A 115,343-nucleotide genomic window follows, 5' to 3' on the forward strand; every position below is an offset into this window, starting at 1 on the left:
TCCTGGTTTTCTTTTGTGGTGGTTGGCGCCACAAAAAAGCCCCACGGGGGCGTCAGCCCCTCCGAGCCGCAACGGCCTGCGCCAGACGGTCCAACTGCGCTGCGGTGGTGGACCAGTCGATGCACGCGTCGGTGATCGACTGGCCGTAGGTGAGCTCGTTCGCCTTGCCCAAGGTCAGGTCCTGACGGCCGGCCTCGATGAAACTCTCCAACATGACGCCGGCGATTCCCTGCTCGCCCTCGGTCAGACGTCGGGCAATGTCGTCGAGCACGATGACCTGACGCTCATGGTCCTTGCTGCTGTTACCGTGGCTCGCGTCGATGACCACGCGCTCGGGCAGGTTCGACTTACGCAGGCGGGCAAGGGTGTCCGCGACTGTCTCGGCATCGTAGTTCGGTCCGTCGCTACCGCCACGAAGAATGACATGGCAGTCGGGGTTGCCCGCGGTACGGATCAAGGCAGCCTGGCCGTCGAGGTCCGTTCCGGGGAACACGTGGCTCGCTGCCGCGGCGCGGGTGCCGTCGACGGCTACCTGCACGTCACCTTCGGTGGAGTTCTTGATACCGACGGGCATGGACAGCGCGCTGCACAGCTGACGGTGAACCTGACTGGCGGCGGTCCGGGCGCCGATCGCACCGTAGCTGACCAGGTCGGCAATGTACTGAGGCATGATCGGATCAAGGAACTCGCAGCCGACTGGCAGGCCCAGGCTCGACACGTCGAGAAGCAACTTGCGGCCGATACCGAGCCCGGTGTTGATGTCGAACGTGCCGTCGAGGTGGGGGTCGTTGAGCAGGCCCTTCCACCCGAGTGTGGTGCGCGGCTTTTCGAAGTAGACGCGCATGACGATGTGCAGATCGTCCCGCAGTTCGTCGGCCTTGGCGGCCAACCGGCGGGCGTAGTCCATCGCCGCTTCCGGATCGTGCACAGAGCACGGACCGACTACGACGATCAAACGATCGTCGTCACCGTTGAGGATGTTGATGGTGTCGGCCCGACCGGTGCGCACAGTGGCGGCGGCGACCTCGTCCGGAGCGTGCTGAGCACGAACAGTCGCCGGTGACACGAGCGGACTGATACTCACAGTGCGCTGATCGTCGAGGCTGTCCGAAGCTGTGGTGGTGTCGATGGTGACAGTCATGGGGTTTTCGGTTTCCTGTTCTCAGGCCGACCCCAGAGATGAAGAGAAACTCCAGCGAGCCGGTCTGTAGTCCGGCTCTTGGGTGGAGGTTGTCAGCGCGTGGTTACGCCGGCAGGCCCACCCGGGGCCGGCCTGCTAAACCAGAAATAGACGCGCTGCATGTCGGCCACGATACCTCGAGTTCGGATCAGATGGGCGCGCCCCTCCACGACGAGCCGAATCCGAGGGGAGCGTCCCGTGGCACGAGTCCGTGACGAATGGCCAAATCCGCTGAGCGATTGGCGCTTTCGAGCAAGGCTCCGGCTACGGAATTCGAATACGTTGGTCAGGCACCTGCCAATGCCCGGAACATCAGATGGAGCTGCGCCTTCTCATGCCTGTGATCGAATCGACCGAAACCTTCCACCCGACGGTGTCCCCTTTTGCGACCGATACCCCCTTGCAGTCGACAAGAGATGTGGACGGCGAGTTCACCCGTCTGATCGATTCCTTGACACGACGCGGATTCCTGGCCGGTGCGGCGGCGCTCGGTGCACTAGGCGCGCTCTCTGCATGTTCGAGCGAATCCAGCGGCACCGAAGCCTCGGACGAGTGGGTCGACATCGTCGTCGCGGACCAGGCCTACCGCCTGCCGCGGGACCCCAAGCGTGTCGTGGTGCTCGAAGCTCGAGGCGCCCTCGATTTTGCACTACTTGCCGAGTACCCGATCGTCGCGACCAATTGGGATCCGAAGTCTCAACTCATGCGCCAGGTACCCGCCGGCGCGGCTCGCCTCGGTGGGACGAACAACGAACCGAATGCCGAATCGATACTGAGCCACGACCCCGATCTTTTGGTCGTCGGGAAAGGCTGGTGGAATTACTACCAGGACAAGGGCCTGCTCGGCACTGACATCGCACCGGTGCTCGTCGTCGACGAGGGCACGACGGGCTCGTCGTGGAAGCAGGCCATGACCGCGCAGCTCACGGCTCTCGATCGCCGCGAAGTCGCCGAACGCGTCATCGCCCGATACAACGCCGAACTTGCACAAGCGCGGGCCAAGATCGGTGGTCTCCTCGAAGGCAAGTCGATTGCGATCGCCGGCGCAGACAGCGGTCAGATCTGGCTGCAGAACAACACGTTCGCCGTCTCGGTTGCGCAGGACCTCGGCTTGAACGTCTTGACCGACGCTGCCCATGCCGCACCGGATCGGAGGGATTCGACTTTCTACAGCCTCGAGGAGCTTGCGATCTTCGACCAGGCCGACTTCGTCTTGCTACAGAACCCCGACGCTGTGGAAGCCGAGTCGCCCACGTGGAAACGAGTCCGCGCTGTCCAGGACGGCCATGTCGGGCATCTGCGATATGACCTCAACAACGGCCTCGCTCTGACTGCGATGGCCCTGGCCGCTGACATCGCCGAGCAGGTACAGGTCATGCGCTGACGTCTTCGGGATCGCCTTCCGAATCAGAAATCAACCGGATTCTCTGTCATACGAACAGTCGATACTGACTCACTCGGAAACGGATTATGTTGTCACCTGCCCGTGCTCTTCGCACGTCAGAGGGTGTTTCTCCGAACGCCCTGTTTCTCCGAACGCTAGGTGACCAATGACGCAGAACCCGTACTACGGCCAGCAACAACCGGTCGGCCCTCCGCCGGACAACAATCTGGTCTGGGCGATTCTCGTGACAGTGTTCTGCTGCCTCCCGCTCGGCATCGTCTCGATCGTCAAATCAAGCCAGGTCAACACTTTGTGGGCGCAAGGTCAGTTCGACGCTGCGCGAAAATCAGCTGACGATGCCAAGAAGTTCGCCTTGTGGTCAGTCGGCGCAGGTGTTGCCGTCGCTGTTCTGTACTTCCTTTTTGTCGTCGTCCTTGCCGGATCGAGTTCCCTGTGACCGCCGACGCCGACCGGCGACACTGATTAGCGGCCAAACACCGAACTGCAATGACACCGAATTGTGGTGACACCGAGAACGATGACATATCACGACTCGCCGCACTGAAGGCGCCAGCGGCAGTTGCGTTCACGGCAATTGCGCTGTGTGCCTTCATCTCCTGGAGTGACCCCACCACACCTGGTGGGGTCATTCCCGTTTGTCCGACCAAAGCGCTGTTCAACGTCAATTGTCCCGGTTGCGGTAGCACTCGGATGGTGTACAGCCTCATCCACGGCGATTTCGGTGCAGCGATGCGTTTCAATGCCTTTGGCCTCGTGATGCTGCTTGCACTGGCGTTCACGTACGTCTCGTGGACGACCGCCCGCACCCGTGGAAGACCCGTCGTGCTCTGGCATCAGTTGCGCTGGTCACCGGCTGTGATCTTGACACTCGTGTTGATCTGGACGACGGTCCGCATAGCCCCGATCCCGATATTTGCCGGTCTCCGCGTCTAGGCCGGATCTCCTCACACGTCCAAACGGAATACACCTCGCACCTGGCGTACGCCGTTGATCTGCACCTCGACGGCATGTTCCCCGGCGTAGTACTTCCGGGTGCTGATCGGTTTGAAGGAATGCCTCTTCGCGATACGGGCCGGCACCCCGGGTTCCAGCGTTCGTGTTGTCAGTTTGAAGACCTTGGGCGTCGTGGTCCCGTTGGCCTTCACGTGGTGGACGATGTAATCGATCACGACCGTGACGGACTCGCTGCCGTTGTTCGTGACGGCGAAGTCGAAGGTGAGTTCTCCACCCGCATCAACTGTTTCGCGGTCGATGACGAACCCCTCGACCACGACGTCGGTGGGCGGCGAGAACCCCAAGAGGGACAGAGCATCTGGATCGCCGGCCTTGATCAACGTCCGCAATGCATGTTTGACGATTTTCAGTGTGTTGGCATCCGGTGTCTGCAGCCAACGCTTCGCAGTCGATACTGCGAGCGCAGCGTCAGCACGACTGAGATCGTTGAGATGGTTTGCGACCGAACGTCGTACATATTCCGAATCATCCCGATACAGCTCGTCGAGAATGACGATTGTCGACTCGGGACGCGCCGTCAATTCTTTCACTCGCCTTCCCCAGGGCAAACGAGTACGAGTGCCTTCGGTCGCCAAGCGCCGGACGTGTTCGTCTTCATGGCCGGTCCAGGTGAGTGCGATCGCCAGCGAACGGTCAAGGTTCGTTTCGAGAAATGTGCGAATTGCGAATTCGGCCGTCAGACGCGACGTCAACTCGGCAAGCAGAGCCATTCCCTCGTCGAAATCCGACTCGGAGCCACTTCGTGTCGCCGTGACGGCGACGGCTTCGGTCACCGGCCAGATCATCCAACCGGTGAAGGTCTCTTCTGAAAGCGCACGGCGGATGATCTCGGCGAAGGCCGGAAGATCCTGAGGCAGTTCGGCAGTCATCGCATCCCGCACAACGCGCGTACGTTCGCCGAGACTCATACCGTCGAATTCGGATGTACTACCCCGAACGAGGGCGAGGCGTGTGTGACCGGAGGCTCGCTCTAGACAGCCTGCCAGATCGGCGACGACGGATTTCCCGAGCAGTTCGTCAGCGGTGGGCATCAGGGGCACACCGTGAGAGCGGAAATCCGATCACCGTCGAGAGTGAAATGGTGATGTAACTGGACGGGGCTTCCGGGAAAATCACCCTCGACCTTCACCGACACGACAACGGCCGAGCCTGGGGTGTTGACCGACTCGATCTTCTGGGTGAAGGTGAACGCCGTCGACACGGCGGACTTCCACGCCACGATTTCTTCGATCCCGACATACGTCCGGCCGTCGTCACGAACCACTGCGTCTTCGGTGAAAACGCCGCGGACGTCGCCGCCGTCGAAATACGCGCGCGCTGCGCCTGGCACCTTCGCTGAGTCGATCATTCGCGAAGAGTACTGCTGGGGTCCGACAGGTTCGGCGAACTCACTGCCCGAGCAGACGCCGCCAACTGAATCTCCATCAACAGCCTGGCCGACGGCTCGGAGAGGTCGGTATCCGTGATCTCCTCGACCCTCTTGATCCGATACCTGAGGGTGTTCGGGTGAATCCGAAGCTGCTTGGATGCACGTCGGACATCGCCCGAATGTGCGAGGTAAACGGAGATGCTTTCGCGCATGTTCGACCCGTTGCGTCTGTCGTAGACGTCCAGGGCGTCGACTCTCGGATCGTGCAGTTGCTCGTCGGCCGCAATGGTGTCCATGATTTCGCCCAGCAGCACCGGTGTGCGCGAGTCCGCGAGGGTGGTCACACGAACATCCCCCGACGTTCCGTCCAAGACCCGATCCACTTCGGCCCGAGCCTGGGCCACCTCCGCAAGCGTCGAAACCGGCGACGAGACCGCGGCCCGTAGCCCCGAAGGCGACACCTTGTCCAAACGCGCGACAACTTCGCGGGTCCACGAGACTGTGGATTTCACGGATTGGGTTCGCGGAAACAGCACATAGATCCGGGTGCCGACGGCACTCACCAGCGATTCACGCTGAAAGGCGCTGGCGTGCAGTCGCAAAGACGACACGAGTTCGCCCGAAGACGGCAGCCCACCGTTTCCGATACTCGCCACTCCGACCACCATCGCCGGTCCGGACATCGGGATGGTCAACGAGGCCGCGAGCGAAGGAACGTCGACACCGCCGCCGCGAACCCCGAGCAACCGCTGAATCTGTATCGCCTCGTTACTCGGCGCGTCTCGGATGCGCGAAATCAGCCGAGCAGCAACGGCCGCGGCACCGCGGAGCACGCTGTCGGCATCGCCGGCAATGGGAACCGGGCCTTCCTGCACCCAGATCGTGCCGAGAAGATCAGAGCTGAAACCGCTCTCCCCCTTGACATTGTCGGATATTCTCCGAATCGGAACCACCAACCGTCGCCTGATCGCAAGGTCGTCGTGAGCGGGCACCTCCACTACGTCGTCGCTTCGCCGCAGGCTCTCGAAGACGCCCCACTCCTGTAGCTTTCTGAGGTATTCGCGAGGTCCTTCGCGGCCGAGGATTGATTGCCGACGTAGCTCGTCCGCAGCATCTCCCGATGCCGAATAGGCCAAGACGTGGGAATGCTCGTCCTCGATGCTGACCATCCCCCGCGTGATTGCGGCGACGTTCTGCGCCAGCTCGAACAAGTCTGTGTCACTACCGAATACGATGTCGTCCGAATCCTGTCGGGACACCGAATGATCGAGCACGCCCCGGATGGTCGTGAACAATCGATCCCAACGAGCATCCGGATGGACCGCTATCAAGGCGATCCCGGCGCGCTGTGCCGCCGCACGCACCGACGTGTCCGAGGCCTCCTTCGACATGACGGCCCGAGGCGCTGATCCCTTCTGATCGAGGCGGTTCAGCCAGGCCGCCAATTCGGCTGCGCCGATACCGACAGCGAGCCAGAGCTCAGAGGATTCGACGGCCGCGGTTCTGGGGCGCGTGAGGTCCCCGACCTCTGCGAACACCACGGAGTCGACAAAGACGTCATCACCTGACGGCGCGAGGACGAGCTCGACAAAAGCTCCGCCCAGCGCCCGAAGGACCGCGTCGAGCCTGACCCCACGGATAGACACGTACCACCCACTCTCCGGACCGTCGCAACGCCTCAACTTCGAGAATAGTGCATTTTCCTGCGAAAACGGTTCAGCCGATCGGACAAACACGGACACCGATGTTTGGCCGCTCAGCGGATTACTCGCCGACGTCTTTCGACTTGACTGGTTCACGACACGACAACTGCCCACTCCTGAGTCTGCCGAAGGATCGTCATGGACGCCGTTACCAATGTCCCCCACCCAGCCAACGAACCGGTGAACAATTACGCGCCGGGAAGCCCGGAACGATCGCGCCTCCGTACGAAACTGACCGAACTGGCCGAATCGCCGACCGACATCAGGCAGGTCATCGGCGGCATCCACCGAACTGCGGAAGGTAAGCGACAGAACGTAGTTCAACCACACCGTCACAGCTCGGTCATCGGATCGTTTGCGGGCGCAACGCACTCGGATGTTCGTGATGCCATCGACGCCGCTACACTCGCCGCCCCGACCTGGCGCGACCTCTCGTTCGACGACCGCGCTGCGGTCTTCCTCCGCGCCGCCGATCTACTTTCCGGCCCGTGGCGCGAAACCATCGCCGCCGCAACAATGCTCGGCCAGTCGAAGACCGCATACCAGGCCGAGATCGACGCGCCCTGCGAACTGATCGACTTCTGGCGTTTCAACGTCGCGTTCGCACGTCAGATACTCGCCGACCAACCCGTTTCCGCTCCGGGAGTGTGGAATCGCGTCGAATATCGTCCACTCGAAGGTTTCGTCTACGCGATCACTCCCTTCAATTTCACCGCCATCGCCGGAAATCTCCCCACAGCACCGGCCCTGATGGGCAACACCGTGATCTGGAAGCCGTCACCCACGCAGGCCGTCGCGGCGTACCTGACAATGCAACTACTCGAAGCTGCCGGCCTCCCGCCCGGGGTGATCAATCTTGTTCTCGGCGACGGCCCCTTGGTGTCCGAGGTCGCGCTTGCCGACCCCCGACTGGCGGGTATCCACTTCACCGGATCCACCGCAACGTTCCAGCGTTTGTGGCGTGAGGTCGGAGCCAACATCTCGAACTACCGGACGTATCCGCGTCTCGTCGGCGAAACCGGCGGCAAGGATTTTGTACTCGCACACAGTTCCGCTGACCCGGACGTACTCACGACGGCATTGATTCGCGGGGCCTTCGACTACCAGGGCCAGAAATGTTCGGCCGCATCACGGGCGTTCATCCCGAAGTCGGTGTGGGCCAAGATGGGCGACACGTTCATCGACACTGTGTCGACGCTGAAGTACGGAGACGTCACCGACCTGACGAACTTCGGCGGCGCCGTCATCGACCAACGTTCGTTCGACCGAAACGCCGCCGCGATCGTCCGCGCCAAGTCGACCAGCAGCCTCACCATCGCAGCAGGCGGCGACTACGACGACCGTGAAGGATTCTTCATCTCACCGACGGTCCTACTCGGTGACGACCCGAGCGACGAAGCCTTCAGCACCGAGTACTTCGGTCCCATCCTTTCGCTTCACGTCTACGACGACTCCGCACCCAATGCCTACGCCGACATCCTCGCGCGCGTCGACAGCGGATCCGCTTACGCCCTGACCGGCGCCGTGATCGCCACCGACCGTGCGGCCGTCGATCAAGCTCATCATGGCCTGCGGTTCGCCGCCGGAAACTTCTACGTCAACGACAAGCCGACGGGAGCGGTTGTCGGACAACAACCCTTCGGAGGTGCGCGGGCTTCGGGTACCAACGACAAGGCCGGTTCGCCGCAGAATCTGCTCCGTTGGGCGTCGACACGCACCGTCAAGGAAACCTTCGTTCCTCCCACCGATCATCGTTACCCCCACCAGGACGTCGATCCAGCCGAGAGCGAGAACCGTTGATGAGTGCCGTCTCGCTGAGCAACCCACTGCGCCCGGTGCTCCTCGCGGCGGCACGCTCGTCGCGACTGGAGAAGACAGTCTCCGGGATGACCTTGACCCGCAAGCTTGTAGACAGGTTCGTCGCCGGGGACGCGGAACCCGCAGCGATGTCAGCGGTGCGCGACATCCTCACCAGTGGCCGGTTCGTGACGGTCGACTACCTCGGCGAGGACACCACCGATCCGGCTCAGGCAACAGCTACCGTCGATGCCTATCTCTCCCTTCTCCGCTCGTACGCAACGCTTTCCGAGATTGCCGGGACGCAACACTCCCTGGAGGTTTCGCTCAAGCTCTCCGCGTTGGGGCAGTCACTTCCCGGTGACGGCGAGAAGATCGCCCTGGCCAACGCTCACCGAATCGTCACAGCGGCAGACGAAGTGGGCGCGTGGGTCACCGTCGATGCGGAGGATCACACCACCACCGACTCGACACTGTCCATCGTCGAAGAGTTGCGCCGCGACTTCCCGACGCTCGGCACGGTCCTGCAGGCGTATCTACACCGCACCGAGGCCGACTGCCGGCACTTCTCCGGATCAGGTTCACGAATTCGGCTGTGCAAGGGTGCATACAAGGAACCGGCCGGCGTCGCGTTCCAAAAGGCCGCCGAAGTCGACGCGTCGTACGTGCGTTGCCTGAAGGTCTTGATGGAAGGTGACGGATACCCGATGGTGGCCTCCCACGATCCCACCATGATCGACGCCGCCCTCGGACTCGCCACACTGACCGAGCGGACAGCCGCGGATTTCGAGTTCCAGATGCTCTTCGGCATCCGCGACGGCGAACAACGCAGATTGGTAGCCGAAGGCAATCACCTGCGGGTCTACGTTCCCTACGGCAGCCAGTGGTACGGCTACTTCATGCGTCGCCTCGCGGAAAGACCGGCCAACCTCATGTTCTTCATGCGCTCACTCGCTTCCAACAACTAGACACCGGAAACCGTTGGCAGCGGTGGCAACTCGAGGTTTTCGCGAAAGGTACCGCCGACGTAGTCGGATCCCACGATTCCGCGCTTGCGCAGCTCCGGCAGCAGCCCGTTCGTGACGAAATCGCGTGTACGCGGATCGGCAAGGTCACCGAGCGTGATGACGTCGAGTACGCCCGCGTCGTATCGTTCCTCGATCGCGTCCGCGAGCTGTTCCGGGGTGCCCGCCGCTGCCCAGTGGCCGGTGTCCTTGGACGCGATGATCAACTCACGCAGAGTCTTTCCTTGTGATGCGAGCTTGCCGAAGATCTCGACCCGGCCCCGTCGTCGATTCACCGACGACGGGTCCGGCAACAACGACTCCGGGATCGGCCGATCCAGCGGCAATTCCGAGAAATCCACGTCACCGCCGAACATGTCGGCAAGCCTGGTGCGTCCGGCGTCGAAGTCCGTCGATTCCTCGGCTTCTCTGACCAATCGTTCGACTTCGGCTTCGGTAGCGCCGTACGTTGCGTGGAACGAGCTGAAAATCAGTGGCAGTTCGTCCCCACGCCCCAACTCTGCCGCCCTGGCGCGGATCGTCTTCGTGTAGGTGACCGCGTCCTCGAAGGTTGCGAGAGAAGTGAATACGACCTCGGCGAAGCGAGCACCCAGTTCGATACCTCCGGCAGATTGGCCTGCCTGGAATTGGACCGGACGACGCTGCGGCAGGGATGGAATGTTCAACGGCCCCTGCACGGTGAAGTACTTGCCTCGGTGCTCGATGGGGACCACCCTCGACGGATCTAGCACCGCAGAGCCCTCTCCCCGGATCAAGGCGCCGGGCTTCCAGCTGTCGAAGAGCGCGTTGACCACCTCGAGCGATTCGGCCGCTCGGGCGTACCGCTCCTCCGGACTCGGCAGGTCCAGGTCGCTGTAGTTCTCTTCTCCGAGTGAGGAAGTGACGGCATTCCATGCGGCTCGACCATTGCTGACGTGGTCCAGGGTGCCGAACAACCGTGCCAGGTTGAATGGGTGATGAAACGTCGTCGTGACGGTGGCGATGAGCCCCACATGGGTGGTGACCGCACTCAGCGCGGCAAGGAAGATCAACGGCTCCTGCGCACCGATCGCGCCCTGCGCACCGAAACTCAGCAGGTCGGCGGCAAACAGTCCGTCGATCTTGTTCGCCTCGGCCGTCTTTGCGACGTCGATCGCGGACGCGACCGTCGACGTCGTCGGATCGATCGCGGCGTCGTAGATACTCACCGCCCCGCTGACACCGGTCACCGTCTTGAGTGGACGCCTACGATCGGCCACCGACCATCCTCCTGGCTTCGCGAAATCTGTTCCGAATTCACAACGCTAGACCGATCCTGGCTCCCGACAAGGTATTCACTCAGCCTGGTTCTATCCCTCCGAACGCCGCTTGGTCACGCCCCGGATTTACGGGCACGATAGGCGGCGACGTGCGCCCTGTTCCCACAGTTCCCGGTGTCGCAGTATCGCTTCGAACGATTGCGCGACAAATCCACGAAGACCGCTTCGCAGTCCGGGGCCTCGCACCATCGCAACCTCGAGAATTCGTCGGTTCGGATCAGATCGAGCACACCCATCGCCGCTTCTGCGGCCATCCGGTCCACCAGTGGCGAATCGTCAGCGGTGACGTGCAGGTGCCAGCCGAGATCATCGTGCCTGGTGAGCCGCGGCCTCGCGCCCGATTCGAGTAGCAGTGTGTTCACCACCTCGACGGCGTCGTCCACTCCCGCGGCTTCCCAGAACTTTCGCAGTCGTGGACGCAGCGCACGAACCGCCGTCAATTCCTCCGGTGTGCCGTCCCGCCTGCCGGTCCAGCGATCCGCGTCGAGAAACCGTGTCAGCTCCTCTGGATCCGGAAGCAGTTCGGCCCCGCCGCGGGCCGTGTTGACCAACGACGCGGCGAAGACGAGCGCCGATTCCGTGTCACCAGCAAAATGCACTTTGACTCCTGAGCCGTATCAACCTAATGTCAGCATCGTAATCGCTTTTACTCCTGACGGGTGACGACGTGAACTCTCGCAACGGCTTGATCTTCGCTCTGCTGTCCGCGGCAACGTTCGGCGTATCGGGCCCGTTCGCGAAATCTCTCATCGAATCAGGGTGGTCCCCCGGCGGCGCAGTGTTCGCGCGCGTTGCCGGCGGCGCACTGGTGATGATGGTGATCGCCTTAGCCACCCAATGGCCTCGCCTACGACAGGTGAGCACCCACACGCGAACGGTACTGCTGTACGGGGTCTTCGCGATCTCGGGCGTTCAACTGTGCTTCTTCAATGCCGTGCAACATCTTTCGGTCGGCGTCGCATTGCTTCTCGAGTACCTTGCACCGATCATCGTCATCGGGTGGGTGTGGATAACCAAGGGCGCGCGTCCGAGCGTGCAGACGCTTCTCGGTGCGGCGGTGGCCTTGATCGGCGCCGCCGTGGTGATCGACGTCTTCGGATCGGCAGAGATCAGTGCCGTCGGAGTCGCCTGGGGACTGGCCGCCGCGGCATGCCTTGCAGTCTATTTCGTCATTTCCGAACGTGCGGACGGTGATCTCCATCCTGTTGTGCTCGCGGCATCGGGGCTCACGGTCAGTGCAGTGGTCATCGGCGCGCTCGGACTCGTAGGCGTCCTCCCCCTCCATTTCTCGGCCTCGAACGCCGTCGTGGCAGACCATTCGGTGAACGTGTGGCTGCCGGTGGTGGTCCTGGTCCTGGTCAGCACTGTCATTGCCTATCTCACCGGCATCGCCGCGATCACGCTGCTGGGGCCGACAATCGGGTCTCTGGTAGCGCTGACCGAAGTGCTGTGCGCGGTCGTCGCCGCGTGGATCCTGGTCGGGGAATCCGTCACCGCACTCCAAGCTGTAGGTGGCGCAGCAATCATCGCGGGGTTGGTCCTCGCGCGCCTCGGCCAGGTTGCACCGAAACAGATACCGGCCGACCCGATGACAAATGTCATGGCAGAAGAATGACGGACGGACGAGGGATCACGACCTCGAAGCGAGCAGATTCTATGTATGACCTCAACACAGGCACGGCATTCACCACAGGCACTGCACACACTCACTGAAGGATCGGCACACGACGCCGTCCGGTTGACCGGACTTCGCAAGAGTTTCGGAACCGTCGACGCCGTCAAAGGTATCGACCTGAGCATCCGCCCCGGCGAGATCGTCGCGTTCCTCGGCCCGAACGGCGCAGGCAAGACGACAACCATCGACATGATCCTCGGCCTGTCCCGGCCGACGTCAGGCGAGGTGAGCGTCTTCGGAATGTCACCTCGATCGGCGATTGCCCGCGGACTCGTCTCGGCAGTCATGCAGACCGGCGGACTACTGAAAGAGCTGACGGTTGCCGAGACGGTGCAGCTGACCGCCAGCCTGTACTCCCAATCCCGTCCGGTCGACGAAGTGCTGGGGAGAGCCGGAATCCTCGACATCTCCGATCGCCTGGTCAGCAAATGCTCAGGCGGACAACAACAGCGGTTGCGATTTGCGATGGCGTTGCTGTCGAACCCGCAATTGCTCATTCTCGACGAGCCCACCACCGGTATGGACGTCGAAGGGCGTCGGGACTTTTGGTCCGCCATCCGCGCCGACGCAGATCACGGTCGCACTGTGCTTTTTGCGACGCACTACCTCGAAGAGGCCGATGTCTACGCCGACCGCATCATCCTGGTCAGGCAAGGCACCGTGGTCGCAGACGGGACCACCGCCGAGGTCAAGGCGATGGCGTCCGGGCGCACCCTGCGCGCGACTGTTCCAGGCATCACCGACGAACTCCTGCGAGCCATACCGAACTCCGACGCCGTCGAGGTGCGCGGTGAGTCGCTGCTCGTGCACTCGGGCGACACCGATGCCGTTGCACGGTTCCTGTTGACCAATACGCAGGCTCGCGATCTCGAAATCGTCTCGCGTGGCCTCGAAGACGCATTCATCGCACTCACGTCGAACAACTCCGAAGGACAGAAGTGATGACCACTGCAACCGAAGCGAATACCTACGGAGCCGAGCGAACCGTCGTACCTCTCGGCGGATTCAACACGACGCTACTGCGACTGGAATTTCGTCGCCTGACTCGCAACCGGCGCACGATGATCTTCACGCTCGTCATGCCGGTTGTCTTCTTCCTCGTCTTCGGTCTCGGTCAAGGCGACGACGACCACGGGATCGGGCACGGCAATGTCGCCGCGTACATCATGATCAGCATGGCCCTGTACGGCGCGATGCTGGCCACCACCAGCGGCGGCGCGATGGTCTCGATCGAACGAGCGTCCGGGTGGAGCCGACAACTTCGGCTGACTCCCCTGACCCCGGTCGCCTACATCGCCGTCAAACTGATCATGGCGATGCTGCTCGGTCTCGTCTCGATTCTCGTGGTCTACGTCGTCGGCGCGTTCACCTCGGCGCAGATGGACGGATCACTCTGGTTCACAACGGCATTGATCGCCTGGCTGGGATCGTCGATCTTCGCGGCCTTCGGCCTGTTCATGGGGTACCTACTCCCCAGTGAGAACGTCATGCAGTTGCTCGGACCGGGACTGGCTCTGCTCGCATTCGGCGGCGGACTCTTCGTACCACTCACCGACGGTTCCGTATGGGCGACCATCGCACAGTTCACCCCGATGTTCGGCATCAACGCCCTCGCCCACGCACCGTTGACGGGCAATAGCATTCACTGGACCTGGATCGTCAATATCCTGGTGTGGTTCGCCATCTTCGCCGGCGGAGCGATCTGGCGGTTCCAACGAGATACGGAGCGTGTGTAGTTGTCGCAAACGACTGACCGAGAAGATTCCGTCGCGCTCCCGCGGCGGAATCGTTTCGGCGTTCTCTTCGCGGCGGTCTGGATGGTATTTCTCGGCGGGCCGCTGATCGAGGGATGGAATCTGCGCGACGAACTGCGCGGCTGGACAGGGATTCTCGCGACGGTCGCCTTCAGTGCGCTCTATCTCTACACGTTCGCCACAACGCAGCAGCGGCGTCGAATGACAATGACTCGGCCGACGATTCGCGAAGCTGCACTGGCTTTGGCCGCCTTGACCGCGTTGGCCGCCGTGATGATCGTGAGCGTCGGGCCGACAGGTTTGGCAGCAGCACCGTACCTCGCGGTGACAGCGGTGACACTGTTGCCGACCGTCGCCGGCGGCATTCTCGCCTTGGTGTTCGCGGCCTCCGTGGAGATAGTCAGCCTCTCGTCCGGATGGGGGAACTACTCCGGACTCTCACTCGGAGTCTGCGCGGCCGCGTTCGCGACCTGGGGAATCATGTCCCTGATCAGCCGCAACTTCGCCATACTCCATGAACGCGAAGAGCAGGAGCAGCGGGCAATCATGGAGGAGCGAACGAGGATGGCGCGCGATCTGCACGACATCCTCGGGCACTCGCTGACCGTCATCACGATCAAAGCCGAACTGGCCAATCGCCTACTCGATGTCGATATCGAACGTGCACGCAGCGAACTCGACGACCTCGAAAGACTTTCTCGTGACGCGTTGGCAGACGTGCGCTCGGCCGTCGAAGGATTTCGTGGGATTTCGCTACCCGTCGAGATAGCCCGAGCGCGAGAGGCTTTGCGTGCGGCAGGTATCGAAGACGACGTGCCGAGCAGCACCGACATGGTTCCCACGCGTCTTCGGGAACTCTTTGCATGGACGATCCGTGAGGGCGTCACCAACGTCGTTCGACACAGCGGTGCGACCCACTGCCGGATCACGGTCGACGAGAATAGTGCGTCGGTCGTCGACGACGGACGAGGGGCCGAGTCGACGTCTTCCGGAAACGGTCTGATCGGATTGCGCGAGCGCGCCGGAGCGTCGGGCGCACGAGTGGTCATCACTCATCCCCAGCCGCAGGGGTTTGCACTTCAGGTAGTCGAACAGGAGACAGAGTGAACAGCCAGGGCGATCGAGCAACCATACGGCTGCTCTTGGCGGACGATCAGGCGCTCGTGCGAGGAGCTTTGGCCGCGCTGCTCGATCTGGAATCCGACCTGTCCGTGGTGGCCGAGGTCGGTCGCGGCGACGAGGTGGTGTCCGCCGTTCTCGAACACCGCCCGGACGTCGCGCTTCTGGACGTCGAGATGCCCGGCATGGACGGAATCGCCGCGACGGCGGCCCTTCGCGAGGCAGCGCCCGACACCCGGGTTCTGATCGTCACCACGTTCGGCCGTCCCGGATTTCTTCGTAAAGCCCTGCACGCCGGGGCCGGCGGGTTCGTCGTCAAGGACACCCCCGCCAGGCAGCTTGCCGACGCGGTCAGGCGTGTCCACGCCGGACTGCGCGTCGTCGATCCCACCCTTGCGGCCGACAGCCTCGTCAGCGGCGAGTCGCCCCTGACGGAGCGTGAGACCCAAGTACTGCGCGCCGCTCACGACGGCGCACCCGTGGCAGCCATCGCAGGGGCGCTCTTCCTGTCTGCCGGGACAGTTCGAAATCATCTGTCATCCGCGATGGGTAAGACGGGTGCGTCGACGCGCGCGGAAGCCGTCAGAATCGCCGAGTCGAACGGCTGGCTCTGATCCGCGCGTCTGGAATAGCCTTCCCCGGCAAATAGTTCGCCGTTCGATTCGTGATGGCGATTTGTCCAGATCACTCAAAGTAGGGACCTTCTACCCTAGGGATTTTCCCTGCAAACGACCGCTTCGCGAGAATCCGAAACAGCTAATCGTTCGATACCTGGCTATGATGCAGTTAATTGAATCGACGGAGCCTGTGCGTAGCGGGGGAAGGGACGTCTCATGTCGAACCAGTTCAACGATCGCTTGAACTCGCTGTTCGAGACTGCCGACTTTCACGTCACCAACGCGATGGTCGTTCGCGGCATGACCGAGTTCGGCTGCCGTATCTCCACGCCGTACCTGTCGCAACTGCGCACCGGCGTCCGAACCAATCCGTCACCCGAAGTGGTTGCCGCCCTCGCCCACTTCTTCAACGTCCATCCGGACTACTTCTACGCCCCGTCCGATCACACTCCGCCCGCGATCTCAGGTGGCGAGGCAGACCTCTCCCTCCTCGAACAGCTGCACAACGTGCGCCTGCGGAACCTCACCTCCCGTGTCGTCGACCTCTCACCGTCTTCACAGGATCTGCTTGTCGAAATGGCGGAGAATCTACGTTCCTCCGAAAATCTTCCGCGCGTACCACCGGACTCGAATTCCTACATGTCACGCGCATAGCGCCCTTCGCCGACTCTCCTTGACTGCTCAGGGAGGGTTGGCCTTATGCTGGTCGATGCAGCTGGTTCGCCCGGCACGGTCATGAGGAGCCCCGAAGACCGGTCCCGGCGTCGAAGCTCCGTCAGCGCAAGCTGTCGGGGTGAGAGGGAACCCGGTGAAAATCCGGGACTGTCCCGCAGCGGTAAGCAGGAACGACCGCCGTTCATGTGCACTGGGCATCCGCCTGGGAAGCGACGGCCAGTAGGTTCGATCCAACTCGATCGAGTGCCCGCGAGTCCGAAGACCTGCCGACTGTGTCGGGCACGCCGTGCCCGACGGTCCACCGCCTCGTGGAATGGGCGTGTAGATCTCCATCGGACCTCGTGTGCGGTGCGGGCAGTGCTGCCCGCTGAAACTCGGGGTCTCGTGAGGTGTACCCGTCTGCCGGCAGTGGCCATCAGTGCATTGGCAATCTGGAGAAACTCCGTGACAACAACATTCACTTCGACCGTGCTGGGCTCACCGCGCATCGGTCCTCATCGAGAACTCAAGCGGGCAACCGAAAGCTACTGGGCAGGGCGCATCGACGCCGACGCCCTGCAGGCTGTCGCCCGTGACCTCCGTCGGCAGGGCTTGGCCGACCTCCGTGACCTGGGCCTCGACTCCGTCCCGGTCAATACCTTCTCCTTCTACGACCAGATGCTCGACACCGCAGTTCTTCTCGGCGCGCTGCCCGACCGCGTCGCGTCGGTCGCCGATCCGTTGGACCGCTACTTTGCCGCTGCCCGTGGGACGGACACCATCGCGCCGCTCGAAATGACGAAGTGGTTCGACACCAACTACCACTACCTGGTGCCGGAGATCTCGCCGTCCACCACGTTCGCACTCGACCCGTCCAAGGTCTTGTCCGAACTGGCAGAAGCACTTTCCGACGGCATTGCAGCCCGCCCGGTCGTCATCGGACCGGTCACCTTCCTGCTGCTCTCGAAGGCTGTCGGCACTGACGAGCCGCTGCTCTCGCGACTCGAAGAACTACTCCCCCTCTACGCGGATCTACTCGGTCAGCTCGCGAAGGCCGGTGCGAGCTGGGTTCAGCTCGACGAACCGGCCCTCGTGGGCGATCGCACCGACGAGGAAATCGAAGCGGCACGCGCTGCGTACGAACAGCTTTCAGCGCTGTCCGAGCGGCCGTCGATCCTGTTGGCGTCGTACTTCGGTTCGCTGCGTGAGGCGCTGCCCGCGCTTGCGTCCACCGGCGTCGAAGGATTTGCCGTCGACCTGGTGGCCGGTCAGGATTCGATCGGCTCCGTCCCCGAACTCGCCCGCAAACTGGTCGTCGCCGGTGTGGTCGACGGACGAAACATCTGGCGGTCGGATCTGGATTCGGCACTGAGCACGTTGGGTGCTCTGTTGGGCAGCGTGGATACTCTTGCCGTCTCCACATCGTGCTCCCTGCTGCACGTTCCGTACACTCTCGACGCAGAAGCCGATGTCGACAAGGCCCTGCGCTCGTGGCTCGCGTTCGGCACCGAGAAGGTCAAGGAAGTAGTAACTCTCGCAACCGCTCTCACACAGGGCCGAGAGTCGGTGGAGGACGAGTTCGCTCTGGCACGAGCGGCCGCGTCGACCCGCAAGGACGATCGCAGACTCAATGATGCGAGTGTTCGGGGACGCCTGGCCGCCGTGCTGAACTCGGCGACCGGTCGCGCGCCCGCCGCCGAACGTCGCGCTGCCCAGGACGAACTGCTTTCTCTGCCGCCGCTGCCCACGACGACCATCGGTTCGTACCCGCAAACCTCGAAGATCCGCATCGCTCGCGCAGCACTGCGCAAGGGCGAGATCGACGAAGCCGAGTACGTCAACCGTATGCGCGCCGAAATTGCCGAAGTTGTTGCGCTCCAGGAAAAGCTGGACCTGGACGTTCTTGTTCACGGTGAGCCGGAACGCAACGACATGGTCCAGTACTTCGCGGAGCAGTTGGACGGATTCTTCGCCACCGCCAACGGTTGGGTCCAGTCGTACGGCACCCGCTGCGTGCGTCCGCCGATTCTGTACGGCGACGTCTCCCGCCCGAAGCAGATGACCGTCGACTGGATCACGTACGCGCAGTCCCTGACCGACAAGCCGGTCAAGGGCATGCTCACCGGACCCGTCACCATTCTGGCCTGGTCGTTCGTCCGCGACGACCAACCCCTCGCCGACTCGGCAAATCAAGTCGCACTGGCCATTCGAGACGAGACCGTCGACCTGCAGGCCGCCGGAATCGGAATCATCCAGGTTGACGAACCCGCTCTACGAGAACTACTCCCACTGCGTGCCGAGGATCAGCGCGCCTACCTGGACTGGTCGGTCGGCGCCTTCCGGTTGGCTACCTCGGGCGTCGCGGATTCCACCGCGATCCACACGCACCTGTGCTACTCCGAGTTCGGAGCGGTGATCGGCGCCATCGCCGGCCTCGACGCGGACGTCACGTCCATCGAGGCGGCGCGCTCACACATGGAGGTCCTCGACGATCTCAGTTCGGTCGGGTTCGACCTCGGCGTCGGGCCGGGTGTCTACGACATCCACTCGCCGCGGGTGCCGAGCGTCGACGAGATTGCCGAATCCCTGCGTGAGGCACTCAAAGCTGTTCCTGTCGAGCGGTTGTGGGTCAACCCGGACTGCGGTTTGAAGACCCGCGGTTCCGTCGAGGTCGAGGCGTCACTGCGTAACCTCGTCGAAGCCGCGAAGTTGGTACGAGCGGAGCTATAGGGACAAAGCCCCTGTGCGCCTTTTTGGTAGTGGGCACTACCAAAAAGGCGCACGGGGGTCAGCTCAACCACGTGTTGCCGAAGAGCAGAATCCCGTCCGCACTCGGCATCACTCCGTGCACGTTCTCGCGCCACGGGATGAAAACCTTGCCGGAGTTGACCACGGCCATCGGCGCCGTCTCGTTGACCACGGTTTGAATATCGTCGATGACGGCTCGCCGCTCATCCTCGCCAGACGCTGTTTGCAGCTTGCCGAGCAACTCGTCCATCCGAGCGTTCTTGTAACCGAGGATGTTCGACGGCGATTCGCTGAACAGGTTGCCGTACATACGCACGAACGGTGACTCTTCCAGCACGTTGAACGCGAAGTAGGACACGTCGTAGTCATGCTTTGCGTACAGCATGGAAATCAGATCGTTGATGCTGGTTGCGTAGGTGATGTCGACCGTGAAACCCACTGCCTGCAAGAGCGACTGAAACGTCAGTGCGCTGCGCTGCGTCGCCGGATCGTTCATCCCGACGTACGTCAGTTTTCCGTCGTAACCGTCCGCCTTCGCCTCGGCGAGATACTTCTTGGCCGCCTCGGGGTCGAAGCCGTTCCCGGCCACCGATCCGTGCCACTGCGACCACGACGCGAACATGTCGGTGCCGGGTTCGCCGAAGCCGCCCTGAACTCGCTCGTTGAACGTATTCGGGTCCACCGCAGCGACAATCGCCTTACGCACGCGCTCGTCCTTCGCTGCCCGATCGTCGCGCTGATTGATTGCCAGAACTCCGGCCATGCTGGCCGAGTACACAAATCCGGGATCACCGGCTTCGAAAGCCTCGTGAATGAAGTCGGGAGACTTCAGATAGGCAACCTGGATTCCGTCGGTGTGCAATCCTTCCAGTTTGCTCTTCTCGTTGACGATTGCGGGAAAGCGCAACTTCTCGAGGTACGGCGCCCCGTCCCAGTACGTCGGACGAGCAGCGAGCACCAATTCATCCTGGGAGGCGAACTTCTCGACGGTGAACGGGCCTGCCCCGATCGGGGTGAACGTGCCGGTAGCCATCGACGAGGGCGCGACGATCATGCCGGGACCGGTGGTGAACATGATCGGGAACTCGTCCCACGGCTGCGCCAATGCAAAGACGACCGTACTCGGATCCGGTGAATTCGTCTCGCGCACAGCGGTCTTCCATACCAGCGCGTGAGTTCCCTTCTTCTGCAGATAGTGATCGATGCTCCACAGGACTGCCGCACTGTCCATCGGAGTGCCGTCGCTGAAGGTGACGCCGTCGCGCAATTTCAGTGTCCACACCGTGTTGTCGCCGTTGGCCGACAAGGACTGCGCCAAGTGGGGGACGTATTCGCCCGCCGCCGTATCGAAGCGCATGAGAAGGTCGTAGATGGCTGCCATTTCGCTACCACCGGTAGCGCCGCCGTCCTGACGGTCAGCCGGATCGAGACTGCTGATCCCGTTGTAGGTGGCAAACGACACGGTGCCACCCGATCGCGGCTCTCCCCCGTTGTTCTGGTCACCGACAACTCCGACCGTCACGTCCGATGCATCCGTGGTCGTACCCTGGCTGCTACCGGCGCACCCCGTCACCACCAGCGTCGCCGACGCCAGGACAACCATCCAGATTCGAGCGCGGACTCGGTACGAGCGCTTCATTGCGACTCACTTTCACAGTTCACGGATACGTCGATCCCTGGATCGGACACCCGACATATTTGTAAGTGAATTCTAGGTAAGGTCTCGTCCTGCGTCTTCGTTTTCACGAAGCCGAAGCGATAATTCGCGTTCATGACAGCAGAAACAAGAACTGAATTCTAGGTTGCAACCGTTCAGCGAATTATCAGTCCGATGACGTCTTCGACGTTCCGCTGGGCCTCTGCGAATCCGATCCGGCCACTGGTCCACAGCGCAAGGGCCGTCAACATCGTGCCGCCTATTGCCACGGCCGCAACCCTCGCCGTCTCGGCCGGGACGCCGTCCATCAACTCGAACAGCATTCTCCGATGTGCCGCTGCGCGCAGATCCAACGACTCGATCACGAACTGATCCGAGGACGAATGGAGTTCGATCTCCAACCGAGCGAAGTAGGGCCTACGCTCGAATGCCTTCATCTCGCGGCGATGAAGTGCCAGAACCCGCTCGTACGCGTTGTTCTCGCCACCGTCTGCCCGCAACTTCTCAGGACGACGGACCGATTCGAGACCGCTCCACGCCGTCATCGCCGCAGCCAGAAGTTGCTGTTTGGTCGGAAAGTAGCGATACAGCGTTCCGAGTGCGACGCCTGAACGCTCCGAGACGTCTTTCATCTGGATTCGATCCGACGGCATCTCGGCCAGCATCTCGACCACCGCCGCGGTCAGTCGTCCTCTCCGCTCGAGTTGCCCCACCGACATGAGGTCGACGTCCAAGGGAAACTCGTCGCTGCGCGCAGTCACGCGCGTCACGATAGTTCAGAATCCTGACCGCAGTGCCGGGTTGCGAAGTTTCATCGTAACCCCGATATCTAATACACGGATTAATCAACTGCAGATCGCGCTAGGGTTAGTCCATGACTGACCGGACAACCGATGACCAGCCAACCGTCGGCGTGCTGAACTTCTGGTCGTTCATCGAACTGGCCAACAAGCGACTGGCCACCGAACACGGCTTTCGCGACCAGCTGGCCACCGAGGTACTACTGACACTCAATCGGGCTTCCAACGTGGTCACCTACGATCTCGAGTCGTCGATCCACCGCCCTCGCGGCTGGTCATGGTCCTCCTTCAGGCTGTTGTTCGTCACCTGGCTGGCCGGTCCGATCGAGCCGAAGGCTGCCGCCGAGCTCACCGGCATGAGTAGGGCAGCGGTCTCCAATCTGTCCAAGTCGCTGCTGGCAGACGGATTGATCGATCGTCGGCCCACCGAGAACGACGGCCGTTCCGTCCAGCTGTACCTGACCGACAAGGGCCGAGAAGCCATGGTCGAAGCCTTTCGCGAGCAGAACGAACGCGAACACGCCTGGGTAAGCGTCCTGAGCGAGGCCGAACAGCGAATTCTTGTCATGCTCCTGGACAAACTGATCACCAACCGCAGCCAGTTCGACGTACGCGGACGTAACTGACATAGACCCCAACCCCCTTGGAGGGTTGCGCTCATCACATCATTTTAGTTAATGTGTTTACTATCTGGTGGAGGTGAGCCAGGCAGAACAGCACAGAAGGAGTCCCGTCATGGCGTTCTATCGACAACTCGGCAACATCCCACCGAAGCGTCACACCAAACACCGTGACGAGTCCGGCAACCTCTACTACGAAGAACTGATGGGAGAGGAAGGTTTCTCCTCGGATTCTTCGTTGCTGTACCACCGCGAGATCCCGTCGGCCATCGTCGACGCAACGGTCTGGGAACTGCGCGATCAGAGCACAACCCCCAACCATCCCCTCAAACCTCGCCATCTGAAACTCCACACGCTGTTTCCCGAAAGCACCTGGAACGAGACCGACGTGGTAACCGGCCGTCGTCTCATCCTCGGAAATGCCGACGTGCGATTGTCCTACGTCGTTGCGGCAGCGCCATCTCCCCTGTATCGCAACGCAATCGGCGACGAGATGGTCTACATCGAATCTGGCGAGGCGACCGTCGAGACCGTCTTCGGTGCACTCGAGGCCAGTGAGGGTGACTACGTCCTGATCCCGATGTCCACAACGCATCGATGGATCCCCAAGGGTGACAAGCCACTTCGTGCCTACGCCATCGAGGCGAACAGTCACATCGTCCCGCCCAAGCGCTATCTTTCCCGCTTCGGCCAGCTGCTCGAGAACGCACCGTTCTGTGAACGAGACCTGCACGGACCGATCGCGCCCATGATCGCCGAAGGAACCGACGTCGAGGTACTGGTCAAGCACCGAACGTCGGCGGGCATCGTCGGCACCCGAATGGTTTATCCCACGCACCCTTTCGATGTCGTCGGCTGGGACGGCTGCCTGTACCCGTACACCTTCAACATCTCCGACTACGAGCCGATCACGGGCCGTGTTCACCAACCGCCGCCGGCGCACCAGGCGTTCGAGGGGAACAACTTCGTGATCTGCAACTTCGTTCCGCGCAAGGTCGACTACCACCCCCTGTCGATCCCGGTGCCGTACTACCACTCGAACGTCGACTCGGACGAGATCATGTTCTACTGCGGCGGTGACTACGAGGCGCGCAAGGGTTCCGGCATCGGACAGGGTTCGATATCGATTCATCCCGGCGGCCACGCCCACGGACCACAACCCGGCGCCTACGAGCGGAGCATCGGCGCCGAGTTCTTCGACGAGCTCGCCGTGATGGTCGATACGTTCCGGCCCCTCGAATTGGGTGAGGGAGCCCTGGCCTGCGAGGACGAAGCGTACGCCTGGAGTTGGGCAGGGCGGGGGCCTCGGCAATGACGATCATCTCCCCACTCCTGCGTGGCCTGTGCGACGACGCAGCACTCTTCCCACCCGGCAATGCTCCTCTCGCCGAGGCAATTCCGGCCCACGTCGCCTACCTGCAGGCGGATTACGACGCACTGGTCGGGCCTTTCGTTTTTCCCGCGCCGCGACTGGGCGAACTGGCTGCGTACGTTTCAGCGGACAGCCCGGTGACGCTGAGCCTGACCGTGCCGGCCGGCCCATCCGATACGGCGGCCGCACTCTCGAACGCGCTCGTCATCCCTGGTGTTCACGTCGCCGCCGTCGAGGTGGGAATTCCTGACGGGTTGCACGCCGATGCGGCCTTCGAGGAACTCTCTCGTGTCCATGCCGCTCATCCCGACGTCGACATTTTTGTCGAGGTGCCTCGAGGTGATCGGCGCGCGGGCTATCTCACAGCTCTCGAAACTGCCGGGCATTCCGCAAAGTTTCGCACCGGCGGGATTGTCGCCGAGGCGTACCCGAACGAGGAAGAGCTCGCCGATGCGGTGATATCCGTTGTCCGAGCGAATATCCCGTTCAAGGCGACTGCGGGACTGCACCACGGTGTGCGCAACACCGATCCGGAAACAGGCTTCGAGCAACACGGCTTCCTCAACATCATGGTGGCCGTCGACGCGGCGAGGCGGGGCGCCGATCGTTCGGAAATTGTTGCTGCACTGTCTCAGCGCGATGGAAAATCGATCGCGCAAGCCCTGGCCGACCTCACCGAGGACGAGGCCGGCGAGGTGCGTCGCCGATTCCTCTCGTTCGGTACCTGCAGCATCTCGGACCCTCTGACCGAGCTGGAAGGCCTCGGGTTGATCGTCCGCTCCGACAAAACCGAAGGAACTCTCGTATGACTGTCACGACCATCGACATTCCCGCCGACTCACTGTTCGGTCTCGACAATCTGCCGTACGGGGTCTTCTCCCCCGCGGGAGGGTTACCGCGTGTCGGTGTGCGCGTCGCCGAATCGGTGGTCGATCTCGCAGCGACACTAGGTGATTCCGTCTTCTCCGAACCGACTCTGAACGCGTTCATGGCTCAGGGACGAGATCAGTGGGTATCGGTGCGAAACCGGATCACGGAGCTCGTGACTAGCGAAATAGACTCGAATGCAGTGTTTTCCGTTGATTCGGTGACAATGCATTTGCCGATCGCAGTGGCCGATTACGTCGACTTCTACGCCTCGGAGAATCACGCAACCAACCTCGGGCGGTTGTTCCGCCCGGACGCAGCCCCCTTGATGCCGAACTGGAAGCATCTTCCCGTCGGATACCACGGGCGCTCGAGCACCGTCGTCGTCTCCGGCACCGACATCGTTCGTCCCTGCGGACAGCGGAAGGCACCCGATCAGGAAAGCCCGGACTTCGGACCGTCCCGGCGCCTCGACATCGAAGCCGAGATGGGGTTCATCGTCGGAACTCCCTCGAAGATGGGCGATTCCATCACCCCGGACGAATTTGCCGAGTACGTCTTCGGCGCCGTCGTCGTGAACGACTGGTCTGCCCGAGACATCCAGGCGTGGGAGTACGTGCCCCTCGGTCCGAACCTGGGGAAGAGTTTCGCGACCTCCATCTCACCGTGGGTCGTACCCTTGCTCGCTCTCGAAGCAGCCCGAATCGACACTCCGGTGCAGGATCCCGAACCGCTTTCCTATCTGCGTGGTGAAGAGAAGTGGGGGCTGGACATCGACCTGGCCGTCGAATGGAACGGTCACGTCGTCTCCCGGCCGCCCTACGCCCAGATGTACTGGTCGCCTGCGCAGATGCTCGCGCACACCACCATCAACGGCGCAGCAGCGAGTACCGGCGATCTCTTCGCGTCCGGAACCATTTCCGGACCGGACAAAGATCAGCGCGGCGCCTTCATCGAGCTGACGTGGGGCGGCAAGGAACCCGTAGCTGTGGGCTCCGAGACCCGTACCTTTCTCGAAGACGGCGACACCATCGCCATCTCAGCCACCGCTCCCGGCGCCGGCGGATCACGAATCGGCTTCGGGGATGTTCACGCTCGGATCCTGCCTGCAACGCAAACCGAAAGATAGTGATTGACAACTGTTTGATTCACGCTGATCTGATGTCCGGAATTCCTTGCCTCACGATTCTCCGAAGATAAGCTGGACTAACCATCCAGAGCGATCGAGAGTCCTGGCTCCGTGACGTCGCAGCAACCCCCTCTGCTGAGGTGCGGGTGCTTTCTGCCAGGTCCGATGGAGGACTCGTGCCAGGCGATCGACCCCGTACCTCAGTGGGGACAGCAGCTGTCATCGTGATCGTGGGTGGTGGACCCCGCGGGACCGGCGTACTCGAGCGGATCCTCGCTCACGAATCGGTGAACGCCGATCCCACACCGATCGACATTCACGTTGTCGACCCGTATCCGGCAGGCGCCGGCCGTATTTGGCGAGGCAGCCAGGCGCCGCTTCTGTGGATGAATTCGACAACAGCGGACGTCACGATGTTCACCGACGAGACCACCGCCGTGATCGGCCCGGTGCTGCCGGGTCCGACCCTCGCGGAATGGGTCGCCGAGCGCTCGGCTGAGCTTGCCGAATTCCCAGAAATCGCAGCAGAAGTTCCGACGATCACCCCGTCGTCGTTTGCATCGAGGTCACTGCAGAGCCGATACCTGAACTGGGTGTTCGAGACTGCAGTCGACTCCGCGCCAGCGCACGTCGACGTTCGAGTTCATCGACGATCCGTGGTCGACATCGTGAACGTCGGCGAGACACAGACGGTTCATCTGGACGACGGAGCTGTCATCGACGCGACGACCGTCCTTCTCGCACAAGGGCACCCCGATGCGTTGCCTGCCCCACGTGAAACCGCGCTGACCAGCTTCGCGTCCGATCACGGGTTGACGTATGTGGGTCCGGGCTACACTGCCGACCTCGACGCCGATGTCATTCCCGAAGGCGAACCGGTTCTGATCGCCGGACTCGGGCTGGCTTTCGTCGACTGGATGGTTCTCCTCGCCGAGAGCCGTGGCGGCATCTTCGAACGCGGTGAAGACGGCATCCTCACTTACGCTCCCTCGGGTCGGGAACCCCTGTTGTATGCCGGATCTCGTCGCGGAGTGCCGTATCACTCCAAGATTTCGTACTCGATCGCTGACGCACGGCCACCGCTACCGCGGTTCTTCACCGCTGATCTCGTTCCCGGCGACGGACCGTTGGATTTCCGAAACGACATCTGGCCCTTGGCGTCGAAAGAACTGGCAGGCGCCCACTATCACGAGCTGTTCGCATCTCACCCGGATCGGACAGTGGGCACCTGGGAGGAGTTCGACGCCGAATTCGCCTCGCTGGCCTGGGGATCGCCTCGATTGCATGAACTGGTCGAGAACGCAGTCCCGAAGCCGGAAGACCGTATCGATCTCGAGCGGCTGAACCGCCCACTCGGCGGTGAGCGCTACGACGGGCTTGCCGAGGTCCAATCCCGGATCACCGAATACATCTCGGCAGATGTCGCGCGGAGGTCGGACCCGTATTTCAGCGCCGACGCGGCTGTCTTCTCAGCGCTGCTGTCGACGTACATGACCGTCGGAGAATTGTTGCGGCGCGGCAGAATCCCGGCCGAATCCGTCGCCAAGGACGTCGAGGGTTGGCTTCATTCGTTCTTCAGCTTCATCGCCAGTGGTCCGCCACCCGAGCGACTGGAACAGTTGATCGCCCTCAACGAGGCGGGCATCGTCCAGTTCCTCGGGCCGGATTCGGTGTTCTCCACCGAGATCGACCCGGCAACGGGGGCTGGGATCTTTGTCGCGCGCAGTGCGTCGCACACCGACATCGTGGCCGCGAACACCCTCGTCGAAGCACGCTTGCCGGTTGCGTCCATCAGCGCGAGCGGTGACTTGCTCCTGCGGACGCTTCACCGTCGGGGCGAGGCAGTCGAACTACGTGCCACCGCCGACAGTTCGGCGAAGCTCGCGGTCGACGGCACGTCACGAATTCTTCTTCAGGACAACACTGCTCATCCTCGCCGCTTCGCCGCAGGGCCGTGGGTTGCAGGCCACAACTGGTCGGCGGCTTTCCCTCGTCCCCGTACCAATGCAGGGTTCTTCCGGCATAACGATGCCCTGGCGGCGGAGATTTTGGGCGCTACGCGCCTGTGAGCGGTTAGGGAGTCCTGGGACTCCCTAACCGCTCACAGGGGGCTGTCCCCTAGCTGAACACCAACTCACCCTCGTCAACCGCGACGGTGATACTGCCGCCCTCTTCGAGGAGATCGTCGAGCAGCATGTCGGCGATCTTGTCGTCGACCACACGCTGAATCGAACGACGCAACGGGCGAGCCCCGAACTCGGGTTGATGCCCGTGCTCGGCGATCCAGTCCACCGCGTCGGCAGTGAACTCGATCTCGATGCCCTTGGACTGCAGCCGCTTCCGGCTGTCGTCGAGCAGCAGATCAGTAATCCGGTGCAGTTGCTCGGTGTCGAGCTTGCGGAAGATCACGATCTCGTCGATACGGTTGAGGAACTCCGGCCGCATCGATTCGCGCAACCTGGCCATCACGCGGTCGCGCAGTGGCTTCTCCGCCGACTCTGCGTCACCCGTGGTGAAGCCGAGTCCACCGGACTTGCTCGAGATGATGTCCGAGCCGAGGTTGCTGGTCATGATCACGACGGTGTTCTTGAAGTCCACCGTCCGACCCTGACCGTCGGTCAGACGGCCGTCGTCGAGCACCTGGAGCAAGGTGTTGAACACGTCCGGGTGTGCCTTCTCGATCTCGTCGAGCAGGATCACCGAGTACGGGTTACGACGCACCTGTTCCGTGAGCTGTCCGGCCTCGCCGTAGCCGACGTATCCGGGAGGAGCACCGACCAATCGGCTGACCGTGTGCCTCTCACCGAACTCACTCATGTCGAAGCGCAGCATCTTGTTCTCGTCTCCGAAGAGTGTGGCAGCCAGAGCTTTTGCGAGCTCCGTCTTGCCGACGCCAGTGGGTCCGAGGAACAGGAAGCTACCGACGGGACGATCCGGATCGCTCATACCGGTACGGCTACGACGCACGGCACGCGCGATTGCGCGAACGGCGTCATCTTGCCCGATGACACGACCGTGCAGTTCCTCTTCCAGACGGCGCAGGCGATCTTTCTCTGCCTGAGTCATCTGGCTTGCCGGAATACCCGTTGCGCGAGCGACAACTTCGGCGATTTGTTCAGCGGTCACGTCCGGCGTTTCCTCGGAAGGAACCGAGGATCCTGCCTTCTCGAGACGCTTTGCGACGCCGTTGATCTCGTCACGCAGGGTCGACGCCTTCTCATACAACTCGTCGGCGACGGCTTTTTCCTTGTCGCTCTCGAGCTGCTCGAGACGCTGCTGCAGCGCAGCGGTGTCTACCGTGGCCGTCTTCAAGCGAAGCCTGGCGCCGGCCTGATCGATCAGGTCGATTGCCTTGTCCGGCAAGAACCTGTCGCCGATGTAACGTGCCGACAGCTCCACCGCAGCGGTGATCGCCTCGTCGGTGTAGTGCACCTTGTGGTGATCCTCGTACCGACTGCGCAGTCCGCTCAAGATCGCGATTGCGTCCTCGATCGACGGCTCTCCGACCTGTACGGGCTGGAAGCGCCGCTCGAGCGCGGGATCCTTCTCGATGTTCTTGCGGTATTCGTCGAGCGTGGTGGCGCCGACGATGTGCAGTTCACCGCGAGCGAGCTTGGGCTTGAGGATGTTTCCGGCGTCCATCGCACCGTCTGCGCCGCCTCCGGCACCGGCGATGGTGTGCATCTCGTCGATGAAGACGATCAGCTCGTCCTTGTGTGCGGTGATCTCGTCGATCACCTTGGTCAGCCGTTCCTCGAAGTCACCGCGGTAACGGGTACCCGAGACCATGCTCGAGAGTTCGAGCTGGACGATCTTCTTGCCCACCAACGATTCCGGGACATCCCCGTCGACGATGCGCTGGGCGAGACCTTCGACGATGGCAGTCTTGCCGACGCCGGCCTCACCCACCAGGACCGGGTTGTTCTTGGTGCGGCGGGAGAGGATCTCGATGGTCTGTTCGATCTCGTCGGCGCGGCCGATCACCGGATCGACGCCGCCGTTGCGGGCGCGATCGGTGAGATCGATGCCGTACTTGTCGAGCGTCGGTGTGGTGGACTCGTCTTCGACTGGACCGGCTGCGGGATTCTGAACCGCTGCCTGCAGCTTCTCCGGCGTGATGCCGGCCGAAGCGAGCAGACGACCCGGAACATGATCGGGGTCACCGGCCAGGGCGATGAAGAGATGTTCGGGGTCGATGTACGTCGATCCCAGGGCTCGGGCCAGTTGATGAGCCTCGAGTAGAGCGGTTTTCACGGCACTGCTGAGCGCAGGAGCAGAGTAGGCCCCCTGCTCACGGCCTTGTGGCAGCCGCAGGTCGACGGCGTCGACCACGGATTTCGGGTCGGCTCCGGCGCGCTGCATGAGCGTGCGGACCGGATCCTGCTCCGCCATGACGCGGAGAACGTGCAGTGCATCGAGATCCGAATCACCGCGAGCAGCCGCTACACGTGCAGCGTCAGCCATGAGTTGCTGGGTGGCCCTGCTCATGAGCCGGGAAATATCGATGCGACCGGGACCCTCGGGCCCGAAGAATGCTGGCATTCCGAAGCCTCCTTGCAGAAAGTTGAGCGTTACTGACTCAATTAACGTGCATGGGGCTCGATCAATTCCCGCGGCCTCAGATTTGTTTCAACACCTTCGGGCCACAGATCGTTCTCAACTACCGAAGGATCCGGTAGATCGACCGACCGGGTACGCCTCGACGTGCATGATCACCGATCCCTCGCAGGGACCACTCGCGATGTCGGTACGCCACGAACCTTTCAGACTGCCATCGGGCTGAGGTGTGTAATACGCCTCGGAGTGCGCCGGTGCCCACACCTTGGGCACGCCTTCCCCCTGGTAGCAATCCCACTCCCAGTCATAGGGGTGCACCCAACTGGTTCCGTCCCAGGTGTATCGCGCAGGCTGCGGCAACGTCGGATTGGCGGGAGCCGGACCGCCGACCACTGTGGCGATACAGACTCCGCTCGAGCAATCCGTCTCGAACGTGTATGTATCGGAGAAATCCGGCTCCCACTGGCTGGCGGCCAGACTTGTGCCCGTCTTGGTCGCGGCAAAACGCTTGAGCGAGTAATCACCGGACCAATTCGCATCCGCAGCCCCCGCGGGCATCGCTCCGGCGACAAACCACGTAGCAACGAGAGCAACCACCAACAATGACTTCCGCATGCGTGAAGTGAATCACAAGCTATGTCCGAATTGTCGGATACTGACCACAAGAACACCGACGACGATCAGCACCAGCGAAACCAACGGCAACGCTCCCGCACCCCTGTCCGCCAAGATCAGCCCGCCTACGACGCCGCCCGCTGCGATCGCCGAATTGAAGATCGTCACGAAAACCGATTGCGCAGTGTCCACAGCGTCGCCCGTCGTATCCGCGAGCGCCGTCTGAAGGAGAGTGGGAGCGCCTCCGAATGCCACACCCCACGCCGCAACGCTGAGTGCGATCACAGCGAAGCTGTCACCGCCGACGCCCAACGCCGTCAAAGCTGCGGCAAAGACCACCAAGCTCAGCACGGTGAGACTTCGAAGGGCCCGGTCGACAAACACCCCGACCACACCGATGCCCACGAAGGCGAAAAGTCCGAACACGAACAAGACGATTCCCAACCGATCGCCGAAACCGATGCGATCCAGAACGCCGCCAGATACGTGTACACGATGTTGTGCGCGAGGATCCACAAGAACGCGACAAACAGAATCGGTCGTACGCCAGGCAGGACCAGGACTTTCCGCACCGGCAGCTGCCGATCCGCTTGTTGCCCGGGAAAGTCCGGCATCACCGTGAGTATCCACGCGACCAGAAGTAGCGCAGCAACCGACATCACGGCGAAGACGACGCGCCAATCGGCCAGGGTCCCGAGCCACGCCCCCATCGGAACGCCGATTGCCAACGCGATCGGCTGTCCGACGGAGGCAACCGCAACGGCCCGCCCCTGCAGGTGAGGGGGCGACATCCTGCGTGCGTACCCGGCAAGCAACCCCCACACCACACCTGCCGCCATACCGGCCAGAAACCGAACACCCAAGGTGAGAACAAGATTCGACGAAAGCGCTGTCACCAGATTGAAGACACCGAACCCCAGAATCGCCGACACCAGGACAGCACGCCGTCGCAATCCTCGGGTCAATGCGATCAGTGGTACCGCCCCGACGACGGAACCCAATGCGTATGCGGTGACCAATTGCCCTGCGCCGGAGACTGATACGGACAACCCTGACCCGATCTGCACCAGTAGTCCGGCCGGCATGGTTTCGGTTGTGATCGCTATGAAGCCTGCCATTGCGAGTGCCGACAACCCGGCCAGCGGTAGTGTCCGGACGGAATCGGTCTCCGCCAGTGCCGAAGTCGCCGTCCCGTCCGAGTTCGAGCTCACCTCGTCGGTGTTTCGGGACTGCCTTCACCCGACTGGCCGGAACGGACCAGTTCTGCAATAGACGCCCAGTCCATCTCGCCCTGACCGTTCGCCAGAGCCTGAGCGAGCACGCCTCGAAGTACGCCACCGAACGGCAAATCCAGATCGACGCTGTCGGCGGCGTCGAGCGCAAGCCTCAAATCCTTGAGGCCCAGAGCTGTGGTGAATCCTGCAGGCTCGTACTGACGCGTCGCGACGAGGTTTCCGTAGCTGGAGTAGACCGGCCCCGGGAAGATCGTCGAGGTCAGCAGTTCTACGAGTTGGCTTCCGTCTACACCTGACCTCTCCCCCAATGTGATTGCCTCGCCCAAGGATTGAATCGCGGCGAGGATGAGGTAATTGCCGATGATCTTGACGATGTTGGCCTGCTCCGGACGCTCACCTTGTGGCCACGTGCGAGCACCGATGACGTCGAGGAAGGGTTGCACTCGCTCGAGGAGGGAACTGTCGCCGGCGGCGATGATGTTCAACTGGCCAGCCTGAGCAACAGAAACGCGTCCGAACACCGGCGCCGCGATGTACCCGATGCCGTACTCGGCGTGCAGTGCGGCGGCGCGCTTGGCAAGGTCGACGCTGACGGTGGCCATGTTGACGTGCACGGTTCCACTCGGAACGGATGCGAGGACGGCGGGATCCAGAATGGCCGAAGACACGGCCGAATCATCTGCCAACATCGACAGCACAACACCGGACTGGAATGCCTCGGCAACGGTTTTCGCGCCGATCGCCCCTTCCTCGACCAGTTCGGCTACCGCTTCAGGGCTGCGATTCCACACCGTCACGTCGAAGCCTGCGCCCAGTAGATTTCGAGCGATGGGACGACCCATCGCGCCCAAGCCGACCACGGAAACAGAAGTCATGGATTTCCCTCTCGAAAGTGCTGAACCATCTAAGACGGTTCAAGACTCTCACACGGGTACAGTTGCTGTCGAACCGGTTGAGATGGTTCGCCACGAAGGAGGATGAAAGTGAACGAAGCAGGAGCTGATCAATCCGCTCGGGACGTGTTTCGACTCGACAACGACACGCTCGCCTTCCGCTTCACCGCCACCCTCACCAATCGGAACGGCTCGAGGTTCGAACGACTCACGAGCCCGCAGCGACTCGAATTATGGTTACGCGCCAACGATCTGATGGACGCCCCCGCAACCGCGACAGAAGACGACCTCCTCGGCGCGCAGAATTTACGTGAGGCCATTCATCGCATCGGAACCGCCGTATGCGAGGACCGCCGCGTCTCACGCGCCGATGTCGGGATCGTCAACACCGCATCCGAACTCGGTGATGCCCACCTCGTCCTCGAGAGTGGCCGGGCCCTCTGGAAATCAGCCGGAGACAATCCGATCCGCGACGCTTTGTCGATAGTGGCTGCCGACGCGATCGCGGTGCTCGGTGGAGCCGACCGGGACCGCGTCAAAGCCTGCCAGGGCGACGGGTGCACCGGCCTCTACGTCGACACCAGTCGCGGCAACAACCGACGCTGGTGCTCGATGAACATCTGCGGAAACAAAGCCAAGAAATCCGCGATGACCGCTCGCACCGACTAGCTCATCTCACCTTCACCGCGACTCCATTTCGCCGCCACTCGGTTCCACAGCTTCTCGATCGGCGTCGACAGCAGGAGAAGAAACAGCGGGAAGTACGACGTCACCGGAACGAGCACACTGACGAGCAGCGCCACCACCATGATCAGGAAAGTGACGATTTCAGCGGTGAAATGCGGCTTCGCATTCTCTTCACTCAACGACGGGTTGCGAACCAGACCCCACGCGACCACCGCCAGGCACGCAGCACTGGCTGCCATTGTCCCGATGTAGAGAGCCCTGGTTCCGAGATCCTGCGACGGCGCCGCAACGAGCGCTGTCGGGAAGGGCAGGAACACGATGGTCATCACCCACAACCCCAGTCCGCGAACGACCACCTTGTCCGCGTCGACCACAAAACGAAGCAGCCGATGCTGCGACCACCAGAGCCGGAAGATCACCAGAAAGCTCAGGGCGAACGAGTAGAACTGCGCAGCGTGATCGCGCAGCAGTTCCGACGTGGTGCCGTGGTGGTCACTGGTGAGTTCGACCAGCGGCAGTACGAGCAGCGTGATCGCAATGGCGACAATCGCGTCGATGAAAGTGACGTAGCGCTCGAAGTAGCGGGTGCGTTCCGCAATCTCAGCCATTGCGGAAGCATAAGCCTCACAACAGAAACAGACCGGCGACGCCACTTTACGGAAGCACGTATCCGGAAACATACAATTAACGAATCAAATTCGTTAGATCTCTTGACCGTGGCGGAGCCCATCCCCATACTTAACGAATCACATTCATTAAGTGACTCGCATCACGCCACCAGGGGTCGGTTCAGCCACCCCCTTCAGGACATGGGGTTGCCCTAGTGCCGATCAACGCTTCGACGAATACGCAGTCCGACCGGGTTCCACTCACCGCCAACCGCGGTATTGCCGTCTTCAGTATCGGCGTCATGGGGTTCATCACCGCGAACCTCATCCCCCTGATGATCGTGGCAATGGTCGAGGACCTCGGTGTCACCGAATCCGCTGCCGGTGCCGTTCTGACCGCATCGCTGCTGGTCTGCGCCGTCACCTGCCTCGCCACCACCCGAATCGCCTCGGCCCGGCATCGCCATCTCCTCGGCCGCGTCAGCCTGATCGCGATGGCAGCCGCATTCGGCGTTGCGGCCATCGCACCGTCCACGACGATCGCATGCGCCGCGATCATCGTCGGCGGTATCGGCGCTGGTGGATCCGCATCCGTTGGCGGAGCGGCACTGGCCGCGCTCACGAACCCGGACCGGGCGTCAAGCATCAGCGGCCTCGTGAACCGTGTCGTCGTCACAGCCGTCCTCGCTCTCATACCCATCCTCGGCACACACATGACCAACGCATTCGGCATCGTCGCAGTCCTGGCACTGGCTACCGCAGCAACGGTCACCTGGTTGCCGTCGTCCCCGGTGAAAGAGTCGCCGGAGACGGCGAAGTCCGCCAATACGACCACAGCTCTCCCCGCCGGGGTCAGCGCGAAACGACTCACTTTTGCCGGAACCGCATTTCTCGCGATGCTTGCAGTCTGGGCGATCAGCGAGGACTCGTTGTGGGCAGTACTCGGCATCATGGGTTCCGAGCACGCCGGGCTCTCGGATCAACAAATGAGTCTCGCACTGAGCGCATCAACGGCGGGTGGTGTGCTCGCGGCTGTTACCTTGACCGCGTTGGGTTCTCGGGTCAGTCGGACAGTATCGATCTCCGTGCTACTGATACTCGGGGCAATTCTGAAGCTGTCTGCCGGCCTCACCACCGATCCCACGATCTACCTGGTAGTGGTCATCGCTTGGAACACGATCTACGCGGCCACGTTCATCGTCCTGGTTGCCATCTCGGCCGCGCTCGACGCGGCCGGCCGATGGTCGGCGCCACTACTGGGCACCTACCTCATCGGCTCCGCGTTCGCACCGCTGTTCGGAACTTCGGTGACGGCCGGCCTCGGGTATCCGACCTTCGGAGTCATCATCTCGGGGATCAGCTTCGTTCTACTGGTCCCGTTCGCCTTGGTTTCCCGACTCTCCGCACGTACCGAAGGTGCGTATCGTCACCACAGCGCCGCCATCACTACTACCGTCATCGCGTAAGGATCACGTAGAAGTCATGAATGACAGCATCACTCACTACCGCAACGGAAAGATCTTCACGGCTGCCGACGACGGATGGGCCGAGTCGATAGTCGTCGAGGACCACAAGCTCAGATTCGTGGGCGAAACCGTCTATGCCGATATCCTGGCTCCAGACGCCGAGGTGATCGATCTCGAAGGTGCCGTCGTGCTACCCGGTTTCGTCGACGCCCATACGCATTTGGTGATGATGGGATTCGCGCTGCAGAAGTTGGATCTGCGTGATGCCGCCGATCTCGCCGACATTCAGTCCAGCATCAAGCAATTCGCGGAATCGAACCCGGACGCACCACGACTGCTGGGTCGCAGTTGGTTGTTCTCCGCGCTGGATGGAGGGCACCCGACGCGAGAGATGATCGACGCCGTCGTACCCGATCGCCCGGTGTACCTCGACGCCAACGACGTACATTCGGTCTGGGTGAACACTGCAGCACTGCGAGAACTCGGCATCGACGCGGACACTCCCGATCCGATCGGCGGTCGTATCGGCCGGGATCCGGACACCGGAGAAGCCACCGGAATGCTGTACGAGACCGCCATGATGCTCTACGTCTGGCCGAAACTGGCGGAGCTCGCATCCGACGAAGACCGGGACGCCGCCCTCGCTCTCGCCTTCCGCCACTATCTCGAGGACGGCGTGACCGGTGCGGTCGACATGGCACTCGGCGCGGACGAATTAGCCTCGCTGGAAAGAGCATTGGACGCAGGAGACGGAACACTGCCGCTGCGTGTCGCGGCTCACTGGCTGATGACCCGCGAGGACAACGAGGCCGACAACGTCGGACAAGTTCACGACGTGATCGAACTCCACGAGCGCGTCCAAGGTCCGTGGCTCCGTATCGCCGGAATCAAGATCATCATCGACGGTGTGATCGACAGCTGCACTGCCGCAATGAAAGAGCCGTACTCGGACGGCACCAACGCCGAGCCCATCTGGGATCTCGAGTCCTTGATACCCGTCGTGACAGCCGCTGACGCCGCAGGCCTGCAGATCGCGATGCACGCGATCGGCGACGAGGCGTCGGAGATCGGATTGACGGCACTCGAGTACGCGATCGCCGCCAACGGAGACATTCCCCGCAGGCACCGAATGGAACACTTGGAGTCCATCACCCGGGACAACGTCGAAAGGCTTGCCCGCCTGGGAATCATCGCCTCGATGCAACCGGTTCACGCTGACCCTGCAATCCAGGAGAACTGGCAGGCGATGCTCGGCGACTACCGGGTCAATCGCGCGTACCCCTGGCCCGAATTCACCGAGGCCGGAGCGGTTCTGGCGTTGGGTTCGGACGCTCCGACCGCTCCCCACCCGCCGCTGCCGAACATGTTCATCGCCACCACCCGTCGATCCGCAATCGATCCGTCACTGGCACCCAACCTGCCGAAGTACGCACTCCCCCTCGCGGACGCGCTGGCTCACGCAACTCGCGACGCTGCCTACTCGTGCCGGTGGGAAGATGTGACCGGCCAGCTGGTTCGGGGTAAAGCAGCCGATTTTGTCGTACTGAAACAAGATCCGTTCACCGAAGGGGTCGATTCTCTCCTGACCACAGAGATTGCGATGACCGTCGTTGCTGGATCCGTGCGATACGACGCGGCCGGGGCCAAGAGCACCGAAGCACGGAACGCCGAGTCCGATAGCTGATCGTTACCGGTTGTTCGATAACGCACGCATGCGGCCCGGCGACAGAACGAAGGAGGGACTTGAACACGTGAACCCATACACTCTGGAGGACGCATGCGCAGGAAAGCTCCGATTTCGGCCGCCGTCGCAGCCGCTGCACTGGTGACGGCCACTGCCCTGACGGTCGCCGGTTGTGGGTCGACCGAAGGAACACCTGAAGCGGCGGCGAGTTCCACGGCAGCCAGTTCAACGGCGTCGGCGACATCGACGGCAAACGAAACCGAGACGACGGTAGCGAGCTCTCCCCCGCCACAATCGAACACCCGCACAAATGCATCCACGACGGCGACTACGACAGCAATCCCCGCTTCGGGTCCCTGTCTCGACGTCGGCTCCTCGCTCGTCACCGACGCCATCGGCACGCTGGGCACCGACATCAACGGGGGCAATTGGATACCGAGATCCGCGAGCGAAGAACAGATCGGGAATTGTCCTGACCTGCTCTGGGTTTCGGTGGACGGCGACGGCGTCGGCGATGCGACTTACCAGTCACACGTCCTGTTCTTCCACGACGGAACATACCTGGGCACGGCTACCAGTGAGCCGTACTCGTACACACACGTCATCGACAGCAACAAGGATTCGGTATCCGTCCAATACCGTTGGCTGCTGGACGACGATGCATTCTGCTGTCCCCAAGGCGGACCGAACATAGTGAACTTCACGTGGAACGGCAGCGCCGTGGTTGCCGACGGCCAGTTCCCGCCCTCCTGAACCTGCCTGGGTCCGAGAAGGCCCTGAATGCAACTGTGCCCCAGCGACGACGGTCACTGGGGCACAGTCTTGTTCGATCTACTCGCCGGCGCTCCTACTCACCGACACCGAGTTCGCGCAGGCGAGTCTTGTACAGCTCGATGTTGCCGAGCTTGATGTCTTCGTAACCGCGAACCACGTCCGGCAGTGCCGCGATCTCGACGGCGCGATCGTATCCGTCGGTTGCGAGCGTACGAGAGAGGTCAGCGATCATGGCCTCGTACTCGGCGAGCAGTTCACGCTCGACCTTGCGGACGTGCATGTAGCCGAAGGGGTCGAGCTTGGTACCGCGAAGCTTCTTACCCTTGGCCAGAACCTTCAGTGCAACATGCGACTTGGGTCCGAGACCGATCTTCTTCTTGCGGCCCATCACTCGAAGGATCGGCGGGTGGAGCTTGTAGGTCAGGTTCTCCCCGGCCGGCACCTGAGACTTGACGTCCTCGATGAATGCGGGGTCGACCAGCATACGAGCAACTTCGTACTCGTCCTTGTACGCGGTGAACTTGAACAGGCCGCGGGCAACAGCCTCGCTGAAATCGGTCCGCTCGGTTGCGGCACGTTCGGCGGTCCAGACTGCCTGAACCTGATCGATGTAACGCTGGGCGATCTTGACGGACTGGAACTCGATGAGCTGCGCTGCACGCAGTTCCACCAGTCGCAGGGTTTCACCGGTGAAGGTGGTTCCGGCGAACATGTGAGCCGGTGCGACAACGGGTTCGCGGACGGACTTGGCCGGCGTGGTGACGGCCGAGAACGCTGCGGTGTCGGCAATTGCTGCACGACCCCAACGGAATGCCGCGATGTTCGCGTCCACGGCAACGCCGTTGATGCCGATCGCTTCTTCGATGGCCTCGGCCGGCAGACGAAGTCCACCGCTCTGGTAGGCAGCACCGATCAGCAGGAAGTTGGCCGCTGCGGTGTTACCGAACAACTCCTGCGCCGCGGCGAGTGCGTCGAACGAACGCAGGGTGCGCGACACCTTGTCGAGACGGGCGAGGAGTGACGTCTCCTCGGGGTAGCGAACAGCCTTGTCGTAGACCATGTCTCCGGTCGGCGTCTGCGACGTCGAGGCGATGGAGACCGTCTTCTCGGCGTTGCCGTAGTCGAGGTTCTTGTTGTCCGTCGCGGTCAGCAGGTCGAAGGCGACGATGCAATCCGCGCTGCCCGGAGTGAGGCGGTTGGACGGCTCGAGCGCGCTGGAGCTGAAACGCAGGTGCGAGACAACCGGTCCGGCCTTCTGGCTCAGTCCGATCTGGTCAAGGCTCTCCACCTCGAGGCCGGCGCGCAGTGCAGCCGTTGCGAGCACCTGGTTGACGGTCACGATGCCGGTGCCGCCGATGCCCGCGAGGAAAACATTCTGCGTGCTGGTGAGCGGTCCGAAATCGGGGTCTGCGACGACGGGCGGGACGGGACGTGCGGCCTTGGGAGCCTTCTTGCCCGGTACCAATTCGACGGTCACGAACGACGGGCAATCGCCGTCCATGCAGGTGTAATCGGTGTTGCAGGACGTCTGGTCGATCTTCGTCTTGCGGCCGTACTCGGTGTCCACGGGCTGGACCGAGAGGCAGTTCGACTTCACACCGCAGTCACCGCAGCCTTCGCACACTGCCTCGTTGATGACGACGCGAGTGTTGCGAGTGGGCAGCGTGCCACGCTTGCGCTGGCGACGAGCGTCGGCCGCACAGTGCTGGTCGTAGATCAACACTGTGACGCCCTTGATCTCGCGAAGCTCCTTCTGGGCCTCGTCGAGGCGATCGCGGTGCCAGAGCTTGGTGCCCTTGGCCAGAGCGCGCTTGTTGTGACGCGAAGGCTCGTCGGCGCAGATGATGATCTGCTTGACGCCCTCGGTGGTCAGCTTGTGGCTGAGCTGAGCAACGGAGAGGGCACCTTCCGCGTCCTGTGCACCGGTCATCGCCACTACTTCGTTGTAGAGCAACTTGTAGGTGATGTTCACGCCTGCGGCGATGCATGCCTGGACAGCCAACTGACCGGAGTGGAAGAAGGTGCCGTCGCCGATGTTCTGGAACAGGTGAGGCACGTCGGTGAACGGTGCCTGCCCGATCCACTGGCTGCCCTCGCCGCCCATTTGCGTCAGGCCGGTGACAGCGCTGTCCTCACGGCCGGACATGGTAACGAGTGTGTGGCAACCGATTCCGCCGCCGCCGATGGAACCCTCGGGAATAGCGGTGGAACGGTTGTGGGGGCACCCGCTGCAGAAGTACGCGGTTCGCTTGGCGGAGAGCACGTTGAGCGACAGCGGGGCCGGGAGGGTGCGCTTGAGTTCGACGTGCGGCTTCAGTACGCGGCGCAACGGGGCGAGCAGCCGGCCTGCGGTCAGTTCACCACTGGCAGGCATGAGCAGACGGCCCTGGCCGTCACGCTTGCCGATGATGCGAGGGGCATCGTCGGTGCCGTACAGGACTTCCCGGATCTGAGCTTCGATGAACGCGGTCTTGTCCTCGACCACGACGATCTGCTCGAGACCTTCGGCGAACTCCTTTATCTTCTCGCCCACGACGGGGTAGCACATTCCGATGCGAAGGAGACGGATCCCGGCGCGGTGCAGCGCGGCATCATCGACGCCGAGGTCTGCCAGAGCTTGTCGGACGGAGTCGAAAGTTGTACCGGTGGCGGCGATACCGATCTTCGCACCGGAGGGGTTGACCTCGATCACATCGAGGTTGTTGGCAGTTCCGTACGCGTGCACAAGATCCCATCGCGGGCCGTACAGATCGGCCTCGGCTATGACACTGTCCGGCGGCGCGGCCATCTGACGCTGCTTGTAGACGAAGGGCTTGCCCTCGAACTGCACTTCCGGAACCACGATGTCGAAGTCCGCGATGCTGCCGTCGATCGTCCAGGCACCGTCTGCGACGTCGGCGACGATCTTCAGCGCTACGACGCAACCGGATACACGCGAGAGTGCAACGGCGTGCATACCCATCGTGATGATCTCTTCGGCATTGCGTGGGAAGAGAACCGGCACGCCCATCGCGGCAAGCGAGCGCTCGCTGACGGCCGGAACCGTGGAGGACTTCGACGCGGGGTCGTCGCCCACCAGGAGGACGACGCCGCCCTTGGGGTTCACGCCGTACATGTTGGCGTGGCGAATGGTGTCGGTAGCGCGGTCGACGCCGGGGCCCTTGCCGTACCAGACGCCGGTCACGCCGTCGTGGGTCGCGGTTCCGGCGGGGAGATCCGTCTGGCTTCCCCATACCGCCGTGGCGGCGAGCTCCTCGTTGAAGCCAGGGATGAAGGTGATGTCGTGCTCGGCGAGAACCTTGGGCATGCCGTGAAGCATCTTGTCGACGCCGCCGAGGGGGCTGCCCTGGTAACCGGAGACGAAGGTGGCAATACGCTTACCTGCCCGAATGTCGCGAACGTGCTGCTCGACGAAGCCTCGTGCAATTGCCTGAACACCGGTCAGCAACACCGGTCCCGATCCCGACCGGTACCGATCATCGAGGTCATAGGGCTTGGCCTGGGCTACGCCCGACACCAGTTCAGTCATCGTGGACCACCGTTCCGTCTGCAGTGCATTTCAACTACCGTGCATTTTCAACAACCGCGTAACTCGATCTGTTCAGATGATCGTGGTCGAGGTATGTGAAAGCGTCAACAGAGGCTTGTTCAACTATTCAAATTGACAATTTGTGAGCCAAATCACGTGACCTAGGTCATCGAATCAATCAGTTGGAGACCCGTTCGTGGCGATACGGCGAAACGGACATAAAACGTTCCCGACAATGCACACCGAGAACTTTCTTGACATTGACGCAACGTCAACTTGCATGCTGAATGAGCACAACCGATCCGAGAGTAGGAACTCCACGTGAGCGAATGGTCCATCCAAGAACTCGCCAAATCCGCAGGTACCACCAGCAGAACGCTGCGTCACTACGGCGATTTGGGACTCCTGGAACCGAGTCGCATCGGCGCCAACGGCTACCGCTTCTACGACGAAGACGCCCTGGTGCGACTGCAACGCATCCTTCTACTTCGGGAACTCGGACTCGGATTGCCGGCCATCGCCGAAGTCCTCACCGGCGAACGCGATACGGCCGCCGCACTGCGTACGCACCTCGAACTCCTCGAGCAAGAGCGCACGCGGATCTCGAGACAGATCGAATCGGTCAACAGGACCTTGAACAAGACGAAGAATGGTGAATCACTCATGCCGGAAGATGTTTTCGACGGGTTCGACCACACCCGATACAAGGACGAGGTCATCGAGCGTTGGGGCAAGGACGCCTACACCAGCGGCGACAACTGGTGGCGGTCGATGTCGGAGCAGGACCGTAAAGCTCATCTGCAATCTCAAGCCGACATCGCAGCGGCATTCGGAAAAGCACTGACAGCGGGGCTGTCCGCGGAAAGCGACGACGTCCAGACGATTACCCGAAGACAGTTCGAGTGGATAAAGATCGGTTGGCAGGGAAGGACTCCCAGCGCCGACGCCTTCACCGGACTCGGCCAGATGTACGTCGACGATCCCCGCTTCACTGCAAACTACGACAAGTACGGAGAAGGCACCGCTTCGCTGGTCCGTGACGCGATGAAGGTCTACGCCGAGCGCAATCTGCACTGACGCCGATCAGTCCTGCCCACTGCCGAGGAGGTTGTGTCGGTGCGCTGCCGCGACAGCCTCTTCCCGGGAATGCGCACCGAGTTTGCGATACAAGGCTCGGAGGTGACTCTTCAGCGTGTTGTTGGATACGAACAACCGCCGCGCGATCTCACCGATCGGAATGCCGAGACCCAGTTCCACGAGAACGTCCATCTCCCGTTTCGTCAATTGGACCCGAACGATGGCCGCCGGATATATCTGCGCCGCTTCGGATTCGAGAAAGGTCGCGACGGCACTGCTCGAGCCCTCGGCCCCATCTTCGAGTTGCCTGATCAGATCACGCGGTATCGTCGCCAGGGCCGACAGGACACCGGAGGTTTCGAGCAGTCCGCGAGCTTCCTCCCATGTACTCGCGGCAGCGGGGATCCTGCCCAGTTCACACAGAGCAGCGCATTCGATCAGCAGGGATTCGAGCCGAAACCTCGTGAGATACTGCCCGCTCCAATCGATTTCGCGGCACAATTCCAATGCCTGGGACGGCGACCCGGTCAGGAGATGCGTCCGCGCCACGGAGACCGTGACAACTGCAAACGTATGTGGCGCAGCGACTGATTCTTCCAGCGCCTTGGTACCCTCCCCGGACGCCAACAGAAGATCGATACGTGCCGCGGTGAGAAGCGCGTCACCGAGCGATCGTTCACACGGATTCACGTGCCCGTGCGTTGCCACTGCGCGCTGGAGGGAAATCAGCCCCGAGAACGGGTCCGATTGCAGCAGTGCAAATCTGGTGTAAGTGTAGGCCGCGAACGCCCACAGGTCGCCCGGCGGTGTGACCTCGGCGAGTGCGTCCATCGCGGCAGCGCCGGCGTGCAGGTCCACGCTGTCGCACGCCACCAGTGCCCGCGCGATCGCTCCCCCCATGTGCGAGGGCGGTCCCAACCATCCCGAAACGTCCGGGTGTGTGCATTCCAGGTGCAGCCAGTCCGTCGCGTGCGCGACGTCCCCGATCAGCGCGGAGTTGAGCGCGGCATTGCCTGCGGCGTGACGCAGGACGAACTCCGGACCATGTTGCACCGCACCTTGATAGGCGAGTCGCAATTCCACCGCGGCATCACCGAGGTCACCGGTCAATTGATGCGAGACCCCCCAGATCAACCGCAGGGCGGGCAGTTGAGACCCCAACGCACCCAACGACTCGTCGCCGAGTCCGTATACGACGTGCGCCAATTTGCGCGTGATCTCGGTAGAGCGTTGGTACTTACCGGACGTTCTCAGCACCACCGATTGGACAGTTCCGACGTTCAACAAGCTGTGCGCATGCGGACTACCACCTATCGCACGCAATTCCGCCGGTTCCGTCGGTAATGAATCGCCGTTGATCAACTGCGGCCGCAGACGTGATTCGAGCAGGTCACGACCCACCAGAATCGAAGGGTTCGAACTGAGTACGTCACCGGGTATGGATTGCAACGCAGTCCGGACCAATCCGGTGTGATCGACCAGAAGATCAGCCCAGTGGCGCTCGAGTATGTCGAGCACCCTGGTCCACTTGCGTCCGTCCAAGGCGTAGTGAACGGCACCGGCTATATCCGAAGTCCCGAGAGCGTGATCGACGAGTACCTGGAAGGGATCTTCGAATCCATCCCCTTGTTCGGCCCGTATCTGTATGAATGCCAGTCGAACTGACGGCGCGAAGTACCAGGACGGTTCTCCCTCGAAACCATTCCGGAAGATCAGACCGAAAGACTCGAGCAAGTCCAGTTTGCCCTCCACGTCAAGATCGTCGGACAAGACACGAGCGATCTCTGGTGTCACCGTGCGGGCAGCGGCGATCGTAGTCGCGAAGTCGAACAACTCGAGCGACTTGCCCGACCGAGGAGCGGTCCGACTGACGTACGCGTGGATCGCCTGGTCCACTCGCTGCTGAACGCGTTCGCGTCCACGGCTCGGTTCACTCAGCCCCGCAACCGCACTCAGAGCAACCTTCATCAGCACGGGAACGCCGGCGACGCGTTCACAGATCGAATGGACGATGCCCGAGGGAAGGTGAATCCCTGCCTCCGCGAACAGAACGGTGGACTCGTCGAGCGTGTATCTGAGGTCGTTCGCGCACAGGTACTCGTCCACGCGGACGTCTTCGAGCAAGTCCGTCGCAGACCGATCCTGCAGCGTGACGATTACTTTCAATCCGGGAAGCCGCACGATCAGATCCACGATTCGGCGTCCCACCTCGTCACCCTCAACCAGGTCGATGCGGTTGAACACCAACACGAATGGTGCGGGCGACGAGTCGAGGAGTGATTCGATCGCGCCCACTGGATCCTCGCGCATTCGTGGCGGGGCCTCGAGTGATTCCAGCGAATCCTGAATTACTGCGAGCGCGGTGTTCCAGTACTCGAGGGGGGTCATCCGATGCGATGGCGCCGGCACCCAGACTACCGGTCTGCTCGGCACCTGCCCGAGAGTCGTGAGCCACAACGCGGCGAGTTCCGTCTTGCCGAACCCAAGTGGCGAATCGATGACAGTCAATCCCGCCGAGCGTTCCATCAATCCGAGGAGGCGGGGACGAATCGCCGTGGCTCCACGCCCGGCAAGCCGCCTTTGCAGCGTGCCCCTTCCTCGAGGATTTCGCTTTGCTCGAGATAGCTGCGATCGATTCGAAGTGGACGTCATGATGGCCGACAAACGAGCAGTCGATCCCCGCCGAACTCGAGATTTCGTTCGAGCATCGAACTCCCAACCTGTCCACCCATAACGAACAACATAGACAGCTTCGCCGCGACACGCGAGCACTGGCCGTCTCACAAATACGCCCGATTTGTCTCATTATGTGGGCTCGGTCACTATTGGCGTCTATTTGCGGGAGAGTGACTGCGACCTGCGGGATCTGACATATCATGCCCGCGTGTCGATGAATTCCGCCCGCATCCGCGTGTCGACCCGATCGGTCGATCCTGCGGACGCCGACGACTTCTGGCGCAGTGTCACACGTCCGTTCTTCGTCACCGACCGAATTGACCCTGACACATCTCTCGAAGGCTCGATCACAGCGCTTTCCATCGGAACCTCGTTGATCGGTCAAACTACCTTCAACGCACAGAAGTACACCCGAAACAATCGGCTGATCGCCGAGAGCGGACTCGACGATGAATACATGGTCCAGGTCGTCCTCGACGGGCAGTTGAGCGGCAACGCCGACGGAGTCGATTTCGTCGCACGTCCAGGCGATGTCACATTCTTCGACCTCGGGCGTACATGGACCGCCGACGCGGAGGCGGAATCGACAGGGCGCACCATCACGCTCCTCGCACCGCGTTCCCTCGTCGAGGCCGAGTCGAAGGGTCGTTCTCTACACGGGACGGTACTGCGCGGAGTTCCTGCCGTCGTGCTCGCTCAGTGCATGCAATCGGTCGTACTCGCGCTACCGCATCTCGACCCCGATGCTGCGGCCGGCTACGAGGACGTCGTCGCTTCCCTCCTTCGTGTCAGTTTGGGTATCGCCGAACCTGATCTGTCGCCGCGGCCCGATCACTCTCTCCGCGATCGTGCGCACGCCTACATCGCCGAGCATCTCTCGGAGACCTGGCTCGGCCCGACGAGCATGTGCGCAGCATTGTCCGTCTCCCGGGCACAGCTCTATCGCGCATTCGCATCCGACGGCGGAATAGCTCTTGTCATTCGGCGGAAGCGTCTCGAACTCGTCTACCGCGAATTGACCAGAACCGAGATGCCGAACGAAACGATCGAAGCGTTGGCCCTGCGATGCGGCTTCACCTCGAAATCCCAGTTGGCGCGAGCGTTCAAGGACTTCTACGGGATGACCCCGAGCCAAGCCCGAACCGACGGCAGACGCACGATCGGGGACCCGTCGATCGCACGCCTGCACCGCCGACTCGAGTTCTTCAGCCCCTGAATCCGAGATACTCCACAGCCTCGCGAGCGTGCCTGTGTTCTAGTTGATCCATGAGCTGGGTCGACAAGGAACTGAGTCTGGCTGCACTCACAGGTGCGGTCACAGGTGTCGCCGTGATGATCCCGATAGTCGGCGATGGAGCCTGGTCCTGGGTAGGACTGTTCATACCCGCCTTCATCGGAGCGCTGGCAGGGCTGATTGTCGGCTCGAGCGCTGTTGCAGGTGGGCGCTGCGCCCTGAGAACAAGCCACACATGGCCGGCGCGCACAGTCTGCTGCTGGAAGCATCGGTTCGCTGCGTGCTCTGCCTTGGCGGTGACATTGCTGGTAATCGGAGTGTTCATGTCGGCTGTCGTCGCTACTGGTGACCCGGTGCGAGATGCCGGAGGATTCCCGACCTCCTTGATCGTACTGGCGGTCATCGCCGCAGTTACGTACGTGTTCTCCTACCTGCTCGCCCCCGCCCAGGCCTCCGAAACCCGTAAGAACCTCTGCTTCATCACGATTCGTCCTCCGAACCGCGGTGGAGATCAATAATTCCATGACAGGCAGCGAGCTCAGATCACTTCAGCTGGAAATGAACCGGAGAACAAACTGCTCGATGCCTTCCGATATGACCTTGGTCAGCGCGGTGAAGTCGTTCGACCAGCGTTGAATATCCAAGCTGCTCATCACTTTCCTCCGTTCTTCGTCCCGCTGCCCGTGACCGCACAACGTATGCGGGACGTTGGGGCGCGCTGGAACTATCTGCGAGAACGCGGTTTCCGTTACCAATTGACCGATCGAACAGCACAGCTTTTCGCTACCGCATCAGACGGTCACTTCTTCGACCGGTTTCTCCTCGTGGCTCGCCGCGCCGAAGACGGCCACGGCGACGGCGCCCGCGATTGCCCCGACGAAGCCGACCACGGCAAGCCATTCCAGGCCCGGTCTCGACGCGTCGCCGAGCACCACGACGCCAACGATTCCCGGAACCACCGTCTCGCCGACAACCAGAGCCGCTGTCGCTCCGTTGACGGATCCCAGTTGCAGCGCCACCGTGTGCAGATAGAAACCGCCCAGGCCCGAAACGAGGATCGCCCAGCCGGCCGGATCGCGGAGCATCGTACCGATTTCGAACGGATCGATTCCGTAGACCACGCGTACGGCAATGGCCAGACAGCCGAACAGCACACCCGAGATCAACCCGGCGACAACTGCTGCGCGTGAGCCCAACCATCGGATCAAACCGATGCCGATCAGCAAGATCAACGCCGAGCCCACGAGGACACCCCAATGGACGACGTCGTTGGAACTCCCACCGCCCGCGTGACCTGACGACAATCCGAGCAGCAGGAGCGATCCGATCACCGCAGCGATCGCGAACCAGTCGCGACGATGCAACTGGATGCCGAGGACCACGGTCCCCAGCACTGCCGTGATGACGAGATTGGCACTGACCACTGTCTGCGACAAGAACAGTGGAATGAGCCGCGCGGAGATGGCACTTCCGGCGAATCCGACCGCATCGAGCACGGTGCCCAGGATGAACGACGCCGTCAGCGCGGCCGCGAACGTCGAACGCAAGGTCGGGCCACCCGACGCCGTCACGTGTCCGGCCTCGCCACGCTGCTCGGCGGCAGCTGCCGACTTGCGCGCGCCGTAGGCTTGCAGCACGGATGCAACGCCGTACCCGACGCAAGCCACGATCGCGGCAATCAGTCCGATCAGCATCGAAATTCCACACGAAGTTCCTGGGCAATGGTCATGGAGATAGACCCTGCCCTATTTCCCCAGGCCTGACATCACCCTCAGGTATTCGAACAAGTGCTACCCGAGAAGTACACCGACCGCCCCTGACCGGTACCTGGGGACACCCCGACCCCTAGTGGAATTGCTTGAGAGCCCTGATCTTGTTCATGACGTCGAGCGCCGCCACCTTGTACGCCTCGGACAGTGTCGGATAGTTGAAGACGGCGTCGACAAGGTATTCGACGGTCCCGCCGCACCCCATCACCGCTTGGCCGATATGCACGAGATCCGTTGCACCCGAGCCGAAGATATGAACACCGAGCAGTTTCAGGTCATCCGTCGACACCAAGATCTTGAGCATCCCGTAGGTGTCGCCTGCGATCTGCCCGCGCGCGAGTTCGCGGTATCGGGAAACGCCAACCTCGTACGGCACCGATTCCTTGGTCAAATCGACCTCGGTGGCGCCCACGTACGACACCTCGGGAATCGAGTAGATGCCGATCGGCTGCAGATCCATCAGCTTCGCGCCTGGTTCGTCGAAGGCATGATAGGCCGCGAGTCGACCTTGATCCATCGACGTCGCCGCCAACGCCGGGAATCCGATGACGTCACCGACGGCGTAGATGTGTTCGACCTTGGTGCGGAAATTGTCGTCGACGTAGATACGGCCACGTTCGTCGGCTTCGAGCCCGGCGTTCTCCAGCGCGAGTGGCGCCGTGAGGCCTTGCCGTCCAGCCGAGTACATCACGGTCTCGGCGGGAATCTGCTTGCCGCTGCGCAGCGTCGTAAGCGTTCCGTTCGCTCCGACGTCGACGGCCGTCACTTCTTCACCGAATCGGAAAGTGACCGCCAGATCGCGTAGATGGAATCGAAGCGATTCGATGACCTCGGGGTCGCAGAAGTCCAGCATCGACGTCCTCTTCTCGACGACGGTGACCTTGGTGCCGAGTGCCGCGAACATCGATGCGTACTCGATACCGATCACTCCCGCGCCCACGACGACCATGGTGGTCGGGATGGAGGTCAGATCGAGGATTCCGTCGGAGTCGAGCACCCGGTGACTGTCGAAGGACACCCCCGCCGGGCGAGCAGGCAACGTTCCGGTCGCGATCACGACGAACTTCGCCGTGATCGTCATCTTGTCTCCGCGCGAGGCGTCCTCGACGAGGATGGTGTGCTCGTCGACGAACGAGCCGACCCCTACCAACAATTCGACGCGGTTGCGCAGGAGCTGAGATCGAACGACTTCGATTTCTTTGGTGATGACATGCTGGGTTCGCGCCAGCAGGTCGGCCGGAGTGATGTTCTCCTTGACGCGGTAACTCGCGCCGTACAGTTCGCGTTGGTTCATCCCGGTGAGGTAGAGAACCGCCTCACGCAACGTCTTCGACGGAATGGTGCCGGTGTTGACGCACACTCCCCCGAGCATGTTGCCTTTCTCGACCATCGCTACCCGTTTACCCAGCTTGGCCGCCGCGATGGCAGCCTTCTGCCCACCCGGGCCGGAGCCGATCACAACCAGGTCGTATTCCATCGGATCAGTCATCGCTTAGAAATACCGTCTGCATACGACCGGCAGATGCCGAGCATGTCAATACTCGGTGAACAATCCGCGCGCCGAAACGACACGACGGCAGTACACGAACCCTGTTGCAATTAAAAGAGATACAGCCGAATCCATACGAAACTTGCTACACATAAACATATTCCGATGTTCGCATGCGCACATGCTTCGTCGCCGACGGAATTCACAACGGTCTGTTGAAATTTGTTTCACCACAGAGTGATTGATCGATCAACTGACAGGTGACCAGGGCCGTAAACCGGATGTCCAGTATTCGAATTGTCCGAAATAACGAGCGGAATGTTCCTCGTCACATCCCGCACCGAAGCAGTTGCGCGGAGCCTCGGGCCGCGTTCTACTTGCCTTGACTAATCATCTGTCACTCTCGGTTACAAACATCCGCCCCGTTCACGATCCCCACCTTTCGCCATCTCGAGAGATCAGGTTTGCCAATGGAATTCACGGAACTTGCCGACTATCCCCTACCTCCAGGGACCGTCACCGAGTGGACTCCCGCCGCGGTGAATCCGCCCGAGCTGTGGCCTGTCGACCAGCGTCCCGCCAGCTACATACACGAGGCACACTTGAAACATGCCCAGCAGGCGAAACGGCAGGTGCACCATCAGACCGACGTGTGCACTCCGTCGTGGCTGGGTACCTCGTTTCGCATCCACGACCGACTCGACCGAAGGATCTGGGCGGCCGCTCTCGATCACTGGATCGATCGCCACGAAGTGCTCCGAACACACGTCGCCGTGGAGGGCGAAACGATAGTCCGACGCACCGCGGCGTCTGGAGACGTCCGGATTCTGGGCACCGAGGTCGGACACCTTGCGTCCTCGATGTCTGTCTTCACGCATCTGCAGCAACTGCTCGACCGATCGACCGATCCACTTGTCTGGCCTGCGTATCAGTTCGCGACGATCGAAGGCCCCAACCACTTCACCGTGGTTTTTGCCGCTGATCATGCTCTGCTGGACGGATATTCGGTGGCGTTGACCGCGCACGAACTGCAGACGATCTACCGATCGTTGAGCGAGGGAAGCCCTCCCTCGCCGCCGGAGACCGGAAGCTACATCGACTTCGGCACCAAGGAACGAGATCTCGTGGGACACGCGGACCGCTCTCACCCGGCAGTGCAGACGTGGCGCGAGTTCTACGCGCAGGGCGAGGCTCCGTACTTTCCAGCGCTACCCGAACCGGTCACCGGACGCCGAGTCCCTCAGCAGAGCCTGTCTGCCTGGCTTCTGAGCGCCCGGGGAGCCGAACGCCTGGCAGAAGCGAGCAAGCGCAGCAACCAAGGATTCCTGGCCGCGATACTCGCGTGCGCGGCCAAGGTGACCGGCGATCTCACCGGTGCAGACGAATTCCGCGTCGTCGTGCCGCAACACACCCGTTCGGAGCTTCGATGGGCCGCGTCGCTGGGATGGTTCATCGGTGTTGTGCCGGTGAGGATTCCGATTGCCCCCGCCGCAACCGTGAGCGATCTGGCCAAGGTTGCCGGCACGGAGATACGGCGCGTCCGCCCCGCCGCGGCACTGCCGTATTCGAAAGTGTGCGAGCTGATCGACTCCCCGCAGCACCTGCCGTTCGTGCTCTCGTACATGGACGTTCGTCACGTTCCTGGTGCCGAGCAATGGACGAGCTGGCAGACCAGGGGCCTTCGTAGTCGAGACCATTCGGGAACCGACGTCTACATCTGGCTCACGCGGACTCCCGAAGGGCTGAATCTGGCCATACGCCACCCGGGCAACGCGCGCACGAGCCGCCACATCCATCAGTTCGCGGGACTCCTACGCCGCGAAATGGAGGACTTTGCCTTCTCGACCGACACTTTCGCACCTCCGACCAAAACCGCTGCACCGATCGAGGAGAACTCTCATGGAAATGACACCCATCGATCTCTGGGCACCGAAAGCCGGGACGCTCACCGAGTTCAGGCCTACTGAACAATCCCTGGCGGCGGCATCCGGGGCACCGCGGAGCGACCAACCGCTCTCGTTCCTACAGGAAGGACACATTCGTACCGCCGATCACAAGCGCGCACAAGGCGTCGACTGGTCACCGTGGATCGGATTCACGTTCACTCTGCCCGGTGATCTCGATCGGGAGGCACTGCGTCGGGCGGTCCAGGCGTTTGTCCTGCGGCACAACACACTGCACAGTTGGTTCGAGGTGAGATCATCCGAAGATCCCGACGGTAGCGGGGTCATCGACCGTCACGTGGTGGATGCGTCGACGATCGAACTCACGCCGCACAGCATCGGTTCTCTGAACACGACAGATGCGGTTCGCGAGCATGTGAGCCGAAGTTTCGCCGGCGATACCAGCCCATTGCAATGGCCCTCGTTCATCAGTGGCGTCGTCGAGCACGGCGCCGGCTTCACCGTCTACTACGGCGTCGATCACTCGCACACCGACGGCCTGTCGTTGATGCTGGGCGTCGAAGAACTTCGTGCGCTGTACATCGCCGAAAGCGCCGGCATCGAGGCTCAACTTCCCTCTCCCGGCAGCTACGTCGAGTACAGCGGCGAGGAACGGACATCCGCGGGGAACCTCGACCTGGCCGCAGCGCCTGTGCAGCAGTGGATTTCGATTCTCGCCGCCAACGCCGGCCAACTCCCGACGTTCCCCCTCGACCTCGGTGTCGCGCGGGGCGAACAGGCCCGGTCGACCCGCACACACATCGACGTTCTCGACAGCGACGAGTCAGCCGCGTTCGCAGCGCTGTGCAAGTCCAATGGCGTCGGCTTCTCCACGGGGATCTTCGCAGCCCTCGCCCTCACCGAGATCGAAGTTGCGGATCGAGCGAACTACTTCGCGCTCAACGCAGTCGGCACTCGCTCCGATCCGAGATACCTCTATTCCCAAGGCTGGTTCATCAATCTCGTCCCGGTCTCGTTCACGCTGAGCGGTGTCACGAACTTTACCGATGCACTCCCCCTTGCCCACGCTGCTCGCGCTGCGGTGAAGGGACTCGCGGACGTGTCCATTCACTCGGTGATCGCCCAGGTGTCGAAGTTGACCGGATCCGACATCGGTGGAACCTCGGTCCCGCCGATGGTGTCGTACATCGACATGCGCCTGATTCCAGGTGCCGAGCACCATGACGAACTCGAGGCGCGGGCACTGGGTGGGCCAGGAACGACGGGTGATCTGTCGATGTGGATCAACCGGAAGGAAGACCGTACGTACGTGATGGTCAGTTTTCCGGACACCGAGCAGGCACACACATCGGTGAATCGGTACCTACGACACCTTCGCAACGTCCTGAGAACGGTCGCTGATACCGGCGACTACCGTGTCGTGCGTCAGGCGGATGCACGTCAGGAAGTGGAGACCGCCTGATGCACATCACGTTTCTCGACAGGTTCGAGGCACGGCCGGGCCGCATTCTGCAGTGGACGCCGAGCGAAATCTCCACCGGAACGACGTATCCGGTTCCCCCGACCTCCAATCAGCAGCTGCATCTTGCCGGCAGCCGCGGCGATACGACTTGGCTCGCTGCCACTTTCGACGTTCCCGGCCCCATCGACACGGACGCACTCAAGGCCAGCTTCGAGGAATGGACGTCCCGTCACGACGCCCTGTCGTGCTCGTTCTCCCAGGCCGAAGAATCGGGTGAATCCTCGGCACTGTTCGTCGACGTCGCCGACGTCGGCGATCTGCGCCTGCGTGAGGAAACAGTGGCTGACGCGCGAACACCGGAGCAGGTGCGAGAACTCTTGGGCGAGCGCTTGGATCGATGGTGCAATCCTTTCGCGTTTCCCGCGTACTTTCTCGGTGCCATCACCCGCGAGGACCAGTCGACAGTGGTCTGCGGGTTCGACCATGCCATCTGCGACGGCTGGTCCATGAGCATCGCAATTACCGAGATCAGCACTCTGTATCGCGAATACACGCGAGCGGACCGTGATCCGATCGCGTCTGATCTCCTTCCGGAGCCCGGGAGTTTCCTCAACTACTGCTTCCGGGAATCGGCAACCGCGGATCCAGAGCCCGGCGACCACCGGATTGCGGGTTGGCGGTCCTTCCTCCGAGCATGCGGGGGTGACACTCCCCATTTTCCCGTAGATCTGGGACTGCCCGCCGGGGCGATGTCGCCCCAGGGCACAGACACCCGAATGCTCCTCGACGCCGACGAAGCAGAGTTGTTCGACCAGAACTGCGCCGATCATCGACACTCGTCGTTCGGTGCAATTCTTGCGTCGATCGGTTTGGCCACAACACAATTGACCGGCAAGAGGGACACGCACCTACTGTTCCCTGTTCACACGCGTCGGGAACCGCGACACAACCACACCTTCGGATGGCTGGTAGCCAATGCGCCCATCACCGTGACGAGCATGGACAATCTTCACAGCACTGCCCGGGCAGTCAATCTCGCTTTCCACGAGTCACTTTCACTGTCGTCCGTGTCGTCGAGGCAGGTTTTGCGGAGGTTGGGGCCCGAGGTTTCGCCCACTCGCAGAGACATCTTCTCGGTGTCCTACGCCGACTACCGAACCATGCCCGGTGGATCTCGCCCCCGTAAATCAAAGTCCAGCGAATCACAGCCTGCGCCGATCAATCCGCAGCAACTCAGTCGCGTCTCGAACGCCGACGACGTTCAGTTCTGGTTCTCACGAACTCACGACGGATTGGCAGTGCGGACCAGGTTTCCTGCGCCCGCTGCCCGGACAGTGCACACCTTCCTCTCGCATGTCTCCGAGATCCTGTCGACGCCGTAGACGAACGGCCGCCTATCCGTAGATCTATTTGACACTTCTTTGTTGTGCACAACTTAACTGTGCGCTACAGTTGTTCTCGTGACCAACCCACTCGCCCTCGAACGCCAGGTCTGCTTCGCCCTCTATTCGGCGTCGCGGGCCACGACGGCCGCGTACCGGGCGATGCTCGACGACCTGGGAATCACGTATCCCCAGTACCTCGTCTTGTTGACACTCTGGGAACGAGACGGCCGCGGGGTGCGTGAGATCTGTGAGGCACTCGATCTCGATACCGGAACTCTCTCGCCGCTGCTCAAGAGGCTCGAGGGTCTGGGATTCATCGAGCGCCGACGCCTCACCACCGACGAGCGTCGCGTCGAGATTCACCTGACCGAGGCGGGTTCCACCCTGCGCAGCAAGGCCGAGGACATCCCAGCCAAACTCGCAGGTGCCACTGGTCTGAGCACCGACGAACTCACCGAACTTCGAGACGTTCTCACTCGTCTCGGCGAGTCGCTCCAAGCATCCAATGCCCACTCCGACGGAAAGAAGAAGTCATGAACATCGTCTACACCGCAGAAGCACTTGCCACCGGCGAAGGCCGCAACGGTCACGCTCGCACCTCGGACGGACGCCTCGATCTCGGCCTCGCCATTCCCAAGGAAATGGGTGGCAGCGGCGAAGGCACCAACCCCGAGCAGCTCTTTGCCGCCGGATACGCAGCATGCTTCCACTCCGCTCTGCAGATGGTCGCCCGTGCCGAGAAGGCCAACGTGGCTGATTCCGCAGTCGGCGCGCGGGTCGGCATCGGCCCCAACGGTGCAGGAGGCTTCGGACTCGCTGTGACGCTGGAGGTTTCACTCCCCCATCTACCCCATGATCAGGCCGTCGAGCTGACGGAGAAGGCACACCAGGTGTGCCCGTACTCCAATGCAACTCGCGGCAACATCGAGGTCACCCTCGAAGTAAGTAAGGACGACGAATGAGCACTACCACTGTCAGCCGGGAAATCCGTCTCGCTTCACGCCCGAACGGTTGGCCCACGTCGGAGAACTTCGCCACCGCCGAAGTAGAACTCCCCGAACTCGAAGACGGCCAGATCCTGGTCCGCAACATCGCCATCTCCGTCGACCCGTACATGCGCGGCCGAATGAACGACGTGAAGTCCTACCTTCCGCCGTTCCAGGTCGGTGCGCCGCTCGACGGTGGTGCCGTCGGCGAGGTCGTCGAATCCAAGTCGGCTGATCGCGCCGTGGGCGACGTTGTCGTCCACGGCCTCGGATGGCGTGAATACGCCATCCTCGACGGATCCGCAGTGACTCCGGCCGACACGTCCATCGCGCCGGCGACGGCCTACCTGGGTGCCCTTGGCATGACTGGCCTCACCGCGTATGCCGGCCTCACCGCGGTTGCGGAGTTCAAGGAAGGCGATACCGTATTCGTCTCCGGCGCAGCAGGTGCCGTCGGATCGCTCGTCGGTCAGATCGCCAAGTTGCTCGGAGCGAAGCGAGTAATCGGTAGCGCCGGTTCACCGGCGAAGGTTGCCCGACTTCTCGAACTCGGATTCGATGCGGCATTCGACTATCACGACGGCCCGATCACCGAACTACTCGCCGCTGCCGCCCCTGACGGCATCGACGTGTACTTCGACAACGTCGGTGGCGAGCATCTCGAAGCCGCCATCGATGCCATGAACCAGGGTGGCCGGATTGCCCTGTGCGGAGCCATCGCTCAGTACAACACCACCGAGAAGCCCACAGCTCCCCACAACCTGGCACTGGTGATCGGCAAGCAGCTCACACTGCGCGGATTCCTCGTGGGCGGCTACCGTCACCTCGGTGGCGAGTTCCGCACCCACATGGCAGGGTGGCTCGCCGACAACAAGATTCAGTGGGACGAGACCATCGTCGAAGGCCTGGAGAATGCACCGCAAGCGTTCATCGACCTGATGCGCGGCGCGAACACCGGCAAGATGGTTGTCACGCTGTAACCCGAACAACATCTTGCTCGAACGGATATGAAAGTGGCCGCGAACTTCTCGAAGTTCGCGGCCACCTTCATATCTGAATCAAATCCCGAACGAGACTCCGGTCAACGTCTCCGACAGTGTCCACAAACCCGAGGCTGTCTTCGTATCGTGTGACTTCTTGTTCGACCCCACGACCTTCGGATACCCTCGCTGCTCGAACGGACCGTCCGGTCCGATGTAACTGCCGCCGAAGGCATCCGGCGCGGTTGCCGCCCACAGTTCGGGAAGGGCGCCCATCTCCGCGGACTGCGCGAAGATCGAATTGCCGATTCCCATCAGCTTGTCCTGGATCGACTCGGTGTGCCCCTGCAGGTTCGTCGACGCGTATCCCGGATGCGAAGCGAGCGCTTTGAGCGAAGATCCCGACGCCGCGAACCTGCGTTGAAGTTCGTACGTGAACAACAGATTGGCAAGCTTGGACTGCCCGTAGGCCAACCATCGGTTGTACTTCCGACGCTCGAAATTGAGATCGTCCAGATCGACAGTTCCGAGCTGATGCAGGGCACTGGACATCGTCACGACACGATCGGTGAGCTTGTCCTTCAGCAATCCGGTCAATGCGAAGTGTCCGAGATGGTTTGTGCCGATCTGCATTTCGAATCCGTCGACCGTCCGGCGGAACGGAACCGCCATCACGCCGGCGTTGTTCACCAGGACGTCGACCTTCTCCGTTGCGTCGGCGAAGGCTCGTACCGACGACAGATCCGAGAGGTCCAATTTGCGGACAACCGCGTTGGGCCCGATCTCGGCGGCTACGGCGTCGGCCTTCGTGGTGTCACGACAGGCGAGGACGACGTCGGCCCCGGCTTTGCCCAGCGCTCGTGCGACTACCTCACCCAGTCCGCTGTTCGCCCCCGTGACGACAAATGTGCGGCCGGTCTGATCGACTACGTCTTCTGCGGTCCATTTGGTCATGCTTTCCAGCGTACGTGCCTTACTCGCCGGTAGGGAGGGGTCGCTTTCCGTCATCGCCTGCGCTTGGCGCGGATGGGCTTGGCGCCCGGCAGCGGCGGTGCAGCCACTCTGGGCGACGGGGGCGCGGTCATTCCGGGAGTCGGCGACGATTCGGCTTCCTTCTGCTCCGCAGCGATGCGTCCGTACACAAAATGCTGTTGTCCCAGCGTCCAGCAGTTGTTACTCACGAAATACAGCAGGATCGCCACAGGCGCGAACGCACCGAAAGCGATCACCCCCACCGGAAACACCCACAATGCGAGCTTGTTCATGATCGCTGTTTGAGGGTTGACGGTTCCGGTGTCCACTTGGCGCGCGATGGATGCCCGCGATGTGAAATGTGTAGCGACGGCGGCAAATATCATCAGCGGTACAGCTACCAGAATGATGGAGATACGGCTGACGTCGCCGAATGCTTCCAGTTGTGCTGCCGGGCTCGAAATCATGGCGGACAACGGTGCGCCGAACAGTTTGGCGTCGAGAAAAGACTGCACATCCGAGGCACTGAAGAAGTAGTTGGCCGTGTTCGCGTTGTCCGCCACCGACATCGGTTCGGTCGGGCTCAGAAACGGGACGTGCGATGCCGCTCCGGTCCGATTGAACGATCGCAGGACGTGATAGAGACCAATGAACACCGGTGCCTGAACCAGCATCGGCAGACAGCCGAGCAACGGACTGTAATTATGTTCTTTCTGCAGCTTGGCCATCTCTACAGTGAGTTTCTGCCGGTCACCCGAATACTTCTTCTGCAACGCCTTGATCTGAGGTTGCAGCTTCTGCATCACCAGTTGAGTGCGGACCTGCTTGACGAAGGGTTTGAACAGCAGGGCTTTGAGCGTGAAGACGAGAAATACGACCGACAACGCCCACACGACGCCGTTGTCGGGTGATCCGGAGACCAGTGAGAAGACCTTGTGCCAGAACCAGAGGATTCCGGACACGGGGTAGTAGACAAAATCGAGCATGACGAATGAACCTCACCGAAAGGCACGCTCAGAGAGATGAGAGCGCGGGAATGGTCGTGGACGCAAGACGTCTGACCGACCTACGACGAGTTCACACCCGTCGACTGCCGATCTACAGACCGATTCCCGGAGCTCGAGGTTGCGGACGACCGGGCGCGTCCGGGCTGCTCTGCCTGCGGAAAGCACCACGCAGGCAGCGTTCGTCATCAGACGGGCCAGTGGCCGAAACCGCGCATAGTTGCAGAAGTTCGTACTTCGAGGAAGTTGCGAGCGCAGCGACCACGAAGACGGCAATCGCAGTTCCCAGCACCGCGGCGCTACCCGAGGAACCAAGCGGAGGCACTGCGAGAAGAGCGATGAACGGCAGCAGAAGCAGCAACAGTGACCGTGTCACCGTTCCTGTGCTCCGCTGTTGCATGACTGCGAGAGTACAGAACGTCTGCCGAATCCAGCCAGACGCTTGCCTCACGTACTTGTTCGCGCAGCCATTTGTGCGCAGGATCGTGGTCCATCCGACCGTGCCACTGTTGAGCGTTCGGCGCTCCCGCTGCGAATCGCCTGACCGGAGCCGGGGGACGCCGGCCGCCGTGCCCTCCTTGATTCGGATCACGAAAGTCCGTCGAAGTTCTCGCGATCGATCAACAGGCCTTGCACCCACAATGCCGCTCGAAACAGGTATGCACCCCGTCCAACTGACCGGTGCGAACACGTCGAGGCGCAACCAGGCTGAGTGTCGCAAGCCGAAGCCCGATCACACCCATCTGGACACCTGCTTCGGGACGCATCGACGCAAAGGCAACACGCGAAATGTCGCACCACCGATTCACCGACCCCCGCACGAAGAAGCATGCACTCGGAAGGGCGCTTGTCGTCGGCGTACTTTCCCTGACAACCCTTGCCGTGAGTATCGACACCGCGAACGCTCAGGCCCCCGTGCTTCGGGACTGGAACATCGCCGCAGTTTCCGTCGACACGAATCCGGCGAAGGTGTCAGCTTTCGCTTCCTCGGATACAGGCCGCGTATTGGCAGCCGCAGAGTCCAAGATCGGCGCTCCGTACGTCTGGGGCGCGACCGGGCCGGACTCGTTCGACTGCTCCGGTCTCGTTCAATGGGCCTATGCACAAGCGGGCGTTTCGATTCCGCGAACCAGCTACGACCAGGCGGTTGGCGGCACTCCAGTTTCCCGGGACGATCTACAGCCGGGTGACGTGGTCCTGTACTACGGCGGGGAGCATGTGGGGATCTACGCCGGAGGCGGTGAGGTCGTTCACGCCCCGACGTCCGGGGAGTCGGTCGAACGCGCACCCGTGGACTCGATGCCGTACTACCTCGCCCGACGTTACTGACATGAATCCCGCAAGCTCGATGAAACAGCTTGTATCGCGGCGATATTCGAATCGCTCGTCGCGAGCCGAACGATTGACACTCCCCCATTGCGCGGAATGTGATGTCATCCTCTCGCCCGCGAGCGCGGTCTGCGCCAGGTGTCGTGGGGCGCGGTTGGACGTGACGCGGTGTTGCGGAGACGGCACTGTCGTGTCCTGGCGAACGGTTCACGGCGACCCCTCGACCGTTCTCGCCATCGTGGAATTGGACGAGGGGCCCTGGCTGTACACTTTCCTCACCGAATCCCCTCGCGTGGATGCGCCTGCACCGCTACGAGTGTCGTTTCAGGGGCGTGAAGAAGGTAAGCGCTACCCGGTGTTCTGCTTGTGCGGCGACGACCGTGGTGAACTGCTATCGGACGTCAACTCCGGCCTGCTGAACCATTGACCTCACGCGAGTCACGCTCCTGCGCGGTCGAGACGTACCACGCTGCGATCTGCGCTCTGGAACTGAATCCCAGTTTTGTCAGTACGTGTTCCACGTGTCCCTGAGCGGTGCGCAGCGAGATTACCAAGTGCTCCGCAATCGCGCGATTGGTCAACCCTTGGGCAACCAGTTCCGCAACTTGCTGCTCACGCGGAGTGAGGTGAGGCCCTTCAGCCGACGACGCAGTCGTGACACTGGAGCGCTTGTCGAGCGCATATGCGACAGCTTCACCCTCGGACATCGCAAACCCGCTGCGAAACGACTTGTCGAAAGTATCGTCACCCATGGCTTTGCGAGCAGTCTCTGCAGCAGTGTCGTGATGAGCTGACAAACCCGGCAGGCCCGCCAGCCGTCCCCCGACCTTCTGCCAATACATGGCTGCCGCGCCGAGCAGAACCGCTGCATGCTTCCAATCACGTTGCGCTGCAGCAATCCACGCCAACGGCTCGATACACCACGCCGAGTTCATCGGGGCATCGAGAATTCTCAGACTTCGAGTCAAATAGTCACTTGCGGCATCCAATTCACCTCGGAGCCAGCTCACGAGCCCGAGAGTTCCCAGCGCAAATGCCTGGAACATCATCTCGTCGGCGGGCACGGTGATCGCGAGAATCTCTTCGTTGCACTCCACAGAGCGATCAAGGGCGCCGGACAGGAAGTACGCGACTCCCAAGGTGTCCAGCCCGATCACAACATGCAGCAGATTCTTGTCGAGTCGAAACAGCGTCAACGCGGATTCCAGCTTGGCTGTAGCGGTATCGAAGTTACCTCTGAAGGTATCGACGTATCCGTCTCCCCACGTCGCCAAGCCGCGCGAGCGCACATCCGCCAAGTCGTTTGCCAGGCGCCAACTCTCGTCGACCAACTCTTCTGCCCGTTCGAGTTCCCCCTGCATCGCGTGATTCACGGCGTCGATGGCCAAGACATCCACTCGGAACGGATCCAGCTCTCGATCCTGTGCATTCAAGGCTCGATCCGTCCAATAACGCGCCTGCACAAGTAATCCACCTGCAAGCCAGAATCTGTACAACGCACCGACCATTCGCGTTGCAGATCGCGCCTCTCCGGCAGTGGAAATCGAGTACTCCAACGCATCGTTGACGTTGCGCTGTTCACGACCGAGCCTTGCGATCCAGGCAGCTTGCCGGCCACTGATCCACTCGGCTTCCGCATGAACGACCAGTGCCTCGAACCAATCACGATGGCTTCGACGCAGAGCGGAATACTCACCGGCGGACTCCAACTTTTCATGTCCGTACTCCCGGAGTAGGTCGAGGAGGTGGTACCGAACATCCCCGTCGGTTTCCTCACGAATCAGGATGGACTTCTCGACCAACGCGGTGACGAGATCGAGCACTTCGGTCGAATTCATGTCCTGCCCACACACGCCCTCAGCGGCGTCGAGGTCGAACCCACCCGAGAACACCGACAACCTCCCCCACAACTGCTGTTCGGTTGGCGAGCAGAGGTCGTAACTCCAATCGATCGACAATCGCAGCGTCTGTTGACGACTCGGAACGTCGCGTCCACCCGTTGTAAGAAGTCGGTATCGATCCGAGAGCCTGTTCATGATCTGCTCAGCAGACATACCACGCAGGCGAGCTGCCGCCAGTTCGATCGGAAGTGGGAGTCCATCCAAGTCATGACAGATATGCGCAACGGCGCGCTTGTTCTCCTCGGTGAGGGTGAAACCAGGTACGACGGAAGCCGCACGCTCGGTGAACAACGACACCGATTCGTACTGGGCAATTCCCTCGAATTCGGGCGGCTGTTGCTGCGGTGTGGTGAGTGAGGGAACGCGCATCGTCACCTCACCGCCCAGGCCCAGCGATTCGCGGCTCGTCGCCAGGATCTTGACGCCGGCACATCGCCGTAGGATCGCGCCTACGAACACAGCGACGGCATCGACCAGATGTTCACAGTTGTCGAGCACCAACAGCAGACTCCGATCGGCGCAGTAGTCGATCAATGCCTGCAGCGGGTCCGCCGACGAGACCGACCGGACACCAAGGGTCACGGCGACATGATCTTCGAGGAGATCCGAATCTGTCTGCTCCCCCAGTTCCACCAACCAGGCACCATCTCGAAACACCCGTTGCAACGCGCCCGCAAGTCGGATCGCGAGCCGTGTCTTGCCCACGCCACCGATCCCGGTGAGTGTCAACAAACGGGACGTCTCGAACAATCTCCTGGCGTCGGCCAACTCACGCCGACGACCGACGAAACTCGTCAGCTCCAAGGGCAGGTTGCCGACAACTCGCTGGTCGGCTTCTGAGCGCACAGCGGATGCCATCGACCGACTCGCTTTCTGCCATACCACTACACAACAACGCTACCCCCACGATCGGCCTCCCGAGCAGCACTCACGCGAGCATGTGATCGGAGCCCACTTGTTCTCCCCCGAGTGCGAGATGCACGACGGCCACACCGGTGTCACGCAGACGAAACAACGTATTCCTACTCTGGCAGACAGACGAAGGGAGAGCGACATGCCGCCGCGCCGTAGATCGGTACTGCTGACGCAACTGGTAATCGATGCTCCCGGAAGTCCACAACAAACGATCCTCGACGAACTGCGGCGAGTGATTCTGTCGGGTTCGGCGCCTCCGGGTACCCCGATTCCTCTCGGCGACGTGGCTGATGTGTTCGGTGTCAGTCGAATACCCGTGCGGGAATCACTGAAAACACTGGTCGGAGAGTCCTTGGTCGACCATCGACATCAATTCGGCTACACCGTTGCTCAGCTGACGCCGGCAGAACTGCGAGAGATGTACATCGTCCGCGAAACTCTCGAATCAGCTGCATTGGCCGTCGCTGTCGAGCAGGCAACCGAAGAGGATCACGAACACGCCGTCGAGGTGAACTCCCGTTTGGAGATCGCATTGCGCTACGACGACTCTCAGTCCTATCACTGCGAGAGCCGAAACTTTCATCTCGCACTGACCCGACCGTCTCAGATGCTTCGACTTCTGCACATGTTCGAAGCTGCCTGGAACATCACCGAACCAGTACAGCCGATGGTCCATGTTGCCGGCGTCGATCGCCGGGTTCTGCACTCGGATCACACCGCGATGCTGGACGCATTCCTGCGTCGGGACGCATCCGCACTTCTGAGCGCTTCCGAAATCCATCATCGCCGACTCGATACCGTGATCGCGACTCTACCGACAGACACCGGTCTATTGGCCGAAAAAGATATACCGATCACGCAATAGTCGTGCAACACAGCATCGATACCTTTCTCTCAACACAGTTTTCATCACTGACGCTGAGAGCTCGTGGCACCGTCCGCTGATTTCCTGCACTGATGCACAGGAGCTGTCATGACCGACATTCTTCCGTCCCGAACGACCACTACCCCCACTCCCCCAAAGGAAAGCGGATCGGGTGACCTTGTCGAAGCCGCGGGTCACCCTGTCGGAAGCGGCCTGATCAAGCCGGGCTACGACCCTCGTTTGACCAACGAGGACTTGGCGCCGCTTCGCAAGCAGACCTGGTCGTCGTACAACATCTTCGCCTTCTGGATGTCCGACGTACACAGCGTCGGCGGATATGTCACTGCCGGTAGTCTTTTCGCACTGGGATTGGCCAGCTGGCAAGTACTCGTCGCCCTGCTGGTCGGTATCACGATCGTCTACTTCTTCTGCAATCTCGTCGCCAAGCCCAGCCAAGTTACCGGCGTGCCGTATCCGGTGATCTGCCGCAGCGTGTTCGGCGTCCTCGGCGCGAACATCCCGGCAATCATTCGTGGCCTGATTGCCGTGGCTTGGTATGGAATTCAAACCTTCCTCGCTTCAGCAGCCCTCGATGTCGTACTGATCAAACTCTTTCCGTCACTCGCGCCCTATGCCGTCGTCGAAGACTACGGATTCGCCGGACTCTCCGCACTGGGCTGGGGAAGTTTCATGCTCCTGTGGGTACTTCAGGCCTGTGTCTTCTGGCGAGGCATGGAATCGATCCGCCGCTTCATCGACTTCTGCGGGCCGGCTGTGTATGTCGTGATGTTCATGCTGTGCGGCTACCTGATCTACAAGGCAGGCTGGAGCGCCATCGATCTCACGCTCGGCGACGTCAAGTACTCGGGGTTCGACGCCGTGCCGGTCATGCTCGGTGCGATCGCTCTGGTTGTCTCGTACTTCTCCGGACCGATGCTCAACTTCGGCGACTTCTCCCGCTACGGAAAGTCGTTCGCTGCCGTCAAGAAGGGCAACTTCCTCGGTTTGCCGTTGAACTTCCTCGTATTCTCGGTGTTGGTCGTCGTCACTGCATCGTTGACGCTGCCGGTGTACGGCGAACTGATCACCGATCCCGTTGCGACCGTTGCACGAATCGACAGCACCTTCGCCATCGTTCTCGGCGCACTCACCTTCACCATCGCCACGATCGGCATCAACATCGTGGCCAACTTCATTTCCCCGGCCTTCGACTTCTCCAACGTGAGTCCGCAGAAGATCAGCTGGCGCGCCGGCGGAATGATCGCAGCGATCGGCTCGATCCTCATCACGCCGTGGAACTTGTACAACAATCCGGACGTCATTCACTACACACTCGAAACCCTCGGAGCCTTCATCGGTCCGCTGTTCGGAATTCTGATTGCCGACTACTACCTCGTGCGCAAGCAGAAGGTCATCGTCGACGAACTGTTCAGCATGTCGCCGACCGGAACCTACTGGTACAGCAAGGGATACAACCCTGCTGCAGTGATCGCCACCGTGGTGGGAGCCGTCGTCGCGATGGTCCCGGTCCTGGGCAAGGACCTCACCGGGATGTACACCGCAGCGCAGTACAGCTGGTTCATCGGTTGTGGGCTCGGATTCACCGTCTATTACCTACTCGCCGCGCGCTCTTCCTCAGCTGTCCGGAATGCTTCCTCTCCCGACACTGTGACGGTCGACTGATCGTCATGAGAATCAAGGTGATCAACCCTAACACCACGTGGGCGATGACCGCCAAGATCGAGGAATGTGCCCGGACCGTCGCAGGCTCGGGCACATTCGTCGAGGCTGTCAGCCCTGCCATGGGTCCCGCGTCGATCGAAAGCCACTACGACGAAGCTCTCAGCGTCCCCGGAATCCTGACCGAGATCGCCGCCGGAGAAAAGAACGAAGTCGACGGCTACGTCATCGCTTGCTTCGGTGACCCAGGTCTTGATGCAGCCCGAGAGTTGGCCAAGGGCCCCGTCGTAGCTGTTGCCGAAGCGGCCATGAACTACGCAAGTTTCCTGGGTCGCGGATTCAGCATCGTGACCACTCTCGGTCGAACCCGCGGCCGCGCAGCCGATCTGGTGGACCGGTACGGCATGCAGGCTCGGTGCCGGGGTATCCACTCCTGCGAGATTCCGGTTCTGGAACTCGATCGTGATCCCGACGCGCGAAAGGTGATCTTGGAAGCCTGTTTCGACGCATTGGAGCAAGACGACTCGGACGTCCTCGTGCTGGGTTGCGCCGGCATGGCGGACCTGTGCCAGGACTTGTCCGACGAACTGGGTGTCCCGGTAGTCGACGGCGTTGCCGCTGGGGTCACGATGGTTCAGTCGTTGGTCACCCTCGGACTGTCGACCAGTTCACGCGGCGAGTTCGCACGGCCACTTCCCAAGAACTACACCGGTACACTGACACCGTTCTCGCTGTGAGCGTGCCTGAGCGAGAGTCGAACACCTGTCACCAGCAGCGCCAGGATCGCGAACAATACTCCAGCCCAGACTAATTGGCGGGTTTCGAAATGCGCGAGAAACAGTCCACCGACCGCAGTGCCGAGCGTAATCCCCAGGTTGGAGAACGAGATGAAAAGGCTGTTGCCGAATTCAGGCGCGTCGACTGCGTCTCGCCCCATCCAGCTCTGCGAAACCACCAGTCCACCGGAATGCACTACACCCCAAACCAACACGGCTACAACCATCGCGCCGAAGTACGGGCCCGCCAGATAGAGCATCACGTAGACGACGATGTACAGCAAGGGAAATGCCACAACCGTGCGCACCACCCCCTTGGCGAGCAGAGCCCCGAAGACGAAGTTGCCGAAGATCATCACGACACCGAAAGCCAAGAGCATCGCGCTGATCCACGATCCGCTCATGCCGGTCACTTCGCCGAGGTATTCGGCAAAGTATCCGTACACCGAGAACATGGCTGCGAAGACGAAGGTGACGGAAAGAATGGTCAACCACACGCGCGGCCGGCGAAGTATCCCGACCTGTGCACCGTACGACAGGCGTTGTGTCACAGGAGCCGAGGGCAGAAGTACGACAATCCCGAAAAACGCGAGAACGTTGACCACGGCGCCGAACACGAATGCTGTCGACACCGAAAAGTTCTCGGCCAAATAGGACGTCAAGGGCACGCCGAACGCGAATCCGACTGTGACGCCTGCAAATACCTTGGTCACCGCGGCGGTCGCCTGTTCCGGCGATACCAGACGAACCGCACTTGCAAGCGCGACAGCGAAGAAGACCGGATGAACCACGGCGGGGATGATCCGAAATGCAAACATCACCTCGAAACTCGATGTGGTCGCATACACCACATTGGAGACCGCAAAGACTGCAATCGCCACCAACAGAACGGTTCTCCTGTTGATTCCCGAGGTGATCAGCGTTGTGAACGGACCGGTCACCGCCACGACGAGTGCAAACACACCGACCAACCATCCGGCAGTCGACGCGGTGATACCGAACTTTTCGCTGATCTGAGGCAGAACCCCGATAATGCCCATCTCCGTAGTGATGATTCCGAATACACCCAACGCCAGAACCGGTATCAACAATTTCGACTTCACGACACACTCCTCACTACTACGTCACACAAGACAGTTACATATCTAGATATGTAGATATATTTGGTTGAACAACCCAGCCGACGAGGGCAATTCGGCCGCTACAGCTTTTCGCGAACGAATTCCCTGAACTCGCCGATCACGGATTCGTTTCGTCGGTAATACGTCCACTTCCCGATGCGCTCGGACTCGAGCAGACCCACGTCTTTCATGCCCTGCAGGTACCCCGAGATCACCGACTGGGCAAGTCCCGATCGCCCCTGGATGTCACCGACACAAACTCCGATGTGAAACCCGAGATCCTGCTGCGTATACGAGTCCTCGTCGAAATACTTCGCCGGGTGCGCGAGCCACTCCATGATCTGCAGGCGAGTCGGGTTGGACAGCGCCTTGAAGATCGCCAAAGCATCCATGGACCACACCCCTCTGCACGACAACCGGAACGCATCTACTTTTGTGGATATGTTTGGCGAAGTCAAGCCCGATCCGGACCGAAAGCCGTCTGCATCACATCGACGCATTCGAAGTGAGCTGCGACACTTACGTTTCGACGACCTGCGGAAATCTCAGCGCCGACTTTCTATCTGTGACGACTTGTTTATAGTTATCGCCAACAACGAATTGCCGGAAGTTTCCGGTTCACCTCAGAACGTCCGTGGGTGAACACAATTCGCTCAACACCAGCCGTACCCGGCTTGTCATTCGGGAGTCGAACCATGAACACACCGCATCAGTTCAGGGTCGTCACCTCATGGTGATGTCGAAGCTCGCCAAATGGCAGCTGGTCGCCCTCGTCGTGGTTGCACTCCTGGGCTTGATCTATGTCGGAGCGAAATACGTACGGCTGGACAATCTTCTGGGATTCGGCCAATACACGGTCAAAACCGAACTGGCGACGTCCGGTGGCATCTTCACCAACGCCGAAGTGACCTATCGCGGTGTACCCGTCGGACGCGTCGGTGACATGTCGCTCACGTCCGACGGAATCGAAGTCGACCTGTTGATCGACAGCAGTGCTCCGCAGATTCCCGCATCTGCGCGGGCCGTGGTGGCCAATCGCTCAGCCATCGGCGAGCAGTACGTCGACCTTCAGCCCGATACCGACCAGGGCCCGTTCCTCGAAGACGGCTCGGTGATCGCCGTGGGCGACACAACCACGCCGATCCCGATCGAGAATGTCTTGACCAGCGCCAACGGTCTGGTGCACTCCGTTCCGGTCGACGCACTCCACACCGTCGCGAAAGAACTCGGCGCGGCATTCAACGGCAAGGGCGAAGATCTGCAGGTACTTGCCGACTCGCTGTCGGGGATCTCCCAGTCGGGCCTCGACACCCTTCCCCAGACCCTCGGACTGATCCGCGACAGCCAGACGGTGCTCACGACCCAGTCCGATCAATCGTCGGCGATCAAGCAGTTCAGCACCGACCTCGACGCACTGACGGCGCAATTGCGCACCAGCGACCCCGACATCCGACGCGTGATCGACAACGGCATACCGGCCAGCGAACAAGTCGGCTCTCTCGTCACCGAAGCCGGCCCCGCGCTCACGACCAACCTCTCCAACCTCTCCGCCGTTGCAGCGGCAGCCGCACCGACACTGCCCTCGCTGCAGCCATTCCTGCTCTTCCTGCCTGCGCTCGCCGGGGCGGCGCCCACCGTTGCACCGGGAGACGGCACAGTACATCTGGGCTTGGTACTCGAGACCAACAACCCGCTCTCGTGCACCGTCGGTTACGAAGGGACCATGGCAATCCTCGACGAGATGAAGCGCAAGGACCCGAACTTCGACGACACGACGCAGAACTTCCCGTTGAACACTGCCGCCAACTGCCAGGCACCTCAGGGCAGCGAAACGGGAGTTCGTAGCGCCAACCGCATCGCGTTCGCCGACCCGAACACCTCGCAACCGTGGGACAGCAAGCCCAAGGTGGACCCGGACAAGCTCAACCTGAACCCGATTGCCACTCAACTCGCACCGATGCTCGGCGCCACCCCGAAGTAGCCGTAAACAACTGGCACCATCGACCCTCCGCGACGATGATGATGTGATGTCGGAAGGAACGCCTGAAGGCGAGTCACAGAGCATGTCACGAGGTTTCGACGAACTTGTCGCCGAAGCGGAATCCGCCTCCGTCGACGGGTGGGATTTCTCGTGGCTCGACGGACGCGCCACGGAGCAGCGTCCGTCGTGGGGGTACCAGAGGCTGATGGGTGAACGTCTCGGCCGCGCCGGCGCCGCATTGGACATCCAGACCGGCGGCGGCGAAGTCCTCGCCGCTGCACCGTCACTCCCGCCGGTGATGGCAGCAACCGAATCCTGGCCACCGAACATCGCCAAGGCCACCGCCTTTCTGCGTCCCCGAGGTGTGGTGGTGGTCGCGGATCAGGACGAGCCGCCGCTACCGTTCGCCGATTCGGCTTTCGACCTGGTGACCAGCCGACACCCAGCGACGGTGTGGTGGACCGAAATCGCGCGGGTACTCGAACCGGGAGGAACGTACTTCGCTCAACATGTGGGTCACGCCAGCGTGTTCGAACTGGTCGAGTACTTTCTCGGTCCTCAGCCGCAGGCTCGTCGCGGACGGCACCACGAGGACGAAACTGCCGACGCGATTGCGGCCGGGCTCACCGTCGTCGACCTTCGTTTCGAGCGTCTGCGCATGGAATTCTTCGACATCGGCGCCGTTGTCTACTTCTTACGCAAGGTGATCTGGATGGTTCCGGGATTCACCGTCGCGCAGTATCGGGACCGGCTCCGCGAACTCGATCAGCAGATCCGTCGCGACGGATCTTTTGTCGCGCACTCGAGTCGATTCCTGATCGAGGCACGCAAGAGCTGAGCGCACCGCGACGGGCCGCACATCCCGAACGTGATCGATGCTGCTAGTCGGACTCGTCGGCGTCGCTCCGCGAGCCGATCGCAGCGGCAAGATAGTCGCCGAGTTCACGCTGAAGGTTCGCGTCGAGTGCCCGGGCCAGTGCCGAATGTACCGACGCCACACCGAGTTCACGCATCGTCTGGAGCATCTCGGCTGTTCCGGCAACCTCGTCGCCCTCCGGGAGCCAACCGACCCCGTGCTGATCGACGATGCGGTCCTTCGCCGCCTGAATCAGGTCTTTGGCGATCCCGTCCACAGCGTTGTGAAGCTTTTCGTGCACATCGACCAGTTGATCGAGAGTGAAACCGTAGTCGAGGAGACTCGAAAATCCGCTGAGCAAAGCAGGATCGGTGAAAACGCAGTTCTCTCCTTCGATCTGTACCAGTCCGAGATCTACGAGACGATGCAGTTGACCATCTGCATCTCCCCCGAGAAACTCGCGTACGACGGCCATCTCGATACTCACGGTGTCGCTGCGGGACCATGGTTCGGTGACCACGTGCTGCAGACCCAGCACCTCTGTCAGGTCTTTCCCGCTTTCCCACCCGGTGATGAAGTCGTCGATATGCGCAGTGGTGAAACCTCGTTGAAGAAGCGTGTCGATCAGCTTGAGGCGTTCGAGGTGCGCGTCGCCGTAGATGCCTACCCGCCCACGTTTCTCCGGCGGAGGAAGCAATCCACGTTCCTGATATGCCCGTACATTCCGCGAGGTGGTGCCCGCAGCGCGCGCTAGATCGTCGATGCGGTACTCGGTCACCGCCTCGTCTCCTCTGCCGCGTCGGTCGTCACGATTCCAACTTAGTGGCAACACCAGGCCGATCAGAACCCGGGATCAGGTCTGCGCGGTGTCTTTCTCGCGCACCGTGCTCGTGTAGTCCCGAAGATCCACCGATTTCAATTGGTTCACGTACTGGGTCGCGAAACCGGGAAACATAGTGGCATTGAATCCTTCGTCGGTGAGATACCAACTCGAACATCCCGAGTTCCACGTGGTCTTCGACAGCCGACGCTGCAACTCGACGTTGTACGCATCTTCGACATCTTGACGAACATCGAGTGCCTTGAGGTCGCGCTCGAGAACGATCTTGATCGCTTGGGCGAGATAGTCGAGTTGCGCTTCCATGTACACAAGGGCGGAGCTGTGCCCCGGACCCGAGTTGGGTCCGAAGGTGAAATACAGGTTGGGATAACCGGATACCGCAATGCTCTTGTACGCACGCGCCCCGGATTTCCACTCCTGAGCGAGCACACGTCCGTCCCGGCCGATGATCGGTACCGGTGTTCCGGTCTTGCAAACGTCGAAGCCGGTGGCGAAGACGATGCAGTCGAATTGATGCTCGATCCCTTCGACCGTGCGAATGCCATGTGGCGCCAATCTCGCGATCGGCCAGGTCACGAGTGTGCAATTGTCTTGCTGGAGAGCCGGGTAATACTCGCTGGTCATCAGCAACCGCTTGCACCCTGCCCGAAAGTCGGGAGTGAGTTGTCGCCGCAACCACGGGTCCTTCACCTGCATGCGCAGATGAAGACGCCCGACTGTTTCCACCACCCTCGTCAACGGGGATTCCCACACCACCCCGAGAGCTACCGATTCGTGTCCCCAGTACCAAGCCCGACGCGCCAGAGTCTGGACGACCGGATGACGGCGGTACAGATCCTTCGTGCGAGATCGGGTGCGTAGGTTTGCTCGCGGCAATGCCCATCCCGGTGTTCGTTGGAAAACCTTCACTGATCGTGCAGTTTTCACGAGTTCAGGGACGATCTGGACGCCACTGGCCCCGGTTCCGATCACTGCGACCCGCTTGTCGGTGAAGTCGTAGTCATGGTCCCAGCGAGCACTGTGAATCTTGTGTCCTTCGTAGCTCTCCAAACCCGGAACAGCAGGAAAGCTGACGTTCGCCAGCGGACCGGACGCCATGACGACGGTCCGGGCAATGACCGCTTCACGGCCCTCGAGCGCGATCGCCCAGACACCTGTCTGCTCGTCCCACTCGACGCCCGTGACGTTGCACCGAAACCGAATCTTCGGCTCGAGGCCGAACTCTTTCACCATCGTTCGGATGTAGCCGAGGATCTCCGCGCTGGCCGAGTAGGTGTGCGACCAGTCCGGGTTCGGGGCGAAACTGTACGAGTACAGACGGGACGGAATGTCGCACGCAGCTCCCGGATACGTGTTGTCGCGCCACGTCCCGCCGACCTCCGTGCCGCGTTCGAGAATGACGAAGTCCTCGATACCGTTCTGCTTCAACCGAATCGCCGCTCCGATTCCTGCGAAACCTCCACCGATGATCGCCACTGACAGTGGCTCGGCAGTACTCATGCGAGTGGCTCGTACGTAAGTTCTTTGGCCCAGGTCGGCTCGGAATTGAGCCTGCTGCCGGAAAGTCGGCCAGTGACCTTGACCATCCGATCGGCAAGCAGATGGTAGGGATGGTTGCGATTGATGACCATGTTGCCGTGCCACTTCACCACCCGATACATCGGGACGCGGAGCGCGGCCGGACTCCGTTCGCCTACGTTCCTGAATCGCTTCATCGCGGTGTAGAGCCGTTCCTCGTTCACTCCCATGTCGACGATGTTGTCGCGCATCTTGTTCAGCAGCGGGATGTAGCGAAGTGTCCCGATGATCAACGCCGGATTCATCCAGGCGCCGACGGTTTCGACAACGAGCTTGCGCGTCGTCGAGTGCCCGAGCATCTCGATCACCGCAAAATCGACCGCCAGATGCCTGGACTCGTCTGCATTGATCTTCTTGAACACAGCCTGACAGACCGGATCCTCGATCTCGTCCATGATGAACTTGACCAGGGCTCCGTCGAGCGCCACCTCGAGCATCGGTATGACGGTCCCGAGAATCGAGAGCGACAAACCGTCGGAATGCTTGTCCAGCCAGTCGATGACGAGCTTGACGTTGATGTTGGGCTCGGGCATCTCGTCGCCGTCCAGCATTCCCCACCGACGCATCAGCGCGAGTTCGGCGTTGGCGTGCTTCTGTTCCTCGGCGTGGAAATGCCGATAGATGTCTCGGAGAGTTTCAGTCGGCGCCTTGAGAGCCATCGCAGCGAAGCCACGGGCACCGACGTTCTCGATCCACATCAGGTCCGACATGAACGGTTTCAGCTTCGCATGAAGCTCTGGACTGATCGTCTCGGCGCCCGGAGCATCCCAGTCGATGTCCACCAGAGCCCATTGGCGGTCCTTGATCTTGTGCAGCATGCCGTCGAAATCGAAGGACATGTCACGCTCCTTTCGTGCTCGGCGAGTTCGTCTCCGGCGCCGCCGAAGTTCCAGATGATCCCGACTTCTGTTTCGGTGCAAAGCGATTGAGAACTCCACAGCCCCACGTGTATGCAACGGGTAGATACCGTTTGAGTCGCCAGATCACCTTCGCATCGAACTGCGGCACCACGTAGAGTCGACCCTTGTCGTAGGCGTCGAGAGTGATGACGGCGATGCGCTCCGGCGAAAAGCCGGTTCGCCGCATCAACGCTTGCGCCAATTGTGTTGCTTCCGCGGTGATTCGGCCGTCGAGAGCAACATTTGTCTTGACGAAGGTCGGACACAGCACCGTCACCCGCACTCCCGTACCGGCAAGTTCAGCGGACAAGGTCTCCGAGAGCGACATCACGGCGGCTTTACCGACGTTGTAGGGCGCCATCAGCGGCGCAGCCGCAAACCCAGCAGCCGAGGCCACGTTGATGAATCCCCCGGCGCCGCTCGCACGCAGTTGTGGAGCAAACATCTCACAGCCGTGCACGACACCCCACAGATTGATCCCGAGTGCCCACTCCCAATCGTCGAAACCGATCTCGCCCACCGGTTTTCCACCGATACCCACCCCGGCATTGTTGATCACCAACGAAAGCGGACCCGCAAGTTCGAGTTCCGCGAACAACGCCAGGTCCTGAACCTGCTCACGAATTGACACATCGCATTTGACGGCGTGCGCGGTACCACCGATCTCATCGATGAGTGCCACTGTTTCCTTGGCCCGTTCCAGCGAGATATCCGCGCAGATCACCTCACCGCCTCTGCGCGCCAACTCCAACGAAAAGGCACGGCCGATTCCGCTGCCGGCGCCGGTCACCACTGCGCGGGCATTGTGGGACACCTTCGATCCGCGGTTCTTGGTCGGTTTCTTGGTCGGCACCGGTCGGCTCACCTTGAAGACGCTTCGACTGCTGTGTGTTTCTCCATCTCCAAAGAGTCATCCACAACCGTGCCAGTTGTCAATGGCCTAGAATTCGATGGCGGAATACGCGGCAGTCGAACCAGTACCCGGACTGCTCGGAATGAAGTCTTTTGTCGACCGACCGTGATCTAAACGGGGTGCGCGGTCTTCCAGTGCTCGGCGATGTCGATGCGCCGCGCGATCCAGACCTTCTCGTGTGACTGCACGTGGTCCAGAAATCGCTCGAGAGCGGCCGCACGGGCAGGGCGGCCGACTATGCGGCAGTGCAACCCGATCGAGAGCATCTTGGGCGATCCGGCCGTCCCCTCCGCATACAGCACGTCGAAGGCGTCGCGTAGGTGCGCAAAGAACTGATCACCGCTGGGAAATCCTGCGGGAGAGGCGAAACGCATGTCGTTGGTGTCTAGGGTGTACGGGACGACCAGGTGCTTCACCGATTCTGCGCCACGCGGAACGTCGACCCAGTACGGCAGATCGTCGGCGTACGAATCGGAGTCGTAGACGAAGCCGCCGTGCTCGACGACCAATTCGCGGGTGTTCGGTGAATCGCGTCCGGTGTACCAACCGAGAGGCGCCGAACCCGTCAGATCTCGCAGAATCTGCACTGCCTCGGCCATGTCTGCGCGTTCGCGCTCGATATCCACGGATTGGTAAGACTTCCAACGTAATCCGTGGCACGCGATCTCGTGGCCCAACTCCTGAAAAGCACTGACTGCTTCGGGGTTACGCTGCATCGCCCGCGCCACCGCAAAGACCGTGAGAGGCAGGTTTCGCCGCTCGAAGGTTCGCAGTACACGCCACAACCCGGCCCGTGAGCCGTACTCGTACAGCGATTCCATGCTCATGTGTCGATTCGGAAATGCCTCTGCCGGAGTCATTTCCGACAGAAATGTTTCCGAAGCCGCGTCCCCGTCCAGGACGTTGTTCTCGGCTCCCTCTTCGTAGTTGAGCACGAACTGAACCGCTATCCGCGCGTCGCCGGGCCAGTGCGGATGCGGCGGATGAGGGCCGTACCCCACCATGTCCCGGGGATAGTCGTCACGTGGATAGTCGCTCATGCCAACAACTTTACCGTCAGCGCCCGGAGATCACAGCGCGAGCAGCGTCGGTGAGTACGCCGAAGACTCTCAGCCGCGCCAGGCCACCGTCCGGGAAGATGTCCAGACGAACATCGGTGACCTGGACTTCGGAATCGATCGGAAAGCGATGGCGCGTATCCGGACGCAGCGTCGTGCGCGGCAACAGTTCGATCCACTCCCCCTCCGACGTCCGCCCGGTCAGAGCACCCTCACCTGGACTGTTTCCGAGGAAGTACGAGGTGTCGATCTCGACGAAACTCAGTACGCCTTCACCCGCGAGTTGTACTTGCACCCAGTCGTTTCCGTTGTCGCGGCGCCTGGCGGTCTCCCACCCGTCACCCATCGAAGCAGCGCGTCCGGGAAACAGGATGTTCTGCGGTGAGCTGTAGAACATGTTGGAGCAATCGGTCACGCGGCCACCGTTTTCGAGTGCTGCGAGGTCCAACGGCCCGGCATCGAGGAAACGCGGGTCCGGCCGCGCTTCGCCGTGAACACGGAATCTTGCCACGCCGCCGTCCGGGTAAATGGTCAGCTTGACGTGCGTCCACCGCTGCTCCGACGCCACCGCGAACGGATTCTCCGAGTCACCATGCACGATCGAGCGCTCGACGATGGTTGTCCACTCACCGGATCCGGCCAGGTCGGCGGGATCCGGATACCCGTCGACCGAGATTGCTTCCACCGAGATCTCGGGCGGGTAATTGCCCTTGAACCACGCGGTGTCGACCACGACGCCTCGCACCACTCCGGGAACACCGAGTCGGACGATCGCCTCGTCATGGCCTGCCACCCGGCGGCGACGCGTCTCCCAACCGTCGTACACCTGCCCCTTGTGACCGAACGTCGCCGGCTGGTACCCGGCCTTGCCTGGGCGGATCAGGGCCTCACGCTCGGCAAACGCCTCGTCGTTCGCCCAGATGACGGCTCCGCCGAGGGTGCGCAGTGCGAGATCGGGCAGCAAGGTGAATTCGGTGGTGCTCATCGGTCAGTGTTCTCCTGTGATCGGTGTGGTGCGTCCTACGAGGTGACGGAGTGCGTTGGTGTCGGCGCTCGGGGCGAGCCGGAGAACTTCGGATTCCGGATAAGCCCCCGCGTCGAGCCCGCGCAGTACCACCGCTGCGAGCGCCTGGGCGGTTGCAGGTTCGTCCATCACGTCGCCACCTTGGCGCCCCAGGTACGACTGGATGCGCGGGGCAGCGGCGCCGAGCGCATTGCGATAGAAGCCGAACGTGGCGAGCCAGCGGGTGACCAGATGCCCGGGGTGCATGTCCCACCCCTGGTAGTAACCGCGTTCCAGGGACCGCGTGACGAGGCGATGGTGCCGAGTGATCGCGTCGCGGATCGCCGTGGCGCTCCCGACAGGCGCGACCTGAGTCGACCCGTCGCACACCCAGACGCCGGTCTGCGCGGCAGCAGCCAACATGACAGCCTTTGCGTGGTCTGCCACCGGATGTTCGAGCGACTGATGACGCGATGCAATTCCGCAAGCTGCACTGTAATCGTAAGTGCCGTAATGCAAACCGGTCAGACGACCGGCACCGCGATGGATGGCCTGAGCAACTGCCACCGTTCCGTCGGCCGCGATGACCGCCTGCGGGCTCTCGATCTGCAACTCGAACCGAAGCGAACCGAGCTCGAGTCCGTGCGCCTTCTCCAGCTCTTCGCAGAGCAACACCGTCGCCGTGACCTGCTCCACCGCGCGCAGTTTGGGAACGGTGAAGACAAATCCGTCCGGCACTCCGCCGGCCGCGTCGAGCACAAGCTCGAGCGTCCTGATCGAGCGCCGACGCTCACCGGCCGGCAACCCCTTGAACCTGATGCCACTCCAGTTCGGCCCGGCAGGATCAGCGCTGAGCGCGGCAAGCGTCTGTCCGGCCGACGTCGCTGCATCGTCTTCTTCTTCGTCGCTGCGGCGTCCGTACCCGTCCTCGAAATCGATCCGAAAGTCTTGGACCGGCTTGCGGCCGAGTTGAACTCGCACATCAGCGAGCGCATTCTCCGTGTCGAGATCGGCGAACACATGAGCATGGGAATCGAGAAGCGCGATCGCCTGCTCACCCCAGAGTCGAGGGGTGTCGACGGTTGCATCCGCGGCACTGACGTAAATCGTGTGCACGGGTTGGATCTCGTCACGGTTTCCCGGGTACTGCGCCGCGAGCCGCTCGTCCACCGGATCCAGAAGTCCGTCCAGACGATCGTGGACGGCGGCGGAGAGTCGGGATTCTGTCATCGGACGATCTTCTCAGAACGTCCGCGAGCCCGCAGGTTCTCACGCCGCCGATCCAATCCGAGTCAGCGGCCCCCGACGAACGGAACGTTGACGAAGCTCGGCCGGTCTGCAGCCAACTCGATGTGCTGCGGTTTGAGTTGGCTGTCGGCGAGCATCGGGCCGAGCGCCAGGTATCGCGGCACGCTGGCAGCGTAGACGTCGACGCGGAGCCGGTGCCCCGGTTGCAGCACTGCGTCCGTCGGGAGCATGTTGATGTCGACGGTGGTGACCTCACCGGGAACCACCGGCTGACGCGTGTCGATCGTCAGATAGTGGTGCGGTTCACTGTAGTCACCGTTGGCCGAGCGAGTGCTCTTCGAATCGTCGACTGCCCGCAGCGACGCAGTCAGAGCGCCGTTCGTGATCGGTGTCGATGTTCCGTCCGGTGCTACGTCGTTGACCGTCGCTGCCCAGAATCCGTCCGTCGCGTCCAGGACGGTCTCGAGGTGGACGTTGATCGGGCCCGAGAGTGAGGTCGGCTCCGTCACTGCCTCACCGGTGAACGTCAGGCCCTCCGCTTCCTGGAATCGGGAATCCTTGGAACACGTCGCACCGAGCACCACGGAGATCCCGGCAGTTCCCTGAGTTCCGTCACCGGAGCAGAAGCCTCGCAGTCCTGGTGCGACTGTCAATCGCGCTGCGGCACTGGGCGGGTCATTCGTCAGCGAACCGTCATACGATGCGTGGGCGGCAGTACCGCTGGGCGCAGAGTTCAGATACATACGTTCGTAGCTCGCACCGGCTCGCGGGAACTGATCGTCCGTGATCCATCCGCCGCCTTGCTGGAACATCGTCACCGGACCGTAACGATCGATTCCGTTGTCGATGCCCTTGAGCCACTTGTCGAACCACGCACGTTCGAGTACGTCGAGGCGCGGCGGCGCACCGTCCTTGCCGAATCCTCCACCGGGAGTGACGTGATAGCCGTTCCCCATGATCAACTGCTTCTGCCCGGGCGGCAGATCGATTCCGTTGTAGATCCGCGGCTCACTGTTGGCGAAGATGTCGTGCCAACCGCCGTAGACCATCGTCGGAACGGCGATGTTGCCGACGTCAGCGGCTCGGTCCTGATAGAACTGCCCGTCTTGCGCGACTTGCAGAGTCGACGGCGACACGTCCTCGATTCTCTGAGCCGTCATCGCTTGCACCAGTTCAGGAATCAGCGTTCCCGGATCCTCGAGGCGGCTCGCCAACCACAGGGGATCGAAGTTTCCTTGCAGGATGTCCTGAACGTTCGGGATGAGTTTGAGCCCGTTGACCGCGGTCAACCACAACGGCATGAACCCGACTCCGAGGCCGCCACCGGTTCCGACGATGTCGCGCAGCAGATCGTTGCCAGGTTCGACCGGGAAGATCGCCTTCAGTGCAGGTGGATTGTTGCTCGCCGCCTGCACCGAGTTGATCGCGGAGTACGAGATGCCCGCCATCCCTACTTTCCCGTCGGACCATCCTTGCTTGCTCATCCAGTCGATGACCTCGACCGAATCCTGTTGCTCGCGCTTACCGAGCACGTCCCAATTACCTTGGGAGAAGCCGGTTCCACGTGCATCGACCACTACCTGCGTGTATCCGTTCTGGACCAGATCACGGTTGACGCCGAGAACCCTGGCGCCTCCGCCGGCGATGACGCCCGTCAACTCCGACACGCCGTCGAACGGCGCCGCGAGGTCGAGCGAGTTCGCAACGTCCATCAGCGTCTCACCGACCTGCGGGATCGACAGAGCTGAATCCACCAGTGTGTCCAGCAGTTTCGTGTACGGCGTGATGTTGAGGACCGAAGGCGTCTTCGATTCCACGGCCCGCCCGGATGCATCCGCCGGTCGGTACACATTCGCTTGCAGAACTGTGCCGTCACTCATCGTGATGGGCACGTCCCACTCGATGGAGACCCCCGGATACTGCGGCGTCGCCTCCGTTGCCGCGAGCCAGGCCTGCCCGTCCGACCCTCCCGTCGGATCCGCAGAAGCGACGGCGCTCGGCACCGTCAATCCCACGACGCACAGCCCCACCGCAATCGTTGTCGACCTTCGACGTAGAAGTCGTGTCCTCACGAAAACCCCAATTTTCTGTTGTGATGACCCAGCCCTGCCCCCACGACAGTGACCGGTGTCACGAACTTACCGGATAGTAACTTCCGTCCCATATGTCGTCAATAAGTCTGAATGCCGACCGGACGGCTAGCTTTGAAGATGTGTCACGATCACCGCTTCCCGTCCGCGACGGCCTGAACCCCAGTCGCATCCGTCAGCCCGACGACGGCATGTGGACGACGACGCTCGACTACCTGCTCGAACGGTTCCCCCAGGACGCCGTCCGATTGCGGGAGAAGGTCGCAGCCGGGGAGGTCGTCGACGAGAAGGGTGTCGGAATCACCGAGACGAGCGCTTTTGCTCCCCGGCGGTTCGTCTACCTGTACCGCGACCCTCCCGTCGAAACGCGGGTGCCGTTCGAGATCGACATCCTTTATCGGGACGAAAACATCCTGGTCGTGGACAAGCCGCACTTTCTCGCGAGCACGCCCCGCGGGCGATACATCGCCGAATCGGCCTTGGTGCGGTTGCGTCGAGATCTCGATTTGCCGGAGTTGAGTCCAGCGCATCGCCTCGACCGCGTCACGGCGGGACTGCTGCTGTTCACCGTGCATCAGTCGGCCCGGCGCGGCTATCAGACCATGTTCGCCGAGCGCCGCGTCGCCAAGGAGTACGAGGCCATCGCGCGTTACGACGCGCAGGTGAGCACTCCCGTGGTCGTGCGCAGTCGCATCGTGAAAGAACGCGGCGTGCTCAAGGCCGCGGAGATCGAGGGCGAACCCAACAGCGAGTCGCGGATCGAACTGATCGAAACGCGAGACGGCTTCGCGCGGTACCGGTTGATTCCCCATACCGGCAAGACCCATCAACTTCGCCTGCACATGACCTCGCTCGGGCTACCGATCCACGGCGACAACTTCTATCCCGACTTCTACGACGTTGCCGCAGAGGATTATTCGAACCCGCTGCGCCTGCTGTCGAAGGTTCTCGAGTTCGAGGATCCCACGACCGGCCGGCTGCAACGGTTCGAAAGTCGGCGGACCCTGTCCTGGCCGGACGAATCAGGCAGTGGCGACTCGCCGTAGGGACCCCGGACCCTTCCACTGCGCCTCCGATACCGGGAGGATGGAAGCGCAGACCGCACCGCAAGAGGAGACCAGATGAGCAAGACCGCCGTCGTACCCGAAGCCGTACGGGAGATCGAGCGCAAGTACGAGGCGCCGGCCGAGCAGGAAGTTCCCGCCTTGGGCGGACTTCCCGGTGTTGTCGGCGAACCGGTCCACGACTCGATACAGCTCTCTGCCACCTACTTCGACACCGCGGACTACCGGTTGCTGGCCGAGAAGATCACGCTGCGCAAGCGTGAGGGTGGCGACGACGCGGGGTGGCACATGAAACTTCCCGCAGGCCAGGACACTCGAACCGAAATCCAACTTCCCCCGGACGAGAGCACCGATGTGCCCTCGCCGCTGTCGAGTCTGATCCGGGCGATCATTCGCGGTCACGATCTGGTGCCGGTCGCCCTGATCATCACCGATCGGGAGCGCACCAGGCTCAACGGCGAAAACGGTGTGCTGCTTGCCGAAGTGGTCTCCGACACCGTCATCGCCTGCAAGGCAGACGGTTCCGGAGAGTCGACGTGGCAGGAAGTCGAGGTCGAACAAGGCGCAGGCGGGCAAGAGCTGGCCGATGCAATCGAGTCGGTTCTACTGGACGCCGGGCTGGAGCGCTCTGCGAGTCCGTCCAAACTCAAACGAGCACTGGGCACGTCGGTCACACCGTACGCCGGTCACGAGGTCACCTCGGGCAAGGCGTCGAATCCGCGGATCTTGTTGCGTAATTACCTCATCGAACAATTGCGCGCACTGGTCGCCGCGGATCTCGGCACGCGTCGGGCCGACGACGAAGCCGTTCACGACTTCCGGGTTGCGGCACGTCGCATCCGCAGCGCTCTGCAGTCGTACGCCGGCCACTCCCCCAAGACCGACGATCTCATCACGGATCTGCGGTGGATCGGTGGAAAGTTCGGTGACGCCCGCGACGTCGAGGTCCAGTGGCAGCGTCTTGTGGAACGCCTCGGCGAAATCGACGAGATGCCCGAGCGAGAAGCTGTGCGAGCTCGAATCGACGAGTTCTTCTCTGCACGTGGTGAAACCGCCCAGGAAACAGCCCTCGAGGCGCTCGATTCCGAGCGATACACCACGCTGCTCGATCGCCTCGACGAGTACGTCGGCGACCTCGAATTCGACACCGCCACCCACCGCGTCGGAAAGAAGGCATCGGCACGAGAGTTGGCCCATACCCTGCGGCACCTGGCACACAAGGTCGGTAAGCGGGTCGATCACGTCTTCGATGCCGATAGCCGCACCGAGCGTGACGAGCGAATGCACCGCGCCCGCAAGGGAGCCAAGCGGATGAAGTACGCGATCGAGGTCATGGAACCCGTGTCGAAGAGCCGAGCGAAGCGTGCACTGAAGCATTTCAGCCACTTCCAGGATGTTCTCGGCGAGCACCAGGATTCCGTTGTCGCCCAACATCATCTACTTGCAATGGCAGCCGAGCAGGAGCATACCTCGCTCACCAGTTTCGGATTGGGCATGGCCTACCGACGAGAACTGGAAATAGCCGACGGGCAATCGACCCTGCTACGCAAGACGTGGAAGGAAGCCGTGAAGTCAGCATCGTCACTCTGGTGACGTCGCTGTAACCAGTCGACCGATCTCGATCATTTCAGAGGGAGTAGACATGAACACACTTGCAGGACACCAGGATGTCGTCGCCGGTATCGACGGATCCGAGGCCTCGACGGCGGCGGCCCGGTGGGCGGCCTCCGTCGCGAACGCGGTGAACTCACGACTGATTCTGGCGCACGCCCTGCCGCAAGAGGGCCCGATCTACAGTCCCGCTGCAGTGATGTTGCAGTCACAGTTCCTCAGCCAGATCCGCGAAGACGGCGAGGCGATCGTCGATGCCGCCGCCACGGTGATTTCGGCCGAATTCCCCGAACTGACCATCGAATCCGAGATCGCGCCAGGGCCGGCGTCGACGCATATCCTCGAATCCTCGGGTACCGCACGCCTGATCGTGATGGGGTCGACCGGATCGGGCGCACTGCGCTCACGGCTGCTCGGATCGACCGCACTGAAGGTGGCCAATCATGCAACCTGTCCGGTCACCGTGTGGCGTGGTTCGGCGGAGAATCCCGGTCCGGATCAGCGTCCCGTCATCGTCGGAGTGGACGGAAGCGCGTTGAGCAAGAAGGCCGTCGATTACGCGTTTCGTTATGCCGATCAGTTCGACGCGCCGCTCATCGCGGTCCACACCTGGCAGGGCTCGTCCACCTTCCGCGAAGGCGGAGCGGGAATCCTGATCGACTGGGAGGCTGTCGAGCAGGAGGAATCGGCGCTACTGGCGGAAAATCTAGCCGGTATGGCCGACCAGTACCCGGACGTGCCGGTCACCCGCATCAGTGAACCCGGTGCCGCTGCTCCCGTCATGCTCAAATACGCCGACGACGCACAGTTGATAGTTGTCGGAAGTCACGGCCGCAGTGCGATGGCGGGCGCCGTGATGGGCTCCACCAGCCAGAATCTGCTGCACCATGCGCCAGGGCCGGTCATGATCTGTCGCGCCTGAATTGCTGTGCGCCTTTCTTCACCCCCCGCGGTTAATAAAGGCGCACAGCAGGGGTCAGGCGAGACCCGTGCCCACCAACTGACCTACTCCGTACGTCACGGCCATCGCCAGCGCGCCACCGATCACCACGCGTAGCACCGCTCTGGTCTTGCGAGCTCCGCCGAGCGTCGCGCTGATCGTCCCGGTCAGCGCAAGTGCGATCAGCACCGCGAAAAATGCGATGGGGACGCGGATGCCTGTCGGCGGCACCAGAATTGCGACCAACGGGATCGCCGCGCCGATCGTGAACGAGATTGCCGACGAAATCGCTGCATGCCACGGATTGGTGAGATCGTCTGGATCGATACCCAATTCGACTTCTACGTGCGCCGCGAAGGCGTCGTGCTCGGTTAATTCTTCGGCGACGCGGCGGGCCGTCTCCGGACTCAATCCCTTGTTCTCGTAGATCTCGGTCAGTTCCTGAAGTTCAGCCTCCGGGGTCTCGAGGAGTTCCTTCTTCTCCTTCTGCAGGAGTGCGCGTTCGGTATCCCGCTGAGCGCTGACCGAGACGTACTCGCCCAACGCCATGGACACAGCGCCGGCAACCAGTCCAGCAAAACCGGCTGTGAAGATTGCTGAGCGCTCGGTTGTGGCTGCCGCAACACCGACCACGAGGCCTGCGGTCGAGACGATTCCGTCGTTTGCACCCAGAACACCTGCACGCAGCCAGTTCAGGCGATTGTTCAAACTCGGTGCGTGAGGTTCCGATTCCCCACCGGGCGCCCCGTCGGTCAACTGCACACTGTCTCCGGACATGGCAACAGATTAGGACGATCAGTCCGGTTGCGATAGCAATCTGAGCCTGTCCTTCGCGGACTGATATATTCCGATTGGCACCCCAACCAAGCATTTGTTCGGTTTGGAATCGGCAGACATCTGGAGGCATTGTGAGCGCAGTACGCACCGCTTTTGTCAGCGGCGGAACCGGTGGAATCGGGTCGGCGATCGCCCTGACCCTTGCCGAACGCGGACACGACGTCGCCTTCACCTACCGAAACAACAAGGGCGCTGCCGAGCAACTGAGCGAGCAGATTCGAGCGCATGGCGTGCGCGCCCACTCGTACTCTCTCGACTTGACCGACGAGTTGTCGATCAGCGCCGCCGTCAACGATGCGGTCGATGATCTGGGCACATTGACGACGCTGGTCCACGCTGCGGGACCGCACGTCCCGATGACACACCTCTCACGTGTGACGCCGGCGTTCTTCACCGAACAACTCAACCAGGAGGCCGCGGCGTTCTTCACCCTCGTCCACACCGCCCTGCCTGCGCTGCGTGCATCCTCGGGTTCGGTGGTGGCGGTGACAACCGCGGCAACGGATCGCTTTCCCGTGCGCGACGGACTCTCCGCTGGCACCAAAGGGGCTGTCGAACAACTTGTTCGCGGATTCGCCGCAGAGGAAGGACGCTACGGCGTCCGGTTCAACGCTGTAGGACCAGGCATGTTGACGGACGGAATGGCGGAGCGCCTGATCAGCTCCGCCGAACTCGACCAAGGCGCGCTCGACGTGACGATGAGCCGAATCCCGTTGAAGCGCTTCGGATCAGCTGCCGACATCGCCGAAGCAGTATGTTTCCTCGCAAGCGACGCGGCCGGATTCATCAGCGGTCAGAAGCTCAACGTCGACGGTGGCTACACCGTCTGAGCGCTATCCGCCCAACTTGCGAAAGACCAGTCGCACGGCAAGTTCGAGGTGCGCCATCACCTCGTCCGTCGTCATCCGGCCCGCAACCCACGAGACGAGACTCGACATCCAGACGTCGTCGATCACCTTCACCGCGTCCAACTGCTGCTGCGAGACTTCCTCGACACCGATCGCCTTCGCGAACATCTCGGTCACGACCCCACCGAGCGCGTTGAGTTCCGGGGTCGCCGACGCGTCCGCGAACATGTACGCCCGAACCAACGCTTCGTAACGGAGGTGATCGGTCTCGAGGACCTCCGTATTCTTGCGCAGCACAAACAGAATCCGGTCCGACGGAGTCTCGCCCGGGATTACAAAGTCTTGGAATCTGTCACGCAAACCCTCGAACATCCACAACAATGCGACGACAAGCATGTGGTTCTTGGACGGGAAATACCGGTAAACAGTGCCGATCGCGACGCCGGCGCGATCGGCCACCGATCGCATCTGCACCGCGTCGTAGCCGCCTTCGGAGGCGGATTCCATTGCGGCGTCGACAATCCGGCGAAAACGCGCTCGCTGCGACGGCGTCGTACGACGTCCGGTCACCGAGCTACGTTCGACCACCGACTGGTCTGCCTTGTCGCCACCTGCCATGTCCACAACCCTTTTTAGACGTCGTTTTGCCGACTCCCAATGTAGCCGCCCAACGCAATTGTCGGGTGCATGACTGCCCGCTTCCGAACTGCCCGCCAGTGGAACTGGCCCAGATCAGGAAGCGCGCCGCGGCCGATCGGATCGGCCGCGTCTACGTGGATCTTCCGACCAGTCGCGAGAGGGTGCGCGTCGGCCCGGAGCTGGAGCCCGGCGTCTGTCGGGTTGTGGTGCCCGTCGTTCCGGTCGGCGTTGCCCAGTTGGAGCACGCTGGGCGCGGCGAGCTGGCGGCCTCCGTCGATCGGTCTGTGGCTTCTTGGCAATGCCGAACCGAGGCTTGCCGAAGACCAGAGGAATCCAGCCGCGACCGCTGCTCTCGGCCGAGGCGACAGCCTCGGGCTCACGGAAGGCTGCGTGCGCGATGAGCCCGAACATCAGCAGGGTGGTGATCATCGACGTTCCGCCCGCCGAGATGAGCGGTAGTTGCAGACCGGTCACCGGAATCAGGCCGACGACGTAGGCGATGTTGATGAACGCCTGCACGACGATCAACGTCGTTGCCGTCGCTGTCATGACTTTGAGGAACGGATCAGTGGACCGTTTCGCGATCCGCAGCCCGACGATCAGAACCGCGGCAAAGAGAGCGACGACGATCAGCGCGCCGACCAGACCCAACTCTTCACCGATCACGGCAAAAATGAAGTCGTTGTGCGCCTGCGGGAGATAGCTCCATTTGGCGTCGGACTGTCCTAGACCGCGCCCGAAGATGCCTCCGTTCGCCAGTGCGTACTTGGCCTGAGTGCTCTGGAAGTTCAAACCCTGCGGGTCGAGATCAGGATTGAGGAAAGCCTTGATGCGATCCGAGCGGTAACCAGCAGTAAGCCCGAGCACGAGAAATGCGACTGCGGAACCGAGTGTGAGGCTGATGAATGTCTTCATCCGGAACAGCCCGAACCACAGCACCGACATGAAGATGATGCCGATGGTGATGGTGGTTCCGAGGTCCTTCTCCAACACCACCAGAACCAGAACCAGCAACGTCGTACCGCCGATCACCGGCAGCGCGCGGTTGACGTCCATCCGCGCCTTCATGAACGACGCAACCGTCGCTGCGGACCAGATCGCCAGAGCAAGTTTGGCCAGCTCCGACGGCTGGAAGGAAATGCCCGCGATCACGAACCAGCTGCGAGCACCCATCTGTTCCGAGCCGATACCTGGAATCAGCACCAGGACAAGCAGAACAAGACACAGGATCAGCAGCCACGGGGACGCTCTACGCATCGTTTCGGTCGGCAACCGCACGACTGCCACGAACATCACCAAGCCGATCGCCGCGAACATGCACTGGGGCCAGAATCTGGCATAGGACGTCCCGGACAACACATAGGATTCGACGCCCGAAGACGACAGCACCATCAGCAGTCCGAACGCGACGATCAGCACGACCAGACCGACGATCATATGGAAATCGAACAGAGGCCGATTGGTCCACATCGCCGTTCGAGCGCGGAAGGGTGTCGATGCGCGGTCACGTTTGTCCGACGATCCACGGGGTGAGTTAACTGGCTCTCCACTCCCGCGACCGTTGGGCTTGTCTTCACTGCGACCGGTCACCACACAAGTATCGTCCCACGACTCCTAACCCATGGGTAACACAAGTCCCATGAGTCACACGGGCTCGGCCTCCCGAGGTCCATGTAGACCCACGAAATACCAGGTCACGTCCTTCGCCGGCGTCGGTCTGCCACCGCCCCCGCCAACGAGAGCGTCAACATGACCACGCAGACGGCAAGCGCGATCCCGAACGCACGTCCATATCCGTCGGGCGAGCATCCGAGTACACCGAGATACAACCCCGATACCGCGGCCAGCGAGATGGTCGCTGACAGGCGCTGAGACAGTTGAAGGAAACCCGCCGCAACACCGTTCGCGCCCGGCGGTGCATATTCGAGAGTCAGCACCCGATTGGGCGCGTCGACCAAACCGCTGGCAACTCCCGACAACACCGCCAGGACCACCAGCACCGGGATCAGATGTTCCCGCGGAATCAGATTGACCGCTGCGATGTACCCGAGGATGACAAGGATCTCGCCGACTATGGCAAAAACCACTGCACTTCGGCCGAACCTGGCAACCAGCCGCCATCCGAAAGCCGACGTCAATGCCATCGCGAGTGAGCTACCGGTCATGATCAACGCCGCACTCAGCGGGGCGAAGCCCAAACCTTCGATCAGATAGAGGCTGAGCACCGCGTTGACGGCGAGGATGGATCCGAACCAGAAGAGTGCAACCGTCGTACCCAGTCGGAAGCCCCGTGAGGCGATCAACGACGGAAGCAGTACCGGCGTCCCGCCGCGCTCGGCGTACCGACGTTCCCAGAACCAGAAGGCAACGGCAACGCCGAACGCACCGATCAGGAAAGCCGCGGCGACAGTAACACTGGTCCGGGTCACGATGGGCCACAACAGGAGCCCGGTCGTAGTCGCCAGCAGACACAGCCCAACCGGATCGATCGACGCGCCCGATCGGGTGGTTCGATCACGGCGCAGAAAGCGAAACGCCAGAATCAGTGTGATCAGAGCAAACGGCACGTTGAGAACGAGAAGCAACCGCCATCCGAAGTCGGCGTCGGAATACTTCAGCAGTACGCCACCGAGGATCGGTCCGGAAACGCCGGCCAGACCACCCGCGGTGCTGTACGCGCCCAACGCCTTCGCCCGAGCCTTTCCGGACACCCGGTCGGTGATGATGCCGAGCACCTGCGAACTGATGGTGCCTGCGCCGATCCCTTGCCCCAGCCGGGCCAACACGATCATCGACGGATCCGACGCACACGCTCCGAGGATTCCCATCACCGCGAAAATGCTCAGGCCCGCCAAGAACAAGCGTCGACGCCCGACGACGTCACCGAGTCGGCCCGCCGGCACCAGGGCCAAGCCGAAAGTCAGCGAATAGCTCGCAAGGATCCACTGCACCTCCGAGGTCGACGCGCCCAGCGACGCCCGGATCGACGGAACCCCGATTCCGAGCACCGCCGAATCGAGAAGGGTGGTGAAACCCGCAGCTACGCAGACGACGATTTCCCAGCGGACGGCCGAACCGAGCTTGGTGGATTCGGCCGTCGCTGTGACTGTGTGGGACAGGACCCGTTACCCCGCAGCTTCAGACGTGGCCCGACGCGTGAGCGGCGGTCGCAACCCCAAGTGCTCTCGCAGCGTCGACGTGGAGTACTCGGTGCGGTACGCCCCACGCTCCTGCAGTTCCGGGATCAACCAGTCGACGATCTCGTCGAGCCCGGTCGGCACCAGGTACGGCGAGATGTTGAAGCCGTCCGAAGCTCCGTTGCGCACCCAATGGACCAACTGATCTGCGACCTGCCCCGGAGTGCCCGCAAAACCCGAACGCTGCGAGGTTTCGATGGCGACCTGACGTAGGGACAGATTCTTTGCCTCGGCAAGAGCACGCCATTCACGCGCGATCGCAATGGGGTCGTTGCCGTCCCGTGCGGAACCGCGCGTCTCCGAAACCGGGCGGGCAACCGGATCTTCCTCGGGGAGTGGACCGTCGGGGTCTCGATCGGAAAGGTCCTTACCCCACACCAGTCCGACGAGAGAGAGGGCAGTCTGACCGGTGAACTGGCCTTCGAGGACCCACCTTGCCTTCTCCTCGACTTCGGACTCGTTCTCCGCCAACACGATCTGCGTGCTGGGCAAGATCTTGACGTCGTCCTCCGGTCGCCCGGCTTTACGCAACCGAGCCCGAATGTCGTCGGCGAAGTCGAGCGCGCCGTCGAAATGAGTCCCGTGTCGCGAGAAGATGACGTCGGCATGGGTCGCCGCGAAATCGCGTCCACTCGGGGAATCACCCGCTTGGAAGATGACCGGATGCCCCTGGCGGCTTCGGGGAAGCGTCGGCGTCACGGAGATGTCGAACTGTGAAGTCTGCCTGCGCACGTCGCCGACGGCACCCGGAGTAGACCAGTTCTCGGACGTGCGAGAATCCGAGATCGCGTCGTCGGCCCACGAATCCCACAGTGCCCGCGCGGTTTCGATGAACTGCCCGGCACGCTCGTAGCGCAGGGAGTGGTCGAGGAAACCACCGCGACGGAAGTTCTCTCCCGTCCACGCGTTGTCGGTGGTCACCGCATTCCAGCCGGCCCGTCCGTCGGAAAGTAGGTCGAGGCCGGAGAGTCGACGCGCAAGGTCGGCCGGTTCGTTGTACGTGGTGTTCTGTGTCGCGACCAAACCGATCTTGTCGGTGATACCGGCGAGAGCGGCCAACTGCGCAATGGCGTCGGGGCGGCCGGCGATATCCAGATCGAGAATCTTGCCGTTCTGTTCCCGAAGCCGCAGGCCTTCACCGAGGAAGAAGGCGTCGAACAGACCTCGCTCGGCGGTGAGTACCAACCGCCGAAACGTCTCGAAGTCGATCTGGGATCCGCTCGAGGAATCGGACCAGATGGTGGTGTGGTTGACCCCCTGGAAGAAGACGCCGAAGTGAACGTGAGCGTCGGGTCGAGGTACGGCGGAGCGTGATGCAGTCATGGCCGAAATATCCTTAGCGCGAAGTCAAGTCAGGAGGAGTGGGCGAATCGATTTGCGGGCCGCTGCAGACCGAGGTTGCCCCTCAGGGTCGATCCCGGAACCGGGCGTCGCGTCAACCCGGCTTTGGACAGCGTCGGAAGCACGAATTTGGCCAGCACCGGAAGGTCCTCGTCGATCACGAGAGCATGGAAATGAACACCGTCGAGGTGTCCCGCCAATTCCTTCAGAACCACGGCCGCTTCCCCCGGATCTGCAGCCAGGAGCAGTCGGCCGGTGACGACGGCATTCCCGTACGAGTTCAGCTCGGTCCTCCGCTGCGCCGCAGACAGATTCGGCGTATCGAATGCCACATCGACCTCGGCGAACACCAATGACGCGCCCTCATCGCGCGCCTTGGCAGCCGACTGTGCAATGGTCTCCACCGAATCACCGGAAACGAGAACAACATCCGGCTGGCGTGGATCGATTTCGCCGTAGCGGCCGAACACCACCAACTGGCCTTGAGGCGGCCGCGGAACGATTGCCGGCCCCTTCACCGAGAACGTGTCGCCCTCGAAATTGACGTAATGCAGACGATCACGTTCGAGGAAACGCCCACTGAGATAGTCACGAACGACGGCGTCGTCCTCCCACGAGTCCCAGAGATCGGTCACAACGGTGACCGAATCCCGCTGCTCTTGCTGACGCGCCGACTCCGTTGTTACCGGAGCCCTCCCCCACGCCCTCGCCGCGGCATCGTCTTCGACCGGAACAGCAAGCCAGCCGCCACGCCCACGCGAGGAGTAGTCCAATGTCGCCAATTGCGAAGAGGTGTGGAACGGTTCGGCGTACGTGGTCCCGACGACGGGGACCAGTCCGATCGTGCTGGTCGTCGCCGCCACGTATGACGCCCTGGAGACGGCATCGATGCGGCCGACAACGTCACCACTCGGAGGGAGGATGGAATCGTCGAACGTCGCGAAGGTGAAGCCCGCATTCTCGGCAGCCGCGACGCGATCGCGCACGGCCTTACCCGTGAGCAACTGATCCGGGCGATGTGAGCTTCGGCGCCAGGCAGCGGGGTGAGTGCCCTCGCCGTCAAGTTCGATACCCACGGCAAATACAGTCATGTGTCCTCCATCGGTCCTGGCGGTAGCACCCACACTGCGCAAACGAAGCGGGTTGCTGCGGCATCATCGAGCCAGGTCTCTCAGCCACTCTGGATGGTGGATGCAATCTATGCGGGCGACGCTGAACAAGTCAAATCACGATCGGCGAATCATATTGACCAACAACATATTTCAATACAATCATCCTGATCGAAAGGGTTGCGCAACGCTAGCCGACGTAGACACCAAAGAGCCCCGCCCGACTCGCGTCGGACGGGGCTCTCGGTGTGCGCTGAAACGCTACTTCGCGCCCATCCATGCCTGATCGAACAGCATGATTCCCGTGGCAGTGGGAACGACACCGTGAACATTCTTCTGCCAAGCCCAGAACGACGTCAGCCCGCCGATCGGCGCCGATGGAACCGTCTCGTTCCACAGCGTCTGAATTTTGCCGATGATCGCCAGGGTCGACGAATTGTCCTTGGCCTGTTGTAGATCTGCGATCAGCTGATCCATCGCCGGGTTCGCATATCCAGCAGTATTCGCCATCGAGGTGCTGTTGGTCGTGGAGAACAATCCGAGATCGAGAATCGACTCGTACATTCCGATGCCCGCGTGCGCGAGGTCGAAATCGTGCTTGACGTAGACGTTCTGCACGATGTCGCCGGCGTTGTTGGCCAAGATCAAGTTCACCTCGAACCCGACGGCCTGCAACAGTGACTGCACGGCGAGGCCGATCGCGTGGTCCTTCGGCTCACTGAGAACGACGTAGTCGAGGCTGCCGTCGTACCCGTCTGCCTTCGCCTGATTCAAAAGTTCCTTCGACTTTTCGGGGTCGTAGGCAATACCCGGTGTGTCTACATGCCATTGAGACGTCGGACCGAACAACTCCGAGCCCGGCAGTCCCTCACCGTTTTCCACTCGCTGATCGATCAACGTGGTGTCGAGCGCGTAGCCGATAGCCTGACGGACGCGAACATCCGAGCCCGGTCGGCCCTCACGGTTGTTGATAATCTCGGCACTACCGGCATTGAGCACGTCGATGTAGCCGGGGTAGCCAGCGGACTTGGCGGAATTGATCGCCGACGTGAGGCCGCGAATGTAGGCGACATCGAGCTGACCGCTGTTCAATGATTCGAGATTGGCCTGCGGACCGTTGAGCGCAACCATCCGCAACTTGTCCAGCTTGGGGGCGCCGCCGTAGTAGGACGGGTTGGCCTTGAAGATTCGCTCGACGCTCGGTGTGAAGACATCTTCGGTGAAGGGTCCGGCTCCGACGGCGGTGAACTTGTCGCCCTGCTGCGAACTCGGGGCGACGATCATCCCGTGCCCGAGAGCGAGCATCGACGGAAAACGCATCCACGGCGTCTTCAGCTTGAATTCCACTGTCGTCGGACCGCTTGCCTGCGCCGATTCCACCGAAGCCAGCCACAGTTCGGCGCCATTGCCCTTGCCCGCGTTGTACCGATCGATGCTCGCGATCACGGCGTTGGCGTCGAGGGTGGTGCCGTCACTGAACTTCACACCGTCGCGAAGTTTCAGCGTCCAGGTGGCTCCGTCGTCAGCTGTCTCGAGCGATTGAGCCAACTTGGGCTCGAACTCGCCGCTCGCAGTGTTGTAACTCATCAGGACGTCGTACACAGCAGCGAAGGCCTCACCGCCGGAACCGCCGCGCGCGGCCGTCTTCGTCGGGTCGAGTGAGGGAACGAGCACCTGTACGCCGTACGTCATGGTCCCGCCGGCCACCGCAGTTCCCGGATCGGGCTGCTCGTTGACCATGCCGGTCACGACGTCCGCCGACGCGGTCGTCGTATCGGTCCCGCTGTCGTCACCGTTGCTCGCGCAGCCCACCAACAGAACCCCGGTGCCGAACAATGCGACGGCGACCCGGCTGACTTTCCCGATGCGCCAAGATCTCGAGTGCGACACGGAGATTCCACCTCACTTTCAGTAGACGCAGCCACGGATCGGCCGCAATCGGCTAATAGTGATGTCCTCTGTGGAGTGACGCCCAGCACGTTCCCGGTGACCGGAAACATTCACGGAGACAAAGGATGCGCATAACTGAGATGATCGGGCCGAGTGGTTGACGGCGACTGACATCCGAACACGAAAAAGCTCCAACCTTATGTTCGAAGAACATGAGGTTGGAGCTTTTCGATAAGAATTATGGTGGCCAGGGCCGGGATCGAACCGGCGACCTTCCGCTTTTCAGGCGGACGCTCGTACCAACTGAGCTACCTGGCCGGACGGCACCCGAACCGAATGCCTATCGCATTGCTTTGTTCTCAATCGGTTGAGAACAAAGCTTTGCGACCCTGACGGGACTCGAACCCGCGACCTCCGCCGTGACAGGGCGGCGCGCTAACCAACTGCGCCACAGGGCCTTGCTTTTTCCTTGCTGTGAAACCGTACTACATCTTCGAGCCGCTCCCAAACCACTGTCCTGGCCTGGCATTTGTGCATCTCAAAGCGTGTCGTGCGGGTCAAACCATACTGCATCGTTTCGCTTTCGCAAAACGTACCCCCTACGGGATTCGAACCCGCGCTACCGCCTTGAAAGGGCGGCGTCCTAGGCCGCTAGACGAAGGGGGCCCGCCGGATCTCTCCGAACTAGTACCCCAACGGCGTTCCGTTGGGAGCTTGGATAGCTTATGGCACGGCATTCGGAAATCACAAATCGCCTGTTCACGGGCAGAAAAGTGCACTATTCAGTGTCAGGGAACTCGACTTGGGGCCACCCGTCACGATGGAACGTCTCCAACCACTGCGGCGTAGCCATGGCTTCGAGGACTACTTCGAGAGACTCCTCGAACCACTCGCCCAGATCTCCACTGGAGGCAATCAGGTCTGCCATGTACCGCTGGCCGGCAAGGCTCGCTGCCAGTACACGCGTGAATTTGTCCGGGTCGGCGTCTTCTCGGAGCAAACCGTCGTCCTTGGCACGCAATGCCAACTCATAGGCGGTCTTTCCCCAGACCTGCCCACCACCGGACTGCACATCCTTGTAGAACTCGGGCTCGATGATCAGCCGGAATTCCGCCTGCACGATCACCTCGGCACGGAAGACCTCGGCAATGTCGAGCACGAGACCGTGCAAAGCGACGAATGGATCGAGGTCTGTTCTCTTGGCCCAACGATCAGTAATTCCAGTGAAGGTTTCGATAGCCGAGGTCAGAACCGCTCGCGCCAACTCTTCCTTGGACTGGAAATGGAAATACATGGCGCCTTTGGTGGCGCGGGAGCCCTCGAGGATCGTGTTCACCGACGCAGCTGCATAGCCGCGCTTGGCGAATTCGACTGCAGCCGCTTCGACCAGGGCGGCGCGGGTACGCCGCGCACGCTCTTGTTGACGTGCCATTTACGGTGTTGTGCCTCTCGCAGAGTTGGTACGCAGAGCCGCCGTGATCGGCGCCTGTCATCCCCCGAAACTTCACAATATCCCCTCCAACACACCCTACGTAAGGACTAGAGCCATACCCGCCAAAAGTACTAGACGCAATCGGCTGTTCAGGGGACAAGAACCGACTTTATGCCCAAAAGACACCAAGTGGTATGGTTTTGGCCGCTCGGGTGCGCCGCAGGGGGTGCGCATCCGAGCTTTTTCGTGCCCGAGATTCTGATAATTCGACCTCGCAGACGGAACTGCTTCGCCGACCGATGGACAGCAGTTCCAAGGTTTTAAACAACTAGTGCAATTGTTTATTCCCCCTTTTCCGTCGAAACCGTACTGGCAGCATCGAAACAACACAGTTAGACTGTCTAAATGAACGATGGAGAGGGTCGCAGCAAGGCTCGAGACGAGATCGACGTACTTTGGGACGATCTGGGTGCCTTCGTCCGACGTCTACGCACCAAACGCAACGACCACAAGCTCACGCCGAGCCAGATCCAGGCCCTCGGCCACCTCGACCGACAAGGTCCGTCGACCGCCAAAGAATTGGCAAAATTCGAGCGCGTCACGCCGCAATCAATCGCAAAGACCGTGGCCGCGCTCGAAGAGCAGGGCATGGTGACGCGAAGGGCGGATCCATCGGACGGCCGCGCGGTCTTGGTCACGATGACCGAACTCGGCACATCGACCCTTCACGAAGACCGAACGAAACGAACAGAGTGGCTGGCCGAGGTCATCGACGCCGAGTGCACCGAAGCCGAGCGTGACTTGCTTCTGATCGCCGGCCGAATCCTGCGAAGACTCGGCCAGGGCGAGTCCCCAGCATCGACATCGATATCAGAGGAGTCACTGATGAACTCGTGACCACCGTCATCGAAACGCCGACCCCCCAAACTCCCGTTCCACTGAAACTGAGTCTTGCTCTCGGCTCCGGAACCGTTCTTCAAGCGCTGAACTCGTCGATGATTGCGGTGGCAATCGTCCCGATCGCCACATACTTCGGTTCCAGTTCAGGCACAGCGTGGGTCATCTCGGCCCTCTACATCGCGACTGCGGTCACGGCACCGGCGGCTGGTCGACTCGGATCGATCCTCGGCGCCAAACGCGTCTACCTCGCCGGATTGGGCCTGATCGCTGCCGGATCGATCCTCGGCTCGCTCGCCCCGTCGCTGGGCTGGCTGATCGCCGCACGAATCCTGCTCGGAATCGGCACGGCGACACAGTATCCGAACGCGATGACCGTCATCCGCGAATACGCTGACCGCCACCGGACTCAAACCCGTTCAGCTATAGCAACACTCACCATTTGCGCTCAATCGGTCGTCGCGCTGGGGCCCACTCTCGGCGGGTTGTTGGTCGGCACACTCGGTTGGCAATCGATCATGTGGGTGAACCTCCCACTTGTCGTCGTCACTGCCGTATGGGTCTTCTTCGCCGCCCCGAGCGACTCCGCCCTGCCCGACCGGGCCGGCGCCGCTGCGTTGTTCAAGTCTCTCGACCCACTCGGTATCACCCTGTTTCTGGCTCTGACGACATCGACGATGCTCTTTCTCCTCTCTCTCGCCGAGCACGCGAAGTGGTACCTCGTCCCGTCGACGGCCCTCTTCGCGTTCCTGTTCGTCTGGTGGGAACGTCGAACGGCCTCGGCGTTCATCGACGTCCGCGCCGTCGTCCGAAACCGCGCACTGAGCATGACTCTCGGCCGGACCCTGCTGACTTACACAGCGTTCTACTGCATCCTCTTCGGACTCCCCCAGTGGCTACAGGTAGCCCGCGGAATGTCACCGATCAGCGCCGGGCTCTTCATGCTGCCCGTCGCTGCGGTCGGGATCTTCGCGACCATGTCCGCGTCCAGGGTGTACGGGAAATTCGGCGCACGGATCACCCTCCTGATCGGCACCGCCGCGTTGGCTGTCGGCGGGATTCTGATCGCCTTCGTCGAATCGAGTTCGACTCCCCTTGTGGCACTCCTGCTGATTGCGGCGATCCTGGGCATTCCCAACGGCTTCAACAACATGGGAAACCAGAACCTGATCAACTCGGTGACCACCTCCGCCGACGTCGGAACTGCGATCGGTCTGTACCGAACAATCCAGTACATCGGCGCCAACCTTGCTGCCGTCGTCATCGAGTTGACCATGCGCGGAACCATCGACGACGCGGGTCTGCATCGCACGGGCGGGACCATCGCCGTCATCGGAATCGCCCTTCTGGTGGGGGTGGTGTTTTCACGGACTCTGCGGTCCCGTTAGACTCTGCGCCGCGCCCCTATAGCTCAGTTGGTAGAGCTACGGACTTTTAATCCGCAGGTCGTAGGTTCGAGTCCTACTGGGGGCACAAACACAGACCCGGCGCCTCATTCAGAGGCGCCGGGTCTTGTGCGTTCATGCCACATCAATTCGTGCCACATCAATGCATCAGCAGGTCATCGAAGCAGGAACTCGAGGGTCACGCGCTCGAATGCCTCCTTGGCTTCGATCATCACCCAGTGCCCGCAGTTCGGGAATACGTGCAGTTCGGCGTTCGGAATCAGTCGCATCGGAATCATCGGCATGTCCGGTGGACACTGCCGATCATCGAGCCCCCATGTCAGCAAGGTCGGGCATTGCACCTTGTGCATCATCGACCAGTACGGCGGCACATCCGAGTTGGACATCATCTGCTGCTGAGCGGCAAAGGCTTTGGATCCGTACATCGCGGTCAATGCCTGGTGCGAGGCCGGATCGTTGGCCGTTTGCCATCGTTCCTCGATCCGCTCCTCGGTGATCACGGATCTGTCGTAAACCATGCACTCGAGCCAGCGAACCAACTTCTCACGGCTGGGAGCGTCGGCGAATTCCTGGAGGAGACGCGTACCTTCGCTCGGGTTCTGACTGAAGATGTTCGGGCCCACGCCTCCGATGGTGACCAATCTGCGGACGCGGTCAGGGAACCTCATCGCGACGTTGACCCCGACAACTCCGCCCATCGAATTGCCGATCATCGCAGCGGATTCGATTCCCAGCGCATCCATGAATCGAACCACCGCCGAGGTTGCCGTGAGAACTGGATGACCGTCGACGGGATCGCTCACGCCGAACCCCGGGAACTCGAGGAGGTAGCAGTGGAAGTGCTTTGCGAACACCTCGAGGTTCCCCCGGTAATTCCGCCATCCACTCACGCCGATCCCGGAGCCGTGCAACAGGATCAACGGCGGACCATCGCCCGCCTCGTGATAGCGCAAAGTCCCCCTGTCGGTAGCGACTTCGCGTTTGGTCCCTTCGTAAGTCACGTCCATACTGCAAGATTAGAACGTGTTACAGATTTGCGACGGCTGATTGCGGAACTTCGCAATCACTGTCAGAAGCATCCCCCGCTGCCTCGACGCCCACTGCGATTCGTGGACTTCTGCTCGCTCGGTTTCGACTTCCCCGTCCCGGCCTTCACACACCGGTTGGGGCGCCGCACCTGCTCGAAGTGCCCGGCGCTCACCACATGACCGGCCACGCTGACCTTGACCGGCGCATCCGCGCGGGCGGTTCCGACTTGCGCCGATCCCAACGTCAGGGCGCAAGCAGCCACAACGACCAGCGCTACCTTCTTCGAGATCTTCATATGCACGGCCACTTCGACACGGGTCCACTCCAGATGCTGAACAGGTGCGCGCACCGAAGGAACACGCTCGGCGTCGACGATATTCAGTCAGGGTGGCCGGCCGCGATCCTTTTGCTCACCAGCATCTGAACAGTCGACGACAAAAGTTTTGGCGGCACGTCAACATCCCGAGGGCGTCAACGAGCCGACGCCCAACGTACGCACCGTTACTGAGAAATCCGTAAATCCGGGCAACCACACAGCGACGGGCGTGGACGTTCGCGTTTGGACTCGCTACGCCACAATCAAACGCCGAACCGCCTCGACTGCCGCCTCCCGACGTCGAGGGATGGAACGAGTCGACTTGAGCGCGAGCATCCGGGCGATATCCGTGATCAGCAGGATCAACTCCGTGGGATTCCACGCGGGGTCGATGTGTCCCTCGAGCTGCCCCTTGCGGATTTCCGCAACTTTAGGCCGGAAGGTCTTGCTTCGTATGTCGTCCTCGCTCATGACGTCCGGCGCTTCGAGATCCGCCCATTGCTGCAATCGGGCGTTCTCGGGATGGGCAACGTAGTTGTCGAAGAGGCGACCTGCATAGCCCGGCAAGTCGTCACCTCGAAGTGCTGTCTCCGCTGTTGTTTCGGACGTCCACTGTTCGGTCACGGCAGCGAACAACTCTTCCTTGCTTGCGAAGTACGCATAGAGACGGTCTTTGCTGGCACGCGCTTGCGCGGCGATCCGATTGATCCGCGCGCCGGCCAGCCCGTACGTGGCAAATTCGTCCTTTGCGGCCGCCAGAATGCGGTCCCTCGTAGCTTCCCCTGCTGAGCGCATGTTGACAGCCTAGAACGAATCGACCGTTGCCGAACCATCCGGTTCGGCGTAGCGTGCAGAGTTGACGAACAATTTGGTTCGCGGACAAGTCGTGCCACTTACCGTCGACTCGAGGAGAGACATGAATCTCGACGAAGCCCGAACTGCTTTCGCCCGGCTCCGTGCTGCGGAAAGTGGTGTATCACCAGCAGAACTCGACGAAGTGTGGGCCGCGCTGGAAACCGTCGCCGCCGAAGAAATCCTCGGCGAGTGGAAGGGTGACGACTTCGCCACCGGTCACCGGCTTCACGAAAAGCTGTTCGCGAGCCGTTGGTACGGCAAGACCTTCAACTCGGTCGAGGACGCCAAGCCGTTGATCTGCCGAGACGAAGACGGCAACCTCCATTCCGACGTCAAGGGCGGCAATGGCGAAGCAAGCCTGTGGAACATCGAGTTTCGTGGCGAAGTCACGGCAACGATGGTCTACGACGGTGCGCCGATCTTCGACCACTTCAAGAAGGTCGACGACTCGACACTGATGGGCATCATGAACGGAAAGTCGGCGCTGGTTCTCGACGGTGGGCAGCACTACTACTTCCTGCTCGAGCGAGCGTGATTCGCGCCGAACAGAATTCGAGATCCTCCATGCAGATGACAGCGGCGCTCTCACACGGCCCGCACTCCCCCTTCACACTCGACACCGTTGAAATCGACGAACCCCGCGCAGACGAGATCCTGGTTCGCATCGTCGCTACCGGCCTGTGCCACACAGATCTGTTCACGAAGTCGGTGCTACCGGAAAGGCTCGGCCCCTGCGTGTTCGGGCACGAAGGGGCGGGGGTGGTCGAGGCCGTCGGCTCGTCGATCGACAGCATTGCGCCCGGTGATCACGTGTTGCTGAGCTACCGCAGTTGCGGTGTGTGCAGGCAGTGTCTCAGCGGCCATCGGGCGTACTGCGAAAGCTCACACGGGCTCAACAGCTCTGGCGCACGCACCGACGGCTCGACGCCGGTCCGGCGAAGCGGAACTCCGATACGGTCCGCATTCTTCGGCCAGTCCAGCTTCGCGGAATACGTCATCGCCACTGCCGACAACACCGTCGTCGTCGATCCTGCAGTGGACCTGACCGTCGCGGCTCCCCTCGGCTGCGGATTTCAAACCGGCGCGGGTGCCGTGCTGAATCTACTTCGCCCCGAGCCCGACTCGACGTTTGTCGTCTTCGGAGCCGGCAGCGTCGGACTCGCAGCGCTACTGGCAGCGAGGGCTGCCGGCGTTTCCACCCTGGTCGCCGTGGACCCCGTTGCGCAGCGGCGCGCACTCGCCGAGGAATTCGGCGCCGTCACTGTCGATCCGACCACCGAGGACGCGGTCGAAGCAGTACGCGCCGCCACCGACGGAGGTTCGACACATTCCCTCGACACCACCGGAATCGGCTCCGTGATCAATCAAGCCGTCACATCACTTCGAGCACGGGGAACGCTGGCGGTAGTCGGACTCGGAGCGTCCACGGTCGAGATGAACATGGCCGACATCATGCTGAGCGGAAAGACAATTCGAGGATGCATCGAAGGAGAGTCGGAAGTCTCGACGTTCATCCCCGAACTCGTCGAACTCTTCACTGGTGGCCGGTTTCCGATCGACCGCTTGGTGACGCGCTACGCCTTCTCCGACATCAACAAAGCCGTCGAAGATCAAGCGTCGGGGCGCGTCATCAAACCCGTTCTCGTGTGGTGAGGGGCGAAATGTCTCATTCGTCGACCCGACGGAATTCGCCCTAGACTGCGCTCCTGCACTAGACGTCGGAGCAAGGTGGGGACGATGACAGAACACACCAGTACGGGCGCGGGCCACGGCCGGGCCGTTATGCCGATCATCCGGATGCGCGCACGCAGCCGCGACGAGAACCATCGCGCATCGACACCACTCGAACTGTTCTTCGACCTGTGTTTCGTGGTTGCAGCCGCACAGGCCGGAGTTCAACTGGTGCATGCTGTTGCCGAGGGCCACTACGCCGACGGCATCGCCGGCTATATGTTCGTCTTCTTCGCGCTGTGGTGGGCGTGGGTGAACTTCACCTGGTTCGCGTCTGCCTACGACACGGACGACGTCCCCTACCGGGTCGCGACCTTCGTACAGATTTGTGGCGTGCTCGTCTTCGCCGCCGGAATCCCCGACGCATTCGACGGAACCGACCGTACGACGGCCATCGTCGGCTACCTCATCATGCGAATTGCGCTCACCTGCCAATGGCTTCGAGCCGCCAGCGGTGAATCCGGTGCAGCGCGAACGACTGCTCTGCAATATGCCGCCGGGCTCGTGATCGTCCAGGCCGGCTGGATCGTGCTGCTTCTGATGCCGGCGTCGGCGTGGATTCCGGGCTTCTTCGTTCTCATGATCGCCGAACTCGCGGTGCCGGCGATCGCCGAACGCAACCACCAGACGCCGTGGCACCCGCATCACATCGCCGAACGCTACGGCCTCTTCACCATCATCATGCTCGGCGAAACCATCGCTGCCGCGACCATCGCGGTCCAATCCGGCATCCGGGATTTCGACGCCGCCGATCTACTGATTCCGATTGCCGTCGGCGGAGTTCTGATCGTGTTCTCCGCGTTGTGGATCTACTTCGCCGTCCCGATCCACGAGTACCTCGCAGACCAAGGCAATCGCGCCGTCCTGTTGTGGGGATACGGGCACTACTTCGTATTCGGATCCGCTGCGGCCATCGGCGCCGGCATCGAAGTAGCCGTCGAGGAAGCAGTTGGCGAAGCGCACATTTCGACGTTCGCAGCATCTGCCGCGGTCACGATTCCGGCCGCGATGTTCCTGATCTTCGTGTGGCTCATGCATTCACGCCACTTCAAGCGCGACAGGATCGAGCAGGCCGTTCTACCGGTGAGTGCAATCCTGGTTCTCGCCTGCACATTTGCCGGACACTGGGCTGTCCCGCTCGCCGGACTGGTGGCGGCGGGAACCGTCGGAGTCGGTGTCGGCCTGAGTACTCGGTCGAAGAGCTGACTCAGATTTCCGGAGCCGGAGCCTCGCCCTTGCTCTGCGGCTCGTGCTGCTTGAGCTCACCGCGCATCTTGTCGAGATCCTTTCCACGCTTTTTGTACATGTAGCCGAGCGCGACCAGTCCAAGGAACAACGCAACGCCCAGGACGGCACCGACAACGGATGCTCCGCGGAATCCGGGGCCGTCGACGTCGAGGATCCGCTCGCCCGCATGCGCAGCGTTGTTGTTGCCGAGAACAACTGTCAGAGAGAGCAGATTCGGCAGCGCGAAGATCACACCCAACGCGAGAGCCGTGATCTGCATGATTCGAGCATGCTTGCGCTTGCGCACCTGCCAGACCGCCCGGAAGAAGATGAGCGGGACCAGGGTGCACACGAGACCGAACAGCAGCCCCCACGCGATTCCGGCGCTGAAACTGCCGTTCGCCAACGACGCAATGCGCTGCGCCCACCAACGCGGAAGGAAGGCGGCAAGGATGAAGTAAGCGATGACCAGGACCACCGCCATCACTGCGATCCCGATGGCCTTCTTCGCCCACGGCGGCATGCCCGGTTTTGCGGTGGCCGGTGAAGTTTCCGGTGTCGTCATGACAATTCCTCGTCTAGTCGGCGTCTGTACTGACGAATCTATCCGTTACGGGCGTTCCTCATCCGCATCGAGAACGATCCGGGCAAGCCGCTTCGGCGCAACGAGGGTGAACGAGGTGTAGATCCACTCCTCCAGTTGCGACCATTTCTCCTCGGAAACGTCGGTGCCGATGTCGAGTGCAACCCACCCGTGTCGACCGAGTCCATAGCCCGCAGCACTTGCGCCTGGTTCGGTGGCCACCACCGCTTCGGCTTCCTCCTTGCTCAGCTTGACGGTCAAGGAGGTGGCTTCGACGTTGCAGAACACGAAGTTCTTGCCGCGGACCCGGAACGTCGGGTGGCCGTCCCACGCTTCGATGTCGACGCGCTCCGCTTCCGGCAGCGACAGCGAGATCTCTTCGAGTCGACGCATGTTGTCGGGCATGGAGACGATTCTGCACGCCCGGTACCGAGCTTGACACCCGCGACACAGCTAGGCTCGGCGACGACCGCGTCACCGAACTCCGAACACAGGGAGACTGGCATGCGCACGTTAGTTCATCTCGTTCTGCTCATTTGTGGAATCGCCGTTGCCGTCGGCTCGTTCATGTACGTACTGGCCGGGGTCAAACCCGACAACGTTCGCCTCGAGGACCTGCGGGACGGCTTTCCGGCCGGGTGGGCAATCGAGCAACTCGGCGATCAGTCCGTGACCTTCTACCGGTCGATGGCGATACTTCTGCTCGCCGCCGCCGTATTGATTCTGATCGCCGCATTGTTCGGTTCTCGCATCGCAGCATGGATCGGAATTATCGTGGGATTGGGGACTCTTGGCACGTTCTACTACCGCGTGAACGATCAGTTCGACAATGTCATCAGGGAAAACTACTCCACGATCCTGACAAATCAGACAGGATTCATTCTGACGGCCGGCGGACTGATTCTCGCTCTCCTAGCGTGCCTGGTCCCCCGCGAGAAGACCCGAGCCTGACCGCTCGGCAACCGGAGGGTTACCGTCGACGCCGACATTCACTAGTGTCTGCAACAGCCGGGTACTGACGAGTAGTACCCCAGAAGAGGTAGGGCATCAATGGCATCGCTTGACGACCTTCTATCCCAGATCCCCATCGACCAGATCGCGCAGCAACTCGGCGTCGACCAGGCAACTGCCGAATCGGCGGTCAAGACTGCACTTCCGACCCTCGTCGGTGGCCTCGGCGCCAACGCGCAGGATCCCGCCGGTGCAGCCTCGCTGGAAAGCGCGTTGCAGTCTCACGCCGACACCAGCCTTCTCGACGACGGCGTCGACATCAGCAAAGTCGACACCGCTGACGGTCAGAAGATCGTCTCGAACATCTTCGGCGGCAACACCGATCAGGTCGCCAGCGCACTCGGCGGTGTCGGTGGCGGCGGTGGAAACGATCTGGTGAAGCAGTTGCTGCCGATCCTCGCTCCCATCGTCCTGGCCTACCTCGCCAAGCAGTTCACCGGTGGCGGTGCCGGCGCGCAGACTCAGGCCTCCGGTGGCGGCGGGCTCGGGGATCTCCTCGGCGGAATTCTCGGCGGCGGCGGCAATTCCGGCGGCGGCATCGGCGGCGCACTCGGCGGCATCCTGGGTGGATCCGGTGGCGGCGGCCTCGGAGACCTGCTCGGCGGCCTCCTCGGCGGCGGCAAGAAGTAAGACGCTCGACAGATTCGCACTGCGGCGATCCCGTTCGGGGTCGCCGCAGTGCTCTGTTCAGTCAATCGTCGAAGATCGAAACATCCTCAGTGACAAGGCAAACGCAACCAACAGCAGCGCGCCCACAAAAGTACTGACCCCGACCCAACCGCCACCCGCGTATGCAAGACCCGCGAGGGCGCCCGCCACGGACGAACCCGCGTAGTAGGCAAACAGATACAACGCCGACGCCTCGGCCCGGTGATCGGTAGCGATCAGCCCCACCCAACCGCTGGCCACCGAATGTGCGGCGAAGAATCCTCCGGTGAAGAGCAGCATCCCCACGAGCGTCAACGCCAGATTGTCCGGAACGGTCAGTGCCAGGCCGATACCGATGACGACAACCGACCCGAGCAGCACGCTGCGCCTACCCAGTCGGTCAGAGGCCCCGCCGGCTACCGCCGAGGTGAAAGTTCCGGCAAGGTAGAAAAGGAACACCAGGCCCACAAGCGCTTCAGGAAGGCCGAAAGGTGCTGCCGTGAGCCGAAACCCGAGGAAGTTGTAAATCGACACGAAGCCGCCCATCAGGATGAATCCCAAAGCGAAGAGTGTTCGCAGCGACGGGTTCGCAAGGTGGCGTCGTAGATTCGACGCGATCGTGCGCGCCGATATCGGTTGCGGGCGAAAGAACTTCGACGCGGGAAGCCGCCGGATCATGTTGAGCGCGAACAATGCCGACAGCGCGGACGCAGTCAACAGCGCCCAACGCCACGTACTGAAATCGACAACGGCCGACGGCACGAGCCGTCCGATCAGCCCACCGATCGTCGTGCCGGCGACGTACCTTCCCATCGCTGCACCGAGGTCCTTCCGATCGACCTCCTCGGCCAGATAGGCCATCGCCACCGCCGGGACACCGGCCAGAGCCAATCCTTGTGCTGCGCGTCCGACCAGCAGAACCTCGATCGTCGGACTCAGCGGCAGAAGTAAACCGATCACACAGGACGCCGACGCCGACGCGATCATCACCCGCGTGCGACCGAACCGCTCGGAGAGCGCACTGGCCGGAATGATTGCCAACGCCAACATGCCCGTCGTCGCCGAGACGGACAGCGCAGACACCGCAGGCGAGACGTGGAAGTCTTCGGCGAACGCAGGCAGCAACGCCTGTGCCGCGTACATCGAGATGAACGTCGACAGCCCGGCCGCGAACAACGCAACGGTCACGGTTCGATATCCCGATGTTCCGCGGCGAAGCGGCATCACTTCGGATTCGATCACATTCTCGACAGTCACCACGTACCTCCAGGCATCACTTACCTCCGGCAAGAATCCTCCCGCCCCGACTTGGCAAAAGAAAATGCATAAACTTGGTGTTCTATATGCTCTGCGGGTATATAGATTGGGTTCGTGATGCTGACCGAAGACCTCGAATGGTTTGTCGTGCTCGCCGAAACCCAACAGGTGACCGCTACCGCGGATCTGACTCACCTGTCGCAGCCGACCCTTTCGCGCAAACTCGCACGTCTCGAACGACAGATCGGCGTGACACTCTTCGACCGTCAGGGACGCCGACTCGAACTGAACCGGTACGGCGAGATCCTCTATCGACATGCTCGCATCGCACTGCGTGCCCTCGACGCCGCGCAGACCGAAATCCAGTCGCTGGCGAGCCCCGAGAGCGGCACGGTCCGGCTCGACTTCCTCCACTCGTTCGGCACCTGGTTGGTGCCGCACATGCTGCGCGGATACCGCGTCGAGCATCCCGGAGTGCGATTCGAACTGCATCAGGACAGCGCGCAGTTCCTGGTCGACAGAATCGCCGCCGGCACGTCCGACCTGGCCGTCGTCTCGCCTCAGCCGCGCGATCCGCAGGTGGCGTGGATGCAGATCGCCCAGCAGTCACTGGCATTGGCTGTTCCGGCTGATCATCGCTTTGCGAAGTTGCATTCGGTCGAGCTTGCGGACGCGGCCGACGAACCGTTCATCGGTATGCATCCGAACTTCGGGATGCGAAGAATTCTCGATGAACTGTGCGCGGCCGCAGGATTCACTCCGAATTTCGTCTTCGAGAGCAGCGAGCTGGCAACGGTCGGCGGACTGGTCTCCGCGTCCTTCGGTGTCTCGGTCATGCCGGTTCAGGATCCACCGATCTGGGCCGAAGGAGTCGTCTACGTACCGATCGAAGGAGCACAGCGAAAAATAGGGCTGATCTGGTCGAAGAGCCGCGAGCTGTCCGATCCCGCCCGGACTTTCCGCGACTACGTCGAAAGAACGACTTGGTAGTGAAAGTGCCCCCGGATAACTACGGATCGGTAACATCCCTCGAGGGGAGCAATTTTCATGCCATTCTTTTCAAACCTACGGTGCCGTAGGCTGGGGCGAAGTCGCGCATTCACTCAACATGGAGGCAAGAAATGACGAGGATTCTGACGCAGCTGGAGCTGCTACAAGAGCTGCAGCCGGTTGCCGAGGAGAACGTCAACCGCCACATCTCCATGGCCAAGGAATGGCATCCACACGACTACGTTCCGTGGGACGAGGGCCGTAATTTCGCAGCCATGGGTGGCGAAGACTGGAGTCTCGAACAGTCACAACTCGGCGAGGTAGCTCGCGCCGCGATGATCACCAACCTGCTCACCGAGGACAACCTGCCGTCGTACCACCGTGAGATCGCCGAGAACTTTTCGCAGGACGGTGCCTGGGGAACGTGGGTCGGCCGGTGGACCGCCGAGGAGAACCGCCACGGCATCGTGATGCGTGACTACCTCGTCGTCACGCGCGCAGTCGACCCCGTCGAGCTCGAGCGCTTCCGCATGGAACACATGACAAACGGTTACAGCGCACCCATCGACGAGGGCGACGCCGGCCTGCTGCACTCGGTCGCCTACGTGACCTTCCAGGAACTCGCGACGCGCGTCAGCCACCGCAACACCGGCAAGGCCTGCGACGAGCCGATTGCCGACAAGATGCTTCAGCGCATCGCCGCCGACGAGAACCTGCACATGATCTTCTACCGCAACATCTGCGCCGCCGCGCTCGATCTTGCTCCCGATCAGGCGCTCAAGGCTGTGGCGAACATCGTCCAGAACTTCCAGATGCCCGGTGCCGGCATGCCGAACTTCCGCCGCAACGGCGCCCTCATGGCCAAGCACGGCATCTACGACCTTCGCCAGCACCTCGACGAGGTCGTCTGGCCTGTCCTGCGCAAGTGGAACATCTTCGAGCGCAACGATTTCAGCGCCGAAGGCGAGAACACGCGCGAAGAGTTGGCGGCCTTCCTCGAGACACTCGCCGCCAACGCGACGAAGTTCGAGGAACAGCGCGATCGCATGCTCGCACGCGAAGCCGCCAAGCGCGAACAGCAGGCTTCTTAGTTTCACCAGCTATTCTGTGCCCGGTACCGGATTCGGTACCGGGCACTTCCAATTGTCACAAGTATTTGTTCAGAGGTAGACATGTCATCCCTTCGTATCGGTTCACTCGAGCTGCACAGCCCCGTGGTCCTCGCACCCATGGCGGGCGTCACCAACGTCGCCTTCCGCACGCTGTGCCGTGAACTCGAACTCGAACGTGCAGGCAGCACGTCCGGGCTCTACGTCTGCGAGATGGTCACCGCCCGCGCGCTCGTCGAACGCCAACCCGCCACGATGCACATGACCACGTTCGGTCCGACCGAAACGCCCAGGTCGCTGCAGCTGTACACCGTCGACCCGGATACGACTTACGCCGCGGCCAAGATGATCGTCGACGAGAACATGGCCGATCACATCGACATGAACTTCGGCTGCCCGGTACCCAAGGTGACCCGCAAGGGCGGCGGATCGGCTCTACCGTACAAGCGTCGACTGTTCGGTCAGATCGTCGCGGCAGCCGTGCGCGCCACCGAAGGCACCGACATTCCGGTCACCGTCAAGATGCGCGTCGGCATCGACCCCGAACATCACACGCACCTCGACGCCGGCCGGATCGCGGCAGCTGAAGGCGCCGCTGCCGTCGCACTTCACGCACGTACCGCGTCGCAGCGCTACTCCGGCACTGCTGACTGGAACGAGATCACGCGCCTCAAGGAACACGTCACCGACGTGCCGATCCTCGGCAACGGCGACATCTTCGACGCCTCGGATGCTGCCCGCATGATGAACGAGACCGGCTGCGACGGCGTCGTCGTCGGACGAGGCTGCCTCGGACGGCCATGGCTGTTCGCGGAACTCAGCGCAGCTCTCAACGGACAACAGATCGCCACGCCGCCGACGCTCGGCGAAGTCACCAAGATCATCGCCCGTCACGCCCAACTGCTCGCCGCACATCACGGTGAAATGAAGGGTCTGCGCGAACTTCGCAAGCACGTCTCCTGGTACATGCGTGGGTTCCCGGTCGGATCGGATCTGCGGGTCTCGATGGCTCTGGTCAGCACGTTGTCCGAACTGGACGATCTGCTCGGACAGCTCGACCACGACGTCCCGTTCCCCAAGGACGCCGAAGGCCCGCGCGGACGCCAAGGCTCACCCGGTCAGGTAGCACTCCCGGAAGGTTGGCTCGACGATCCCGAAGACGACCTTGTGCCGGTGGGAGCTGACATGATGCACTCTGGTGGCTAGCGAAAACACGCCGTCGGATTACTCACATCACTTTCTGAGTGAAGCACTCAGGATTCACCAGTAATATGGCTCCAGCTTCGTCGACAACCGGTTGACGCCGGCATCTGAATGACGAGTTACTGACAGTCGACGACGGGACAGGTTGCATCGGTGGGTGATGATCACGATTCGGGCCCACCTCCGCCCGAGAGCCGCGCCCCCTGGGAACGTCCGCTCGCAGACAAGCGCTTCCGCAACGCCCGACCGGACCAACCGGCAACGCCCCAGCGCCCTGCCACACCCCAGCGACCAACACCGCAACCACCCAGTCCCCCGGAGCGTCGCAGCAGTGGACGTACCGGGCGACGGGACTCGCCTCCGACCGACGACTCTGTTTCGGTCGCCGAGTTGGTCCGTCGGGTAGGCGACAAGAAGCCGCCACCAGCCCCGGCTACGCCGCCCAAGCCGGCGCCGAACAAATCCGTACCACCCAAGACTCAATCTTCAGCAGCGTCGTCGCCGCCCCCCGCCCGGCCGATTCCCGCCCGTCCGACCGTTCCGCCCGCCGCTGCGGACTGGATCACCGAAGAACATCCCGTCACCTCCGCAGTGCCGCGGGTAGTCGGTGACACCGGCGCCACTCGTCTGGCGCAAAGCAAGATTCGCCGCCGCCATCGCGCAAAAGTGATCGGCCGATCGGCAGTAGCGTTCCTGGCCGTCATGTCTCTCGCATTGACCGGCGTCGTGTGGGGCTATCTGCGCTCGGTCGAAGGCGGATTCGATCAGATTGCGGCACTCGACACCGAGTCCGACGACATCATCGACGCCGGTGGTCAACTCGGCGACGAGACGTACCTGATCATCGGCACCGATACCCGCGCCGGTGCGAGCGGTGAGATCGGCGCCGGAACCGTCGAAGACGCCGAAGGCGCCCGAGCCGACACGGTCATGCTGGTGAACATTCCCGCCGACCGAAGCCGCGTCGTCGCCGTCTCCTTCCCGCGTGACCTCGACGTCGAACGTCCGATCTGTCAGGGATGGGACAACGACGCCGGCAAGTACACCAGCGAAACCTTCCCGGCAGCGAGCGGCGACAAACTCAATGCGACATACGCACTCGGTGGCCCCAAATGCCTGGTCAAGGTCATCCAGAAGATGTCCGGCCTGAAAATCGGGCACTTCGTCGGAATGGACTTCGCCGGTTTCGAGCGCATGGTCGACACCGTCGGCGGTGTGAACGTCTGCTCCCCCGGACCGATCGAAGACGGCATCCTCGGAACCGTCCTCGCCTCCGGCGGCACGCAGATGCTCGACGGCCGTACCGCCCTCAACTACGTGCGTGCTCGCCACGTCGAAGCCGAGGGCAACGGCGACTACGGGCGCATCACCCGTCAGCAGAAGTTCCTGTCGGCGCTGCTCCGCTCGGCCCTGTCCAACCAGGTCCTCCTGAATCCGAGCAAGCTCAACGGATTCATCAACGCCTTCACCAGCGACACGTTCGTCGAAAACATCGACACCAAGTCACTGGTCACCCTCGGTCGCTCGCTCCAGAACGTCGACGCAGGCGCGGTCACGTTCTTGACGGTCCCCACGGACGGCACCAACGACTGGGGCAACGAGATTCCTCGCACGGACGAGATCAAGTCCCTCTTCCAGGCGATCATCGACGACGATCCGCTTCCGGGCGAAGAGCGCGAGGACACCACACCGTCGTCGACCAGTTCCACGACAACCGCTCCTACGTCCAGCACGCCGCCGGCCGCCACTTCCGTCGAGGCAATGAGCGCCTACAACATCTCGGTCGACGTCTCCAACGCCTCGGGAATCGCCGGGCAGGCCGCGACAATCGCCGACAGCCTCGCGGCTTACGGTTTCCAGATCTCCACAGTCGGTAACTTCAGCGCAGCCACCGGCCTGGCGAATGCTCAAGCGTCGACCACCGTCGTGCGCTACGCCGCAGGTTACGAGGCTGAAGCGGTGACCGTCGCGTCGTCGATTCCCGGCGCGGTTCTGGTTCTCGCTCCGAGCATGGGAGACATGATCGAGGTCGTCGTCGGAAGCAATTTCGCCGGCACCGTCGTCGCCCCCGCGGACCCGGGAACCATCCTGGCGGCAAATCCGACGTCGGTCGACACCAGCACCTCGACGGCTCTGCCCGCCGACATCGCCAGCGTCAACGCCGGCGACACCACCTGCGACTGACACGCGTTCATTCACCTTGCGTTCACCTGGTGCTTGTGACTTGGTCTTTCACGGCACGTAGGCTCTGACCTCATGCGCGTGGCTTACAACGAACAGATGACCGAGCTTGCAGACACGCTCGGCGAGATGGCAGGACTGGCAGGTGCCGCTATGGAGCGCGCCACCCAGTCCCTGCTCCAGGCAGACCTGTCCCTGGCAGAACAAGTAATCGGCGAACACGACAAGATCACCGAACTCAGCACCATCTGCGAGGAGCGCGCGTTTGCGTTGCTCGCCTTGCAGGCTCCCGTTGCCGGAGATCTGCGCTCGGTGGTCAGCGGAATCCAGATCGTCGCCGACATCGACCGCATGGGCGCACTCGCCCTGCACGTCGCCAAGATCGCGCGCCGCCGACATCCCAACCACGTGCTTCCTGAAGAGGTCAACGGCTACTTCGCCGAGATGGGACGCATCGCTGTCTCCATCGGTGCGGCCGCCAAGGTCGTCCTCGAGACCCGCGACCCCGAGCGCGCTGCCCGTCTGCGCGAAGAAGACGAAGCGATGGACGACCTCCACCGCCACCTCTTCACCGTCCTCATGGACCGTGAGTGGAAGCACGGCGTTGCCGCCGCAGTCGACGTCACGCTGCTCGGCCGCTTCTACGAGCGATTCGCCGACCACGCCGTCGAGGTCGGCCGACGTGTCATCTTCCTGGTGACCGGCAAGCTGCCCGAAGAGCCCGAAACCACCGAGAAGGTCGACAACCTCACCTCGTACCCGGATCTCTGAACCCAACCGTCCACGTGAGTAAAAGGCGGCCGCGCACTTGCGCGGCCGCCTTTCCTATTCAGTTCTCGTGCAACCAGGTTTCCAACGTGGGTCCTGCAGTTGTGGATCCCGGCGCGGGCAGCAACGCCCCACCCTTCATCGCCTTACCCGCTCCCGGCATCGAGATCGGGATCAGCCACTTACGTCGGCCACGGTATTTCAAGATCTCGCGCGTCATGGCCGGGATCTCGAGGACCTCGGGCCCGGCCAGGTCCGGAGCCCTCCCGGTCGGACCGTTCTGAGCGCAGGTCACGAGCGCCTCGGCAACGGTCTTCGCTGCCACCGGTTGTGACCGCATCCGAGGAACCATCGCGATCGGCCCCAGTCCGAACAGCGCGATCGTCTTCTCGCCGAACTCGAACCACTGAGTGGATCGCAGGATCGTGAAGGGAATACTCGACGCTTCCACCGCGCGTTCCTGCGCAGCCTTCCCCTGGTAGTAACCGAAGGACTTCAATCGCGGATCGTCGCAGTTCACGATCGAGAGCAGCACGTGATGCTTAACGCCTGCTCTGGCTTCGGCCGCGGCGATGTTCTTCGCTGCCGCCTCGAAGAACTCGATTGCCTTCCTCGCACTGTTGGTGACGTGATCACTCACGTCGACGACCACGTCGGCACCGACAAATGCTTCGTCCAACCCCGCACCCGTGGAGATGTCGACTCCCGTCGATCGAGCGGCGGCGACGACGTCATGGCCCCCGATTTTCGCCTGCTCGACGACCAGCTTTCCCATCTGGCCGGTTCCGCCCAGAACAACAATTCGCATGATGCCTCCGTCAAACCCGTGCGCCCGGCTCTCTTCGGCCTGGTCACATACTGGACGACGCAGCCTCCCGAAGTGTGACGGTCGGGCGAATCAGTCGCTGTACTTCTGCGAAACCCGCCCACGCCACCGCGACCAGATCGGATCCAACGCTGCGCTCGCCTCGTGTGCGTGATCGGCCACGGCCCGTGCCAGCATCCCTGCTCCCGCCAGCGGCGTCACGTGCCCTTCGACGTCGTCGGAAGTCTTGATCCCCAACAGCATGGTCGTACCGAGCACGCGATGGCCACCGAGAATTCCCGGCAGCGAACGGCCAGGAACGCTACGCAGGTCGAGAGTTTCCACGAGCAGCGCGTCACCGTCGACGGTAATGCGCTGATCCGAGCGAAGCGCACCGCCGGTTTCGCCGGTCCGGCCGAATACGATCATCTCGTCGAGCAGCGCAACGGCATCGGATTCCAGTGAAATATCCACGCGCCTGGTCACATCCGCGCCGCCGGCGACGACAAACGGTGCCGCACGCCAGATCAGCGCCGCACCGGCACCGACGCTCGCCGAAGCCGACCACGACGCCCGGCCACCGCGTGCGTTGTACGCGACGGTCCCGGACGGCTCGATCACCTCGAGACACGTACCGGGTGCGACCACGAACTCGATACGTAGGTCGTCGCCGGCCAACAGCGTTGCGCTGTGCCCTACCAGGGCAATTCGCACGGTGAGCCCGCGAGCGTCGACGAACCGCGGGGCCAGGAAGTCGCCCGAGATCAGCTCTTGCGCAACAGCGGTGTCACCCACTCTCTCGACGACGACCCGCGTAGCTCCAGTGCGCATCAGTGAGCGTGAGAGTGGCTGTGCCCGTGACCGTGACCGTGGTCTTCTTCATCGGCATGGAAGTGCGGCGCCATCGGCCCCGGATCCTGCGGGGTGTGACTACCCGCGCGATGAGATGCGATGACCTGGCGGAGCCACGCACTGAGCTGGTCGATCGTTGAGTGATCCTTCTGGCTGAGCGCGAGAACGGGAAGTCCGTCACGCGCGGCCGTGGCATCGGCAACCATCTGGACCGCGTCGACATCGACGTACGGGGCCAGGTCGATCTTGTTGACCACCAACAGATCTGCCCGCTCGATTCCGGGACCGCCCTTGCGGGCGACGTCTCCGCCGCCCGCGACGTCGATGCAGAAGATCTGGGCGTCGACCAGTGCCGGACTGAACGTGGCGGTCAGGTTGTCACCGCCGCTTTCCACGATCACCATGTCGAGGGGATGGAACTGACGCTCGAGGTCTTCGACCGCAATGAGGTTCGGCGTGACGTCGTCACGAATAGCCGTGTGCGGGCACGCTCCGGTCTCGACTGCGACGATGCGCTCGATCGGCAGAACGTTGGCCGCGCGCAACAGTCGCGCGTCCTCGTCGGTGTAGATGTCGTTGGTGACCACCGCGATCTCGTACTCCGCCGCGAGTTCGCGGCAGATGGTGGCGATGAGGGTGCTTTTGCCGGTGCCGACGGGGCCGGCAACGCCGAGCCTCAAACCTCTTGCAGCAGTGGTGGTGTTGTTCAGGTTGTCAAGCACGGAAAATCCTCCTGGATCGAGCGTGGTGTTCGAGTGACCATTGTTCGACCAACGGCCCTGTTGTTGCGGGTATATCTGCGACGCCCTCGACGGCTACGGCAGCCTCGGCGACGGTTTCGATGGTCGGGGCTGCTCGGAGCAACCATTCGACCGGTTCTGCCGGATCCACCGGCAGTAGCTTCAGTGCCGCCGACGCCACCGTTTGGGCGTCGTCGTACAAACAAGATCTGGCTGCCTGTAGGTCGTCCATCCCGGAGACCGCCGTGAAGACGCCCAACGCGAGCGGACGCATCGGATGCCCAGGCAGCGCCATGAGCATCTGCACCGCGGGGTGCTGCGGCCACAATCGCGACGCCAGTCTCGCCAGCCCACGGCCGAGCTGAATCGACGCCTCACGCAGCGGTGCGCTGGGAGTCCGGGCGAGCAGTTCCCTCGAGATGTCCTCGAGTTCGCCTGCACTACCCTCACTTACGGCCCAGCGGCGCGTGACCACCGTTGCAGCGGCCTCGACAAGTCCGACTGTTTCGAGTCGACCGCGAATGAAGTCAGGGACCTGACTCTGCAGGAGTCCGCCCGCCAGTGCCGGTTCCAACCCCGACGAGTGCGCGTGACCGCCGGTAGGCAGACGCCCGTCTGCCAAGAGCATCGATGCTATCTCGGCAGACGCCGTCTCGATCGACATGACTTCAGAACAGCATGTAGCGCTGAGCCATCGGCACTACGTCAACGGGGTTGGGCGCGATCAGGTCGCCGTTGACCTTGATGGCAAACGTCTCCGGATCGACGTCGATGGACGGCAGCGCCGTGTTGTTCGGCATATCCGCCTTGGTGAGGTGCCTCGTCGGACGAACACCGGTAAGGGTGCGCGTGAGACCGAGACGGTCGGCCAGACCGTCCTCGATGGCCATCGGAGAGACGAACGTCGTGGACAGGTGCGGGGCCGATCCCGGAGTCGCCGCGATGGCCGGGCGAACGAACACCGGCTGCGGGGTCGGGATAGCA

104 protein-coding genes, 4 tRNA genes and 3 riboswitches (1 of these 111 cut by a window edge) are annotated in these 115,343 nt (G+C 61.9%); of the genes, 54 read left to right on the top strand and 54 right to left on the bottom strand.

Annotated features, from left to right (window positions below; translation table 11 throughout):
• Positions 1 to 52 precede the first annotated feature (52 nt).
• Positions 53 to 1,141: a 3-deoxy-7-phosphoheptulonate synthase gene (locus tag AC1Q6C_RS03195; RefSeq protein ID WP_492666367.1), complete on the bottom strand. Its 1,089-nt coding sequence runs from the start codon at positions 1,139 to 1,141 to the stop codon at positions 53 to 55.
• Between the two features lie 373 nt (positions 1,142 to 1,514).
• Between AC1Q6C_RS03195 and AC1Q6C_RS03200 the strand changes: the two genes are divergently transcribed.
• The 3 genes from AC1Q6C_RS03200 to AC1Q6C_RS03210 all read left to right on the top strand — a co-directional run bounded on the left by AC1Q6C_RS03200 (position 1,515) and on the right by AC1Q6C_RS03210 (position 3,518).
• Complete coding sequence (locus tag AC1Q6C_RS03200) at positions 1,515 to 2,564, top strand: ABC transporter substrate-binding protein (RefSeq protein WP_230359000.1); 1,050 nt, start codon at positions 1,515 to 1,517, stop codon at positions 2,562 to 2,564.
• Between the two features lie 166 nt (positions 2,565 to 2,730).
• Positions 2,731 to 3,021, top strand: coding sequence for a CD225/dispanin family protein (locus tag AC1Q6C_RS03205; protein WP_003940575.1), 291 nt, complete (start codon positions 2,731 to 2,733; stop codon positions 3,019 to 3,021).
• A 50-nt stretch (positions 3,022 to 3,071) separates the two neighbouring features.
• The gene (locus AC1Q6C_RS03210; RefSeq protein ID WP_003940294.1) at positions 3,072 to 3,518 is read left to right on the top strand and encodes a DUF2752 domain-containing protein; all 447 of its coding nucleotides are present in this window, start codon (positions 3,072 to 3,074) and stop codon (positions 3,516 to 3,518) included.
• A gap of 11 nt (positions 3,519 to 3,529) precedes the next feature.
• Here AC1Q6C_RS03210 and AC1Q6C_RS03215 read toward each other — a convergent pair whose 3' ends face one another.
• Genes AC1Q6C_RS03215 through AC1Q6C_RS03225 form a run of 3 tightly spaced genes read right to left on the bottom strand, consistent with a single transcriptional unit; the run spans position 3,530 to position 6,614 of the window.
• Positions 3,530 to 4,630: a DNA alkylation repair protein gene (locus tag AC1Q6C_RS03215; RefSeq protein WP_218681295.1), complete on the bottom strand. Its 1,101-nt coding sequence runs from the start codon at positions 4,628 to 4,630 to the stop codon at positions 3,530 to 3,532.
• Positions 4,630 to 4,947: a nuclear transport factor 2 family protein gene (locus tag AC1Q6C_RS03220; protein ID WP_007733586.1), complete on the bottom strand. Its 318-nt coding sequence runs from the start codon at positions 4,945 to 4,947 to the stop codon at positions 4,630 to 4,632. The genes AC1Q6C_RS03215 and AC1Q6C_RS03220 overlap by 1 nt, the downstream gene beginning before the upstream one ends.
• Positions 4,944 to 6,614 carry a PucR family transcriptional regulator gene (locus AC1Q6C_RS03225; RefSeq protein WP_218681294.1) on the bottom strand — a complete coding sequence of 557 codons (1,671 nt, stop codon included), beginning with the start codon at positions 6,612 to 6,614 and terminating at the stop codon, positions 4,944 to 4,946. Before AC1Q6C_RS03225 ends, AC1Q6C_RS03220 begins: the two co-directional genes overlap by 4 nt.
• 195 nt (positions 6,615 to 6,809) lie before the next feature.
• On the opposite strand from AC1Q6C_RS03225, the gene pruA reads away from it, so the two are divergent.
• Together pruA and AC1Q6C_RS03235 are read left to right on the top strand one after the other, a co-directional pair.
• On the top strand, positions 6,810 to 8,471 hold the full coding sequence (pruA, locus tag AC1Q6C_RS03230; RefSeq protein ID WP_118603278.1) for an L-glutamate gamma-semialdehyde dehydrogenase: 1,662 nt from the start codon (positions 6,810 to 6,812) through the stop codon (positions 8,469 to 8,471).
• The gene (locus tag AC1Q6C_RS03235; RefSeq protein ID WP_003940479.1) at positions 8,471 to 9,436 is read left to right on the top strand and encodes a proline dehydrogenase family protein; all 966 of its coding nucleotides are present in this window, start codon (positions 8,471 to 8,473) and stop codon (positions 9,434 to 9,436) included. The genes pruA and AC1Q6C_RS03235 overlap by 1 nt, the downstream gene beginning before the upstream one ends.
• On the opposite strand, the gene AC1Q6C_RS03240 is transcribed toward AC1Q6C_RS03235, so the two are convergent.
• Together AC1Q6C_RS03240 and AC1Q6C_RS03245 are read right to left on the bottom strand one after the other, a co-directional pair.
• Positions 9,433 to 10,731 (bottom strand): NtaA/DmoA family FMN-dependent monooxygenase, encoded by a 1,299-nt coding sequence (locus tag AC1Q6C_RS03240; protein WP_054827157.1) that lies wholly within the window; start codon positions 10,729 to 10,731, stop codon positions 9,433 to 9,435. The genes AC1Q6C_RS03235 and AC1Q6C_RS03240 overlap by 4 nt on opposite strands.
• Before the next feature lie 113 nt (positions 10,732 to 10,844).
• Complete coding sequence (locus AC1Q6C_RS03245) at positions 10,845 to 11,390, bottom strand: CGNR zinc finger domain-containing protein (RefSeq protein ID WP_492666368.1); 546 nt, start codon at positions 11,388 to 11,390, stop codon at positions 10,845 to 10,847.
• A gap of 68 nt (positions 11,391 to 11,458) precedes the next feature.
• Here AC1Q6C_RS03245 and AC1Q6C_RS03250 point away from each other — a divergent pair, with 68 nt between their 5' ends.
• From AC1Q6C_RS03250 to metE, 7 genes are all read left to right on the top strand, one after another.
• Entirely contained in the window at positions 11,459 to 12,406 is a 948-nt protein-coding gene (locus AC1Q6C_RS03250) for an EamA family transporter (protein WP_007733593.1), read from the top strand.
• Positions 12,407 to 12,451: 45 nt separating this feature from the next.
• Positions 12,452 to 13,408, top strand: coding sequence for an ABC transporter ATP-binding protein (locus tag AC1Q6C_RS03255; RefSeq protein WP_003940598.1), 957 nt, complete (start codon positions 12,452 to 12,454; stop codon positions 13,406 to 13,408).
• Positions 13,408 to 14,202, top strand: coding sequence for an ABC transporter permease (locus AC1Q6C_RS03260; RefSeq protein WP_019745005.1), 795 nt, complete (start codon positions 13,408 to 13,410; stop codon positions 14,200 to 14,202). Before AC1Q6C_RS03255 ends, AC1Q6C_RS03260 begins: the two co-directional genes overlap by 1 nt.
• Positions 14,203 to 15,327 (top strand): sensor histidine kinase, encoded by a 1,125-nt coding sequence (locus tag AC1Q6C_RS03265; protein WP_492666369.1) that lies wholly within the window; start codon positions 14,203 to 14,205, stop codon positions 15,325 to 15,327.
• The gene (locus AC1Q6C_RS03270) at positions 15,324 to 15,953 is read left to right on the top strand and encodes a response regulator transcription factor (RefSeq protein ID WP_003940330.1); all 630 of its coding nucleotides are present in this window, start codon (positions 15,324 to 15,326) and stop codon (positions 15,951 to 15,953) included. Before AC1Q6C_RS03265 ends, AC1Q6C_RS03270 begins: the two co-directional genes overlap by 4 nt.
• A 219-nt stretch (positions 15,954 to 16,172) precedes the next feature.
• A complete protein-coding gene (locus AC1Q6C_RS03275) occupies positions 16,173 to 16,610 on the top strand; it encodes a helix-turn-helix domain-containing protein (RefSeq protein ID WP_030535308.1) in 438 nt (145 codons plus the stop codon).
• An 81-nt stretch (positions 16,611 to 16,691) separates the two neighbouring features.
• Positions 16,692 to 16,916, top strand: a riboswitch (cobalamin riboswitch).
• A 159-nt stretch (positions 16,917 to 17,075) separates the two neighbouring features.
• Positions 17,076 to 19,340, top strand: coding sequence for a 5-methyltetrahydropteroyltriglutamate--homocysteine S-methyltransferase (gene metE / locus AC1Q6C_RS03280; protein ID WP_269611379.1), 2,265 nt, complete (start codon positions 17,076 to 17,078; stop codon positions 19,338 to 19,340).
• A gap of 58 nt (positions 19,341 to 19,398) precedes the next feature.
• On the opposite strand, the gene AC1Q6C_RS03285 is transcribed toward metE, so the two are convergent.
• Together AC1Q6C_RS03285 and AC1Q6C_RS03290 are read right to left on the bottom strand one after the other, a co-directional pair.
• The gene (locus AC1Q6C_RS03285) at positions 19,399 to 20,997 is read right to left on the bottom strand and encodes an ABC transporter substrate-binding protein (protein WP_125051877.1); all 1,599 of its coding nucleotides are present in this window, start codon (positions 20,995 to 20,997) and stop codon (positions 19,399 to 19,401) included.
• A gap of 173 nt (positions 20,998 to 21,170) precedes the next feature.
• A complete protein-coding gene (locus AC1Q6C_RS03290) occupies positions 21,171 to 21,785 on the bottom strand; it encodes a TetR/AcrR family transcriptional regulator (RefSeq protein WP_492666370.1) in 615 nt (204 codons plus the stop codon).
• Positions 21,786 to 21,889: 104 nt separating this feature from the next.
• Between AC1Q6C_RS03290 and AC1Q6C_RS03295 the strand changes: the two genes are divergently transcribed.
• The 5 genes from AC1Q6C_RS03295 to AC1Q6C_RS03315 all read left to right on the top strand — a co-directional run bounded on the left by AC1Q6C_RS03295 (position 21,890) and on the right by AC1Q6C_RS03315 (position 27,872).
• Complete coding sequence (locus AC1Q6C_RS03295; RefSeq protein WP_003939926.1) at positions 21,890 to 22,441, top strand: MarR family winged helix-turn-helix transcriptional regulator; 552 nt, start codon at positions 21,890 to 21,892, stop codon at positions 22,439 to 22,441.
• Between the two features lie 109 nt (positions 22,442 to 22,550).
• Positions 22,551 to 23,750 carry a homogentisate 1,2-dioxygenase gene (locus AC1Q6C_RS03300; protein ID WP_492666371.1) on the top strand — a complete coding sequence of 400 codons (1,200 nt, stop codon included), beginning with the start codon at positions 22,551 to 22,553 and terminating at the stop codon, positions 23,748 to 23,750.
• On the top strand, positions 23,747 to 24,616 hold the full coding sequence (locus tag AC1Q6C_RS03305; RefSeq protein WP_492666372.1) for a hypothetical protein: 870 nt from the start codon (positions 23,747 to 23,749) through the stop codon (positions 24,614 to 24,616). Before AC1Q6C_RS03300 ends, AC1Q6C_RS03305 begins: the two co-directional genes overlap by 4 nt.
• Entirely contained in the window at positions 24,613 to 25,803 is a 1,191-nt protein-coding gene (gene fahA / locus AC1Q6C_RS03310) for a fumarylacetoacetase (RefSeq protein ID WP_030535302.1), read from the top strand. Before AC1Q6C_RS03305 ends, fahA begins: the two co-directional genes overlap by 4 nt.
• A 78-nt stretch (positions 25,804 to 25,881) precedes the next feature.
• Positions 25,882 to 25,975, top strand: a riboswitch (SAM riboswitch).
• 4 nt (positions 25,976 to 25,979) lie between these two features.
• A complete protein-coding gene (locus AC1Q6C_RS03315) occupies positions 25,980 to 27,872 on the top strand; it encodes an FAD/NAD(P)-binding protein (protein ID WP_238704709.1) in 1,893 nt (630 codons plus the stop codon).
• A gap of 49 nt (positions 27,873 to 27,921) precedes the next feature.
• On the opposite strand, the gene AC1Q6C_RS03320 is transcribed toward AC1Q6C_RS03315, so the two are convergent.
• The 5 genes from AC1Q6C_RS03320 to AC1Q6C_RS03340 all read right to left on the bottom strand — a co-directional run bounded on the left by AC1Q6C_RS03320 (position 27,922) and on the right by AC1Q6C_RS03340 (position 33,085).
• Positions 27,922 to 30,345, bottom strand: coding sequence for an ATP-dependent Clp protease ATP-binding subunit (locus tag AC1Q6C_RS03320; protein WP_007733608.1), 2,424 nt, complete (start codon positions 30,343 to 30,345; stop codon positions 27,922 to 27,924).
• Between the two features lie 114 nt (positions 30,346 to 30,459).
• Complete coding sequence (locus AC1Q6C_RS03325; protein WP_019745018.1) at positions 30,460 to 30,975, bottom strand: Rv2253 family sensor-like surface protein; 516 nt, start codon at positions 30,973 to 30,975, stop codon at positions 30,460 to 30,462.
• 12 nt (positions 30,976 to 30,987) lie between these two features.
• Positions 30,988 to 31,326 (bottom strand): hypothetical protein, encoded by a 339-nt coding sequence (locus AC1Q6C_RS03330; protein ID WP_492666373.1) that lies wholly within the window; start codon positions 31,324 to 31,326, stop codon positions 30,988 to 30,990.
• A complete protein-coding gene (locus tag AC1Q6C_RS03335) occupies positions 31,320 to 32,186 on the bottom strand; it encodes an MFS transporter (protein ID WP_492666374.1) in 867 nt (288 codons plus the stop codon). The genes AC1Q6C_RS03330 and AC1Q6C_RS03335 overlap by 7 nt, the downstream gene beginning before the upstream one ends.
• The gene (locus AC1Q6C_RS03340) at positions 32,183 to 33,085 is read right to left on the bottom strand and encodes an NAD(P)-dependent oxidoreductase (protein WP_003939725.1); all 903 of its coding nucleotides are present in this window, start codon (positions 33,083 to 33,085) and stop codon (positions 32,183 to 32,185) included. Before AC1Q6C_RS03340 ends, AC1Q6C_RS03335 begins: the two co-directional genes overlap by 4 nt.
• Before the next feature lie 102 nt (positions 33,086 to 33,187).
• Here AC1Q6C_RS03340 and AC1Q6C_RS03345 point away from each other — a divergent pair, with 102 nt between their 5' ends.
• A complete protein-coding gene (locus tag AC1Q6C_RS03345) occupies positions 33,188 to 33,772 on the top strand; it encodes a CGNR zinc finger domain-containing protein (RefSeq protein WP_209909695.1) in 585 nt (194 codons plus the stop codon).
• Here AC1Q6C_RS03345 and AC1Q6C_RS03350 read toward each other — a convergent pair.
• Complete coding sequence (locus AC1Q6C_RS03350; RefSeq protein ID WP_030535295.1) at positions 33,769 to 34,398, bottom strand: TMEM175 family protein; 630 nt, start codon at positions 34,396 to 34,398, stop codon at positions 33,769 to 33,771. The two genes, AC1Q6C_RS03345 and AC1Q6C_RS03350, sit on opposite strands and share 4 nt — an antisense overlap.
• Before the next feature lie 215 nt (positions 34,399 to 34,613).
• On the opposite strand from AC1Q6C_RS03350, the gene AC1Q6C_RS03355 reads away from it, so the two are divergent.
• The 3 genes from AC1Q6C_RS03355 to AC1Q6C_RS03365 all read left to right on the top strand — a co-directional run bounded on the left by AC1Q6C_RS03355 (position 34,614) and on the right by AC1Q6C_RS03365 (position 38,301).
• Positions 34,614 to 35,864 carry an MFS transporter gene (locus AC1Q6C_RS03355; RefSeq protein WP_083056838.1) on the top strand — a complete coding sequence of 417 codons (1,251 nt, stop codon included), beginning with the start codon at positions 34,614 to 34,616 and terminating at the stop codon, positions 35,862 to 35,864.
• Positions 35,865 to 35,880: 16 nt separating this feature from the next.
• Entirely contained in the window at positions 35,881 to 37,548 is a 1,668-nt protein-coding gene (locus tag AC1Q6C_RS03360; protein ID WP_209909698.1) for an amidohydrolase, read from the top strand.
• A gap of 93 nt (positions 37,549 to 37,641) precedes the next feature.
• A complete protein-coding gene (locus tag AC1Q6C_RS03365; protein WP_003940243.1) occupies positions 37,642 to 38,301 on the top strand; it encodes an LppP/LprE family lipoprotein in 660 nt (219 codons plus the stop codon).
• 94 nt (positions 38,302 to 38,395) lie between these two features.
• On the opposite strand, the gene AC1Q6C_RS03370 is transcribed toward AC1Q6C_RS03365, so the two are convergent.
• On the bottom strand, positions 38,396 to 41,851 hold the full coding sequence (locus AC1Q6C_RS03370) for an indolepyruvate ferredoxin oxidoreductase family protein (protein ID WP_042921773.1): 3,456 nt from the start codon (positions 41,849 to 41,851) through the stop codon (positions 38,396 to 38,398).
• Positions 41,852 to 42,172: 321 nt separating this feature from the next.
• Here AC1Q6C_RS03370 and AC1Q6C_RS03375 point away from each other — a divergent pair, with 321 nt between their 5' ends.
• Positions 42,173 to 42,928, top strand: coding sequence for a MerR family transcriptional regulator (locus tag AC1Q6C_RS03375; RefSeq protein ID WP_003940632.1), 756 nt, complete (start codon positions 42,173 to 42,175; stop codon positions 42,926 to 42,928).
• Positions 42,929 to 42,934: 6 nt separating this feature from the next.
• On the opposite strand, the gene AC1Q6C_RS03380 is transcribed toward AC1Q6C_RS03375, so the two are convergent.
• Entirely contained in the window at positions 42,935 to 45,454 is a 2,520-nt protein-coding gene (locus AC1Q6C_RS03380; protein ID WP_209909704.1) for a helix-turn-helix transcriptional regulator, read from the bottom strand.
• Between the two features lie 364 nt (positions 45,455 to 45,818).
• On the opposite strand from AC1Q6C_RS03380, the gene AC1Q6C_RS03385 reads away from it, so the two are divergent.
• Together AC1Q6C_RS03385 and AC1Q6C_RS03390 are read left to right on the top strand one after the other, a co-directional pair.
• Positions 45,819 to 46,820 carry a helix-turn-helix domain-containing protein gene (locus AC1Q6C_RS03385; protein ID WP_492666512.1) on the top strand — a complete coding sequence of 334 codons (1,002 nt, stop codon included), beginning with the start codon at positions 45,819 to 45,821 and terminating at the stop codon, positions 46,818 to 46,820.
• A 50-nt stretch (positions 46,821 to 46,870) separates the two neighbouring features.
• Positions 46,871 to 47,356, top strand: coding sequence for a hypothetical protein (locus tag AC1Q6C_RS03390; RefSeq protein ID WP_209909724.1), 486 nt, complete (start codon positions 46,871 to 46,873; stop codon positions 47,354 to 47,356).
• 273 nt (positions 47,357 to 47,629) lie between these two features.
• Here the strand turns inward: AC1Q6C_RS03390 and AC1Q6C_RS03395 are convergent, their stop codons facing one another.
• Positions 47,630 to 48,532, bottom strand: a complete 903-nt coding sequence (locus AC1Q6C_RS03395; protein WP_003940348.1) for a hypothetical protein — start codon at positions 48,530 to 48,532, stop codon at positions 47,630 to 47,632.
• 151 nt (positions 48,533 to 48,683) lie between these two features.
• The gene (sthA, locus tag AC1Q6C_RS03400; protein WP_007733953.1) at positions 48,684 to 50,096 is read right to left on the bottom strand and encodes a Si-specific NAD(P)(+) transhydrogenase; all 1,413 of its coding nucleotides are present in this window, start codon (positions 50,094 to 50,096) and stop codon (positions 48,684 to 48,686) included.
• 470 nt (positions 50,097 to 50,566) lie between these two features.
• On the opposite strand from sthA, the gene AC1Q6C_RS03405 reads away from it, so the two are divergent.
• The 6 genes from AC1Q6C_RS03405 to AC1Q6C_RS03430 all read left to right on the top strand — a co-directional run bounded on the left by AC1Q6C_RS03405 (position 50,567) and on the right by AC1Q6C_RS03430 (position 56,813).
• The gene (locus tag AC1Q6C_RS03405) at positions 50,567 to 52,063 is read left to right on the top strand and encodes a condensation domain-containing protein (RefSeq protein WP_064073509.1); all 1,497 of its coding nucleotides are present in this window, start codon (positions 50,567 to 50,569) and stop codon (positions 52,061 to 52,063) included.
• Positions 51,996 to 53,462: a condensation domain-containing protein gene (locus AC1Q6C_RS03410; RefSeq protein WP_042922229.1), complete on the top strand. Its 1,467-nt coding sequence runs from the start codon at positions 51,996 to 51,998 to the stop codon at positions 53,460 to 53,462. The genes AC1Q6C_RS03405 and AC1Q6C_RS03410 overlap by 68 nt, the downstream gene beginning before the upstream one ends.
• Entirely contained in the window at positions 53,462 to 54,844 is a 1,383-nt protein-coding gene (locus AC1Q6C_RS03415) for a condensation domain-containing protein (protein WP_492666375.1), read from the top strand. Before AC1Q6C_RS03410 ends, AC1Q6C_RS03415 begins: the two co-directional genes overlap by 1 nt.
• 78 nt (positions 54,845 to 54,922) lie before the next feature.
• Positions 54,923 to 55,384: a MarR family winged helix-turn-helix transcriptional regulator gene (locus AC1Q6C_RS03420; RefSeq protein WP_042451335.1), complete on the top strand. Its 462-nt coding sequence runs from the start codon at positions 54,923 to 54,925 to the stop codon at positions 55,382 to 55,384.
• Positions 55,381 to 55,809, top strand: coding sequence for an organic hydroperoxide resistance protein (locus tag AC1Q6C_RS03425; RefSeq protein WP_003939720.1), 429 nt, complete (start codon positions 55,381 to 55,383; stop codon positions 55,807 to 55,809). The genes AC1Q6C_RS03420 and AC1Q6C_RS03425 overlap by 4 nt, the downstream gene beginning before the upstream one ends.
• Positions 55,806 to 56,813, top strand: coding sequence for an NADP-dependent oxidoreductase (locus AC1Q6C_RS03430; RefSeq protein ID WP_019745038.1), 1,008 nt, complete (start codon positions 55,806 to 55,808; stop codon positions 56,811 to 56,813). The genes AC1Q6C_RS03425 and AC1Q6C_RS03430 overlap by 4 nt, the downstream gene beginning before the upstream one ends.
• Before the next feature lie 78 nt (positions 56,814 to 56,891).
• Here AC1Q6C_RS03430 and AC1Q6C_RS03435 read toward each other — a convergent pair whose 3' ends face one another.
• The 3 genes from AC1Q6C_RS03435 to AC1Q6C_RS03445 form a co-directional block, all read right to left on the bottom strand.
• Positions 56,892 to 57,767, bottom strand: coding sequence for an oxidoreductase (locus AC1Q6C_RS03435; RefSeq protein ID WP_042922232.1), 876 nt, complete (start codon positions 57,765 to 57,767; stop codon positions 56,892 to 56,894).
• Positions 57,768 to 57,817: 50 nt separating this feature from the next.
• Positions 57,818 to 58,771 (bottom strand): membrane protein insertase YidC, encoded by a 954-nt coding sequence (gene yidC / locus AC1Q6C_RS03440; protein ID WP_003939695.1) that lies wholly within the window; start codon positions 58,769 to 58,771, stop codon positions 57,818 to 57,820.
• Positions 58,772 to 58,883: 112 nt separating this feature from the next.
• Entirely contained in the window at positions 58,884 to 59,189 is a 306-nt protein-coding gene (locus AC1Q6C_RS03445) for a DUF6412 domain-containing protein (protein WP_029256089.1), read from the bottom strand.
• A 389-nt stretch (positions 59,190 to 59,578) separates the two neighbouring features.
• Here AC1Q6C_RS03445 and AC1Q6C_RS03450 point away from each other — a divergent pair, with 389 nt between their 5' ends.
• On the top strand, positions 59,579 to 60,118 hold the full coding sequence (locus tag AC1Q6C_RS03450; protein ID WP_064073406.1) for a C40 family peptidase: 540 nt from the start codon (positions 59,579 to 59,581) through the stop codon (positions 60,116 to 60,118).
• Between the two features lie 190 nt (positions 60,119 to 60,308).
• Positions 60,309 to 60,545, top strand: a complete 237-nt coding sequence (locus AC1Q6C_RS03455; protein WP_042922236.1) for a PhlB family protein — start codon at positions 60,309 to 60,311, stop codon at positions 60,543 to 60,545.
• Here the strand turns inward: AC1Q6C_RS03455 and AC1Q6C_RS03460 are convergent.
• A complete protein-coding gene (locus AC1Q6C_RS03460) occupies positions 60,520 to 62,877 on the bottom strand; it encodes an ATP-binding protein (protein WP_215516057.1) in 2,358 nt (785 codons plus the stop codon). The two genes, AC1Q6C_RS03455 and AC1Q6C_RS03460, sit on opposite strands and share 26 nt — an antisense overlap.
• 196 nt (positions 62,878 to 63,073) lie before the next feature.
• On the opposite strand from AC1Q6C_RS03460, the gene AC1Q6C_RS03465 reads away from it, so the two are divergent.
• The 3 genes from AC1Q6C_RS03465 to AC1Q6C_RS03475 all read left to right on the top strand — a co-directional run bounded on the left by AC1Q6C_RS03465 (position 63,074) and on the right by AC1Q6C_RS03475 (position 66,216).
• Positions 63,074 to 63,799 (top strand): GntR family transcriptional regulator, encoded by a 726-nt coding sequence (locus AC1Q6C_RS03465; protein ID WP_042451513.1) that lies wholly within the window; start codon positions 63,074 to 63,076, stop codon positions 63,797 to 63,799.
• Positions 63,800 to 63,907: 108 nt separating this feature from the next.
• Positions 63,908 to 65,482, top strand: a complete 1,575-nt coding sequence (locus AC1Q6C_RS03470) for an NCS1 family nucleobase:cation symporter-1 (protein ID WP_007733936.1) — start codon at positions 63,908 to 63,910, stop codon at positions 65,480 to 65,482.
• Between the two features lie 5 nt (positions 65,483 to 65,487).
• The gene (locus AC1Q6C_RS03475) at positions 65,488 to 66,216 is read left to right on the top strand and encodes an aspartate/glutamate racemase family protein (protein WP_007733934.1); all 729 of its coding nucleotides are present in this window, start codon (positions 65,488 to 65,490) and stop codon (positions 66,214 to 66,216) included.
• Here the strand turns inward: AC1Q6C_RS03475 and AC1Q6C_RS03480 are convergent.
• A complete protein-coding gene (locus AC1Q6C_RS03480) occupies positions 66,183 to 67,358 on the bottom strand; it encodes an MFS transporter (RefSeq protein ID WP_042451348.1) in 1,176 nt (391 codons plus the stop codon). The two genes, AC1Q6C_RS03475 and AC1Q6C_RS03480, sit on opposite strands and share 34 nt — an antisense overlap.
• A gap of 98 nt (positions 67,359 to 67,456) precedes the next feature.
• Positions 67,457 to 67,768 carry an ArsR/SmtB family transcription factor gene (locus AC1Q6C_RS03485; RefSeq protein ID WP_007733929.1) on the bottom strand — a complete coding sequence of 104 codons (312 nt, stop codon included), beginning with the start codon at positions 67,766 to 67,768 and terminating at the stop codon, positions 67,457 to 67,459.
• A 338-nt stretch (positions 67,769 to 68,106) separates the two neighbouring features.
• Between AC1Q6C_RS03485 and AC1Q6C_RS03490 the strand changes: the two genes are divergently transcribed.
• Complete coding sequence (locus tag AC1Q6C_RS03490; protein WP_020908890.1) at positions 68,107 to 69,357, top strand: MCE family protein; 1,251 nt, start codon at positions 68,107 to 68,109, stop codon at positions 69,355 to 69,357.
• An 82-nt stretch (positions 69,358 to 69,439) separates the two neighbouring features.
• Entirely contained in the window at positions 69,440 to 70,195 is a 756-nt protein-coding gene (locus AC1Q6C_RS03495; protein WP_042922354.1) for a class I SAM-dependent methyltransferase, read from the top strand.
• Positions 70,196 to 70,238: 43 nt separating this feature from the next.
• Here AC1Q6C_RS03495 and AC1Q6C_RS03500 read toward each other — a convergent pair whose 3' ends face one another.
• The 8 genes from AC1Q6C_RS03500 to AC1Q6C_RS03535 form a co-directional block, all read right to left on the bottom strand.
• Positions 70,239 to 70,991 carry a MerR family transcriptional regulator gene (locus tag AC1Q6C_RS03500; RefSeq protein WP_215516059.1) on the bottom strand — a complete coding sequence of 251 codons (753 nt, stop codon included), beginning with the start codon at positions 70,989 to 70,991 and terminating at the stop codon, positions 70,239 to 70,241.
• A gap of 75 nt (positions 70,992 to 71,066) precedes the next feature.
• On the bottom strand, positions 71,067 to 72,554 hold the full coding sequence (locus AC1Q6C_RS03505; RefSeq protein WP_054827925.1) for a flavin-containing monooxygenase: 1,488 nt from the start codon (positions 72,552 to 72,554) through the stop codon (positions 71,067 to 71,069).
• Entirely contained in the window at positions 72,551 to 73,471 is a 921-nt protein-coding gene (locus tag AC1Q6C_RS03510) for a hypothetical protein (protein ID WP_003939862.1), read from the bottom strand. The genes AC1Q6C_RS03505 and AC1Q6C_RS03510 overlap by 4 nt, the downstream gene beginning before the upstream one ends.
• A gap of 1 nt (position 73,472) precedes the next feature.
• Positions 73,473 to 74,384 carry an SDR family NAD(P)-dependent oxidoreductase gene (locus AC1Q6C_RS03515; RefSeq protein ID WP_051649587.1) on the bottom strand — a complete coding sequence of 304 codons (912 nt, stop codon included), beginning with the start codon at positions 74,382 to 74,384 and terminating at the stop codon, positions 73,473 to 73,475.
• A gap of 170 nt (positions 74,385 to 74,554) precedes the next feature.
• The gene (gene puuE, locus AC1Q6C_RS03520) at positions 74,555 to 75,484 is read right to left on the bottom strand and encodes an allantoinase PuuE (RefSeq protein WP_003940421.1); all 930 of its coding nucleotides are present in this window, start codon (positions 75,482 to 75,484) and stop codon (positions 74,555 to 74,557) included.
• A 16-nt stretch (positions 75,485 to 75,500) separates the two neighbouring features.
• Positions 75,501 to 76,487: an allantoicase gene (alc, locus tag AC1Q6C_RS03525; RefSeq protein ID WP_081558344.1), complete on the bottom strand. Its 987-nt coding sequence runs from the start codon at positions 76,485 to 76,487 to the stop codon at positions 75,501 to 75,503.
• 3 nt (positions 76,488 to 76,490) lie between these two features.
• Complete coding sequence (locus tag AC1Q6C_RS03530; RefSeq protein ID WP_007733914.1) at positions 76,491 to 77,735, bottom strand: DUF6986 family protein; 1,245 nt, start codon at positions 77,733 to 77,735, stop codon at positions 76,491 to 76,493.
• Positions 77,736 to 77,797: 62 nt separating this feature from the next.
• Positions 77,798 to 79,825: a CocE/NonD family hydrolase gene (locus tag AC1Q6C_RS03535; RefSeq protein ID WP_042922239.1), complete on the bottom strand. Its 2,028-nt coding sequence runs from the start codon at positions 79,823 to 79,825 to the stop codon at positions 77,798 to 77,800.
• A gap of 92 nt (positions 79,826 to 79,917) precedes the next feature.
• On the opposite strand from AC1Q6C_RS03535, the gene AC1Q6C_RS03540 reads away from it, so the two are divergent.
• From AC1Q6C_RS03540 to AC1Q6C_RS03550, 3 genes are all read left to right on the top strand, one after another.
• Positions 79,918 to 80,889, top strand: a complete 972-nt coding sequence (locus AC1Q6C_RS03540; RefSeq protein WP_492666376.1) for a pseudouridine synthase — start codon at positions 79,918 to 79,920, stop codon at positions 80,887 to 80,889.
• Positions 80,890 to 80,964: 75 nt separating this feature from the next.
• Positions 80,965 to 82,500 carry a CYTH and CHAD domain-containing protein gene (locus AC1Q6C_RS03545; protein ID WP_042922247.1) on the top strand — a complete coding sequence of 512 codons (1,536 nt, stop codon included), beginning with the start codon at positions 80,965 to 80,967 and terminating at the stop codon, positions 82,498 to 82,500.
• A gap of 49 nt (positions 82,501 to 82,549) precedes the next feature.
• Positions 82,550 to 83,440, top strand: a complete 891-nt coding sequence (locus AC1Q6C_RS03550) for a universal stress protein (RefSeq protein WP_492666377.1) — start codon at positions 82,550 to 82,552, stop codon at positions 83,438 to 83,440.
• A gap of 54 nt (positions 83,441 to 83,494) precedes the next feature.
• Here AC1Q6C_RS03550 and AC1Q6C_RS03555 read toward each other — a convergent pair whose 3' ends face one another.
• Positions 83,495 to 84,235, bottom strand: a complete 741-nt coding sequence (locus AC1Q6C_RS03555) for a VIT1/CCC1 transporter family protein (RefSeq protein WP_007733901.1) — start codon at positions 84,233 to 84,235, stop codon at positions 83,495 to 83,497.
• A gap of 131 nt (positions 84,236 to 84,366) precedes the next feature.
• Between AC1Q6C_RS03555 and AC1Q6C_RS03560 the strand changes: the two genes are divergently transcribed.
• Entirely contained in the window at positions 84,367 to 85,125 is a 759-nt protein-coding gene (locus tag AC1Q6C_RS03560) for an SDR family NAD(P)-dependent oxidoreductase (RefSeq protein WP_007733899.1), read from the top strand.
• A gap of 3 nt (positions 85,126 to 85,128) precedes the next feature.
• Here the strand turns inward: AC1Q6C_RS03560 and AC1Q6C_RS03565 are convergent, their stop codons facing one another.
• From AC1Q6C_RS03565 to AC1Q6C_RS03610, 10 genes are all read right to left on the bottom strand, one after another.
• Positions 85,129 to 85,761 (bottom strand): TetR family transcriptional regulator, encoded by a 633-nt coding sequence (locus AC1Q6C_RS03565; protein ID WP_007733896.1) that lies wholly within the window; start codon positions 85,759 to 85,761, stop codon positions 85,129 to 85,131.
• A gap of 114 nt (positions 85,762 to 85,875) precedes the next feature.
• Positions 85,876 to 87,219 carry a putative lipid II flippase FtsW gene (ftsW, locus tag AC1Q6C_RS03570; RefSeq protein WP_492666378.1) on the bottom strand — a complete coding sequence of 448 codons (1,344 nt, stop codon included), beginning with the start codon at positions 87,217 to 87,219 and terminating at the stop codon, positions 85,876 to 85,878.
• Positions 87,220 to 87,476: 257 nt separating this feature from the next.
• A complete protein-coding gene (locus AC1Q6C_RS03575) occupies positions 87,477 to 88,838 on the bottom strand; it encodes an MFS transporter (RefSeq protein ID WP_128637942.1) in 1,362 nt (453 codons plus the stop codon).
• A 69-nt stretch (positions 88,839 to 88,907) separates the two neighbouring features.
• Positions 88,908 to 90,302 (bottom strand): NtaA/DmoA family FMN-dependent monooxygenase, encoded by a 1,395-nt coding sequence (locus tag AC1Q6C_RS03580; RefSeq protein WP_081558347.1) that lies wholly within the window; start codon positions 90,300 to 90,302, stop codon positions 88,908 to 88,910.
• Between the two features lie 29 nt (positions 90,303 to 90,331).
• Positions 90,332 to 91,411, bottom strand: a complete 1,080-nt coding sequence (locus tag AC1Q6C_RS03585; RefSeq protein WP_073512769.1) for an LLM class flavin-dependent oxidoreductase — start codon at positions 91,409 to 91,411, stop codon at positions 90,332 to 90,334.
• A gap of 4 nt (positions 91,412 to 91,415) precedes the next feature.
• A riboswitch (SAM riboswitch) is annotated at positions 91,416 to 91,511 on the bottom strand.
• Between the two features lie 179 nt (positions 91,512 to 91,690).
• Positions 91,691 to 93,319, bottom strand: coding sequence for an ABC transporter substrate-binding protein (locus AC1Q6C_RS03590; protein ID WP_050654777.1), 1,629 nt, complete (start codon positions 93,317 to 93,319; stop codon positions 91,691 to 91,693).
• 241 nt (positions 93,320 to 93,560) lie between these two features.
• Positions 93,561 to 93,637, bottom strand: a tRNA-Phe gene (locus AC1Q6C_RS03595).
• A gap of 66 nt (positions 93,638 to 93,703) precedes the next feature.
• Positions 93,704 to 93,777 (bottom strand) — tRNA-Asp (locus AC1Q6C_RS03600).
• A gap of 135 nt (positions 93,778 to 93,912) precedes the next feature.
• Positions 93,913 to 93,985, bottom strand: a tRNA-Glu gene (locus AC1Q6C_RS03605).
• A gap of 112 nt (positions 93,986 to 94,097) precedes the next feature.
• The gene (locus AC1Q6C_RS03610) at positions 94,098 to 94,751 is read right to left on the bottom strand and encodes a TetR family transcriptional regulator (RefSeq protein ID WP_003940323.1); all 654 of its coding nucleotides are present in this window, start codon (positions 94,749 to 94,751) and stop codon (positions 94,098 to 94,100) included.
• Positions 94,752 to 95,156: 405 nt separating this feature from the next.
• Between AC1Q6C_RS03610 and AC1Q6C_RS03615 the strand changes: the two genes are divergently transcribed.
• The 3 genes from AC1Q6C_RS03615 to AC1Q6C_RS03625 all read left to right on the top strand — a co-directional run bounded on the left by AC1Q6C_RS03615 (position 95,157) and on the right by AC1Q6C_RS03625 (position 97,121).
• Complete coding sequence (locus AC1Q6C_RS03615; RefSeq protein WP_042451369.1) at positions 95,157 to 95,648, top strand: MarR family winged helix-turn-helix transcriptional regulator; 492 nt, start codon at positions 95,157 to 95,159, stop codon at positions 95,646 to 95,648.
• Entirely contained in the window at positions 95,645 to 97,036 is a 1,392-nt protein-coding gene (locus AC1Q6C_RS03620; RefSeq protein ID WP_492666379.1) for an MFS transporter, read from the top strand. Before AC1Q6C_RS03615 ends, AC1Q6C_RS03620 begins: the two co-directional genes overlap by 4 nt.
• A gap of 12 nt (positions 97,037 to 97,048) precedes the next feature.
• Positions 97,049 to 97,121, top strand: a tRNA-Lys gene (locus tag AC1Q6C_RS03625).
• A gap of 88 nt (positions 97,122 to 97,209) precedes the next feature.
• Here AC1Q6C_RS03625 and AC1Q6C_RS03630 read toward each other — a convergent pair.
• The 3 genes from AC1Q6C_RS03630 to AC1Q6C_RS03640 form a co-directional block, all read right to left on the bottom strand.
• On the bottom strand, positions 97,210 to 98,061 hold the full coding sequence (locus AC1Q6C_RS03630) for an alpha/beta fold hydrolase (protein WP_042451375.1): 852 nt from the start codon (positions 98,059 to 98,061) through the stop codon (positions 97,210 to 97,212).
• A 62-nt stretch (positions 98,062 to 98,123) separates the two neighbouring features.
• On the bottom strand, positions 98,124 to 98,432 hold the full coding sequence (locus tag AC1Q6C_RS03635; RefSeq protein WP_136470805.1) for a hypothetical protein: 309 nt from the start codon (positions 98,430 to 98,432) through the stop codon (positions 98,124 to 98,126).
• Between the two features lie 219 nt (positions 98,433 to 98,651).
• Complete coding sequence (locus tag AC1Q6C_RS03640; protein ID WP_042451377.1) at positions 98,652 to 99,194, bottom strand: TetR/AcrR family transcriptional regulator; 543 nt, start codon at positions 99,192 to 99,194, stop codon at positions 98,652 to 98,654.
• Between the two features lie 121 nt (positions 99,195 to 99,315).
• On the opposite strand from AC1Q6C_RS03640, the gene AC1Q6C_RS03645 reads away from it, so the two are divergent.
• The 3 genes from AC1Q6C_RS03645 to AC1Q6C_RS03655 all read left to right on the top strand — a co-directional run bounded on the left by AC1Q6C_RS03645 (position 99,316) and on the right by AC1Q6C_RS03655 (position 102,191).
• Positions 99,316 to 99,789: a DUF4334 domain-containing protein gene (locus tag AC1Q6C_RS03645; protein ID WP_492666380.1), complete on the top strand. Its 474-nt coding sequence runs from the start codon at positions 99,316 to 99,318 to the stop codon at positions 99,787 to 99,789.
• 29 nt (positions 99,790 to 99,818) lie between these two features.
• Positions 99,819 to 100,907 carry an NAD(P)-dependent alcohol dehydrogenase gene (locus AC1Q6C_RS03650; RefSeq protein WP_054188965.1) on the top strand — a complete coding sequence of 363 codons (1,089 nt, stop codon included), beginning with the start codon at positions 99,819 to 99,821 and terminating at the stop codon, positions 100,905 to 100,907.
• Positions 100,908 to 100,991: 84 nt separating this feature from the next.
• Positions 100,992 to 102,191: a low temperature requirement protein A gene (locus AC1Q6C_RS03655; RefSeq protein ID WP_007733865.1), complete on the top strand. Its 1,200-nt coding sequence runs from the start codon at positions 100,992 to 100,994 to the stop codon at positions 102,189 to 102,191.
• A 1-nt stretch (position 102,192) separates the two neighbouring features.
• Here the strand turns inward: AC1Q6C_RS03655 and AC1Q6C_RS03660 are convergent, their stop codons facing one another.
• A complete protein-coding gene (locus tag AC1Q6C_RS03660; protein WP_003940111.1) occupies positions 102,193 to 102,777 on the bottom strand; it encodes a hypothetical protein in 585 nt (194 codons plus the stop codon).
• Positions 102,778 to 102,822: 45 nt separating this feature from the next.
• On the bottom strand, positions 102,823 to 103,200 hold the full coding sequence (locus AC1Q6C_RS03665) for an MmcQ/YjbR family DNA-binding protein (protein WP_007733864.1): 378 nt from the start codon (positions 103,198 to 103,200) through the stop codon (positions 102,823 to 102,825).
• A 99-nt stretch (positions 103,201 to 103,299) separates the two neighbouring features.
• On the opposite strand from AC1Q6C_RS03665, the gene AC1Q6C_RS03670 reads away from it, so the two are divergent.
• Positions 103,300 to 103,746: a hypothetical protein gene (locus AC1Q6C_RS03670; protein ID WP_003939955.1), complete on the top strand. Its 447-nt coding sequence runs from the start codon at positions 103,300 to 103,302 to the stop codon at positions 103,744 to 103,746.
• A gap of 99 nt (positions 103,747 to 103,845) precedes the next feature.
• The gene (locus AC1Q6C_RS03675; protein ID WP_003940105.1) at positions 103,846 to 104,436 is read left to right on the top strand and encodes a DUF937 domain-containing protein; all 591 of its coding nucleotides are present in this window, start codon (positions 103,846 to 103,848) and stop codon (positions 104,434 to 104,436) included.
• Positions 104,437 to 104,493: 57 nt separating this feature from the next.
• On the opposite strand, the gene AC1Q6C_RS03680 is transcribed toward AC1Q6C_RS03675, so the two are convergent.
• Positions 104,494 to 105,678 carry an MFS transporter gene (locus tag AC1Q6C_RS03680; RefSeq protein WP_167349871.1) on the bottom strand — a complete coding sequence of 395 codons (1,185 nt, stop codon included), beginning with the start codon at positions 105,676 to 105,678 and terminating at the stop codon, positions 104,494 to 104,496.
• A gap of 147 nt (positions 105,679 to 105,825) precedes the next feature.
• Between AC1Q6C_RS03680 and AC1Q6C_RS03685 the strand changes: the two genes are divergently transcribed.
• From AC1Q6C_RS03685 to phoU, 5 genes are all read left to right on the top strand, one after another.
• The gene (locus AC1Q6C_RS03685; protein ID WP_081377546.1) at positions 105,826 to 106,701 is read left to right on the top strand and encodes a LysR family transcriptional regulator; all 876 of its coding nucleotides are present in this window, start codon (positions 105,826 to 105,828) and stop codon (positions 106,699 to 106,701) included.
• 131 nt (positions 106,702 to 106,832) lie between these two features.
• On the top strand, positions 106,833 to 107,792 hold the full coding sequence (locus AC1Q6C_RS03690; protein WP_003940492.1) for an acyl-ACP desaturase: 960 nt from the start codon (positions 106,833 to 106,835) through the stop codon (positions 107,790 to 107,792).
• Between the two features lie 81 nt (positions 107,793 to 107,873).
• Positions 107,874 to 109,016, top strand: coding sequence for a tRNA dihydrouridine synthase DusB (gene dusB / locus AC1Q6C_RS03695; protein ID WP_003939756.1), 1,143 nt, complete (start codon positions 107,874 to 107,876; stop codon positions 109,014 to 109,016).
• A 150-nt stretch (positions 109,017 to 109,166) separates the two neighbouring features.
• Entirely contained in the window at positions 109,167 to 111,197 is a 2,031-nt protein-coding gene (locus tag AC1Q6C_RS03700) for an LCP family protein (RefSeq protein ID WP_042451384.1), read from the top strand.
• A 72-nt stretch (positions 111,198 to 111,269) separates the two neighbouring features.
• Positions 111,270 to 111,965 (top strand): phosphate signaling complex protein PhoU, encoded by a 696-nt coding sequence (gene phoU / locus AC1Q6C_RS03705; protein WP_003940130.1) that lies wholly within the window; start codon positions 111,270 to 111,272, stop codon positions 111,963 to 111,965.
• A gap of 58 nt (positions 111,966 to 112,023) precedes the next feature.
• Here phoU and AC1Q6C_RS03710 read toward each other — a convergent pair whose 3' ends face one another.
• The 5 genes from AC1Q6C_RS03710 to AC1Q6C_RS03730 all read right to left on the bottom strand — a co-directional run.
• Positions 112,024 to 112,770: an SDR family oxidoreductase gene (locus AC1Q6C_RS03710; RefSeq protein ID WP_492666381.1), complete on the bottom strand. Its 747-nt coding sequence runs from the start codon at positions 112,768 to 112,770 to the stop codon at positions 112,024 to 112,026.
• Positions 112,771 to 112,860: 90 nt separating this feature from the next.
• On the bottom strand, positions 112,861 to 113,598 hold the full coding sequence (locus AC1Q6C_RS03715) for an urease accessory protein UreD (RefSeq protein ID WP_492666382.1): 738 nt from the start codon (positions 113,596 to 113,598) through the stop codon (positions 112,861 to 112,863).
• Complete coding sequence (gene ureG / locus AC1Q6C_RS03720; protein WP_003939705.1) at positions 113,598 to 114,341, bottom strand: urease accessory protein UreG; 744 nt, start codon at positions 114,339 to 114,341, stop codon at positions 113,598 to 113,600. Before ureG ends, AC1Q6C_RS03715 begins: the two co-directional genes overlap by 1 nt.
• Entirely contained in the window at positions 114,334 to 115,023 is a 690-nt protein-coding gene (locus tag AC1Q6C_RS03725; protein WP_492666383.1) for an urease accessory protein UreF, read from the bottom strand. Before AC1Q6C_RS03725 ends, ureG begins: the two co-directional genes overlap by 8 nt.
• Before the next feature lie 4 nt (positions 115,024 to 115,027).
• A protein-coding gene (locus AC1Q6C_RS03730; RefSeq protein WP_007733854.1) for an urease subunit alpha crosses the window boundary here: on the bottom strand, positions 115,028 to 115,343 show its 3' end. It continues 1,394 nt past the right edge of the window; only the last 316 of its 1,710 coding nucleotides appear in the window; its start codon lies off the right edge, out of view; its stop codon occupies positions 115,028 to 115,030.

It is taken from the genome of Rhodococcus sp. MT28 (assembly GCF_058792695.1).

Coding starts and splice junctions, on each gene's coding strand:
- AC1Q6C_RS03405 (WP_064073509.1), top strand. CDS start 50,567: ATGGAATTCACGGAACTTGCCGACTATCCCCTACCTCCAGGGACCGTC.
- AC1Q6C_RS03200 (WP_230359000.1), top strand. CDS start 1,515: ATGCCTGTGATCGAATCGACCGAAACCTTCCACCCGACGGTGTCCCCT.
- AC1Q6C_RS03640 (WP_042451377.1), bottom strand. CDS start 99,194: ATGCGCTCAGCAGGGGAAGCTACGAGGGACCGCATTCTGGCGGCCGCA.
- AC1Q6C_RS03325 (WP_019745018.1), bottom strand. CDS start 30,975: ATGCGGAAGTCATTGTTGGTGGTTGCTCTCGTTGCTACGTGGTTTGTC.
- AC1Q6C_RS03195 (WP_492666367.1), bottom strand. CDS start 1,141: ATGACTGTCACCATCGACACCACCACAGCTTCGGACAGCCTCGACGAT.
- AC1Q6C_RS03450 (WP_064073406.1), top strand. CDS start 59,579: ATGTCGCACCACCGATTCACCGACCCCCGCACGAAGAAGCATGCACTC.
- AC1Q6C_RS03350 (WP_030535295.1), bottom strand. CDS start 34,398: ATGGCTGAGATTGCGGAACGCACCCGCTACTTCGAGCGCTACGTCACT.
- AC1Q6C_RS03365 (WP_003940243.1), top strand. CDS start 37,642: ATGCGCAGGAAAGCTCCGATTTCGGCCGCCGTCGCAGCCGCTGCACTG.
- AC1Q6C_RS03305 (WP_492666372.1), top strand. CDS start 23,747: ATGACGATCATCTCCCCACTCCTGCGTGGCCTGTGCGACGACGCAGCA.
- AC1Q6C_RS03205 (WP_003940575.1), top strand. CDS start 2,731: ATGACGCAGAACCCGTACTACGGCCAGCAACAACCGGTCGGCCCTCCG.
- AC1Q6C_RS03710 (WP_492666381.1), bottom strand. CDS start 112,770: ATGCGAATTGTTGTTCTGGGCGGAACCGGCCAGATGGGAAAGCTGGTC.
- AC1Q6C_RS03410 (WP_042922229.1), top strand. CDS start 51,996: ATGGAAATGACACCCATCGATCTCTGGGCACCGAAAGCCGGGACGCTC.
- AC1Q6C_RS03555 (WP_007733901.1), bottom strand. CDS start 84,235: ATGTCCGGAGACAGTGTGCAGTTGACCGACGGGGCGCCCGGTGGGGAA.
- AC1Q6C_RS03295 (WP_003939926.1), top strand. CDS start 21,890: ATGACTGACCGGACAACCGATGACCAGCCAACCGTCGGCGTGCTGAAC.
- AC1Q6C_RS03585 (WP_073512769.1), bottom strand. CDS start 91,411: ATGACTGTATTTGCCGTGGGTATCGAACTTGACGGCGAGGGCACTCAC.
- AC1Q6C_RS03670 (WP_003939955.1), top strand. CDS start 103,300: ATGCGCACGTTAGTTCATCTCGTTCTGCTCATTTGTGGAATCGCCGTT.
- AC1Q6C_RS03220 (WP_007733586.1), bottom strand. CDS start 4,947: ATGATCGACTCAGCGAAGGTGCCAGGCGCAGCGCGCGCGTATTTCGAC.
- AC1Q6C_RS03260 (WP_019745005.1), top strand. CDS start 13,408: ATGACCACTGCAACCGAAGCGAATACCTACGGAGCCGAGCGAACCGTC.
- AC1Q6C_RS03715 (WP_492666382.1), bottom strand. CDS start 113,598: ATGCGCACTGGAGCTACGCGGGTCGTCGTCGAGAGAGTGGGTGACACC.
- AC1Q6C_RS03725 (WP_492666383.1), bottom strand. CDS start 115,023: ATGTCGATCGAGACGGCGTCTGCCGAGATAGCATCGATGCTCTTGGCA.
- AC1Q6C_RS03550 (WP_492666377.1), top strand. CDS start 82,550: ATGAACACACTTGCAGGACACCAGGATGTCGTCGCCGGTATCGACGGA.
- AC1Q6C_RS03650 (WP_054188965.1), top strand. CDS start 99,819: ATGCAGATGACAGCGGCGCTCTCACACGGCCCGCACTCCCCCTTCACA.
- AC1Q6C_RS03465 (WP_042451513.1), top strand. CDS start 63,074: ATGCCGCCGCGCCGTAGATCGGTACTGCTGACGCAACTGGTAATCGAT.
- AC1Q6C_RS03395 (WP_003940348.1), bottom strand. CDS start 48,532: ATGCTGATCGGACTGATTGCCGCGATCGTGGCTTGCGTCGGGTACGGC.
- AC1Q6C_RS03370 (WP_042921773.1), bottom strand. CDS start 41,851: ATGACTGAACTGGTGTCGGGCGTAGCCCAGGCCAAGCCCTATGACCTC.
- fahA (WP_030535302.1), top strand. CDS start 24,613: ATGACTGTCACGACCATCGACATTCCCGCCGACTCACTGTTCGGTCTC.
- AC1Q6C_RS03470 (WP_007733936.1), top strand. CDS start 63,908: ATGACCGACATTCTTCCGTCCCGAACGACCACTACCCCCACTCCCCCA.
- AC1Q6C_RS03660 (WP_003940111.1), bottom strand. CDS start 102,777: ATGACGACACCGGAAACTTCACCGGCCACCGCAAAACCGGGCATGCCG.
- AC1Q6C_RS03390 (WP_209909724.1), top strand. CDS start 46,871: ATGAGCTGGGTCGACAAGGAACTGAGTCTGGCTGCACTCACAGGTGCG.
- dusB (WP_003939756.1), top strand. CDS start 107,874: ATGTCATCCCTTCGTATCGGTTCACTCGAGCTGCACAGCCCCGTGGTC.
- AC1Q6C_RS03210 (WP_003940294.1), top strand. CDS start 3,072: ATGACACCGAATTGTGGTGACACCGAGAACGATGACATATCACGACTC.
- AC1Q6C_RS03490 (WP_020908890.1), top strand. CDS start 68,107: ATGGTGATGTCGAAGCTCGCCAAATGGCAGCTGGTCGCCCTCGTCGTG.
- puuE (WP_003940421.1), bottom strand. CDS start 75,484: ATGAGCGACTATCCACGTGACGACTATCCCCGGGACATGGTGGGGTAC.
- AC1Q6C_RS03345 (WP_209909695.1), top strand. CDS start 33,188: ATGAAAGTGAACGAAGCAGGAGCTGATCAATCCGCTCGGGACGTGTTT.
- AC1Q6C_RS03320 (WP_007733608.1), bottom strand. CDS start 30,345: ATGCCAGCATTCTTCGGGCCCGAGGGTCCCGGTCGCATCGATATTTCC.
- AC1Q6C_RS03430 (WP_019745038.1), top strand. CDS start 55,806: ATGAGCACTACCACTGTCAGCCGGGAAATCCGTCTCGCTTCACGCCCG.
- AC1Q6C_RS03340 (WP_003939725.1), bottom strand. CDS start 33,085: ATGACTTCTGTTTCCGTGGTCGGCTTGGGCGCGATGGGTCGTCCCATC.
- AC1Q6C_RS03425 (WP_003939720.1), top strand. CDS start 55,381: ATGAACATCGTCTACACCGCAGAAGCACTTGCCACCGGCGAAGGCCGC.
- AC1Q6C_RS03680 (WP_167349871.1), bottom strand. CDS start 105,678: ATGCCGCTTCGCCGCGGAACATCGGGATATCGAACCGTGACCGTTGCG.
- AC1Q6C_RS03540 (WP_492666376.1), top strand. CDS start 79,918: ATGTCGTCAATAAGTCTGAATGCCGACCGGACGGCTAGCTTTGAAGAT.
- AC1Q6C_RS03675 (WP_003940105.1), top strand. CDS start 103,846: ATGGCATCGCTTGACGACCTTCTATCCCAGATCCCCATCGACCAGATC.
- phoU (WP_003940130.1), top strand. CDS start 111,270: ATGCGCGTGGCTTACAACGAACAGATGACCGAGCTTGCAGACACGCTC.
- AC1Q6C_RS03380 (WP_209909704.1), bottom strand. CDS start 45,454: ATGGAACGCTCGGCGGGATTGACTGTCATCGATTCGCCACTTGGGTTC.
- AC1Q6C_RS03495 (WP_042922354.1), top strand. CDS start 69,440: ATGTCACGAGGTTTCGACGAACTTGTCGCCGAAGCGGAATCCGCCTCC.
- AC1Q6C_RS03610 (WP_003940323.1), bottom strand. CDS start 94,751: ATGGCACGTCAACAAGAGCGTGCGCGGCGTACCCGCGCCGCCCTGGTC.
- AC1Q6C_RS03300 (WP_492666371.1), top strand. CDS start 22,551: ATGGCGTTCTATCGACAACTCGGCAACATCCCACCGAAGCGTCACACC.
- AC1Q6C_RS03360 (WP_209909698.1), top strand. CDS start 35,881: ATGAATGACAGCATCACTCACTACCGCAACGGAAAGATCTTCACGGCT.
- sthA (WP_007733953.1), bottom strand. CDS start 50,096: ATGACTGATCCGATGGAATACGACCTGGTTGTGATCGGCTCCGGCCCG.
- AC1Q6C_RS03530 (WP_007733914.1), bottom strand. CDS start 77,735: ATGACAGAATCCCGACTCTCCGCCGCCGTCCACGATCGTCTGGACGGA.
- AC1Q6C_RS03565 (WP_007733896.1), bottom strand. CDS start 85,761: ATGGCAGGTGGCGACAAGGCAGACCAGTCGGTGGTCGAACGTAGCTCG.
- ftsW (WP_492666378.1), bottom strand. CDS start 87,219: ATGATCGTCGGTCTGGTCGTGCTGATCGTCGCGTTCGGACTGCTGATG.
- AC1Q6C_RS03215 (WP_218681295.1), bottom strand. CDS start 4,630: ATGCCCACCGCTGACGAACTGCTCGGGAAATCCGTCGTCGCCGATCTG.
- AC1Q6C_RS03235 (WP_003940479.1), top strand. CDS start 8,471: ATGAGTGCCGTCTCGCTGAGCAACCCACTGCGCCCGGTGCTCCTCGCG.
- AC1Q6C_RS03415 (WP_492666375.1), top strand. CDS start 53,462: ATGCACATCACGTTTCTCGACAGGTTCGAGGCACGGCCGGGCCGCATT.
- AC1Q6C_RS03690 (WP_003940492.1), top strand. CDS start 106,833: ATGACGAGGATTCTGACGCAGCTGGAGCTGCTACAAGAGCTGCAGCCG.
- AC1Q6C_RS03445 (WP_029256089.1), bottom strand. CDS start 59,189: ATGCAACAGCGGAGCACAGGAACGGTGACACGGTCACTGTTGCTGCTT.
- pruA (WP_118603278.1), top strand. CDS start 6,810: ATGGACGCCGTTACCAATGTCCCCCACCCAGCCAACGAACCGGTGAAC.
- yidC (WP_003939695.1), bottom strand. CDS start 58,771: ATGCTCGATTTTGTCTACTACCCCGTGTCCGGAATCCTCTGGTTCTGG.
- AC1Q6C_RS03285 (WP_125051877.1), bottom strand. CDS start 20,997: ATGAAGCGCTCGTACCGAGTCCGCGCTCGAATCTGGATGGTTGTCCTG.
- AC1Q6C_RS03630 (WP_042451375.1), bottom strand. CDS start 98,061: ATGGACGTGACTTACGAAGGGACCAAACGCGAAGTCGCTACCGACAGG.
- AC1Q6C_RS03580 (WP_081558347.1), bottom strand. CDS start 90,302: ATGACTGCATCACGCTCCGCCGTACCTCGACCCGACGCTCACGTTCAC.
- AC1Q6C_RS03475 (WP_007733934.1), top strand. CDS start 65,488: ATGAGAATCAAGGTGATCAACCCTAACACCACGTGGGCGATGACCGCC.
- AC1Q6C_RS03275 (WP_030535308.1), top strand. CDS start 16,173: ATGTCGAACCAGTTCAACGATCGCTTGAACTCGCTGTTCGAGACTGCC.
- AC1Q6C_RS03665 (WP_007733864.1), bottom strand. CDS start 103,200: ATGCCCGACAACATGCGTCGACTCGAAGAGATCTCGCTGTCGCTGCCG.
- AC1Q6C_RS03460 (WP_215516057.1), bottom strand. CDS start 62,877: ATGGCATCCGCTGTGCGCTCAGAAGCCGACCAGCGAGTTGTCGGCAAC.
- AC1Q6C_RS03385 (WP_492666512.1), top strand. CDS start 45,819: ATGAATTCCGCCCGCATCCGCGTGTCGACCCGATCGGTCGATCCTGCG.
- AC1Q6C_RS03510 (WP_003939862.1), bottom strand. CDS start 73,471: ATGTCCTTCGATTTCGACGGCATGCTGCACAAGATCAAGGACCGCCAA.
- AC1Q6C_RS03435 (WP_042922232.1), bottom strand. CDS start 57,767: ATGACCAAATGGACCGCAGAAGACGTAGTCGATCAGACCGGCCGCACA.
- AC1Q6C_RS03655 (WP_007733865.1), top strand. CDS start 100,992: ATGACAGAACACACCAGTACGGGCGCGGGCCACGGCCGGGCCGTTATG.
- AC1Q6C_RS03255 (WP_003940598.1), top strand. CDS start 12,452: ATGACCTCAACACAGGCACGGCATTCACCACAGGCACTGCACACACTC.
- alc (WP_081558344.1), bottom strand. CDS start 76,487: ATGAGCACCACCGAATTCACCTTGCTGCCCGATCTCGCACTGCGCACC.
- AC1Q6C_RS03645 (WP_492666380.1), top strand. CDS start 99,316: ATGAATCTCGACGAAGCCCGAACTGCTTTCGCCCGGCTCCGTGCTGCG.
- AC1Q6C_RS03505 (WP_054827925.1), bottom strand. CDS start 72,554: ATGAGTACTGCCGAGCCACTGTCAGTGGCGATCATCGGTGGAGGTTTC.
- AC1Q6C_RS03615 (WP_042451369.1), top strand. CDS start 95,157: ATGAACGATGGAGAGGGTCGCAGCAAGGCTCGAGACGAGATCGACGTA.
- AC1Q6C_RS03485 (WP_007733929.1), bottom strand. CDS start 67,768: ATGGATGCTTTGGCGATCTTCAAGGCGCTGTCCAACCCGACTCGCCTG.
- AC1Q6C_RS03545 (WP_042922247.1), top strand. CDS start 80,965: ATGAGCAAGACCGCCGTCGTACCCGAAGCCGTACGGGAGATCGAGCGC.